Origin of the sequence: Pectobacterium araliae (assembly GCF_037076465.1) — a bacterium.
GTDB classification, from domain to species: Bacteria; Pseudomonadota; Gammaproteobacteria; order Enterobacterales; family Enterobacteriaceae; genus Pectobacterium; species Pectobacterium araliae.
Window position 1 is genome coordinate 3,572,909 of record NZ_AP028908.1, and the last position, 115,343, is coordinate 3,688,251.

At 52.0% G+C, this 115,343-nt stretch carries 105 protein-coding genes, 1 pseudogene and 2 CRISPR repeat arrays (2 of these 108 running past the window's edge); of the genes and pseudogenes, 53 read left to right on the forward strand and 53 right to left on the reverse strand.

Annotation, left to right across the window (positions count from 1 at the left end):
* Positions 1–77: the 5' end (the start) of a glucarate dehydratase family protein gene (locus AACH44_RS16185; RefSeq protein ID WP_261846936.1), read on the reverse strand. Its footprint begins 1,276 nt before the window's first position; the window shows 77 of its 1,353 coding nt (coding positions 1–77); the start codon lies at positions 75–77; the stop codon falls past the left edge of the window.
* Positions 78–680: 603 nt separating this feature from the next.
* The gene (locus AACH44_RS16190; RefSeq protein ID WP_261846938.1) at positions 681–2,036 is read right to left on the reverse strand and encodes an MFS transporter; all 1,356 of its coding nucleotides are present in this window, start codon (positions 2,034–2,036) and stop codon (positions 681–683) included.
* Between the two features lie 554 nt (positions 2,037–2,590).
* Here AACH44_RS16190 and garD point away from each other — a divergent pair.
* Both garD and AACH44_RS16200 read left to right on the forward strand, forming a co-directional pair.
* Entirely contained in the window at positions 2,591–4,165 is a 1,575-nt protein-coding gene (gene garD, locus AACH44_RS16195) for a galactarate dehydratase (RefSeq protein ID WP_261846939.1), read from the forward strand.
* A 669-nt stretch (positions 4,166–4,834) separates the two neighbouring features.
* Entirely contained in the window at positions 4,835–6,370 is a 1,536-nt protein-coding gene (locus AACH44_RS16200; protein WP_261846940.1) for a methyl-accepting chemotaxis protein, read from the forward strand.
* 94 nt (positions 6,371–6,464) lie between these two features.
* Here AACH44_RS16200 and AACH44_RS16205 read toward each other — a convergent pair whose 3' ends face one another.
* From AACH44_RS16205 to AACH44_RS16225, 5 genes are all read right to left on the reverse strand, one after another.
* Entirely contained in the window at positions 6,465–6,686 is a 222-nt protein-coding gene (locus AACH44_RS16205; RefSeq protein WP_261846941.1) for a DUF3820 family protein, read from the reverse strand.
* Between the two features lie 4 nt (positions 6,687–6,690).
* Positions 6,691–8,745, reverse strand: coding sequence for an NAD-dependent DNA ligase LigA (ligA, locus tag AACH44_RS16210; protein WP_261846942.1), 2,055 nt, complete (start codon positions 8,743–8,745; stop codon positions 6,691–6,693).
* A gap of 134 nt (positions 8,746–8,879) precedes the next feature.
* Positions 8,880–10,316 carry a bifunctional D-glycero-beta-D-manno-heptose-7-phosphate kinase/D-glycero-beta-D-manno-heptose 1-phosphate adenylyltransferase HldE gene (gene hldE, locus AACH44_RS16215; RefSeq protein ID WP_261846943.1) on the reverse strand — a complete coding sequence of 479 codons (1,437 nt, stop codon included), beginning with the start codon at positions 10,314–10,316 and terminating at the stop codon, positions 8,880–8,882.
* Between the two features lie 114 nt (positions 10,317–10,430).
* Positions 10,431–13,286, reverse strand: a complete 2,856-nt coding sequence (gene glnE, locus AACH44_RS16220) for a bifunctional [glutamate--ammonia ligase]-adenylyl-L-tyrosine phosphorylase/[glutamate--ammonia-ligase] adenylyltransferase (RefSeq protein ID WP_261846944.1) — start codon at positions 13,284–13,286, stop codon at positions 10,431–10,433.
* Between the two features lie 52 nt (positions 13,287–13,338).
* On the reverse strand, positions 13,339–14,670 hold the full coding sequence (locus AACH44_RS16225; protein ID WP_261846945.1) for an inorganic triphosphatase: 1,332 nt from the start codon (positions 14,668–14,670) through the stop codon (positions 13,339–13,341).
* A gap of 321 nt (positions 14,671–14,991) precedes the next feature.
* Between AACH44_RS16225 and AACH44_RS16230 the strand changes: the two genes are divergently transcribed.
* Both AACH44_RS16230 and AACH44_RS16235 read left to right on the forward strand, forming a co-directional pair.
* The gene (locus tag AACH44_RS16230) at positions 14,992–15,612 is read left to right on the forward strand and encodes a TIGR04211 family SH3 domain-containing protein (protein ID WP_261846946.1); all 621 of its coding nucleotides are present in this window, start codon (positions 14,992–14,994) and stop codon (positions 15,610–15,612) included.
* Positions 15,613–15,720: 108 nt separating this feature from the next.
* A complete protein-coding gene (locus AACH44_RS16235; protein ID WP_261846947.1) occupies positions 15,721–16,965 on the forward strand; it encodes a multifunctional CCA addition/repair protein in 1,245 nt (414 codons plus the stop codon).
* Positions 16,966–17,179: 214 nt separating this feature from the next.
* Here AACH44_RS16235 and bacA read toward each other — a convergent pair whose 3' ends face one another.
* Both bacA and folB read right to left on the reverse strand, forming a co-directional pair.
* Positions 17,180–17,998: an undecaprenyl-diphosphate phosphatase gene (gene bacA, locus AACH44_RS16240; RefSeq protein WP_261846948.1), complete on the reverse strand. Its 819-nt coding sequence runs from the start codon at positions 17,996–17,998 to the stop codon at positions 17,180–17,182.
* Between the two features lie 147 nt (positions 17,999–18,145).
* On the reverse strand, positions 18,146–18,499 hold the full coding sequence (gene folB / locus AACH44_RS16245) for a bifunctional dihydroneopterin aldolase/7,8-dihydroneopterin epimerase (RefSeq protein WP_261847109.1): 354 nt from the start codon (positions 18,497–18,499) through the stop codon (positions 18,146–18,148).
* Between the two features lie 107 nt (positions 18,500–18,606).
* Here folB and plsY point away from each other — a divergent pair, with 107 nt between their 5' ends.
* Positions 18,607–19,242, forward strand: a complete 636-nt coding sequence (gene plsY / locus AACH44_RS16250) for a glycerol-3-phosphate 1-O-acyltransferase PlsY (protein ID WP_261846949.1) — start codon at positions 18,607–18,609, stop codon at positions 19,240–19,242.
* Between the two features lie 52 nt (positions 19,243–19,294).
* On the opposite strand, the gene AACH44_RS16255 is transcribed toward plsY, so the two are convergent.
* The gene (locus AACH44_RS16255; RefSeq protein WP_261846950.1) at positions 19,295–20,881 is read right to left on the reverse strand and encodes a methyl-accepting chemotaxis protein; all 1,587 of its coding nucleotides are present in this window, start codon (positions 20,879–20,881) and stop codon (positions 19,295–19,297) included.
* Positions 20,882–21,129: 248 nt separating this feature from the next.
* On the opposite strand from AACH44_RS16255, the gene ppa reads away from it, so the two are divergent.
* Positions 21,130–21,660 carry an inorganic diphosphatase gene (gene ppa, locus AACH44_RS16260; protein ID WP_261846951.1) on the forward strand — a complete coding sequence of 177 codons (531 nt, stop codon included), beginning with the start codon at positions 21,130–21,132 and terminating at the stop codon, positions 21,658–21,660.
* 85 nt (positions 21,661–21,745) lie between these two features.
* Here ppa and AACH44_RS16265 read toward each other — a convergent pair whose 3' ends face one another.
* The 3 genes from AACH44_RS16265 to tamA are packed head-to-tail and all read right to left on the reverse strand — an operon-like array spanning position 21,746 to position 27,863.
* Positions 21,746–22,093, reverse strand: coding sequence for a gamma-glutamylcyclotransferase family protein (locus tag AACH44_RS16265; RefSeq protein WP_261846952.1), 348 nt, complete (start codon positions 22,091–22,093; stop codon positions 21,746–21,748).
* 2 nt (positions 22,094–22,095) lie between these two features.
* The gene (gene tamB, locus AACH44_RS16270) at positions 22,096–26,124 is read right to left on the reverse strand and encodes a translocation/assembly module TamB domain-containing protein (protein ID WP_425606594.1); all 4,029 of its coding nucleotides are present in this window, start codon (positions 26,122–26,124) and stop codon (positions 22,096–22,098) included.
* Positions 26,121–27,863, reverse strand: coding sequence for an autotransporter assembly complex protein TamA (gene tamA, locus AACH44_RS16275; RefSeq protein ID WP_338659621.1), 1,743 nt, complete (start codon positions 27,861–27,863; stop codon positions 26,121–26,123). The genes tamB and tamA overlap by 4 nt, the downstream gene beginning before the upstream one ends.
* Positions 27,864–28,289: 426 nt before the next feature.
* On the opposite strand from tamA, the gene msrA reads away from it, so the two are divergent.
* Entirely contained in the window at positions 28,290–28,928 is a 639-nt protein-coding gene (gene msrA / locus AACH44_RS16280; RefSeq protein WP_261847112.1) for a peptide-methionine (S)-S-oxide reductase MsrA, read from the forward strand.
* 171 nt (positions 28,929–29,099) lie between these two features.
* Positions 29,100–30,425: a hemolysin family protein gene (locus tag AACH44_RS16285; protein ID WP_261846953.1), complete on the forward strand. Its 1,326-nt coding sequence runs from the start codon at positions 29,100–29,102 to the stop codon at positions 30,423–30,425.
* A 58-nt stretch (positions 30,426–30,483) separates the two neighbouring features.
* Here the strand turns inward: AACH44_RS16285 and AACH44_RS16290 are convergent, their stop codons facing one another.
* Positions 30,484–30,690: a DUF1107 domain-containing protein gene (locus AACH44_RS16290; protein ID WP_005974755.1), complete on the reverse strand. Its 207-nt coding sequence runs from the start codon at positions 30,688–30,690 to the stop codon at positions 30,484–30,486.
* Between the two features lie 348 nt (positions 30,691–31,038).
* Here AACH44_RS16290 and AACH44_RS16295 point away from each other — a divergent pair, with 348 nt between their 5' ends.
* Positions 31,039–31,617, forward strand: coding sequence for a YtfJ family protein (locus AACH44_RS16295; RefSeq protein ID WP_261846954.1), 579 nt, complete (start codon positions 31,039–31,041; stop codon positions 31,615–31,617).
* Positions 31,618–31,635: 18 nt separating this feature from the next.
* On the opposite strand, the gene cysQ is transcribed toward AACH44_RS16295, so the two are convergent.
* On the reverse strand, positions 31,636–32,376 hold the full coding sequence (gene cysQ, locus AACH44_RS16300) for a 3'(2'),5'-bisphosphate nucleotidase CysQ (protein ID WP_261846955.1): 741 nt from the start codon (positions 32,374–32,376) through the stop codon (positions 31,636–31,638).
* Between the two features lie 203 nt (positions 32,377–32,579).
* On the opposite strand from cysQ, the gene AACH44_RS16305 reads away from it, so the two are divergent.
* Together AACH44_RS16305 and AACH44_RS16310 are read left to right on the forward strand one after the other, a co-directional pair.
* Positions 32,580–34,532: a bifunctional 2',3'-cyclic-nucleotide 2'-phosphodiesterase/3'-nucleotidase gene (locus tag AACH44_RS16305; RefSeq protein WP_261846956.1), complete on the forward strand. Its 1,953-nt coding sequence runs from the start codon at positions 32,580–32,582 to the stop codon at positions 34,530–34,532.
* A 192-nt stretch (positions 34,533–34,724) separates the two neighbouring features.
* Entirely contained in the window at positions 34,725–35,279 is a 555-nt protein-coding gene (locus AACH44_RS16310) for a flavodoxin family protein (protein ID WP_261846957.1), read from the forward strand.
* A 71-nt stretch (positions 35,280–35,350) separates the two neighbouring features.
* On the opposite strand, the gene AACH44_RS16315 is transcribed toward AACH44_RS16310, so the two are convergent.
* Positions 35,351–35,773, reverse strand: a complete 423-nt coding sequence (locus AACH44_RS16315; protein WP_261846958.1) for a DUF2502 domain-containing protein — start codon at positions 35,771–35,773, stop codon at positions 35,351–35,353.
* A gap of 293 nt (positions 35,774–36,066) precedes the next feature.
* On the opposite strand from AACH44_RS16315, the gene ipdC reads away from it, so the two are divergent.
* Positions 36,067–37,734, forward strand: a complete 1,668-nt coding sequence (gene ipdC / locus AACH44_RS16320; protein ID WP_261846959.1) for an indolepyruvate decarboxylase — start codon at positions 36,067–36,069, stop codon at positions 37,732–37,734.
* Between the two features lie 76 nt (positions 37,735–37,810).
* Here ipdC and fklB read toward each other — a convergent pair whose 3' ends face one another.
* Positions 37,811–38,431: an FKBP-type peptidyl-prolyl cis-trans isomerase gene (fklB, locus tag AACH44_RS16325; protein WP_261846960.1), complete on the reverse strand. Its 621-nt coding sequence runs from the start codon at positions 38,429–38,431 to the stop codon at positions 37,811–37,813.
* Positions 38,432–38,784: 353 nt separating this feature from the next.
* Between fklB and AACH44_RS16330 the strand changes: the two genes are divergently transcribed.
* Complete coding sequence (locus tag AACH44_RS16330) at positions 38,785–39,498, forward strand: LysM-like peptidoglycan-binding domain-containing protein (RefSeq protein ID WP_261846961.1); 714 nt, start codon at positions 38,785–38,787, stop codon at positions 39,496–39,498.
* Here the strand turns inward: AACH44_RS16330 and AACH44_RS16335 are convergent.
* From AACH44_RS16335 to yjfP, 11 genes are all read right to left on the reverse strand, one after another.
* Positions 39,495–39,857 carry a DUF488 domain-containing protein gene (locus AACH44_RS16335; RefSeq protein ID WP_261846962.1) on the reverse strand — a complete coding sequence of 121 codons (363 nt, stop codon included), beginning with the start codon at positions 39,855–39,857 and terminating at the stop codon, positions 39,495–39,497. The two genes, AACH44_RS16330 and AACH44_RS16335, sit on opposite strands and share 4 nt — an antisense overlap.
* A gap of 132 nt (positions 39,858–39,989) precedes the next feature.
* Entirely contained in the window at positions 39,990–40,442 is a 453-nt protein-coding gene (gene rplI, locus AACH44_RS16340) for a 50S ribosomal protein L9 (protein WP_261846963.1), read from the reverse strand.
* Positions 40,443–40,483: 41 nt separating this feature from the next.
* A complete protein-coding gene (gene rpsR, locus AACH44_RS16345; protein ID WP_005974788.1) occupies positions 40,484–40,711 on the reverse strand; it encodes a 30S ribosomal protein S18 in 228 nt (75 codons plus the stop codon).
* A gap of 4 nt (positions 40,712–40,715) precedes the next feature.
* Positions 40,716–41,036, reverse strand: coding sequence for a primosomal replication protein N (gene priB / locus AACH44_RS16350; protein ID WP_107170004.1), 321 nt, complete (start codon positions 41,034–41,036; stop codon positions 40,716–40,718).
* Between the two features lie 5 nt (positions 41,037–41,041).
* A complete protein-coding gene (gene rpsF / locus AACH44_RS16355; protein WP_005974793.1) occupies positions 41,042–41,434 on the reverse strand; it encodes a 30S ribosomal protein S6 in 393 nt (130 codons plus the stop codon).
* A 237-nt stretch (positions 41,435–41,671) separates the two neighbouring features.
* Positions 41,672–42,418: an ABC transporter ATP-binding protein gene (locus tag AACH44_RS16360; RefSeq protein ID WP_261846964.1), complete on the reverse strand. Its 747-nt coding sequence runs from the start codon at positions 42,416–42,418 to the stop codon at positions 41,672–41,674.
* Positions 42,415–43,224, reverse strand: a complete 810-nt coding sequence (locus tag AACH44_RS16365) for an ATP-binding cassette domain-containing protein (protein WP_261846965.1) — start codon at positions 43,222–43,224, stop codon at positions 42,415–42,417. Before AACH44_RS16365 ends, AACH44_RS16360 begins: the two co-directional genes overlap by 4 nt.
* Complete coding sequence (locus tag AACH44_RS16370) at positions 43,217–44,068, reverse strand: ABC transporter permease (RefSeq protein WP_261846966.1); 852 nt, start codon at positions 44,066–44,068, stop codon at positions 43,217–43,219. The genes AACH44_RS16365 and AACH44_RS16370 overlap by 8 nt, the downstream gene beginning before the upstream one ends.
* The gene (locus tag AACH44_RS16375) at positions 44,065–45,048 is read right to left on the reverse strand and encodes an ABC transporter permease (RefSeq protein ID WP_261846967.1); all 984 of its coding nucleotides are present in this window, start codon (positions 45,046–45,048) and stop codon (positions 44,065–44,067) included. Before AACH44_RS16375 ends, AACH44_RS16370 begins: the two co-directional genes overlap by 4 nt.
* A gap of 123 nt (positions 45,049–45,171) precedes the next feature.
* Positions 45,172–46,713, reverse strand: a complete 1,542-nt coding sequence (locus AACH44_RS16380; RefSeq protein ID WP_261846968.1) for an ABC transporter substrate-binding protein — start codon at positions 46,711–46,713, stop codon at positions 45,172–45,174.
* A 193-nt stretch (positions 46,714–46,906) separates the two neighbouring features.
* Positions 46,907–47,674, reverse strand: coding sequence for an esterase (yjfP, locus tag AACH44_RS16385; RefSeq protein WP_261846969.1), 768 nt, complete (start codon positions 47,672–47,674; stop codon positions 46,907–46,909).
* A 285-nt stretch (positions 47,675–47,959) separates the two neighbouring features.
* Between yjfP and AACH44_RS16390 the strand changes: the two genes are divergently transcribed.
* The 4 genes from AACH44_RS16390 to AACH44_RS16405 all read left to right on the forward strand — a co-directional run bounded on the left by AACH44_RS16390 (position 47,960) and on the right by AACH44_RS16405 (position 53,734).
* Positions 47,960–49,900: a methyl-accepting chemotaxis protein gene (locus AACH44_RS16390; protein ID WP_261846970.1), complete on the forward strand. Its 1,941-nt coding sequence runs from the start codon at positions 47,960–47,962 to the stop codon at positions 49,898–49,900.
* A 235-nt stretch (positions 49,901–50,135) separates the two neighbouring features.
* Positions 50,136–51,257, forward strand: coding sequence for an RNA ligase RtcB family protein (locus AACH44_RS16395; protein WP_261846971.1), 1,122 nt, complete (start codon positions 50,136–50,138; stop codon positions 51,255–51,257).
* A complete protein-coding gene (gene prfH / locus AACH44_RS16400) occupies positions 51,254–51,877 on the forward strand; it encodes a peptide chain release factor H (protein ID WP_261846972.1) in 624 nt (207 codons plus the stop codon). Before AACH44_RS16395 ends, prfH begins: the two co-directional genes overlap by 4 nt.
* Before the next feature lie 321 nt (positions 51,878–52,198).
* Entirely contained in the window at positions 52,199–53,734 is a 1,536-nt protein-coding gene (locus AACH44_RS16405; RefSeq protein ID WP_261846973.1) for a methyl-accepting chemotaxis protein, read from the forward strand.
* A 61-nt stretch (positions 53,735–53,795) separates the two neighbouring features.
* Here the strand turns inward: AACH44_RS16405 and rlmB are convergent, their stop codons facing one another.
* The 3 genes from rlmB to nsrR all read right to left on the reverse strand — a co-directional run bounded on the left by rlmB (position 53,796) and on the right by nsrR (position 57,536).
* Complete coding sequence (gene rlmB, locus AACH44_RS16410) at positions 53,796–54,527, reverse strand: 23S rRNA (guanosine(2251)-2'-O)-methyltransferase RlmB (protein WP_261846974.1); 732 nt, start codon at positions 54,525–54,527, stop codon at positions 53,796–53,798.
* Between the two features lie 85 nt (positions 54,528–54,612).
* The gene (gene rnr, locus AACH44_RS16415) at positions 54,613–57,069 is read right to left on the reverse strand and encodes a ribonuclease R (protein ID WP_261846975.1); all 2,457 of its coding nucleotides are present in this window, start codon (positions 57,067–57,069) and stop codon (positions 54,613–54,615) included.
* Positions 57,070–57,110: 41 nt separating this feature from the next.
* On the reverse strand, positions 57,111–57,536 hold the full coding sequence (gene nsrR, locus AACH44_RS16420; RefSeq protein WP_261846976.1) for a nitric oxide-sensing transcriptional repressor NsrR: 426 nt from the start codon (positions 57,534–57,536) through the stop codon (positions 57,111–57,113).
* Between the two features lie 294 nt (positions 57,537–57,830).
* Here nsrR and AACH44_RS16425 point away from each other — a divergent pair, with 294 nt between their 5' ends.
* Positions 57,831–59,402, forward strand: coding sequence for a methyl-accepting chemotaxis protein (locus AACH44_RS16425; RefSeq protein ID WP_261846977.1), 1,572 nt, complete (start codon positions 57,831–57,833; stop codon positions 59,400–59,402).
* Positions 59,403–59,912: 510 nt separating this feature from the next.
* Positions 59,913–61,745: a sensor domain-containing diguanylate cyclase gene (locus AACH44_RS16430; protein ID WP_261846978.1), complete on the forward strand. Its 1,833-nt coding sequence runs from the start codon at positions 59,913–59,915 to the stop codon at positions 61,743–61,745.
* Here AACH44_RS16430 and AACH44_RS16435 read toward each other — a convergent pair.
* Positions 61,714–62,730 (reverse strand): type IV pilus twitching motility protein PilT, encoded by a 1,017-nt coding sequence (locus tag AACH44_RS16435; RefSeq protein ID WP_338659328.1) that lies wholly within the window; start codon positions 62,728–62,730, stop codon positions 61,714–61,716. The two genes, AACH44_RS16430 and AACH44_RS16435, sit on opposite strands and share 32 nt — an antisense overlap.
* A 21-nt stretch (positions 62,731–62,751) precedes the next feature.
* On the opposite strand from AACH44_RS16435, the gene AACH44_RS16440 reads away from it, so the two are divergent.
* The 8 genes from AACH44_RS16440 to AACH44_RS16475 all read left to right on the forward strand — a co-directional run bounded on the left by AACH44_RS16440 (position 62,752) and on the right by AACH44_RS16475 (position 67,714).
* The gene (locus tag AACH44_RS16440; protein WP_338659329.1) at positions 62,752–63,465 is read left to right on the forward strand and encodes a YggS family pyridoxal phosphate-dependent enzyme; all 714 of its coding nucleotides are present in this window, start codon (positions 62,752–62,754) and stop codon (positions 63,463–63,465) included.
* Positions 63,466–63,551: 86 nt separating this feature from the next.
* Entirely contained in the window at positions 63,552–64,373 is an 822-nt protein-coding gene (proC, locus tag AACH44_RS16445) for a pyrroline-5-carboxylate reductase (RefSeq protein ID WP_338659330.1), read from the forward strand.
* Positions 64,374–64,421: 48 nt separating this feature from the next.
* Positions 64,422–64,976 carry a YggT family protein gene (locus tag AACH44_RS16450; protein ID WP_261846982.1) on the forward strand — a complete coding sequence of 185 codons (555 nt, stop codon included), beginning with the start codon at positions 64,422–64,424 and terminating at the stop codon, positions 64,974–64,976.
* Entirely contained in the window at positions 64,973–65,263 is a 291-nt protein-coding gene (yggU, locus tag AACH44_RS16455; protein ID WP_261846983.1) for a DUF167 family protein YggU, read from the forward strand. Before AACH44_RS16450 ends, yggU begins: the two co-directional genes overlap by 4 nt.
* A gap of 31 nt (positions 65,264–65,294) precedes the next feature.
* Positions 65,295–65,888 carry an RdgB/HAM1 family non-canonical purine NTP pyrophosphatase gene (gene rdgB / locus AACH44_RS16460; RefSeq protein WP_338659331.1) on the forward strand — a complete coding sequence of 198 codons (594 nt, stop codon included), beginning with the start codon at positions 65,295–65,297 and terminating at the stop codon, positions 65,886–65,888.
* A complete protein-coding gene (gene hemW / locus AACH44_RS16465) occupies positions 65,881–67,020 on the forward strand; it encodes a radical SAM family heme chaperone HemW (protein WP_338659332.1) in 1,140 nt (379 codons plus the stop codon). The genes rdgB and hemW overlap by 8 nt, the downstream gene beginning before the upstream one ends.
* A 231-nt stretch (positions 67,021–67,251) precedes the next feature.
* Complete coding sequence (locus AACH44_RS16470) at positions 67,252–67,512, forward strand: ribbon-helix-helix domain-containing protein (RefSeq protein WP_425606658.1); 261 nt, start codon at positions 67,252–67,254, stop codon at positions 67,510–67,512.
* Positions 67,463–67,714: a hypothetical protein gene (locus tag AACH44_RS16475; RefSeq protein ID WP_338659635.1), complete on the forward strand. Its 252-nt coding sequence runs from the start codon at positions 67,463–67,465 to the stop codon at positions 67,712–67,714. Before AACH44_RS16470 ends, AACH44_RS16475 begins: the two co-directional genes overlap by 50 nt.
* Positions 67,715–67,738: 24 nt before the next feature.
* On the opposite strand, the gene AACH44_RS16480 is transcribed toward AACH44_RS16475, so the two are convergent.
* Complete coding sequence (locus AACH44_RS16480; protein ID WP_261846987.1) at positions 67,739–68,284, reverse strand: hypothetical protein; 546 nt, start codon at positions 68,282–68,284, stop codon at positions 67,739–67,741.
* A 273-nt stretch (positions 68,285–68,557) separates the two neighbouring features.
* On the opposite strand from AACH44_RS16480, the gene AACH44_RS16485 reads away from it, so the two are divergent.
* Positions 68,558–68,686: an entericidin A/B family lipoprotein gene (locus tag AACH44_RS16485; protein WP_039347108.1), complete on the forward strand. Its 129-nt coding sequence runs from the start codon at positions 68,558–68,560 to the stop codon at positions 68,684–68,686.
* A gap of 93 nt (positions 68,687–68,779) precedes the next feature.
* Here AACH44_RS16485 and AACH44_RS16490 read toward each other — a convergent pair whose 3' ends face one another.
* The 8 genes from AACH44_RS16490 to AACH44_RS16525 all read right to left on the reverse strand — a co-directional run bounded on the left by AACH44_RS16490 (position 68,780) and on the right by AACH44_RS16525 (position 77,548).
* The gene (locus AACH44_RS16490; protein WP_261846988.1) at positions 68,780–69,235 is read right to left on the reverse strand and encodes a GNAT family N-acetyltransferase; all 456 of its coding nucleotides are present in this window, start codon (positions 69,233–69,235) and stop codon (positions 68,780–68,782) included.
* 17 nt (positions 69,236–69,252) lie between these two features.
* Positions 69,253–70,482: a lysophospholipid transporter LplT gene (gene lplT / locus AACH44_RS16495; RefSeq protein ID WP_261846989.1), complete on the reverse strand. Its 1,230-nt coding sequence runs from the start codon at positions 70,480–70,482 to the stop codon at positions 69,253–69,255.
* Positions 70,479–72,665 (reverse strand): bifunctional acyl-ACP--phospholipid O-acyltransferase/long-chain-fatty-acid--ACP ligase, encoded by a 2,187-nt coding sequence (gene aas, locus AACH44_RS16500; RefSeq protein ID WP_261846990.1) that lies wholly within the window; start codon positions 72,663–72,665, stop codon positions 70,479–70,481. Before aas ends, lplT begins: the two co-directional genes overlap by 4 nt.
* A gap of 404 nt (positions 72,666–73,069) precedes the next feature.
* On the reverse strand, positions 73,070–73,543 hold the full coding sequence (locus AACH44_RS16505; RefSeq protein ID WP_261846991.1) for a GNAT family N-acetyltransferase: 474 nt from the start codon (positions 73,541–73,543) through the stop codon (positions 73,070–73,072).
* A gap of 2 nt (positions 73,544–73,545) precedes the next feature.
* Positions 73,546–74,313, reverse strand: a complete 768-nt coding sequence (locus tag AACH44_RS16510; RefSeq protein WP_261846992.1) for an FCD domain-containing protein — start codon at positions 74,311–74,313, stop codon at positions 73,546–73,548.
* Between the two features lie 89 nt (positions 74,314–74,402).
* On the reverse strand, positions 74,403–74,720 hold the full coding sequence (locus AACH44_RS16515) for a PTS sugar transporter subunit IIB (protein WP_261846993.1): 318 nt from the start codon (positions 74,718–74,720) through the stop codon (positions 74,403–74,405).
* A gap of 29 nt (positions 74,721–74,749) precedes the next feature.
* Positions 74,750–76,186 carry a glycoside hydrolase family 1 protein gene (locus tag AACH44_RS16520; RefSeq protein ID WP_261846994.1) on the reverse strand — a complete coding sequence of 479 codons (1,437 nt, stop codon included), beginning with the start codon at positions 76,184–76,186 and terminating at the stop codon, positions 74,750–74,752.
* 24 nt (positions 76,187–76,210) lie between these two features.
* The gene (locus tag AACH44_RS16525) at positions 76,211–77,548 is read right to left on the reverse strand and encodes a PTS sugar transporter subunit IIC (protein WP_261846995.1); all 1,338 of its coding nucleotides are present in this window, start codon (positions 77,546–77,548) and stop codon (positions 76,211–76,213) included.
* Between the two features lie 254 nt (positions 77,549–77,802).
* On the opposite strand from AACH44_RS16525, the gene AACH44_RS16530 reads away from it, so the two are divergent.
* Entirely contained in the window at positions 77,803–78,147 is a 345-nt protein-coding gene (locus AACH44_RS16530; RefSeq protein WP_261846996.1) for a PTS lactose/cellobiose transporter subunit IIA, read from the forward strand.
* A gap of 131 nt (positions 78,148–78,278) precedes the next feature.
* Positions 78,279–79,292, forward strand: coding sequence for a LacI family DNA-binding transcriptional regulator (locus tag AACH44_RS16535; protein ID WP_261846997.1), 1,014 nt, complete (start codon positions 78,279–78,281; stop codon positions 79,290–79,292).
* Between the two features lie 51 nt (positions 79,293–79,343).
* Here AACH44_RS16535 and AACH44_RS16540 read toward each other — a convergent pair whose 3' ends face one another.
* Positions 79,344–79,937, reverse strand: a complete 594-nt coding sequence (locus tag AACH44_RS16540) for a helix-turn-helix domain-containing protein (protein ID WP_425606598.1) — start codon at positions 79,935–79,937, stop codon at positions 79,344–79,346.
* A 138-nt stretch (positions 79,938–80,075) separates the two neighbouring features.
* Here AACH44_RS16540 and AACH44_RS16545 point away from each other — a divergent pair, with 138 nt between their 5' ends.
* A complete protein-coding gene (locus AACH44_RS16545; protein WP_261846999.1) occupies positions 80,076–80,984 on the forward strand; it encodes a DMT family transporter in 909 nt (302 codons plus the stop codon).
* 6 nt (positions 80,985–80,990) lie between these two features.
* Here the strand turns inward: AACH44_RS16545 and lysA are convergent, their stop codons facing one another.
* A complete protein-coding gene (lysA, locus tag AACH44_RS16550) occupies positions 80,991–82,253 on the reverse strand; it encodes a diaminopimelate decarboxylase (RefSeq protein WP_261847000.1) in 1,263 nt (420 codons plus the stop codon).
* Between the two features lie 151 nt (positions 82,254–82,404).
* On the opposite strand from lysA, the gene AACH44_RS16555 reads away from it, so the two are divergent.
* Positions 82,405–83,328 carry a LysR family transcriptional regulator gene (locus AACH44_RS16555; RefSeq protein ID WP_261847001.1) on the forward strand — a complete coding sequence of 308 codons (924 nt, stop codon included), beginning with the start codon at positions 82,405–82,407 and terminating at the stop codon, positions 83,326–83,328.
* A gap of 16 nt (positions 83,329–83,344) precedes the next feature.
* On the opposite strand, the gene AACH44_RS16560 is transcribed toward AACH44_RS16555, so the two are convergent.
* Positions 83,345–84,256 (reverse strand): LysR family transcriptional regulator, encoded by a 912-nt coding sequence (locus AACH44_RS16560; RefSeq protein WP_261847002.1) that lies wholly within the window; start codon positions 84,254–84,256, stop codon positions 83,345–83,347.
* Positions 84,257–84,363: 107 nt separating this feature from the next.
* Between AACH44_RS16560 and AACH44_RS16565 the strand changes: the two genes are divergently transcribed.
* The 5 genes from AACH44_RS16565 to pspG all read left to right on the forward strand — a co-directional run bounded on the left by AACH44_RS16565 (position 84,364) and on the right by pspG (position 88,052).
* Positions 84,364–85,245: an MBL fold metallo-hydrolase gene (locus tag AACH44_RS16565; RefSeq protein WP_261847003.1), complete on the forward strand. Its 882-nt coding sequence runs from the start codon at positions 84,364–84,366 to the stop codon at positions 85,243–85,245.
* Positions 85,233–85,889, forward strand: coding sequence for a DsbA family protein (locus AACH44_RS16570; RefSeq protein ID WP_261847004.1), 657 nt, complete (start codon positions 85,233–85,235; stop codon positions 85,887–85,889). Before AACH44_RS16565 ends, AACH44_RS16570 begins: the two co-directional genes overlap by 13 nt.
* A 215-nt stretch (positions 85,890–86,104) precedes the next feature.
* Complete coding sequence (locus tag AACH44_RS16575) at positions 86,105–86,398, forward strand: DUF7677 family protein (RefSeq protein WP_261847005.1); 294 nt, start codon at positions 86,105–86,107, stop codon at positions 86,396–86,398.
* 182 nt (positions 86,399–86,580) lie between these two features.
* Complete coding sequence (gene dusA, locus AACH44_RS16580) at positions 86,581–87,603, forward strand: tRNA dihydrouridine(20/20a) synthase DusA (RefSeq protein WP_338659333.1); 1,023 nt, start codon at positions 86,581–86,583, stop codon at positions 87,601–87,603.
* 176 nt (positions 87,604–87,779) lie between these two features.
* A complete protein-coding gene (gene pspG / locus AACH44_RS16585) occupies positions 87,780–88,052 on the forward strand; it encodes an envelope stress response protein PspG (protein ID WP_015841635.1) in 273 nt (90 codons plus the stop codon).
* A 24-nt stretch (positions 88,053–88,076) separates the two neighbouring features.
* Here pspG and AACH44_RS16590 read toward each other — a convergent pair whose 3' ends face one another.
* Both AACH44_RS16590 and AACH44_RS16595 read right to left on the reverse strand, forming a co-directional pair.
* Positions 88,077–88,217, reverse strand: a complete 141-nt coding sequence (locus tag AACH44_RS16590) for a hypothetical protein (protein ID WP_261847007.1) — start codon at positions 88,215–88,217, stop codon at positions 88,077–88,079.
* 201 nt (positions 88,218–88,418) lie between these two features.
* Positions 88,419–89,402 carry a quinone oxidoreductase gene (locus tag AACH44_RS16595; RefSeq protein ID WP_261847008.1) on the reverse strand — a complete coding sequence of 328 codons (984 nt, stop codon included), beginning with the start codon at positions 89,400–89,402 and terminating at the stop codon, positions 88,419–88,421.
* Positions 89,403–89,649: 247 nt separating this feature from the next.
* On the opposite strand from AACH44_RS16595, the gene dnaB reads away from it, so the two are divergent.
* The 3 genes from dnaB to AACH44_RS16610 are packed head-to-tail and all read left to right on the forward strand — an operon-like array spanning position 89,650 to position 92,811.
* Entirely contained in the window at positions 89,650–91,056 is a 1,407-nt protein-coding gene (dnaB, locus tag AACH44_RS16600) for a replicative DNA helicase (protein ID WP_010295074.1), read from the forward strand.
* A 41-nt stretch (positions 91,057–91,097) separates the two neighbouring features.
* Positions 91,098–92,180, forward strand: a complete 1,083-nt coding sequence (alr, locus tag AACH44_RS16605) for an alanine racemase (protein WP_338659334.1) — start codon at positions 91,098–91,100, stop codon at positions 92,178–92,180.
* The gene (locus AACH44_RS16610) at positions 92,173–92,811 is read left to right on the forward strand and encodes a hypothetical protein (RefSeq protein ID WP_261847010.1); all 639 of its coding nucleotides are present in this window, start codon (positions 92,173–92,175) and stop codon (positions 92,809–92,811) included. The genes alr and AACH44_RS16610 overlap by 8 nt, the downstream gene beginning before the upstream one ends.
* 68 nt (positions 92,812–92,879) lie before the next feature.
* Here the strand turns inward: AACH44_RS16610 and AACH44_RS16615 are convergent, their stop codons facing one another.
* Together AACH44_RS16615 and vapB are read right to left on the reverse strand one after the other, a co-directional pair.
* Complete coding sequence (locus AACH44_RS16615) at positions 92,880–93,281, reverse strand: type II toxin-antitoxin system VapC family toxin (protein WP_425606659.1); 402 nt, start codon at positions 93,279–93,281, stop codon at positions 92,880–92,882.
* Positions 93,282–93,292: 11 nt separating this feature from the next.
* Complete coding sequence (gene vapB, locus AACH44_RS16620; protein ID WP_039490829.1) at positions 93,293–93,520, reverse strand: type II toxin-antitoxin system VapB family antitoxin; 228 nt, start codon at positions 93,518–93,520, stop codon at positions 93,293–93,295.
* Between the two features lie 301 nt (positions 93,521–93,821).
* Positions 93,822–95,049: direct repeats of the CRISPR family, unit length 28 nt; unit sequence GTTCACTGCCGTATAGGCAGCTTAGAAA.
* A gap of 102 nt (positions 95,050–95,151) precedes the next feature.
* Between vapB and AACH44_RS16625 the strand changes: the two genes are divergently transcribed.
* The 5 genes from AACH44_RS16625 (at position 95,152) to AACH44_RS16645 (ending at position 98,984) form a co-directional block, all read left to right on the forward strand.
* On the forward strand, positions 95,152–95,631 hold the full coding sequence (locus AACH44_RS16625; protein WP_010295086.1) for an Lrp/AsnC family transcriptional regulator: 480 nt from the start codon (positions 95,152–95,154) through the stop codon (positions 95,629–95,631).
* Between the two features lie 251 nt (positions 95,632–95,882).
* Positions 95,883–96,497: a YitT family protein gene (locus AACH44_RS16630; RefSeq protein WP_261847012.1), complete on the forward strand. Its 615-nt coding sequence runs from the start codon at positions 95,883–95,885 to the stop codon at positions 96,495–96,497.
* A 59-nt stretch (positions 96,498–96,556) separates the two neighbouring features.
* Positions 96,557–97,750 (forward strand): aromatic amino acid transaminase, encoded by a 1,194-nt coding sequence (locus tag AACH44_RS16635; RefSeq protein WP_261847013.1) that lies wholly within the window; start codon positions 96,557–96,559, stop codon positions 97,748–97,750.
* A 132-nt stretch (positions 97,751–97,882) separates the two neighbouring features.
* Positions 97,883–98,386 carry a M48 family metallopeptidase gene (locus AACH44_RS16640; RefSeq protein ID WP_261847014.1) on the forward strand — a complete coding sequence of 168 codons (504 nt, stop codon included), beginning with the start codon at positions 97,883–97,885 and terminating at the stop codon, positions 98,384–98,386.
* A 118-nt stretch (positions 98,387–98,504) separates the two neighbouring features.
* On the forward strand, positions 98,505–98,984 hold the full coding sequence (locus AACH44_RS16645; protein ID WP_261847015.1) for an Hcp family type VI secretion system effector: 480 nt from the start codon (positions 98,505–98,507) through the stop codon (positions 98,982–98,984).
* A gap of 52 nt (positions 98,985–99,036) precedes the next feature.
* On the opposite strand, the gene AACH44_RS16650 is transcribed toward AACH44_RS16645, so the two are convergent.
* The 3 genes from AACH44_RS16650 to AACH44_RS16660 are packed head-to-tail and all read right to left on the reverse strand — an operon-like array spanning position 99,037 to position 100,755.
* A complete protein-coding gene (locus AACH44_RS16650) occupies positions 99,037–99,441 on the reverse strand; it encodes a DUF1240 domain-containing protein (RefSeq protein ID WP_261847016.1) in 405 nt (134 codons plus the stop codon).
* Positions 99,442–99,488: 47 nt separating this feature from the next.
* Positions 99,489–99,893: a DUF1240 domain-containing protein gene (locus AACH44_RS16655; protein ID WP_261847017.1), complete on the reverse strand. Its 405-nt coding sequence runs from the start codon at positions 99,891–99,893 to the stop codon at positions 99,489–99,491.
* Entirely contained in the window at positions 99,886–100,755 is an 870-nt protein-coding gene (locus AACH44_RS16660; RefSeq protein ID WP_261847018.1) for a hypothetical protein, read from the reverse strand. The genes AACH44_RS16655 and AACH44_RS16660 overlap by 8 nt, the downstream gene beginning before the upstream one ends.
* Before the next feature lie 250 nt (positions 100,756–101,005).
* Positions 101,006–101,935: a CRISPR direct-repeat array (repeat unit 28 nt; unit sequence TTTCTAAGCTGCCTGTGCGGCAGTGAAC).
* Positions 101,936–102,231: 296 nt separating this feature from the next.
* Between AACH44_RS16660 and cas1f the strand changes: the two genes are divergently transcribed.
* The 6 genes from cas1f to cas6f are packed head-to-tail and all read left to right on the forward strand — an operon-like array spanning position 102,232 to position 110,383.
* Positions 102,232–103,212, forward strand: coding sequence for a type I-F CRISPR-associated endonuclease Cas1f (gene cas1f / locus AACH44_RS16665; RefSeq protein WP_261847019.1), 981 nt, complete (start codon positions 102,232–102,234; stop codon positions 103,210–103,212).
* The gene (cas3f, locus tag AACH44_RS16670; protein ID WP_261847020.1) at positions 103,209–106,502 is read left to right on the forward strand and encodes a type I-F CRISPR-associated helicase Cas3f; all 3,294 of its coding nucleotides are present in this window, start codon (positions 103,209–103,211) and stop codon (positions 106,500–106,502) included. The genes cas1f and cas3f overlap by 4 nt, the downstream gene beginning before the upstream one ends.
* Before the next feature lie 26 nt (positions 106,503–106,528).
* Positions 106,529–107,863, forward strand: coding sequence for a type I-F CRISPR-associated protein Csy1 (gene csy1, locus AACH44_RS16675; RefSeq protein ID WP_261847021.1), 1,335 nt, complete (start codon positions 106,529–106,531; stop codon positions 107,861–107,863).
* Positions 107,860–108,792, forward strand: coding sequence for a type I-F CRISPR-associated protein Csy2 (csy2, locus tag AACH44_RS16680; protein ID WP_261847022.1), 933 nt, complete (start codon positions 107,860–107,862; stop codon positions 108,790–108,792). The genes csy1 and csy2 overlap by 4 nt, the downstream gene beginning before the upstream one ends.
* A 13-nt stretch (positions 108,793–108,805) precedes the next feature.
* The gene (gene csy3 / locus AACH44_RS16685) at positions 108,806–109,819 is read left to right on the forward strand and encodes a type I-F CRISPR-associated protein Csy3 (protein ID WP_261847023.1); all 1,014 of its coding nucleotides are present in this window, start codon (positions 108,806–108,808) and stop codon (positions 109,817–109,819) included.
* 9 nt (positions 109,820–109,828) lie between these two features.
* On the forward strand, positions 109,829–110,383 hold the full coding sequence (gene cas6f, locus AACH44_RS16690; protein WP_261847024.1) for a type I-F CRISPR-associated endoribonuclease Cas6/Csy4: 555 nt from the start codon (positions 109,829–109,831) through the stop codon (positions 110,381–110,383).
* Positions 110,384–110,820: 437 nt separating this feature from the next.
* On the opposite strand, the gene AACH44_RS16695 is transcribed toward cas6f, so the two are convergent.
* Both AACH44_RS16695 and uvrA read right to left on the reverse strand, forming a co-directional pair.
* Positions 110,821–111,240: a secondary thiamine-phosphate synthase enzyme YjbQ gene (locus tag AACH44_RS16695; protein WP_039530888.1), complete on the reverse strand. Its 420-nt coding sequence runs from the start codon at positions 111,238–111,240 to the stop codon at positions 110,821–110,823.
* A 15-nt stretch (positions 111,241–111,255) separates the two neighbouring features.
* Positions 111,256–114,090, reverse strand: coding sequence for an excinuclease ABC subunit UvrA (uvrA, locus tag AACH44_RS16700; RefSeq protein ID WP_261847025.1), 2,835 nt, complete (start codon positions 114,088–114,090; stop codon positions 111,256–111,258).
* A 249-nt stretch (positions 114,091–114,339) separates the two neighbouring features.
* On the opposite strand from uvrA, the gene ssb1 reads away from it, so the two are divergent.
* Both ssb1 and AACH44_RS16710 read left to right on the forward strand, forming a co-directional pair.
* The gene (gene ssb1 / locus AACH44_RS16705; RefSeq protein WP_010295128.1) at positions 114,340–114,885 is read left to right on the forward strand and encodes a single-stranded DNA-binding protein SSB1; all 546 of its coding nucleotides are present in this window, start codon (positions 114,340–114,342) and stop codon (positions 114,883–114,885) included.
* 284 nt (positions 114,886–115,169) lie between these two features.
* Positions 115,170–115,343, forward strand: a pseudogene (locus AACH44_RS16710) (ISAs1 family transposase) (its annotated part continues 39 nt past the right edge of the window); the annotation flags it as partial.

A 115,343-nucleotide genomic window follows, 5' to 3' on the forward strand; every position in this document is an offset into this window, starting at 1 on the left:
AGCAGCATGCTGTCATAGCCTGCAACGGGGATAACTTTCATCTCGGTAATGACAGGCGTCGCTGAAAAGCTTGTCATTACAGGCTCCCGTCATGAATGGAGCGCACAGGATTGACGCTTGAGTTTCCGATGGTTGCCAAAATGCAGGAATGCATTTTGGCAGGTGAAAATAATTCAGTCATACAGAAATAAAAAACAGATGGTGCACCAGTAGATGATTTCATGTTGTTTTCCTACTTTATTAGCGCGACCTGGTTTTTACTCTGATTGGAATGAACCATGCTTGTAGGGTTACCAGAATAAAAACAGGTATAACTACCTTAATACCGAAATAACACAGTCAGAAAAGCGGTGTCGTACTCCGTGTCGCCTTACCAACCTCAGTAAAAAGTATAAGTTTTCTTATTTCACAACTCATTGGGCAATAGCACAGCATTCCCTATCTAAATGCAGATTAAATATGTCATTATCACAATCGAATGGGAGATGTTTCACGAAAACGAGGAAAAGCGAATTTCTGCCTGATAAACACCGGAATACGTACCATTGGCACCCGACGTTGAAGAAATATCTCCCTACTTTTCATGACATAAATCAATGGCAAAACGCTGCGCCATCAATATGACAGCGCAGCGTTTTATATCATTGCCAACAGGCAGATTAATGCTATAGCGAATGGCTTTAACGCTTAACGAACGGCTTCAACTCAATACGTTTAATATCTTGTACGATGAACAAGTAGCTGACGATGGCAACCAGTGCATGAATCCCGACATAAACTAAGCCACCATTAAAAGAGCCTGTCATTCCGACGATATAGCCGATAGCAATTGGGGTCACGATACCGGAGATATTACCAAACATATTAAACAGGCCACCACTCAGACCGCTGATCTCTTTTGGCGCGGTATCCGCCATCACCGCCCAGCCCAATGCACCAATACCTTTACCGAAGAATGCCAGCGCCATGAACGCAATAACCACCCATTCTGTCGAAACATAGTTACAAATAACCATCGACATAGAAAGCAACATACCCAGGACGATCGGTGTTTTACGGGCAAAGGTCAGCGAGTTGGTCCGACGCATTAAATAATCGGAAATCACCCCACCCAATACGCCGCCCACAAAACCGCAGATTGCAGGAACAGAGGCGACAAGACCAGCCTTCAGAATTGACATCCCTCTTGCCTGAACCAGATAAACAGGGAACCAGGTAATAAAGAAATAAGTCATCGCGTTGATACAATATTGACCGAGATAAATACCAACCATCATCCGTGAAGTGAGCAGTTGCTTAATCTGGAACCATTTTTCTTCTGCTGGCACCTTAGCCTTACTGGCTGCCGCATCCATATTTACCAGTGCGCCACCCGCTTCGATATAATCCAGCTCCGCCTGATTCACCCCAGGATGATCTTTCGGATCATGGATCACTTTCAGCCAGACGAAACTAAGGATCACACCTAACCCGCCCATGAACCAGAACACATGCGCCCAACCGACTGCATGCACCAACCACCCCATGATAGGAGCGAAAATCACCGTGGCAAAATATTGCGCCGAGTTAAAAATCGCTACGGCAGTACCACGTTCCTGTGCAGGGAACCAGGCGGCAACGATACGACTATTACCAGGGAAAGAAGGCGATTCACAAATCCCCACCATAAAGCGCAGTAAGAATAGCGAAATGATAATAGATGACGTGGTAGGAAAGAGATCGACGAACCCTTGCAACAAGGTAAAGAGTGACCAGGTAAAAATACTCCAGAAGTAAACGCGTTTGGAGCCGAAGCGATCGAGCAGCCACCCGCCTGGGATTTGGCCGATAACATAAGCCCAGGAAAAGGCAGAGAAGATATACCCCATACCGACGGCATCCAAGCCGATATCTTTTGACATGGCAGAGCCCGCTATCGAGATAGTGGCGCGGTCTCCATAGTTAAATGACGTGACAATAAACAACATCACGACAATCCAGTAGCGGGCGTTTGTTCTCTTTTGTATCGCGCCAGCTGCTGAGCTTACTGTATTCATGATGAACTCCTGCTTCAATCGCGGTTCGCTCATTCATTCCAAATAACAGATAACGGCGTAGGGTTATCAGAATGAAGATCGGTGGATTATTTAGGGTGTAGTTAAATTCCCATTTTAATTTTTTTTGCGAATAGCCAGGCTATATAGCTTCAGAGTAATTAGCTGACATCTTCAACTCGCAGGAACATTATAATTTTTACCTGCTGATGGCTCACTAGATAAAAGCACAACATTAAAAATGTCCTTTGGAATATGTTGGTGCACTTGCCCTATATAGTGCGAGGTGTTTCACGAAAAATGCCGTTATTCTCTTTTTACATTCATACACATTATTTCCAATTTCCCCTAGGAAACCGCGTGCAGGCAGAATGTGATCAAACTCACCAAAAACTGGAACTTAGCCTGATAAATAAGAAACAAAAAGCCCCGGCTTAGGTCAATTGCATAATGTACGAGAAGGGAACCTCACGTATACTCATTAGCGAGCAATGAAGTAATAGCGTGGTAATGGTTACCACCGTGTTTCTGATAAACCAATAATAAAGGCTTGCATCATGTCAGATAAATCAGAAAGTAATGCTGCGCAAGAGCAGCCACTTTATATTAAGGTGCACGACTCTGATAATGTTGCCATTGTTGTTAATAATAATGGCTTACGTGCCGGAACCCGTTTTAATGATGACCTGGAATTAATTGAACATGTTCCACAGGGTCACAAAGTTGCCCTTGTGGATATCACCAAAGCAGGCGCAATCATCCGCTATGGTGAAATTATCGGGTATGCACTGCGCGATATTGCCCGAGGAAGCTGGATTGACGAATCGCTGGTCGAGTTACCTCAGGCTCCTGCGCTGGAAACCCTGCCGCTGGCAACCAAAATTCCCCCCGCGCTTCCGCCACTGGAAAGCTATACCTTTGAAGGTTACCGTAATGCCGATGGCAGCGTAGGTACGAAAAACCTGCTAGGCATTACCACCAGCGTGCACTGCGTCGCGGGCGTCGTGGACTATGTGGTCAAAATTATCGAACGGGATTTATTGCCCAACTATCCCAATGTGGATGGCGTGGTCGCACTCAATCACCTCTATGGCTGTGGCGTAGCAATCAATGCCCCTGCCGCCGTGGTTCCCATTCGCACCATTCACAATCTGGCGCTGAACCCAAATTTTGGTGGCGAAATACTGGTGGTGGGTCTGGGTTGTGAAAAATTACAGCCGGAACGCCTGCTGGAAGGGACACCTGATGTGCAGGCTATCTCTCTCGACGACACCAGCATTGTCCGCTTGCAGGATGAACACCACGTTGGTTTCAGATCGATGGTGGATGACATTCTGACGATGGCAGACAAACACCTGCAACGCTTGAACAAACGTCAGCGTGAAACCTGTCCGGCATCAGAGTTGGTTGTCGGCATGCAGTGTGGCGGCAGCGATGCGTTCTCCGGCGTCACCGCGAACCCGGCCGTGGGTTTTGCATCCGACCTGCTGGTACGCTGCGGTGCGACCGTCATGTTCTCCGAAGTGACCGAAGTGCGCGACGCCATCCATCTGTTAACGCCACGCGCCATCAATGAAGAAGTCGGTAAACGTCTGCTGGAAGAAATGGCCTGGTACGATAATTATCTCGACAGCGGTCAGACTGACCGTAGCGCCAACCCATCGCCGGGCAACAAAAAAGGTGGCCTCGCAAACGTGGTGGAAAAAGCGCTCGGCTCCATCGCTAAATCTGGCACCAGCGCCATTGTCGAAGTCCTGTCCCCCGGTCAACGCCCAACCAAACGCGGGCTGATTTACGCCGCAACGCCAGCCAGCGACTTTGTCTGTGGCACACAGCAGCTCGCTTCTGGCATCACCGTGCAGGTCTTCACCACTGGCCGCGGTACGCCTTATGGCCTGCTGGCCGTACCCGTGATCAAAATGGCGACCCGAACCGCATTGGCGAACCGCTGGCATGACCTGATGGATATTGATGCAGGTACGATTGCGACTGGAGAGGCCACAATTGAAGACGTTGGCTGGCAGCTTTTCCATTTCATTTTGGATATCGCCAGCGGCAGGAAAAAAACCTGGTCCGATCAATGGGGGCTTCACAACGCACTGGCCGTTTTCAACCCAGCCCCGGTAACCTGATTATCGTTCCCCGCAGGCCAGAATCATTATCTGGTCTGCGGATCGCGTTATTTGATCTGCAATAAATTCAGCATCAATAAAAATGGAAGAAAGGCCGTAATTAAAAGAATAAATAGCAGAGCAGCAACATTTAATTTCATTCACGTAAAGAAAAAATAAAGAAAACTTAACAAGTTATTTTTCTTAGCGTCAATTTCATCGATTCCAAAACACTTTTTAAGAAAAACCTCTATTTTACACCCACCTATTTTTAATCATTTTCTTACCAATTATTTATTACCAATAAAATGAATCAATTGACAGATAACCGTCCCCATCATAAATTTATGCTTGCTGAAAAAGCGTGCTAACACTGATGAAATATTTGTTACAAATACACAGTTACAAAATCTCCATCACGCACAATATAGGGTTAATATCTCGATCATTATAAGTAGTGTCTGGCATTATTTTATATAAACGAGTAAACCACCCAAAAAAATTTCAGTATACCTACTTGAATAACTTGAATATTTACACAGCAATATGCCTGACAGATTTCACGGGACTCACCATTCGGCAGCGACACTGCGTTTCATCCTCTGTAATAACCAGAGCAGCAGAGACGAGAAAAGTAGCCAGCGTGGCTGAACCTGGAAACTGAGCGGGATACGTACGCCGGGGTTTCTAATGAGATTAAATACACCTGTCACACAGCAGGAGTATCTGTTAGACATGGACACCATATTGATGTCCACAACAAATATTCACAGCCACATTACCTATGCCAACTCTGCCTTTATTAAAGTTAGCGGTTTTTCTGAAGAGCAACTCATCAACCAGCCGCACAATATTGTGCGCCATCCCGATATGCCCGTTGAAGCCTATGCCGATCTGTGGTTTACGCTAAAACAAGGCGATAGCTGGACCGGATTAGTCAAAAACCGCCGTAATAACGGTGACCATTACTGGGTTCGAGCCAACATTACACCGGTTTACCAGCAAGAGCAGCTGGCAGGCTACATCTCGGTACGTAACACACCCAGCGCCGAAGAAATAAAAGCGGCCGAAATGTTGTACAGCGCCGTGCAGAAAAAGCAGGCAGGTAGCCGTAAATTCTACAAAGGATTGGTTGTTCGCACCGGTTTCTTCTCGCCGCTGTCGCTTTTGCAGAAATTGTCAGTCCGCTGGCGCTTGCGTGCCGCGGTATTGGCAGTAGGGCTTATTCCGGCATTACTTGCTTTCAGTGGCATGAATCCACTGTGGCTGTTGGCGCTGACGTTACTGCTCATTGTCATCATGGATCAGTTTCTACAGCAGCAAATTGCACAGCCAATCAAGGCGATACTCAAACAGGCGCAGCATGTGGTATCAGGCCGTAAAGTAAAACATATCCACCTCAATCGGGTAGATGAAATTGGCTTATTGCTACGTTCCGTTAACCAGTTTGGCCTGAATCTGCATTCGCTTGTCGATGACGTCAGTACGCAAGTTAACGGCATCACGAATGTCAGCCGTAAATTGGCGGAAAACAATGTCGACCTGAATAGCCGCACAGAAGAAACGTCAGCAAATCTGCAACAAACCGCCGCTGCCATTGAAGAAATTACCGTTGCGGTGCAGCAGAGTGCAGAAACGGCAGCCCAAGCGACAACAATGGCAGAAGCCGCCAGCAGCACCGCGCTTAAAGGCGGCAACATCATGAAGGAAACCATCGGCATGATGGATTCCATTTCCAACGCCAGCGATAAAATCGTCGATATTATTGGTGTAATCGACAGCATTGCGTTCCAGACCAATATTCTCGCGTTGAATGCCGCTGTTGAAGCCGCTCGCGCTGGCGTGCAAGGGCGAGGGTTTGCCGTGGTCGCCGCCGAAGTTCGCAATCTGGCACAGCACTCCGCTTCTGCGGCCAAAGAAATCAAAACCCTGATCGATGCCAACGTTGAAAGTGTGAAACAGGGCAGCACAATGGTAGAAACGGCGGGTAAACATATCAGCGACATCATTGATGAAGTCTTCCAGGTCTCCACCATGATCAAAGAGATCAGCAATGCAACGCATGAGCAGACTTCCGCACTGAGCCTGATCAATACCTCGATTGCACAGATAGAACAAATGACACAGGGCAATACCGATATGGTTACGCAATCAACCGATGCCGCAGAAGGACTAAACCTTCAGGCTAAGCGACTAAACAGCGCGATTAACGTATACGGTAGTTAACGGACGTCATCTCAACGTGATTACTGGCAAGAGAGTGAGGAAACACGCTTGCCAGCGCTTTTTTTCGTCAAAAGTTACCGCAGGAAACGGATTGTCAGGAACGGGGCCGTTTCAGCGGCGTGACCAACCCTTGCAGACCTTCTATCTTGATTGCCAGCGTAACTTGCATCAATTCTCCTAAGCGACCATGAGGAAATTCATCCTTGCGGGAGAACCACAGCAGGTACTCTTCTGGTAAATCAATCAGCACCCGCCCTTTATATTTGCCAAAGGGCATCTGCATCGTGGCAATGTCTATCAGGTCTTCTTTTTCCATCCGTTTACGCCCCTAATAGTCGGATCATTTCCGCCTCATCGATCACTGGGATCCCCAATTCTTGCGCCTTCGCTAGCTTAGAGCCTGCGGCTTCACCAGCGATCACCATATCGGTTTTCTTCGAGACGCTACCACTGACTTTTGCCCCTAGCGCCGTTAGCCGATCTTTCGCTTCATCGCGGGACAAAATACTCAACGATCCGGTCAATACCACCGTTTTTCCCGCAAACGGGCTGTCGATCTCTTCAGCATTGACCACCTGAACCTCAGGCCAGTGAATGTTGATGCCTGCGGGATCGGTCAGCTCGCGGATCACCGTTTGGTTATGCTCTTCCTCAAGGAAATGGCGCACATGCGCGGCAACGACTTTACCGACATCCGGCACCGCCAGCAGCGCCTCTTCATCGGCGGCAAAAAGCGCCTCCAGCGAACCAAAATGGGCAGCCAGATTGGCGGCTGTTGATTCGCCAACATCACGAATCCCCAACGCGTACAGGAAACGCGCCAGCGTGGTGCTTTTCGCTTTTTCCAACGCATTGACCAGGTTTGTCGCGGATTTGGGCCCCATACGATCCAAACCGGTCATAAGCCCAGCGCTCAGGCGGAACAGATCGGCTGGCGTTTTGACGTACTCTTTTTCCACCAGTTGATCGATGATTTTATCGCCCATGCCCTCAACATCCAACGCACGACGAGAAACGAAATGCTTCAGCGCTTCTTTGCGTTGAGCACCACAGATCAACCCAGCGGTGCAACGTGTAACGGCTTCCCCTTCCACACGTTCAACGTCAGATCCACACACCGGACAGGCCGCAGGGAAAACAATCGGGCGCACCGTTTCTGGTCGCTCAGATTCTACAATACCGACGATCTGCGGGATCACATCCCCCGCTCGGCGCACAATCACGCGATCGCCAATCTGCAAACCTAGTCGATCAATTTCATCGGCATTATGCAGCGTGGCGTTGCTGACAATCACCCCTGCTACAGCGACCGGCTCCAGACGCGCAACGGGCGTAATCGCTCCCGTCCGCCCTACCTGAAACTCGACATCGCGTACCCAGGTCAGTTGTTCCTGCGCGGGAAATTTAAAAGCCACCGCCCAGCGCGGTGCACGAGCCACGAACCCTAACCGCTCCTGCAACGCCAGCGAGTCAACTTTGACAACGACGCCATCAATATCAAAACCTAACGCGCTGCGGGTCTGTTCAATCTGGCGATAAAAATCGAGTACCTCAGCCGAGCCGCTACAGAGCTTGATTCTATCGCTCACTGGCAATCCCCACTCCTTGAATTGCATCAGGCGCTCCCAGTGACTGGCGGGCAATTCACCGCCTTCCAGCAGGCCGACGCCATAGCAGAAGAAGGTCAGTGGGCGTTTAGCCGTAATACGTGGGTCAAGCTGGCGCAGCGATCCGGCGGCGGCGTTACGCGGGTTAGCAAAGACTTTGCTCCCTGTACGCCGCGCTTCTTCATTCAATTTTTCAAAGCCGCTGTGCTTCATAAACACTTCACCGCGTACTTCAACACGGCGCGGAATATTTTCCCCCTCAAGGCGCAGTGGGATCGCCGCAACGGTACGGATGTTACTGGTGATATTCTCCCCCGTCGTACCATCCCCGCGCGTGGCAGCCTGAACCAGAACGCCATCTTCATATAACAGACTGACAGCCAAACCATCCAGTTTCAGTTCGCAGCAAAATGTCAGGTCGTCACCGTTCTTCAGCCTATCACCAATTCGTTTGCTGAAGGCCAGATAGCTCTCTTCATCAAATACGTTATCCAACGATAGCATCGGCACTTCATGACGTACCTGTTCAAATGCCGCCAACGGCGCGGCACCGACGCGCTGCGTAGGCGAATCACTGGTCACCAGTTCAGGATGCTCGGCCTCCAAGGCTTTCAGCTCCTGCATGAGCTTGTCATATTCGATATCAGGAATTTCGGGCGCATCTTCAACGTGATATTTGTATTCGTGATGGCGTAAGACCCGGCGCAACTCCGCTACCCGCAGTGCGGCCGCATTCACTTCGGCTGGTTCTTTCTTCACTGGTTTCATACCTGTTTTATCTGACGTGTCGCCCTGTCGGCGTCATGATTGTTATGATTCTCGCCCGTAATGAGCAGAGCGAGAATCATTAGCTTGCGGCCTGAACGGCGTCGGAAAATTTCGAACGCCGTCAGTGAGTTATTTTAAGATTTAGACGTACTGGCTTTAATCGTGTTGATGATGTTCGTCGTGGAGCAACCGTCCTCAAAGTTCAGGACTTTCACTTCACCGCCGTTGGCCCAGACCTCTTCACTACCGGCGATTTCATGTGGCTGGTAGTCTCCGCCTTTCACCAGAATATCCGGCAGGATGCTGGCAATAAGGCGCTGCGGTGTATCTTCTTCAAACGGCACGACCCAATCGACAGCTTCCAACGCACCCAGCACGATCATCCGCTGCGGCAACGGGTTGACGGGGCGCGTTGGTCCCTTTAGCCGTTTGGTGGAAGCGTCGCTGTTTACCGCAACGATTAATCGGTCACCAAGTTTGCGGGCATTTGCCAGATAAGACACATGTCCAGCATGCAGAATATCGAAGCAGCCGTTAGTCATCACAATCTTTTCGCCACGCTGACGCGCCAGCTCAACGGCCTGTTTCAACTGTTCTTCAGTCATCACGCCAAATCCGGTATCGGCACGACCGCGGATAGCATTCTCCAACTCAATCGGCGTGACCGTGGACGTTCCCAGTTTGCCAACGACGACGCCTGCGGCGGCATTCGCCAGGAAACAGGCTTCTTCCAACGGATTCCCCGCCGCCAGCGCAGCGGCCAACACACCAATGACGGTATCACCCGCTCCGGTCACGTCATACACTTCCTGCGCCTGCGTCGGCAAATGCAGCGGTGCTTTTCCCGGCTGTAACAGCGTCATCCCTTGTTCGGAACGGGTGATCAGCAACGCAGACAGCTCGTAATCAGCCACCAGTTGCATACCGCGCTCGACCAGCTCTTCTTCCGTTTTGCTGCGCCCTGCGACAGCTTCAAATTCAGACAGATTCGGCGTTAGCAATGTCGCACCACGGTAACGGGAAAAATCGGTGCCTTTTGGGTCGATCAGCACCGGAACGCCAGCCGCTTTTGCCGTCTGAATCATGGTTTGCACATGCGCCAACGCGCCTTTTGCATAGTCAGACAGCACCAATGCACCAATTTTTGGCAGCGCCCGTTGGATACGCTCGATGATCGGCTGAGGATCAATCCCCTCGAAGCCCTCTTCGAAATCCAGTCGGATCAGTTGCTGATTACGCGACAGTACGCGCAGTTTGGTGATAGTGGGATGCGTGGGAACAGAAACAAAGTCACACTTCACATTCACTTCGCCCAGTTTGGCATTCAGTGCACGAGCGGCATCATCAATTCCCGTTAACCCAACCAGACGCGAACCAGCCCCCAATGCGGCGATATTCATTGCAACGTTCGCCGCCCCACCCGGGCGCTCTTCGATCGTATCAACTTTGACTACAGGCACCGGTGCCTCTGGTGAAATTCGGCTGGTAGGGCCATACCAGTAACGATCCAGCATGACATCACCCACCACTAACACACCCGCTTGACGGAAATCAGGCAGCGTCACTTTCATCCTCTACTCCAGGCTTATTTCGCATAATGCGCGTAATAATATCATAGGCACGATCATTACACGCCACTGCACCACGTCTCTTCGCTGAGCGTTTGACCACATATATTGAGATAATTACACGCCCACCAGCCATTTATTCCAACTCACCAGCACTTGCTCCCGCTCTGCAACAAACCGCTCCTGACTGACACGGCCGGACAATTCCTGCAAGGCAAGATGGTGCAGCTCATTGCGCATGGTGACATAGGCCAACTTGAGCGCGTTAGCTTCGCTCTCTTCCATCACGCCATACTGCGCCATCAGTTCCAGAATACGTACATTGTCTGACCAACGGGTCAAACGCGGCTCCTGAGCGGCGTAGCGCAGTACTAAATACTGCGCGATAAATTCAATGTCCGTAATGCCGCCCGCATCCGTTTTGATGTCAAAAAGCGTTTTATCTTTGTTCGCCAGATGCTGACGCATTTTTTCCCGCATTTCGCGCACTTCGGTTCGCAGAGTATCGGCGTCACGCTCTGCACAAAGAATGCGGCGGCGAATAGACTCAAAGGTTTGCTGCACACCGCTTTCACCGTACACCATACGCGCGCGCACCAGCGCCTGGTGCTCCCACGTCCACGCCTCATTGCGCTGATAATCGTCAAACGCTTCCACTGTGCTCACCAACATGCCTGCCGCGCCCGATGGGCGCAGACGAGCATCCACTTCATACAAAATGCCTGATGACGTCCGAGTACTAAACAGGTGCATGACACGCTGTGCGAGACGCAGATAAAACTGGCGACCATCAATACTGCGTTCCCCCTCCGTCATCACGTCAGACGGGCAATCCAAGAGAAAGACCAGATCCAGATCGGAGCTATACCCCAACTCCCAGCCGCCCAGCTTGCCATAGGCAATGACGGCAAACCCACGCCCTTCGCGGTGTTGCAAATGGGATGGCTGACCGTAGCGCGCCACCATCTGTCCCCATGCCTGCTGAACCACTGCCGCGATAATCGCTTCCGCCAAATACGTTAAGTGATCGCTCACTTTCATCACTGGCAATACGCCGCCGATGTCCCCAGCGGCGATGCGCAACTGCTGTGACTGTTTAAACTGGCGAACGGCCTCCAACTGTTGTTCTTCATCATCCTCAGGGACTCGCATCAAATACTGACGCAGCTCATCAGAGTACGCGCCCGGTGCCGTTGGCTGATACAGCGTTGAGGCATCAAGCAATTCATCTAACAGGAGGGGATAACGCGCCAGTTGGCTGGCAACCATCGGCGACGCCGCACACAGGCGAATCAACTGAGCCAAAGCAGCACGAGACTCCAGCAGCAGCTCAAGATAGGTGGTGCGTGTGACGATGCCCAACAGTAGCGGAGTCAAGCGAGACAGCACCGTATCCGCCTCCTGTCGAGCGCACACTTCCGCCAGCAAACACGGCATGAGTTGATCCAGAACATCCCGCCCACGCGGTCCTATGGTGCGTTTCGCCACATCGTGCCGGAATTCCACAATCGTTCGCATCAGCTTCTCACGCACGGTTTCCGTAAGATGCGGCGTTAGCGGAGCCAGTTCACCATCATCCAGCGTATCCTGCCATAGGCTGCTGTAGCTGCTATGTTCGGGGATATCATTATTGTCCGGCGCATCATCGCCAATCAGCTCATCAAATACGTTCCGCACCGCCAACATATGCTGTGCCAGCATAGCTTGCAGCACGTCCCAGCTGTCGAAACCCATTCCCCATGCCAGCCGTTGCTGATTGAGTTCATCACCCGGCAGCGTCTGTGTCTGTTCATCGGCAATCGCCTGCAACAGATTCTCCAGACGGCGCAGAAACAGGTAAGCGCTACTGAGATCGAGCACTTGCTGTGGCGTTAATAACCCCAAGGTTCCCACATGCTGGAGCGTCGGTAGCAACGATCGTCCCTGTAGTCCCGGCTCACGTCCGCCACGAATCAGTTGGAAAACCTGCGTGATAAATTCGATTTCACGAATCCCCCCCGCCCCCAGCTTGATGTTGTTGCGCAGATCCCGACGACGCACTTCACGGGCAATCATACCCTTCATATTTCGCAACGATTGGATCACGCTGAAATCGATATAGCGACGGAAAACGAAGGGCTTCAGCGTACTGCGCAGTTCCTGACTGTAGGCATCGTCCATCCCCCCCATCAGGCGTGCTTTGACCATCGCGTAACGTTCCCAATCGCGGCCTTGTTCCTGATAATAATCTTCCATCGCAGCAAAGCTGAGTACCAGTGGCCCGCTGTCGCCAAAGGGACGTAGCCGCATATCCACACGGTAAACAAAGCCATCGACAGTGGGTTGATCCAGCACCTTGATGAGCCGCTGCCCCAGACGCGTGAAGAACTGCGCATTATCCAATTCACGCCGTCCGCCTTGCGTATGACCATTTTCGGGATAGACGAAGATCAGATCGATATCCGAAGAGAAATTGAGCTCTCCCCCTCCTAATTTACCCATGCCAAGAATCAGCAAAGGCTGAGCCACGCCCTGCGCATTGCTAGGCGTCCCCCACTCACGACAGCAGGCTTGATATAGCCAGCTTCTGGCCGCAATAATCACCACTTCGGCCAATTCACTAAGCTGACGCAGCGAGTGTTCGGTCGTACTGGTTTGCAGCGCCTGCGACCACGCAATGCGTGTCAACATATGGCGACGAAACTGACGCAATGCCGCCATCAACGCATTTTCGTCGTTAACATCGGCCAATGCGTGACTCAGCCAGTCGGCGTAGTGCTGCCACTCTTCGGGCTGTGGCGGTTGTTGATGAATCCCTTGCCACCAGTCAGGGTGCAGCGCAAGCGCATCGCTGACAAAATCGCTCAATGCCAGAACAGCAGCGTCGCTGTCTGTTATCGGTTCATCAGGCATAACGTCTTGCAAACGCGACAATGCACGCTGAGAGTGTTCCGTCAGAAGCGCAGGTAAAGCGGGCAAAGGAAGTATCGACATGGGGATTCCCTTGATACGCCGCCTATCCTCACTGACAAGCGGCAGTTAACGGTTACTGTCCGCCGCTATGTAGCCAGAACGGAGACAAGGTCAGCACGGCTTTACGTTGGGCTTCCAGATAGACAGAAGGAGCCTGCCCGGCAGCAAGCCGCTCAATTTCCTGGAGTAGCGTTTGCCAGTGTTCAACGTAAGCCTCCACTTGCTCAGCCGGATAGGCACCGGATAACAGGAGAAATGCGCAGAGATTACGTTGAAGACGAGGAATTTGCTGCTCGTACTGCGCATCTGTCAAGGTAGAAGAAAAGGTGCTTTTCAGCTCCGCCGTACTACGGCTTAGCATAATGTCGGCAAAACGTTTGAACGATCCCTGTAGCTTAATGCGATCTTTATTATCCATATAGTCACGCCAGCCAGACTCGACTAGCCAGGAAGTCAGTACTAACTTACTTTGCAGGTAGTCAGCGCTATAACAGATCTCCGTCCCAGCGGAACCTTGTAGCCGGTTTTCCAGAGTAGTGAGTGCAGAGCGGAAAAGCGTGGTGACCTTGCGTAGCACGACGCCGCCCACCAGCACCAGCATTTCGCGCATCAACGCGCTGGCCTGTGGCAGAGCTGCGCGAGCGGACGAATCCCCTCTGACCCAAAGCTCTTCGTGGTATTGCCAGTGAGCCAGCGCCAACTCTAACGCCGCACGGATGGCTTGATCGATGTTGGTTTTGGGATCAACAATCAGTCTATTGAGAGGAATACACTCGCGAACGGGATTACCTTTAGCCAGATGGTATCCACGTGCCGCTTTACTGAGGCTACCTTGGCGCATACCACCAAATTCCGCGATTTCTTTTGCCAAGGCCAACAGATGCGCGGTTTGCCCCAGTTTAAGTTCCATCTCCAGTTCGCACAGTGGCTCACTCAGATCGCCAGCACGGATTTCGCCGCGGTCTAATGCAACCTCAATCACGCTTTGGTAGTAAGTAAACACCCACTTTTCACGCGTAAAATCTGTACTAAACAGCGGGTTGAGTGACTGTTGTAGCGAGGCAACATCACACGCTTCCGGCCAAACTTCCGCCGGAAACAGGCTGAGATCCAGTTCGGCTTTCTCCAGCGCAACGTTATATTCAGGGTGTTGATGCAGCCCACCAATCACCTTACCCGCCGTCTTCGCCGTCATTTCGTAGCGTTCATTCTCACCGCGAATACGCAGGCCAATACCATGATGACGCAGATAGTTATCCGCCGTTTCATAATAGATATTGCTCAGACGCTGAGCGCGCATGTGCTCATACTGGCTATAGTCACTCTCCCATTCAGCCAGTTGCGTCAGCAGCGATTCAACGCTGTCGGGATGAACAATAAACTTCAGTTCAATTTCTTCACTCATAGCATTCACAACACCAAGATCGCGTTCATTATTATGTCAGTAAATAACATTTTACTTCACCTTACTACCCTTACCGTACACACTCTTTTTCACCTGCGAACAAGCGCGCATTTCTTATGCAAACTTGCCATTAGGAACATGCATCTCTCGGTTTAAACAGGCTGTATACTGTCTGCTAAGAACCTGTCCCAGTAGGCGTTATTGGTGTGAAATAGCCCTAATGGGATAGGTTCTAAGACTGTTCTCATTTCGGTTTATACATTGCCTCGTCAGACTTAAGCCTCTACTATCAGACCACCATTAACGCAACATGATGATCTTATGCAGAAATTAGGCTTACTCTGTTTCACTTTATTTTCGCTCACGCTGAGTTGGACCACACAGGCGGAAGAAAAACGCTACATTTCCGATGAGTTGTTGACATATGTCCACAGCGGGCCGGGCAATCAATATCGTATCGTCGGCACACTGAATGCAGGCACTGAGGTCACGCTACTCAGCGTTAACGAAAGCGCAGGCTATGCACAGATTCGCGATGATAAAAATCGCACCACCTGGATTCCTCTCGACCAGCTTAGCGATACGCCAAGCCTGCGCACGCGGGTGCCGGAATTGGAAAAACAGGTAAAAGACCTGACTGACAACCTGAATAATATCGATCAGACCTGGAACCAGCGTACCACTGACATGCAGCAAAAAGTGGCTGCCAGCGATGATATTATCAACGGATTGCGCCAGGAAAATCAGGATCTGAAAAATCAGCTTATCGTTGCGCAGAAGAAAGTCAGTGCGGCGAATGTCCAGCTTGATGATAAACAGCGCACCATCATTCTACAGTGGTTCATGTATGGTGGCGGTGTTGCGGGTCTCGGTTTGCTGTTGGGTCTGCTGCTGCCGCACATCATCCCTCGCAAAAAGAAAAATGACCGTTGGATGAACTGATTGGAATACGTGCCTGCTTCTTGCAGGCATTTTTCTCTGCGGCCAACGCAACAGCATAAAGATGGTAGTATGTTGTGAAACATTAGTTATTGATTCAGGAGCCCGACGTTGAAGATTTACCTTGTCGGCGGCGCTGTTCGGGACAGCCTGCTGAGTTTACCCGTCACCGAAAAAGATTGGGTGGTGGTCGGCGCGACACCGGAACATCTGCTTGCTCAGGGCTACCAGCAGGTTGGAAAGGATTTCCCCGTTTTCTTACATCCTGTCAGTCACGATGAATACGCCCTCGCACGAACCGAACGCAAATCTGGCAAAGGCTATACTGGCTTTGTCTGCCATGCCGCACCGGATGTCACATTAGAGCAGGATTTGCTGCGCCGCGATTTGACCATCAATGCAATTGCTCGTACTGAGCAGGGTGAGCTGATCGATCCCTATCACGGTCGTCACGATCTCGAAAATCGCATATTGCGCCATGTCTCTGATGCTTTTAGCGAAGATCCGTTACGCGTCCTACGCGTCGCCCGTTTTGCCGCGCGCTTTGCCCATCTCGGCTTCCAGATTGCAGAAGAAACCCTGGTACTGATGCAAAAAATGGCGCATGAGGGCGAGCTGGCTTACCTGACGCCAGAGCGCGTCTGGAAAGAAACGGAAAAAGCACTCGGCACCTCATCGCCGGATGTCTATTTTCAGGTGCTGCGTGACTGCGGTGCGCTAGCCGTGCTGTTCCCTGAAATCGATAACCTCTATGGCGTGCCCGCTCCTGCCAAATGGCACCCGGAAATCGATACTGGCATCCATACCATGATGACAGTGGCAATGGCCGCGCGCCTCAGCCCAGAGATTGATGTACGTTTTGCCACGCTGTGTCACGATGTAGGAAAAGGGCTAACGCCCCCCGAACTGTGGCCACGGCATCATGGGCACGGCCCAGCGGGTGTCAAACTGGTTGACGCTCTGTGCCAGCGCTTGCGCGTACCTAACCCCATTCGCGATCTGGCGAAGCTGGTGGCGGAATATCATGACCTGATTCATACCGTGCAGGTGCTGCAACCCAAAACTCTGCTGAAGTTATTTGATGCGATTGACGTCTGGCGTAAGCCGCAGCGTCTGGAGCAGTTAGCGCTAACTAGCGAGGCCGATGCCAGAGGCCGGGCCGGTTTTGAAGAGAGCCCTTATCCACAAGGTGATTACCTGCGTGAAGCCTTCCGCGTTGCCGCGCAGGTCAGCAGCGCAAGCGTCGTCGCCGATGGATTTAAGGGGATTGACGTGCGCAATGAACTCGCTCGTCGCCGTATCCATGCACTGGCAGAGTGGAAAGCACAACAGCCTGATGTAGCGAGTACATCCTGAAACAAAAGAGGCCACGCATTAGCGTGACCTCAGACTGTTGGCAGACTTATTTACCGAACGAAAACGGGAGTAACGAAATAGAAGAGTAAAGCGTTTGCGCCAGGGATGTATTTACAGCGTCTTTACGATCTATCCGTTACTAGCGCTCTACGATCTTTGTCAGCAACCTCAAACTACGCATTAGCACGGTCTCTTCTTTATCTCACGCTCAGCCTTACATAAAGACCATGTAAACCACGCCTGCGACGATAAAACGGTAAATCGCGAAGGGGATAAACGAGATGCGTTTGATGACTTTCAGGAAGGTTTTAATCGCAATTAGCGCCACAACAAACGCTGTCACGAACCCCACCGCAAACATTGGCACATCAGCCAGCGACAGGAAATGCCAGCTTTTATACAGATCCAAAACCGTCGCGCCCATCATCATGGGAACCGCCAGAATAAAAGAGAATTCAGAAGCCGCGTAACGGCTGACGCCCACCAGCATTCCGCCGGAGATGGTCGCTCCCGAACGTGAAAAACCGGGCCACAGCGCCAAACATTGAAAACAGCCAATCATAAACGCCTGACGATGCGTAATGTCATCCAGCCCGACGGCGCGTGGTTTTTTAGGCTTAAGCCATTCAGCCGCCAACAGCAGGAAACCACCGACCACCAACGCATACATCACATTTTGTGGATAAAACAGCGATTTGATGACGTCGTGGAAAATTAGCCCAAGTACCACGGCAGGAATCATCGCCAGCAGGATGTGCGTCAACTTCAGTCGACCCGCCGTGTGCCCCTCATGCGGCACCTTGCCAAAGTGAATCCCAATCAGGCCAAAGAGACGACGCCAGAACATGACGACGACGGCCAGAATCGAGCCAAGCTGGATGATGACTTCAAACGTCTTGGCTTTCTCATCAACAAACCCTAACCAATGGCCAACAATAATCATATGCCCCGTAGACGATACGGGCAAAAACTCGGTCAGCCCTTCGACCACGCCAAGAACAAATGCGATTAGCAGCGAATGCAGGTCAGTCATCTAAAAACCCTTGCCTTTAATAAAAACGAAAATTTAGCCCATAAAAAAGCGGCCGCGTACTTTCGCGAGCCGCTATAACTGGGGTATAGACTATTCAGGTTACGATTTAGTTGCACGTAAATCAGTATTTATTCTACTAAATCAAATTTATCGCGTACCGCGCTCAATAATCACACCAACCTGACGTGCCTGCGCCACCGCGCCCGGCTTGCTAAGCTTGATGCGCAACCAGGGAATGGAGAAGCGCAGCATCAGCATGTGTGCGACTTCTTCAGCAACACGCTCCACCAGAGCAAAACGCTGGTTTGCCACATGAGCAATCACCGCATCGCTAACATCGGCATAGCTCAGGCAGTCATTAACATCATCACTGGCGGCTGCCTGACGGTTATCCCAGCCCATTTCGATATCGAACACCAGTTTTTGCTGGATGGTCTGTTCCCAATCGTAAACACCAATGGTAGTGATTACAGTAAGTTCTTCAATAAATACGATATCCATCACGCCGTTCTCTGTTTTTGTCGCTGTCGGATACCACTTCCGACGGAATGTGCGTATTATCCACAGATGAGAAGAGTAAAACGACCCTTATTAAACGGAATGGCGTTATGAGTGTTACCGCGCTTGGTATGATGTTAATCGCGTATCTGTGTGGCTCTGTTTCCAGTGCGATTTTGTTTTGCAGAATTGCTGGGCTGCCCGACCCGCGTCAGCATGGTTCTGGCAATCCCGGAGCCACTAACGTATTGCGTATTGGCGGCAAAGCAGCCGCCGCAACCGTGTTGGTGTTTGACGTACTGAAAGGGATGTTGCCAGTCTGGGCAGCTTACGCGCTGGGCGTTGCCCCGCTGTATCTCGGATTAACCGCCATCGCTGCCTGCCTCGGCCATATCTATCCCGTCTTTTTCCACTTTCGCGGCGGCAAAGGTGTGGCAACCGCTTTCGGTGCTATTGCACCAATCGGCTGGGATCTGACGGGTTTGATGACCGGCACCTGGCTGCTTACCGTTCTGTTAAGCGGCTACTCCTCACTCGGTGCCATCGTCAGTGCGCTCATCGCACCATTTTACGTCTGGTGGTTCAAACCACAGTTTACCTTTCCCGTTGCGATGCTCTCTTGTCTGATACTGATGCGTCACCACGACAATATTCAACGCCTGTGGCGCGGGCAGGAAAGTAAAATCTGGCATAAGCTACGCAAGAAAAAACAGCCAGAAGACGAACAGACATCACCCGATGAGTGAGGCAAAAAACTCCCGTTTTCACGGGAATTTTTTATAACGTATGGCGGCGAGATTAGAACTGGCCGATAGCGGCAAACTCCTGCGACTGGACTTTAAACTGTGCCATGCTTTCTGCCAGCAAACGCGCCTGATCCTCTAATGAACGCGTAGCTGCCGCAGATTCTTCAACCAGAGACGCATTTTGCTGTGCGACCTCATCCATCTGCGATACCGCCAGATTCACTTGCCCAATCCCATTGCTCTGCTCACGCGTTGCCGTTGAGATCTCACGCATCAGGGATGTCACACGCGCCACCGCATCAGAAACGTCATCCATCGTTTCGCCCGCCATTTTTGCCATAACGGTGCCTTCACTGACGCGGCTCTGGGATTCTTCCATCAGTGTTTTGATCTCTTTCGCTGATTGTGCACTGCGCTGCGCCAGATTACGGACTTCACCCGCGACCACAGCAAACCCGCGCCCCTGTTCCCCTGCTCGCGCCGCTTCAACCGCCGCATTCAGTGCCAGAATATTGGTCTGAAATGCGATGCCGTCAATCACCGCCAGAATATCGCCGATACGTGCGGAACTGCTGGAGATCATCTGCATTTTTTCGATCATATTACCCACGGTTTCGCTGCCTTTATTGGCGATGTCAGAGACATTTTGCGCCAGCGTATGGGCTTGTTCCGCACTTTCAGCATTGAGTGTCACCGTAGCGGTTAACTGTTCCATACTGGCTGCGGTTTCTTCCAGCGATGAGGCAGACTCTTCCGTCCGAGCAGCCAGATGAGTGTTGCCAGATGACAACTCGCGGGTCCCGACGTCGATCTGCATACCGGCATCGCGGACACGTCCCACAGCGGTAGCCAGCGAAGATTGCATTGCCTGCATCGCCTGAATCAGGCGGCCAATTTCATTATTGCCGCCATCGATGATGCGCTGGGTCAAATCACCACGGGCGATAAATTCCAACTGCGCGACGGTTTCTTCAAGCGGAGACAAAATAGAACGCTTCAGCGCAATCCAGGCAGCCAACACCAACAGCAGAACGACGATACAAGCAATACCAATGATCGTCAGGCGCTCGAACGCAAAGTTCTCAGCCTCTGTCAGCATGTTTTTCCCTACTTCCAGGCCAAAGTCGCGGAATTCATTCGCTACCTTATCCATCTTAACGCTGAGCGGCGGCAGTACATCCTGCAATAGCGCGTAATAGGCATTAATATCACCGCGTTTCAGTGCATCGACCATCGGCTGAACGCCAAGATTCATATATTGCTCGTAGTTGCTTTTAACCTCTGCCGCCATTCTGGCACCGCGTTCCGTTACCGTGCCGTAGGAAAGAAAGCGATCCATTTCTTTGTGGGAAAGTGCCGTGTAGGCTTCTGCTCTCGCCACTGACGCATTCGCCAAATCGGTCAGTCCGTTTTCCATCTGACGAGCAGCCAATGCCGCCCCTGTTCTGGCACGCAGCGAGGCCGTATAGCTTCCTGCCAGCGCCGTCACTTCTTTGCCCTGAATCTTATCGATGGTCGTAAGCGATGTAATCCCCTGATTGATTGAGGTGATGCCAATTCCGCATACGAGTAATAAGAGCAGTACCATCATGCCCAACAAAGCAATTAAGCTCGTCTTGATTGTGATATTTCTTAACATTTTTGTTTCCATGGAATTACAAATGATAAATAAATGCGGAGAAATACCCCACATAACGTGATCTTGATCATGTTCCTATCGGTAACAAGCCTGCTTTCTTTAAAGAAACTTTAGTAACGAAAGTATTTTTACTTAAACGACTCACGCGAATGCATAGTGCGCTGACATGCTAAAAATCGGCGACATTAAACGCTTTTTGGCTATAATGACGGCCACGCTATTTAAGGTTTTAAGAGAAGGAAACTGACATGAGTCTGAACGATGTTCCGGCAGGTAAAGATCTGCCAGAAGATATCTATGTAGTGATTGAAATTCCCGCGAATGCCGATCCGATCAAATATGAAATTGATAAAGATACCGGTGCACTGTTTGTAGACCGTTTCATGTCTACCGCTATGTTCTACCCATGCAACTATGGCTACATCAACCACACGCTGTCTCTGGATGGCGACCCAGTTGATGTGCTGGTTCCGACCCCCTATCCGTTACAGCCGGGCTCCGTGATCCGTTGCCGTCCTGTTGGCGTACTGAAAATGAGCGATGAAGCAGGTGAAGATGCCAAGCTGGTTGCCGTTCCGCACAGTAAGCTGACCAAAGAATACGATCACATTAAAGACGTTAACGACCTGCCTGAACTGCTGCGCGCACAGATCGGCCACTTCTTTGAACACTACAAAGATCTGGAAAAAGGCAAGTGGGTGAAAGTTGAAGGTTGGGATAACGCTGCTGCGGCGAAAGCCGAAATCATTGCTTCCTTCGAGCGTGCAAAAAACAAATAAGCGCCACTCGATAAATGATCAAAAACACCGCCTTACGCGGTGTTTTTTTATTTATACCAACCATGATTTGGTTAGTTACTCGACCTCAAGCCTCTTCATCACGTTTCAACCAGTCGCCGCTGGCAATACGCGTTAACCCTTCAGTCGAGTGTTTGTATAAGTAGATCCAGGCACTGCCTAGAGGCGTGGAAATCAGCTCTCGCTGGTATTCATGGCCGTCCCGCTTTAAGGCATCCAGCTCCGTCAGTATCGACGAGCTGATGCGGTAAACCTCACAATGGATTTCTCCATTTCCGGGGACGACTGCCGGATAATGGCCGAGATCGTACAGCTCGAAACCGGCGAGCTGACAATCCCCTAACCATTGCGCATTCGTCATCCAATGACTATTTCCCTGTTTGCGTCGTAAACTGCCGTAAACAATAATTCGCATCGCTAGAACTCAAACTGATAGAGCACATCTAGTGCCTGGCTAATTCCAGACACCGCTTCCAAGTATAGCTTTGGCATCAAACGGTAACGCAGCGTTAACGTTGCCAAAGAATCGAATATGCCAACGCCATATTTCACTTGCAGACCCGGAAGGACGTAACCGCTGACGACAACCTGAGAATTATCGCCAACACCCTGTGTATCCAGAGCTAAATTACTTACGCCAAAGGCCTCGCCGATTTTACCCACAACTTGACCACTTTGTGCAACCCCTAAACCTACTAACATTGAGGTCATCGCCGAGCTATCTGCTCCGCCGCTGTCTAAACCCTGTCCACGCAGCAGATAAGAGAGCGCTTCCTGCTGTGACATCGCCGGGTCGGAGAAGACTTCCAGCTTCGGTGTGGCGGCCATACCCGTGACACGCACGCCAGCGGTAACGTCATCCGCGGTGTTGTCTGGGTTACGAATCGCTTCGATATTCAGAATCGGTTGATCTGGTGGGCCAGAGAACAAAATCAGTCCTTTACGAACGAGCAGATCCTGCCCATACGCTTTAAAACGACCGAACGGAATATCGATTTGGCCGTTCAGCCCTAATCCGCGCTCATCCTGAACCATTTTCAGGTCACCCCGTAGGCGCGCGGTCAACCCAAACGCATCCAGCGCGACATCATTACCGACGCGGATCGTTAGATTGCTGTTAATCGGGATCGCAGCACTGGCTTTTTTCAGCGGCTGACGCTGAGCATCCAACATCACTTCGTCCGACGACACGGCCACCGCACTTTCCGGCATGTCTTTAACCACAATCCGCGCCCACGGAATACTGACTGACCCATTGAGTGCAAACAATTGCGGCGTGGCCTCGAAAACAATATCCGGTGAGACATCCAGCCGCGCCATCGGTGGAATGGTCACCCGCAGCTTCTGGCCTTTCGCCGCGATCCGCGCACGCCAGGCATCAGGCCGGGACCAGTCGGCGTTCCCGCCGAGGTTCAACTGTCCATTATCCGTTTTCAGGAACCCTTGCAGCGTTGACGACATCCCGCTGAAATTCACGGCCAGTCGCCCGTTGGTCAGATCGATGGGCATCCAGTTGCCATCAATATCCAACCGTTCCAGCACCATTTGGCCGAAGAGTTGAGGACGGGCAGCATCTCCCGCCAGACGCAGATTCGCATTCAGTATCCCCGCCGCTTTTTCTCCTTTGCTCAACGCAGGATTGAGCAACGCCAGCGAAATATTATTGATCGTGACACTGCCGCCGAGATTGCGTCGCCCCTGCGGATCGGTTACCTGAATATCACCGCTGAAGCGCCCGTTTTCCCGAATTGCCATCAGCCAGCCGAACTGTGCTCGTCCACGATCGAGCCCAGCATTCAGCGTAAAGGTATCGAAATCAATCGGCAGCGTGTTGCCCTGCATCTGTTGGCGAACACTCACGCCGTTCCCCACCAGCGACACTTTTGCCTGCGGTAAACCTTGTCCCGCCTGCCAGCTGATATCCGCACCGCCGGTAAACGTCCCGGCCAGCACGGTGTCCTCCGTCAGGAACGGCTTTAACATCGCGAGATCGAAGCGGTTCAGTCGAATACTCGCCTGCCCGCTCGGTCCGGCCTCAATCGCTTTTGGTACACAAAGCTCCGCGTTCGGGTTACGCCAGCAGTGCGTTCCGATCGTGATCTTCTGCTGCGCATTCAGGTAATCCAGCGCCATATCCTGCGTCAGACGCCATTCCCCCACAGGGGTGTCAAAACGGGTATTGTTCAGCGTCCCACGCCAGCGCTGTTCCTGACGGTCGAAGCTACCTGAAAGCGCTAATTGCCCCGCGACCGGCTCCCCCTGCATGTTCAGCCGAAGCTGATGCTGTTTCTCATTGCCGCTGGCATCCAGCGTCAACAGGGCAATATTCAGGCCATCCTGCTTCAACGCTTCAAGGCGCACCGCGAGTTTGCCCTGAATCTGCTGCTCGGATCGCACATCACCTTCTACCCTCACCTGCCGAATCGTCATCTCCTGCCAGCGCAGGCCAGAAGCCATGATATCCGCCAACATCTGCGGTTCACGCAGACTACCGCGCAGTTTGAGGGTACCGATGATGCGTCCTGCCAGACCGGGTAACATGCCGTCCAACGACGGCGCATTGATGTTGGCATCCAACTGCCACTTCTCGCTCAGATCGCCTTTGACGTTCAGTTGGTTACGCCCTAACGCCAGATTTAGCGCGGGTATTGTCCACTGCCCCGCCGCATTCCCCTGCAGTTCACCTCTGGCGGCGAGCTTATTCGCTTTCACGTTGCCATCCAGCCGCAGTTCCGGCACCTGCAACTGCCAGCTACCGCCATAGACGCTGCCGCGCGTCGTTATCTTGCCGTCTATTTTCGCAGGCCATTCAGGCCACTGTTTCGCGGTGTTAATCCCGCTCAGCAGCAGCTCACTGCGCCAGCTTATCGCTTTGCTCCAGTCGATAAGGGCATTCAGATCGGCATTGCCCTGCAACGCCGCCAGCCGCAGACGACTCAACGTAAACTGCTGCTCATTGCCTTTACCATCCAACAACAGCGTCGCAGGGGGAATATCTGCCCCGCTCAGGTCGCCGCGCAGCGACAGCGCATAGTCAGTCACTTTGCCATTAAAACGCAGCCTGACGTTGCTGGCCTGATACTGTGTTGCGCCCGTCAACGGCCAACGCACACGTTCGGTTTGCAACGTCAACGCCAACGGCAACCCGGCTTCCGCCAGTTTGGTTTGCAGTTCCAACTGCGCACGCTGCGGCCCCGAGAGATTCAGCGCCACATTCAACTGATCGCGCAGGCCGCCATCAACCGTCAGCTTCAGCGTTTCGCCTTTGAGCGGGTCGACATTTAGCACGCCGTTCGCCGCCAGAGAAACAGGCCAGTTATCGCTGAGCGTGGCCTCACCGCGCACATTCAATCCACCCTGCGGTGATTGCACGATCAGCCTGTCCAGACGCAAATGCTGTTGCTGGGTTGACGCCTGCACGAACAGGTTAGTAATCAAAATGTCCTGATCGCCCGTCAGCCGCAGCTGTTCTCCGTGAATCTCGACGATGTTCAAATCCAGCGGTAGCGTGAACTGGGGTAAATCCGGCAGCAGCGGTTTGGAGAACAGTTCGCTGAGGCGTTCACCCAGTGGCTGTTCAGGCACCACCGGTTTGTCCGACGCAGTATCCGTTTTCGCTGTTGATATCGGTTTCGTCGCTGTGGCTGCCGCTACGGTGTTATTTGCTTCTAGCACTTTATCGATTTGAAGCGTTTGTGACGTGCCTTGCCCGGCGGCCTCATGGACATTTTCCGCCGTTTCTTTGATGACGGATGCCATTACCGCTGCCGTCACTTTGCCATCTTCCAGCACATCGACGGGCGTTTTTGGCAAGGCCACCAGCAGTGCGCTGATTTTGGTTGGCAGCAGGGTTAAGGAGCGACCTTCCCACTGCATACCCGTGCGGAATTCGCCCAGCGACATCACCGTGTCATCGACGGTAACCTGAACGCCGTTGAGCACCAGTTGACGTAGAGAAATAGGGAAAGGCGCTGAGATTTCAGTGACCGGCGCTGAGGGGGGATCCGGTTCCTCAGATGCAGGCAAAGCCTTGGTATCCACCACAACGTCAATGCGGTTAGCCGATAGATCATTGATGCACAACTGGCTTTTACGCAGACAACCCAGCGCGAGCGACAGATGAAATTCATCGCTCTTTACCGTCACGCCCGGCATCGCATAGCTAACGTTTTTTAGGGTTAAATCACGCCAGCCACCGCTCACGCTGGCAATCTCCAGCCCCGGCACCACGCGTGCAGCGGTATTCAGCAACAGGTGCAGACCCGGCGTGGTGCCCACCAACAGCCCCAGCCCAACGATTAACAGCAGTAAGAAAGCGACAAGACCAATACCGACTCTTTTCCACCTGCGCCCTTTTCGTGCTGGCGTCGTCGGCATATTATCTTGCGCGACATTTTCTTCCGTCACCGCAGTCGGTGCGTTGTTGTTGTTTTTATCATCCATCATAATTCAGGCCCCAGCGCGATATAGAATTGAACATCATTCTTCTTCTCTGCATCGCCAATCGGCATGGCAACATCGAATTTCACCGGACCAATCGGCGAAGCCCAGCGTACACCGACGCCTGAACCCGTCTTGAAGTTACTCCGTTTGATGTCGTTCACTGCTTCACCTGAATCAACAAAAACCGCACCCCACCATTTTCCCGTCACGTTGTATTGGTACTCGAGCGAGCCCGTCGCCAGTTTGGACGCTCCCGTCAGTTTGCCGTCGCTGTCGCGCGGCGCAATAGATTTATATTTATATCCACGAATGCTGCGATCGCCACCAGCAAAGAAACGCAGTGAGGGGGGAACGCGGGAGAAATTATTGGTCTCAATCCAGCCCAGATTGCCGCGCGCGACAAAGCGGTGTTTATCCGCCAGTGTGCGGATCCAGACGTTTTGCGCCTGAACCACGGCAAAATTGATATCCGATCCCCATGTGGTGTCAGAAATGTCGATAGAATAGCGCTGCGTATCGCCCCATACCGGCATCAGCCCGCCACGTTGCCGGGTTCGGTTAATGCTGACGCCCGGATAGATCAGCATCGTGGTATCCGTTACGCTCGCCTGCGTAAAGTGGTCGAGACTCCAGCGCAGATTAATCGCCCGCTGCCAACCGCTGGAGAGATCCCAGTAGCGTGCCACGTTCAGCGTGGTGCCATCGGATTGGGTGTCGTTGAGATCTTCGCGCTTGAAGCCGCCTTGCAGTAGGTAATACTGCTCAAGCGGGTTCTTCAGCAAAGGAATTTTGTAACTAAAATCAAACAATTGCTCCGGCGCGGACACACTCAGACTGCTTTCCAGGCTGTGACCCCGTGAATTCACCCAAGGCTTATTCCAGGTCGTTTTAACGCGTGGCCCCACATCGGTGGCATAGCCCACCCCGGTTTCGATACGGTTACGGGTTCTCGGCGTGACTACAGCATCTAACGGCAGCACCTTGGTGCTTTTTGACTGGTCGAAATTGGGAGACACCACGACAGAATTGAACCACCCCGTCGCAGAAAGACGGCGGTTTAACTCGCCGAGATCTTCGCTGGTATATGCATCACCATCATGAAATGGCACCAGATTTTGCAGATAATCATCGCGGATTTGTGCACCCTGAAAGTGTACCACGCCAAAGCGATAGCGTTCCCCGCTATCAAAATCGATATCCCAAAAGGCTTCTTTTTCTTCGCGCATCACGCCGAGTTGACTTTGCTGGAAACGCGCATCGAAATAGCCTTTGCGTAATGACAAACCGTTCAGCCCGCTTTTAAAACGATCATAATCGCTATGATTCAGTACCGAGCCGATTTCTGGGCGATCGTCTTTAACCAACTGTTGATAGTCTTTATCGTCGTGCGCACCGCCACGCAGGGTGATATCCACCCCAGCAATTTTTATCGGTTCACCGGGAGTGACAGTGGCAATCAAGACGGGTCGTCCACCATTAACGGCAGGACGAAATTCAAAACCGATCTGTGGATCGTAATAGCCAAGCGCACGTAACCCCTGGCGGATCGCTTCATCGACGCGTGAGCGGAAACGCCCGTCAGCATTAACTTCATCGCCCGCAATGGTGGATAAGCGCGCCCGCACATTCTTTTGCAACTGCCCTTCCAGCCCCGTGACTTGTAGACGCACCGTCGCCGCCTGGCTTTCAGGCACCAACATAAGCAACGCGCACATCAGGCCAAGCATCCGGTATCGCGGCACACCGCCGCAGCCAGTTTCTCTTCCCGCGATGCCTTTTTTCCCGGTGGCACTTTTTTTTCCAATGAAACGGTTCTTTGAAGTAAAAATAGTCACTGAGCTCCCTGATAAATCTGTCTGTCGCCTGAAATCTATAGCATGGCTTTTATTACTTCGCCCGCCGCGCTGACGCTCATATAGGTTTATGTTTCCAAACAAAACATCATGTAAAACGGAAACAGACGAATAACCTTGCATTAAATTAGTGATAAATACTAATTTTTTACCTTAGACGTAGATATTAACCTGCAATTATCATTTTTTCGCGTTATGGACACGCATTACCTTAACATTAAACACGTTTAAGATATAAAGACAGGTCAATACTTCTTGGTTATGCTCTCAGTGAAAGAGGGTCATTCACCCAGTACTGTTGGAGTCAACAACGTGATGAGTTCGATTGATAAGACACAGCGGATTACGCAATCCGATGCTTTACCTGGGCGTTCCACCCCCATGCCGGTGGCCAGACTGCATATCGTAAATGAACATTCTATGACGCATGTACCAGACCATATGTCCGTGGCTATTTTTGCCATGGGTTGTTTCTGGGGCGCAGAGCGTTTGTTCTGGCAACAGCCGGGGATCTACAGCACAGCGGCGGGATATATTGGCGGTTATACGCCCAATCCAACCTACCGTGAAGTGTGCAGCGGGCAGACCGATCACGCTGAAGCGGTACGTGTCGTTTTCGATCCTGCGGTCATCAGCTACGGTCAGCTGCTGCAACTGTTCTGGGAAAATCACGATCCCGCTCAAGGTATGCGTCAGGGCGGTGATATCGGCAGCCAATACCGTTCCGCTATCTATACGCTCACGCCAGAGCAGGAGAAGGCCGCACTGGAAAGCCTTCAGCGCTTTCAGCAGGCAATGAGAGAGAACGGTGATAGTCGCGCTATCAGTACAGAAATCGAGCCGGCGGGCCCGTTCTACTATGCGGAAGACGACCACCAGCAATACCTGCACAAAAATCCAAATGGCTACTGTGGACTAGGTGGCATCAATATCTGTCTGCCACCTCCTCGTTGACTGCTGGCGGTAATTTCACCGCTCCTGCTATAATGCTCCCGAACCGGGCCAATCCTCGCCCGGTTATGACCATCAATAATGATCATAATGTGTTCACTTTTATGTGTTCACCTGTCTGAGGATCGCTGCGTCAATCTCGGCACATGCGAAAACTTACCTAAAGTAAAAACTATGTTAAACAGTCTATTACTGATTCTTTGTCTTATTGCCATCAGTGCATTTTTCTCGTTGTCTGAGATCTCGCTGGCGGCGTCCCGTAAAATTAAACTTAAACTGATGGCCGATGAGGGGAATCTCAACGCCGATATGGTGCTCAAGTTTCAGGAAACACCCGGCATCTTCTTTACCGTGATTCAAATTGGCGTCAACGCCGTCGCTATTCTGGCCGGTATCATCGGCGATGCGGCATTTTCTCCTACTTTTTCCATGCTGTTTGAACGCTTTATGTCACCTGAAGCCGCAGATAAAGTCAGTTTCATCTGCTCATTCGTCCTTGTCACCAGCCTGTTCATCCTGTTTGGCGATCTCACCCCGAAACGCATTGGTATGATTGCGCCAGAAACCGTCGCGGTTCGCATAATCAACCCCATGCGCTTCTGCCTGTTCCTTTTCCGCCCACTGGTTTGGATATTTAACGGCCTGGCTAACGTTATTTTTCGCCTGCTCAAACTGCCGATGGTGCGTAAAGATGACATTACGTCCGATGATATTTATGCCGTGGTGGAAGCGGGTGCGCTGGCTGGCGTACTGCGTAAGCAGGAACATGAACTCATCGAGAACGTCTTTGAGCTGGAATCCCGCACGGTGCCATCTTCCATGACCTCGCGCGAAAGCGTGGTTTACTTCGATCTGCGCGAGCAGGAAGATAGCATTAAGGAAAAAATCGCCCAGCAGCCACATTCCAAGTTTCTGGTTTGCGATGGCACGATCGATCAGATCGTCGGCTACGTGGATTCCAAGGACCTGCTGATTCGGGTGCTGGGAAACCAAAGCCTGACACTGAGCAGCGGCGTGCAGATTCGTCCGGCGCTGATCGTACCGGATACGCTGACGCTGTCCGAAGCATTGGAAAGCTTCAAAACGGCGGGCGAAGATTTCGCGGTCATTCTGAACGAATATGCGCTGATCGTCGGTATCATCACACTTAACGACGTCATGACCACGCTGATGGGCGATCTTGTCGGTCAGGGAATGGAAGAGCAGATTGTCGCGCGCGATGAGAATTCCTGGCTGGTAGAAGGCGGTACGCCAATAGAAGACGTGATGCGGGCGTTGAATATTGATGATTTCCCACACTCCGGTAACTACGAAACCATTGGCGGTTTCATGATGTATACACTACGGAAAATCCCCAAACGTACCGATGCCGTGCGCTTTTCAGGCTATAAATTTGAAGTGGTGGACATCGACAGCTATAAGATCGATCAGCTGCTAGTTACGCGTCTGGAAAGTCGCCCAGCTGCTGCTGCCAGCGCAAACAGTGAGAGTGCGGAATAACGCCAGAAGGCCTGCGCAACCAACCAAAACGGCCCGCTATGGGCCGTTTGTTTACCGCTTATCCCATCTCAGCCTGAAGCCGGATGACCTGGCGATTCACTTCGGACATCACCAGAAGATGCTGCTTATCCTGTTTCTTTGGCAAAAGAATTTTGCCGTAGTCGAACTCAAAAGCACCAACCCCTTTTATGTACAGCCGCCCACGAAACAGGGTTTTCACATATTTGGCGACTTTCAAAGGGTTGTAACGTTCGAAGATCCTCATCGTTTTGCTCTCCCGTTTTATTTTTCTACGCTCTCCTATCGCCAACACGGCTGAGGTTCTGGAGCGCTAATGAGATAACGGATACGGCTAATTAGTCCTGTAAAACGGCTTTAAGTTCCCCACTATTCAGTATTCTTAACTGCTTTTACAGATTTTTACAGAACAGTGTTTAAATAAACCCCTAATCATCAGTATAAACCTTCAAAAATAAGGGTTTTGTGCACTCGGCCACAAACCGTTTTAGCGCCGTGCAAGACAGACCCGTTTCCTGAATCTACGCTTATTCCATCATCTGGCATTTTCCATAATCGAACACCGTATCGGGTCACCTACACGGAAAGACATACCATGATAAAAATACGCCACCTGCCCCTCGCGCTCTTTATCACCCCGTTGCTGGGATCTGTTTCACTCACGGCCTCAGCGCATACGCTGATACTTAACCAATTCGTTCCCCCCGTCGGCGTCGCAGACAAGGGAGAGCTTCAGTACCTTAATAATCAGTTTAGTTATAAAAACTGGAACAGCGCGCAATTGCCCGGAAAAGTACGGGTGATACAACATATCGCTGGCCGAACCGCCGCCAAAGAGATGAATGATCCGCTCATCTCCGCTCTGAAGGCCGCTACCCTACCGCATGATTATTACCAAACGACGACAATCGTGAATACCGACGATGCCATCATCGGCACCGGCCTGTTTGTGCGTAGTCGCCTTGAGGACAACAAAAAAGCGTTTCCGTGGTCGCAATTTATTGTCGATAGCAACGGCAATGTGCGAAAAACCTGGCAGCTCCAGCCGCAAAGTTCGGCCATCGCCGTGCTGGATAAACAAGGGAAAATTCGATTCGCGAAGGAGGGAGCATTAAGCGGGCAAGAAGTGCAGCAGGTGATGTCCCTGCTGCGTCAGTTGCTGGAAGAGAAATAACGACCCGCCTCTAGCTGATTAAAATAAAGAGACGCGAAAACCGGGGTTGAGGAAGGATTTACGCGGTATGTAGGACAGCGGGCGCCCCTGCCAATCGTTAACCTGCGCCCCAGCTGCCACCGCTACCGCATGGCCCGCGGCCGTATCCCAAATATTGGTCGGCCCAAAGCGCGGGTAAAGCTGCGCTTCACCTTCTGCCACCAGACAAAATTTTAGCGATGACCCAATCGCCACCGTCTGGTGCTCACCCAGTTGGTTGAGATAGTCCTTTAACTCGCTATCGGCATGAGAGCGGCTGACCACCACCAGCGGCGGGTGTGCCTGCTTCACCGAAATTTGCCGATGCTGACCGTTCTCTTCTTTCCAGGCTTTGCCTTCCGCTGCGGAGTACATCACCCCCGTGACCGGTACATAAACGACGCCCAGTACGGCCTGACCGTCCTCAATCAGCGCAATGTTAACCGTGAACTCACCGTTACGGCTAAGGAACTCTTTCGTTCCGTCTAGCGGGTCGACCAACCAGTAGCGCTGCCAGTGCCGACGGATTTCCCACGCAGGCGGATCTTCTTCTGACAGCAGAGGAATATCGGGATACGCCGCGGCCAGCCCGTCCTTAATAACGCGATGCGCCGCAAGGTCGGCAGCCGTCACCGGTGAATCATCTTTCTTGTGTGCGACATCCACGGGGTGTTGCCCATCGTAAACTTGCATAATGGCAGCACCGGCGTCACGGGCCAGTTGGCAAATCGGTTCTAACATGCTCTACCTCATCGTTATCGGTTGCGCGTAACGCAGATTTCATCTTTACCCTTCATTATACATCTGTGAGGCAATCTACGATTATTACCATTATTGATGTCATCCTCAGGATTTAGAGACGATAATCACTTTAACTTCATCATGATATGAAAGACACCCCGATCGCTTTACGCATCGACAATCACCGTTCAAGGAGTTACCCAATGAAGCATTCACTGGCACTCAGCCTGCTTGCAACGCTGGTCGCCACGACCGTTCATGCCGCTACCGTTGATTTACGGGTATTGGAAACCACCGATCTGCACAGCAATATGATGGATTTCGATTACTACAAAGATACGCCAACCGATAAGTTTGGTCTGGTGCGTACCGCCAGCCTGATTCACGCCGCGCGCGAACAGGCCACCAACAGTGTGCTGGTCGATAATGGCGACCTGATTCAGGGCAGCCCGTTAGGCGACTACATGGCGGCAAAGGGGCTGAAAGCGGGCGATGTACACCCAGTTTATCAGGCGATGAACACGCTAGATTATTCCGTCGGCAATATCGGTAACCACGAATTCAACTATGGATTGGACTACCTGCACAAGGCCTTGTCTGGCGCGAAATTTCCTTATGTGAACGCCAACGTGCTGGATGCCAAAACGGGTAAATCCCTGTTTACGCCTTACCACATTGAAGACAAATCAGTCACGGATCGCGAAGGTAAGCAGCATACCTTACGCATTGGCTATATTGGCTTCGTCCCGCCGCAGGTCATGGTATGGGATAAAGCTAATCTGACCGGAAAAGTCACCGTGGAAGACATCACCGCCAGCGCGAAAAAGTGGGTACCGGAAATGCGCAAGCAAGGTGCCGATCTGGTGATTGTGATCCCTCACTCCGGTCTTTCTGCCGAGCCGTACAAAGCGATGGCGGAAAACTCCGTTTACTACCTCAGCCAAATCCCCGGCGTTGACGCGATCATGTTCGGTCATGCTCATGCGGTTTTCCCCAGCAATGACTTTGCCAACATCAAGGGCGCTGACATCAAACAGGGAACGCTCAACGGCGTGCCTGCGGTGATGCCGGGGCAATGGGGTGACCACCTCGGTGTCGTCGATTTCACATTGAATAACGACAGCGGCACATGGAAAGTGGAACAGGCGAAAGCGGAAGCCAGACCGATCTATGACAAAGCGCAGAAGAAATCACTGGCGGCGGAAGACGACAAACTCGTAAAAGTGCTTTCCGATGCACACAAGGACACGCGTGAGTTCGTCAGCAAGCCGATCGGTAAATCCGCAGACAACATGTACAGCTACCTGTCGCTGATTCAGGACGATCCCACGGTGCAGATCGTCAACAATGCTCAGCGCGCCTATGTAGAACATTTCATTCAGGGCGATCCCGACCTGGCCGATCTTCCCGTGCTGTCCGCTGCCGCGCCGTTTAAAGCCGGGGGGCGTAAAAACGATCCGGCCAGCTATGTCGAAGTAGAAAAAGGTCAGCTCACTTTCCGTAACGCCGCTGATTTGTATCTCTACCCAAACACGCTGGTGGTGGTGAAAGTCAACGGACAGCAGGTGCAGGAGTGGCTGGAATGCTCTGCGGGTCAGTTCAAGCAAATCGATACAAGCAAACGTGAACCGCAATCCCTGCTGAACTGGGATGGCTTCCGCACCTATAACTTCGACGTGATCGATGGCGTCAATTATCAGATTGATGTCACGCAACCTGCCCGCTATGACAGCGAATGCGCGTTAATCAACGATAAAGCACACCGTATCAAAGGGCTGACGTTTAATGGCAAACCGATCGATCCTAAAGCGACCTTCCTGATTGCCACCAACAACTACCGCGCCTACGGCGAGAAATTTGCTGGTACGGGGGAGAAGTCTGTAGCCTTCGCCTCACCGGATGAAAACCGCTCCGTTCTGGCGGCTTACATCAGTGCGGAAACGCAAAAGTCGGGAGACGTGAAGCCGCAGGCAGATAACAACTGGCATCTGGCCCCTATCGTCAGCGATACGCCGCTGGACATCCGTTTTGAAACGTCACCGTCAGAGAAAGCGACCGCGTTTATCAAAGAGAAAGCGCAGTACCCGATGGCGTCTGTCGGGAATGATGACACGGGCTTTGCGGTTTATCGTATTGACCTGCAACACGCTAAATAAACGCTAAACACCTTGTTATGTGCAGGCTCCTGCTTCGGTGGGAGCCTGAACGCCCCCGTGACTCAAACCAGATTATCTCCCATTTTCACTCCAGTATCATAATGTTACAGAGTAATGAAACAGAGATAATCTTTTCTCGGTGTAAAGTAGGTTATCGACATACCGATACAACATAGAAAAATGGGGACAATAATGTCAAAAAACGTCGTTATTTATCATTCCGGCTATGGCCACACACAACGTCTGGCACAATCCGTAGCAGAAGGCGCGCAAGCAGCGCTGATCGCGATTGATGCAGAAGGGAATATTACCGATGCAGAGTGGGAGCAACTCGCCGCTGCCGACGCGATTATTTTCGGTGCACCGACATACATGGGCGGCGTTCCATGGCAGTTCAAGAAATTTGCGGATGCCAGTTCTAAAGCCTGGTTCTCCCGTACGTGGAGCAACAAAGTGTTCGGCGGTTTTACTAACAGCGCCAGCCTGAACGGTGACAAGCAGGTTACGCTGATTTATCTGCAAACGCTGGCTTCACAGCACGGCGGGATTTGGGTCAGCCTGAACCAGTTGCCTTCCAATGCCAAAGCGGCAAAACGTGACGATCTGAACAACCTCGGTGGTTCCGTCGGCCTGCTGGCACAAACGCCTTCTGATGCCAGCGCAGATGAAGTGATCGCAGGCGATCTGGCAACGGGTAAGCTGTACGGTCAGCGCATCGCTGACATCGCTGCGAAGCTGGCAAACTAGTTAAAAGACGTCGCTTAAGCGTCAGTTTTCAATGAACACGCGCCGCGCTTTCGCGGCGCTTTTTTTATCTGCTAATCGCGGAACGATCCCCGCCCATTGCGATAATAGCCATTTCCTCGCTCATGTCCGCGCCTATCCCAATCGCCGCGACGTGGACCACGCTCGTCAACATAGCGTGGAGAACCAAAACGACGCTTATCAAAATTAAGTCTCTCGCGCTGGCTCTCACGCCACCCGCGAGCATCACGCCAGCGCCAACCATCCCAGTAGTAACCGTGCCGATTACGCTCACCACGATAGTCACCCCGGTGCTCCTGCCACCAGCGCTCGCTGCGCCAGTCATAGCCGTCCCAGTAATTACCACGCCTGTCACGCTCACCAATATTCAACGTGACGCCGGGCATCAGATCGATGCTGGCACCCTTAGCCTCTGGTGCTGGCATAACCGCAAACATTCCCACAAACAGGGCACTGATGACGAGTGGCTTAAACATAGGGGTACTCCTTGCTCACCGCGACTGCGGCCTGGCAAAGATATACGGGGAATTCTTCTTTTCCACTATCAGATAAACACGCATTTTCCTGACTTTACCGTTCTTAACGTTTCGCTAACGCAGATGCACGCTATTCATCAGCACTCTATTAATTAATAAATCTAACATTTAAAAGACCTTAAATGATGAAAAAATGCAAAAAAAGATTAAATATAGAGAATAAATATTAGAAATATTTATATAAAGGTTAATGCTACCCTCTGAACATCCATCATTTCTAGAGGGAATAAGCAATGAGCGAAAGCTATACGGTAGGAGATTATTTACTGGATCGTCTGACACAGGTTGGTATTCAGCACCTCTTCGGCGTACCGGGCGATTACAACCTGCATTTTCTCGATCATGTCATCAGGCACCCAGATATCACTTGGGTGGGCTGTGCGAACGAGTTAAACGCCGCTTACGCCGCCGATGGCTATGCGCGGTGCCGTCCGGCGGCGGCACTACTCACCACCTTCGGCGTGGGTGAACTCAGCGCAATTAACGGCATTGCGGGCAGCTATGCAGAATGCTTGCCTGTCATTCACATTGCCACTGCACCCAGTCTCGCGTCACAACGCAATGGCGAATTGCTCCATCACACATTAGGTGACGGCGACTTCAGGCACTTTTCCCGCATGGCGGCAGAAGTTACCGTTGCGCAGGCCAGCCTCACCGTCGAGAACGCAACCACAGAGATCGACAGGGTTATTGGAGAAGCGCTTGCGCAGCATAAGCCGGTATACCTGTTTCTGCCATTGGACGTGGCGGCGGCACCTGCGGGTACACGACCGTATTCACTCGTTATCCCTGAACCACTCCGCTCTGATGAATCGCTGCAAGCTTTTACCGCAGCCGCCACCACGATGCTCAGCGAGGCAAGATCAGTCTCCTTGCTGGCTGACTTTCTGGCTCAGCGCGCTGGCGTTGCAGGGCAAATCCAACGCTGGCTTGATAAAACCCCGCTCCCCCACGCCACCTTGCTGATGGGGAAAGGCACGCTAAACGAACAACATCGCAGTTTTACCGGCACCTACGCGGGTGGCGGCAGTCACGAAACGATCAGGGCACACATCGAAGACGCGGATGTCATCATCAGCATTGGCGTGCGTTATACCGATACGATTACCACTGGCTTCAGCCACCAGATTTCGAGCGAAAAAAATATCGACATCCAGACCACGCTGGCTCGCGTTGGCGATCGGATTTTCCCCTCGGTTCCGATGTCAGACGCTATCGCCGCGCTGGAAAAAATCACCGCGATGCTCGCTTCACGCTGGGAATACCGCGCGATTACGCCCCCCGCCTTACCGCAATCAGAGCACACAGACACACTCAATCAACGGGAGTTTTGGCAACAGATGCAGCGGTTCCTCCGCTCTGGCGATATTCTCGTGACCGACCAAGGCACCTCCTGTTTTGGGGCCGCCACGCTCCGGTTACCCGCGGGCTGTCATTTCATCGTCCAACCGCTGTGGGGTTCAATAGGCTATTCTCTACCCGCCGCATTCGGCGCACAGATTGCCGAACCGGAACGACGCGTGGTGCTGTTGATCGGCGATGGCTCACTTCAGCTCACCGTACAGGAACTGGGCTCGATCATTCGGGATCGCCTGAACATAGTCATTGTGGTGCTGAATAACGAAGGCTACACCGTTGAACGCGCGATTCACGGCCCCGAACAACGCTACAACGATATTGCCGCCTGGAACTGGACACAGCTTCCTGCCGCGCTAGGGGCGAATGAAAACGAGATACTCTGCGAACAGGTATGTTCACCGGCCGCACTCGCACAGATGCTTGAGCAAGTGAATGCCGTGTCGCGTTTGTCGCTCATTGAAGTGGTATTGCCGAGAATGGATATTCCCGCGCTTTTACACACCATCACGCAGTCGCTTGAGACCCGCAATACCGTGCAGTAGCGCGGTATCAGATTAAGGCCAGGACTTTGTCATCAATCTGAGGCGCTCATTGAGCGCCTTTCTTTTTGTCTGGAGATTACAGAATTTCCAGCAATTCCACTTCAAAAATCAGCGCGCTGAATGGCGGAATGGAAGCACCTGCACCACGTTCGCCATACGCCAGATTATGCGGGATATAGAGCTCCCACTTAGAACCGACTGGCATCAGCGTCAACGCCTCAATCCAGCCAGGAATGACGCCACTGACCGGGAACTCAGCAGGTTGACCACGCTCAACGGAGCTATCGAACACGCTACCGTCAATCAGGCGACCGGTATAATGCACACGAACACGATCCTGACGAGCAGGAATCGCCCCATCACCCTGTGTTAACACGCGGAATTGCAGACCGGATTCCGTGCTATCCACGCCTTCTTTCTGCGCATTTTCCGCCAGGAACTGTTGGCCTTCTACTGCCAGCTCCTGTTGGCGATCGCGACGCACGGCATCGGCACGTTCATGAACTTCACGCAGCGCACGGTGAACCACATCCACAGGCACCGCTGGCGCGTTACCTTCCAGCGCATCGCGTAGACCAGCAAGCAGAGCTTCTGGGATCAAGCCTTCAAGCCCTGATTCCTGTAACTGTTGACCAACCTGTAAGCCGATGCCGTAACTTGCCTGCGCTTCGACGCTATCAAAAGAAGGTGTTGTCATGGATGTTCCTTTTAATCTGTAAAAAACTGAAAGCGCAGCATAACAGCGACAGAGTGTGGGGTAAAATCCTGTGTGCAGGTAATCACGTTAACTGAACGCGAGCTAAACCATTACCGGAAGCTGGCCTATACTGGTGGTTCTACTATTCCTAACGCATCGGCTACCTTGATCATCAACGCGTTAACTAGTCAGCTGAGGGAAATTATCGGTATACTGAACGTATTCTTATCCTGATGCGGTTTTTATGCTGACGCAGCGTGATTGTTGGCATAGCGTGGTGAATGACATCATTGCTATTTGATGCGTTTTTATACTGAGTGTTTTTATACTGAACTGTAGTAAGAGAGGTCACCATGGGCAGAATTGCGCCCAGGAAGCGGAAAACCACCTGGGATTATCAAACGCTAGTACGCTTCTGCCAGCGAATTATCCAGCGGCAGCCCTCAGATGCTGTAGCCGTAGAAAATGATGAGGCTAATGAAGAGCTGGAGCGTCTGTCTCCTCCTTCCCTGCGTGAACGTATGCGTGTCAGGCTGAAAAAAATCTGGCATCTGCCCGACAGCTATCACTGGATGGAACCGCTGCCGCTCCTCCATCGTCGCTGGATTTTAGTCGCTATCGCACTGCTGCTGGTCGTCTTGCTCTGGCCTTACAGCGCGCAACATCCACAGCCTGCCCGTACCACCCCCGTACCGCTTACTCAGGCAGATAATCAAGCTGCGATGCAGGCTGTGATTATTGAAAACCCGCCTTCCACGTCACAACAGCAACATACGGCTACACCACCACCGGCTCAGCAGTCAGCGCCGTGGCGGAATTATGAAATATCATCAGGGCAAACGTTGGCCCAACTCTTTCGCGATAACAATTTACCCGTCAGCGATGTGTTCGCGATGGCGCAGGTGGAGGGGCGGGATAAGCCGCTCAGCAATTTGCGGGCAGGTCAGGCGGTCAAACTCCAACTGAATGCACAGGGTATGGTCGCAGAGCTGGAGATCGAAACCACGGCGAACCAGACGATCAGGTTCACGCGCGGTGCGGACGGGGCATTTACCCGTACGCGCTAGCGGGATTGCTGTTCCAACAGGAAGTCGCGCAAAACGATAGCATGATTGTGCTGCGCGTCTTTACTGCCATAAAGCAGTGTGATGACCTTCTTCTTCTCAAGCAACGTCAGCAGTCTGTTACACGCGGTCCCCTGCGCTAATTCATTACGATAATAATGCACAAATTCCGCCCAACGTTCAGGTTCAGCGTGGAACCATTTTCGCAGCTCACTGCTCGGCGCAATGTCTTTAAACCACTCAACCCCTTCCAGACGCGTTTTACTGATGCCACGCGGCCACAGGCGGTCAATAAGAAAAGTGGGGGTAGAAAAAGGGGCTTGCGCGTCATACACGCGGGTGAGGTGAATTAAGTCAGACATGCGGCCTCCGGCCTCATTTTTAGGTATAGGCAATGATAGGCCATTATTCCCCGATCCCTAAAATGCAAAACGCTGGCACAAGGCCAGCGTTTCACATGTTAACTAAAGTATTAATTCAACGATAAACGTGAATTATGCTTCAGCAACAACAACGACATTCAGTTCAGCAAACACATCGCTGTGTACCTGGAAGCTCACTTCGTGATCGCCCAGAGTACGCAGAACGCCGTTCGGCAAACGAACTTCGCTCTTCGCGATTTCAACACCAGCAGCCGTTACCGCATCAGCGATATCGCGAGTACCGATGGAACCGAACAGTTTACCTTCGTCGCCTGCTTTAGACGCGATGGTAACGCTACCCAGTTCTTTGATCTTAGCGGCGCGAGCTTCAGCTGCAGCCAGAACGTCAGCCAGTTTGGCTTCCAGTTCAGCACGGCGTGCTTCGAAGAACTCAACGTTTTTCTTGGTTGCAGGGACAGCTTTGCCCTGTGGAACCAAGAAGTTACGAGCATAGCCCGCTTTAACGTTTACCTGATCACCCAGGCTGCCCAGGTTTGCTACTTTATCAAGCAGAATAACTTGCATTACTTTATCCTCTCAAAGTCTCGTTAATGGACAGTGGCCGATTACTGATGACGGTCAGTGTACGGCAACAAAGACAAGTAACGCGCACGCTTGATAGCGCGGGCCAGCTGACGCTGGTATTTTGCACGAGTACCGGTGATACGGCTCGGAACAATCTTGCCGCTTTCAGTGATATAGTTTTTCAGCGTAGCGATATCTTTATAATCAATCTCTACAACGCCTTCCGCGGTGAAACGGCAGAATTTGCGACGACGGAAATAACGTGCCATGTGGCTAGTCTCCAGAATCTATCAATTCAATCTGCTCGGCATGTAACACTATCTTGCTCAGACCATTGCGCCCTTGATGGCAGCTGATGAATCCGTGCACGGTAAGTTGCGTGCCGACCGTTATACTGTGGGTAACTGCTTGTGACGAAAGTCCGCTGACAATCACGGGCATACGACACCATGCTTGCCGCTTCAATCCGGCTTCCTCTTGCGTCGAGCGGTGCTCAAGCACGAACTGACAATGAGGAATACCTGACGGGCTGACCTTACGAATGGGCGTCTTGCACACGGTGCCAGACAACACCAGACGATTCACCGTCACCACAACAATTACTCTTCAGAATCCCCTGCATCCACATCATCGCCAGCTTCAGCGAAATCTTCACGACGCTCACGGCGTTCGTCTTTCGCTTTCACCATTGGAGATGCTTCAGTTACCGCGTGCTTAACGCGCATAACCATGCTGCGGATAACGGCATCGTTAAAGCGGAAGTTTGTTTCCAGCTCATCGATCGCTTCCTGCGGGGCTTCAACGTTCAGCAGAACGTAGTGAGCTTTGTGCAGTTTGTTGATCGGGTAAGCCAGCTGACGGCGGCCCCAGTCTTCCAGACGGTGGATCGTGCCCTGCGCACCAGTGATGGTAGCAGTGTAGCGCTCGATCATGCCCGGAACCTGTTCGCTCTGGTCAGGATGAACCATAAATACGATTTCGTAATGACGCATCGAATTGCTCCTTACGGATTATTCAGCCTCCTGTCTGGGTCAACCGCGGCCCGTGGAGGCAAGGAACGTGTATGTGTGCGGCTGAAAAAATGACGCGTAAGTATAGTGCTACAAACAATAAAAGACAAGGCTAAGCACAGAACAACGCCCAGTTAAGAACTGTATCGACTTAAATGCGATCGATCTTAAATACACTGTCTACCCAATAACCGGGCCCACTACCGGGTGCCATCACGGTTATTGCGGCATGCGTGGAATGCTGGATAGCAGCTTTTGCGTATAAGGATGCTGTGGTGAAGCCAGAACATCCCGCACACGACCTTGCTCCACAATACGCCCGTGCTCCAGCACGACAATGTCCTCGCACAGTGCAGCAACAGTACCGAGATCGTGCGAGACTAAAACCAGCGTGGTAAGGTTTGACAGCGACTTAAGCAATTCGACAATACGAATTTTCGTAGACAGATCGAGTGCGCTTACCGCTTCATCAGCCAACACCACATCAGGCTGCGACACAATTGCACGGGCGATGGCGATACGTTGGCGCTGACCACCAGAAAACGCATGCGGATAGCGATCAATCGCATCTGCTGGCAACCCTACGGCATGAAGTACGTCGTTTACCGTCTCCGCTACTGGTTTGCGAATACGCAGTGCTCGCAGCGGTTCTGCAATGATATCTCGTACCCGCTGGCGCGGATCAAGGGAGGAATAGGGATCCTGAAAAACGACCTGTACGGATTTGCGGTATTCCCGCATAAATCGTCGATCGCGCGGATTGAGTACCTGACCGTTAAAACGCACTTCGCCCTGTGATGGCAGGTTCAGGCCGAGTAAAATACGCAGTAATGTGGTTTTGCCCGACCCGGATTCCCCCACAATACCCAGATTGACACCACGATGAAGGGTTAATGATACCTCATTGAGTATTTGACGATCGCTTTGATAGCTGAACGTTACGCCATCCACATCAATCAGGTTCATGGCCTATACCCCAATGCCGTATCGAATGAACGCGCTGCGGCAACCAATATTTTCGTATATTCATCTTCAGGCTGGCGAAACACCACGGCGATATCCCCTTGTTCAACCAAACGGCCTTTGTTCATCACCATCACTCTGTTCGCCACCTTGGCCACCACCGGCAGATCGTGACTGATAAACAGCAGGGCAGACCCCTGTTCCGTTACCAGACTCATGAGAAGCTTCAATATTTCTGCCTGCGTAGTGACATCCAAGGCGGTGGTCGGTTCATCGGCGATCAGCAACGCGGGTTCACAAGCCAATGCCATAGCGATTGCCACACGCTGCCGCTGCCCACCGGATAATTCATGCGGCCAGGCGGTAACGATTTTCTCCGGCTGCGGCAAAGCGACCCGTTCAATCCAGCGTAGAACGGCATGAGTAACCGCGCGTCGATCGGCGGCGCGCCCTGTTCTCCGAGCCGTGCGCTGGACAGGTTCGGCTATCAATTGCCCAATTCGCATTAACGGGTTAAGTGCCGTCAGGGGTTCCTGAAACACCGTCGCTACCTGACTGCCTCGCAGACGCGTTAGCTGGCGATCGCTGGCACCGATGATCGATTGCCCGGCCAACTGCACCGATCCACTGGCCTGAATTGCGGCGGGTAACAGACCGTTAATCGCCAACGCGGTCAATGATTTTCCTGACCCCGATTCACCAATCAAACCAACACGATCGCCGGGAGCGAGAGTAAAAGAGAGATCGGAAACCAGCGTCCGCGTGCCCGCACGCAACGACAATGAATTAACTGTCAGCAGGTTATCCATGGTGACCTCCACCGTCAGGTTCCCCTCTGTCACGCAGTCCATCCGCTAATAGGTTGATACCAACAATCAATGTCACCAATGCAATACCCGGTGCGATCACGCCAAAAGGGGCGGTATACACCGATCCCTGCGCTTCCTGTAATAACCGTCCCCATGACGTATTTGGCGGCGGTGCTCCCAGCCCAAGATAGGAGAGCGAAGCTTCAGCAATCACCGCCGCCCCGAACTGCAACGCGATGTTTACTGATAATGTCGGCCAGATATTCGGCAAAATATGTCGAAAAATAATGCTTCCCCATGACGAGCCAGATGTCCGAGCAGCCGTAATATAATCCATCCGTAGTACTTGTTTTGTCAGAATACGCGTTAGCCTGGCGATAATCGCGGAAATCGCAATACCGAGAGCAACGATCGCCGAGCCCAGACTGGCTCCATCACCACTCGCCACAATCAGCATCGCCAACAACAGCGTAGGAAACGCGATAAGAATGTCCAGCACCACCGCCAGCACATCATCCAGCGTGCGACTGGCGAATGCCGATAGCAGGCCGAGTGTGACGCCAATCGCCAGACCAACCATAACCGCGCCGCCCCCCGTCAACAACGCCACGCGGGCACCGCTCATCATCAATGTAAATAAATCCCGCCCTAATCGATCAGTGCCAGCCCAATGCAGTAAAGACGGCGCTTCCAATCGAGTGCCCGTCATCGCGGTGGGATCCCAGGGCGTCCAGAACAGCGTCGTGAACGCAATGAGCACGTGTACGCCCACGAGTAGTCCCCCCAACATCAGGGTGAAGGAACGAGAGCGGCGTCCCAACGTGGCGAAGGAAAACCGAATCATGCTGCTCCTCCAGTGATTTTATCTTGCTTACGGCTATCACTACGCAGACGCGGATCGATCAGACGCTGAATCAGATCGGCAATAAAACCAATAATCAGCACCAGTAACGTGGACACAAACAACACGCCCTGCACACTGGGGTAATCTCGCTGCCCGACACCCAGCAACAGCATTGAACCTAATCCTGGCAGTGAAAACACCTGTTCCACCACCACGGCGCCCAGCAGCGTGGAAGATAGCTCAATTCCCAGAATAGAAATCACCGGGATCACACCATTGCGAACGCCGTGTTTTATTAACGCCTGCGGAAAGCTGGCCCCCAACGCTCGCGCAGTCCGTAAATAGTCACTTCCCAACACGTCCAGCGTCGCGGCACGAACATAGCGTAATAATGATGCTGACATCACGATCGCCACCGTCACGACGGGTAGTACAAAACTGTGCAGAGCGGCAGGCAAATTCTGCCACCCTTCTGCTGGAAATCCCCCCGAAGGGAAAAAACGCAGATGAACAGCAAAAACCGTCACCAGAAGAATACCAATCCAGAAGACTGGCACAGCAATACCTAATTGAGAGATCACGGAAATAGCCCCGCCATACCAGCGATCGGCTTTTACTGCTGCAAGAATGCCCAGCGGCACGGCAATAATCAGTGCCAGAATAAACGCGAATAGGGTCAGTGGGAGTGTCATCGTCATGCGCGCCGCGATTTCTTCGCTGACAGGTATTCCGCTAATAAACGACTGTCCCAAATCAAAACGCAGTAGATGACTGAGAAACTGCAAAAATTGCTGAAAAAGAGGCAAATTCGAGCCAACCTGCCGCCGGGCGGCCTCAATTTGCTCAGGATCGGCACCGATAGAAACCAGCGAATTCGCGGGGTCGCCTGGTAGCAGGCGCAACAAAATAAACAACACGCTAACCGCAATGAAAACCGATAGAACCAGAATCATAGAACGGCGGAGAAGATAGACTGGCATAAGGTCACTTAACTTAGAGCCTATTCCATTAGGCTCTTACTTTATCAACCCACAAACCCATCATAGGGGAAGCGTCCGAGCAATGCTCGACCCTTTCCCCCTCTGAGTCTGGGTATATAACAATCAGATTTTGTTCTTTTTAATATTCCAGACAAAGAACTGCGCATTAAGAGCATTTACCGGATAACCGCTTACCGTTTTCACCGATACCACGATTTGCGGATAAAGATACAACCAGCTGCTGGCTGCATCTTCAGCGATAATCCGATTGGCCTCTGCCAGAGCACGTGTTTGATCCGCTTCGCTGGAGGCCAATTCCGCCTCTTTAATCAGCGCCGTCACCTGCGGATTATCATAACCCCAGTAGAAATTCGGATCGCCATAAAACACAATATCGCGATGATTCACATGTTCTTGTAACGTTGCCTGGAAATTATGCGCCTTATAAATCTTGGTATACCACTCATTAGCGGTGATCACATTGATTTTGACGGTGATACCCACTTTTTTCAGTTCATTTTGCACAAACTGCGCCACAATCGGATGTGGATCATAATTCGGCGTATCCAGAGTAAAACTGAATCCATTCGGGTAACCGGCTTTAGCCAGCAATGCCTTTGCATTTTCTGGGTTATAAGCATTCACGTTATTCAGATCAACATACCAAGGGTCGCTTGGTGGAACAAAAGATCCGATTAATGTACCGTAATTGCCCCAAATCGATTGCAGGAGCTTTCGCTTATCGATCGCTTGAGTCATCGCGCGACGTACATCAACATTATTGAAAGGCACGACATTATCATTGTATGCCAACAGAAGTTTCGTCGTGGACTGACCTTCCGACACGGTAAACGCAGGGTTATTTTTAAACTGTGCGAGTGAATCTGGGCTCTGAACAGAAGTAATGAGATCAACGGCATTGGTCAGCAGTGCATTATTCAGCGCTGAAGCATCCGTGAAATACTGGAAAATCACTCCCGCGTTGGCTGGGCGCTCGCCCCAATAGCGATCAAAGCGCTGCAACGATAGTGAAGAGCCCCGACGCCAGTTCTGCAATTGATAAGGCCCTGTACCATCTTCACGTGTTGTCAGGTTCGTCGCCTGATCGTTCACAATCCAAACGTAGCTGAGGTTATAAGGCAGGGAAACAGAACGCGAAGAAAGACGCACCACTACCGTGTTCGCATCAGGGGTTTCAATGCCCGCTATGGTTTTCAGGCTGTTTTTGCGTGAGCTTTTTGAGTCTGAAGCGATCACTCTTTCAATACTGAACTTCACATCAGCGGACGTCATCACCTTACCGGAATGGAAATGCACATCAGGCCGCAGGGTAAAACGATATTCCAGACCATCGTCACTGATGTGGTAATCCGTGGCCAATTGTTTTTCAACCGTCCCCTTATCTGTCAGCAAGAAAAGCGCTTGATATACATTGCCATTAAAAGCTTCGTTGATCCCCTGTCCCGCACCGGCGGTATTATCCAGATTTTGCGGCTCAATCAATGATCCAATCTTAATTGTCGCCTGAGAGTCATACGTTTCAGCCGCTGTCGACAACGCAGAGAAACATAGCCCAGCCAGCAGAATCATCGTACTGACGATGGTAAACTTCATATTCTGCATGATAGCTGTTCGACCGTATTGCAAGCTCCAGACTCGATACATTCTTTGCTCCTCCCGCCACCTAGCCATAAAGCGCCCCTCCCCGCAACCTCTGGGGACCGATACGCCAACAATTTTATCCATTCTACTTTTTCGCATCGACAGACCTGATATCCCCTTTATCTATCAAGTTATAGGCGTGTTGACTGCGTTCATTTACTGATGCAATATTTTTGTCCAATCGTCAATATTGACGTCACTCGTTCGCCGTCGTCAGGTAATGACTAAAAAATGTTTCCCCTGCTTGTAACGCTGTCGGCGTAATTCTGTGTCCAACACCTTTTTCTACCACATACGTCAAATTTCTATCCAGATTTTGTTGTTTCAATGCCTGATGGAGACGGGCGCTTTCTGCCGCAGGCACGACATCATCCGCCTCCCCGTGCCACACCAACAGCGGCCGATTGGACAGCGCCTCCAGGCGCGTGGTGACATCATAATCAGCGAGCTGGGTCGCTAACGCCAGCAACTCCGCCCGATGCTCTTCGCCATCGGCGGGAACCGGCGGAAATAGCGCGGATGATAGCGTAGAGAAATAGCCGGAGCCCATAAATGCCGCGACCGCAGTAATCCACGGATAGCGCGCCATACATCCGAGTGCGCTCATTCCGCCAAGTGATGCGCCGCAAACACCAACCCGTTCCCCGTCGATCAGGCCACGCTGCCGATATTCCGCGACATACTCAGGAAGTTCTTCAATGTTCGATTGCAGGATATCCCAAAAATGACGCAACCGCTGCGCGTCATTCCCGTCATAGCGGGCACCGTGCATGGCGGCATCGGGTAGAATCACTCTGAATCCAGCCTGAGCCAACGCATAGCCAAAATACGAATACACCTCTTTTGACGAGCAGTAACCGTGGAAGAAAAAAATCGTTGGTAGAGGCTGTGCCCTTCTTCCCGCAGGCACCGCGTGAATCACATCAATACCGCTGCCGAGTTTATCCAGTGACATTTCAACCATATTTCCCTCGAATTCTGTTCTGTCAGCACGTTTTTATGTAGCGAAATCGTATTTAGCAACAAGGTCACAACCTTTTACGATAAACCCGCTCACAACACGCTTCCTATCTCAGTCATGTTATTAATTTCATGCTGATTCGCATTTATGTAAATAAAAAATCACATTGATATAAATCAATTGGTTAAACGGATATTTACACTCCATGATTAAATTTTTTTCATTTACTGCCGTTAACGCATGTGAAGTAAGACTAAAAAATAACCTTTTATTATAAGAGACACACCTATGTTGGGACTTTCCTTTAAACACTGGGGTTTGGGTATCAAGTTATCCATTATCGCCTCCCTGAGCGTAGCGATATTGTTCATTGTGTTTACCCTCACGCTTACCCGCTCCGCAGGCGATCAACTGAAATCGTTGACCCTCAATGACATGCAGAGCCAGGTGAATGGCGTCACCGACATGATCAATATGTACGATACCAGCCTACAAGCCGAGGTCAGCAACTATACGCGGCTGCTGGCGAGCTTTCTGCCGACGCGTTTTTCACTGGATACCGCTAACCCCACCCCTTCCGGTAATACCTCTCAGCCGACGCTTAAGGCTGGCGATACAATATTGAACTTCAACACCGATGTGACGGACGACTTTCTGAGCCGGACTCACGCCATCTCAACGATTTTTGTCCGCGATGGCGAGGATTTTACGCGCATCACCACGTCATTGAAAAAAGAAGATGGATCGCGCGCGATGGGCACCACGCTCGATCGTGAAAGCCCAGCTTATGCGCTGGTGATAAAAGGTGAAACCTACAGTGGGTTAGCAACGCTGTTCGGCAAACAGTACATCACCCAGTATCAACCGATACGCGATAGTGAAAACAAGGTGATTGGTATTCTGTTCGTCGGCGTCGATATCACGAAGCAATTTACCGAGATGCAGCAAACGATTCTGAACAAGAAAATGGGCGCGACAGGCCACTTCTTTGTATTGGGCACGAAAAAAGGCAAAGATGCGGGTAACTATCTTTACCATCAAACCAATGCCAACCAGCGCCCTGACTGGTCAGAAGGTGCGTTAGAGAAAGTACTGGCAACCGGTAATGGTACGATTGAATATGACAACAACACGATGACGGGCGAAGAGAAAACCCGAATCATGGTGTACCGCAGCATTCCACAGTGGAACTGGATCGTTGCGGGTACGGTGAGCAAAGAAAGCCTGATGGCAGAGATTAACCGTACCCGTAACCTGTTTTTGGCCGGTGGCATTATTCTGGTTCTGCTCTTCGCGGCATTCTTTGTCGTGCTGACGCGCAAGTGGCTGAGCCAGCCGCTGGTTGAAATCGTCAAAGTGGCAGAACAATTTTCTGCGGGTAATCTGACGGCCACGCTGTCCAGCAACCGTGAAGATGAAGTGGGTCGCCTGATCGATGCGATTAACGGCATCGGGCAGGGGTTAACGACGATCGTGTCGCAGGTAAGACGCTCCTCTGAGGAAATCAGTGCCAGCACCGATGCACTGGCTGCCGATAGCGAAAACATCAGCGAGCAGATTGCCCGCCAGGCCAGTAGCGTCGAAGAGACCTCTGCCAACATGGAGCAGCTTTCCGCCAGCGTGAAGCAGAATGCCGATAACGTTTCTGCCGCCAAAGATCTGGCAGAACAGAGCGCAGCAGCAGCACGCAACGGCAGCCAAACCGTCACCGATTCGGTATCTACAATGAGCGATATCAAGAACTCATCCCAGCGGATTGCCGATATCACGACGGTGATCGAATCCATCGCTTTCCAGACCAATATTCTGGCGCTCAATGCCGCCGTAGAAGCCGCTCGTGCGGGCGAACACGGTAGAGGCTTCGCCGTGGTTGCGGCTGAAGTTCGGGCTCTGGCACAGCGTAGTTCTACTGCGGTGAAAGAGATCGAAAGCTTGATTAATGAGTCACTGGAGAAAATCGACGCGGGCTACCAGTTCTCAGAAAAAACGCAGGCGGTAATGGATGACTTGCGCAACCGCATCCTGCAAGTCAGCACCATCGTGAACGATATTGATATCGCCTCACGCGAGCAGTCTGCGGGAATTAGCCAGGTGAACATCGCGATTGTACAGATTGGTCAGGCAACGCAGGAAAATGCCATCCTGGTCAACAATTCGGAAGACACCGCGCAGAGTCTGCGTCAGAAAGGCCACCACCTCAGCGAGCTGGTCAGCGTCTTCCGTATTTAACATTCACACCGTGGCCGTCGTGTCGTAGGTATTGCACGATGGCCACCACTTGAGTATTATGCCGACGTTTTTCACCCATCCCCCCACTGACAAAGGAGACGACATCATGACAACATTTACTCTGATTCTTTGCAGGACATCTCGGGACTAATTCCGCATTCTTTTCCGCTTTGCGTTATCCCCCCCAGCTGTAGCCTGCCTTACCCTATGTTTAAATTGATCAGCAGGATGATCTATGGGCAATGCTATTCGCTCTATTTCGGCGCGCATCAGTGTGATCGCGACGGAAAATACCTGGATTGAAGATAAAGCAATCCAACAGCTTCAAATTACCTCACAACTTCCCGATATGGTTCGCGTGGCCGGTATGCCAGATTTGCATCCAGGCCGCGGCTACCCCATTGGGGCGGCGTTTTTTTCACAACAGCGCTTCTACCCCGCTCTGGTCGGAAATGATATCGGCTGCGGCATGGCGCTATGGCGCACGAGCCTGAACGCCAACAAAATTTCGCTGGATAAGCTGGAGAAACGGCTTGGTAATATCGATGGGCCACTAGAAGACAATATCGATATTCCCCCATCGCTGGCGGATTTCCGCTATTCCCTTGGCACCATCGGCGGCGGTAACCACTTTGCGGAATTGCAGCAGCTTGATGAAATCTATCAGCCGGATACGCTGCACGCTCTACACATCGATCCGAAACAGCTACTGCTGCTTGTGCATAGCGGCTCACGCGGATTAGGGCAAACCATACTGGAAGCCCATGTGCGGGAATTCGGCCATCGGGGTCTTGAAGCCAATACGCCAGCCGCTGCGGCCTATCTGGAACAGCATCAGTTCGCGCTGACGTTTGCCACCCACAATCGGCGGTTGATCGCGCAAAGAATGCTGGAGCGCTGGCATACAGAAGGCGATGCTGCACTGGACGTGAACCACAATCTGGTGACATCAACAACGATTGAAGGCATTTCCGGCTGGCTACATCGCAAAGGCGCGACGCCCGCCGACTGCGGCCCCGTTATCATTCCCGGATCGCGCGGCGACTACAGCTATATTGTGCAACCCATTCCTCACGCCGACAGCCTATATTCGCTGGCACATGGCGCAGGCAGAAAATGGATGCGCACGGAGTGTAAAGATCGGCTGTCTTCACGTTATAGCGTCCAGCAGTTGGCGCGTACTCGTTTCGGCAGCCGTGTGATTTGTCAGGATAGGCAGCTGATTTTTCAGGAAGCGCCAGAAGCCTACAAACCGATAGACAGTGTGATCGGCGCGATGCAGCAGGCAGGATTAATTACGTTAATTGTTCGCCTGAAACCCGTCCTCACCTACAAAACGCGCGGGGAGGATAAATGATATTGCTTCAACTTTCCGCTGCACAGGGACCGGGCGAATGCATGTTAGCAACGGCAAAAGCATTGCAAGCGCTGACGCGGGATGCCGCACGGCAAGGTATCGAGTGCGAGATCATCGAAACTGAAGCAGGGAAACGTTCCGGTACGCTACGTTCCGCATTGGTTCTGTTAAACGGTGAGCAGGCGGAACCGCTGGTTGCCAGTTGGTGCGGTACACTTCAGTGGACGTGCAATAGCCCCTGGCGTAAAGGTGGCGGACGCAAGAACTGGTTTATCGGCGTCGCACGCTTTCATCAGGAGCAGGCGTTTGCCGATAACGAGATTCGTTTTGAAACCACCAAATCCTCCGGTCCCGGCGGACAGCATGTGAACAAAACCGAATCTGCCGTTCGTGCCACTCATGTCGCCAGCGGCATCACTGTGAAGGTGCAGAGCGAACGCAGTCAGCACGCGAACAAGCGTCTGGCCTGTTATCTCATCGCCTATCGTCTGGAAGCGTTACAACAGCAGCAGCATGCTGAACTACGGGCACAGCGACGTCTGTTCCACCACCAGATCGAACGCGGTAATCCAGTAAAAGTCTTCAAAGGTGAAGATTTTACGCTGGTTGCTTCTCACTAACCTCAACTCACGGGCGGGCACCAATTGCCTGCCCGTCATTTTTTCCCTCGTTAAAGAACGTGCTATCAGCACGATGCAAAAAACCCCTGCACGACGCTTTCCCCCCTAGCCGTGGTATCCGCACGAATACCCTCACATTGTTTGAGAAAATGAATAAGTATTGCTCCTGAAATGCCGATAACGGATAAGGCATTTTTTATCAATGATATAGGAGTCTGCTCCACTTTCATCACCTGCCCTTTTTACACAACACACAACGACAACTAATCCGTTATTGGCCTGCTATGACGGTAATAATTAATGAACAAAAGGAAGAAGTTTATGCTGCGCTGGATGTCATTTCAAAACCTGTCAGTAACACGCAAGTTATTGGTAGGGTTTGGTTTATTGCTCATCATGGGAGTCATTCTTTCCATGGTCGGCTTTTATGGACTATACAATAGCGACCAATCGTTAAAGCGCATCAGCCGCTTGGGTGCCATTTATGACAAGACCGTGGTCGCCCGAGAAGGTAACTTTGGTTATGCGCTAGAACGTAAAGCGCAGTATCTGGAACAGCATGACGGCGCTATCGGTAATATCAGCGGAGAGCTATCAGCACTGCTGAAGGAAATTGATACGGGGCACTGGCCAGCAGAAGATAAAAGCGCTATTCAGGATATCAGCGCGTCACTCAATGCCTACCTGACCCAGCGTCAGCAGGTCATGAGCCCGGATGTCAGCCAACAGCGGCTCAGTGAATTGAACGCTCAGATGGCGCGGTTGCAGGAAAATATCAACAAACTCTACTTCACGGAAGAAACCCGCGCTGGCCGTAACGTCATCAGTAGCGATATCCAACTGGGTGTCATTACGCTGATTGCCATCATACTCGGTCTGACCACCGCGATTGTTATCTCACGGCAGATTGTTCGCCCACTACACCAGGCGCTACACGCCACTCGCGCGATTGCAGAAGGCGATCTCACGGTACAACTTCACAATGAACGTCATGATGAATTAGGCCAGTTGATTTCAGCTATGGGGCAGATGAACAACAATCTGCACAGTATGATTGATAAAATTCGCCTCAGTGCGAATCAGATTTCCTCCGCCGCTGGCGAAATTACCGCTGGCAATGTCGATCTCTCTTCTCGGACGACTCAGCAAGCCGCTGCACTGGAAGAAACCGCTGCCAGTATGGAGCAGCTGACGTCAACGGTAAAACAAAATGCCGATAACGCCCATCAAGCCAACCGGTTGGTTATGGAAGCCTCTGATACCGCGAATCAGGGGGGCGAGCAGGTTTCTAAAGCCGTTAATACCATGCACGGCATCGCACAGAGTTCCCATCGTATTGCTGAAATCACCTCAATGATTAACAGCATCGCGTTCCAGACTAACATCCTCGCGCTCAATGCAGCAGTAGAGGCGGCGCGAGCCGGTGAACAAGGCCGTGGTTTTGCCGTCGTCGCCAGTGAGGTACGCAATCTGGCACAGCGCAGCGCGCAGGCCGCCAAAGAGATCGATACGCTCATTGCCGAGTCGGTTTCACAGATTAATAACGGGGCGGCGCTCGTTAACAGCGCAGGGAAAACGATGGAAGGGATTGTGCAGTCCGTGACGCAGGTCCACGACATCATGAAAGACATCACTACCGCCTCAGACGAGCAACATCGCGGTATTTCTCAGGTCGGTCAGGCAATCATAGAAATGGATCAGAACACGCAGCAAAATACTGTGCTGGTCGAGCAATCCTCTTCTGCCGCTCACTCACTGGAGCAACAGGTGATCGTACTTTCTGATGCCGTTTCTGTCTTCCGGCTTTTACAGCCTTCACAGCAAGACATTCGCAGGTTGGCAAACTCCGCGGCGTAACCCCAACGACAGAGAGGTGCCTTATGGCACCTCTCTGCTATCAGTGACTACTCTACTCAACTCACACGCGCTGGCGAACGGCTTCAAACAAACATACGCCAGTGGCAACAGACACGTTCAGCGAAGACACGCTGCCCGCCATCGGAATACTGATCAGCTCATCGCAGTGCTCACGGGTCAGACGACGCATCCCTTCCCCTTCCGCGCCCATCACCAGCGCCAACGGTCCGGTCAGCTTGCTTTGGTACAGTGTATGATCCGCTTCACCCGCGGTGCCAACGATCCAGATATTGCGCTCTTGCAGCAGGCGCATGGTACGCGCCAGATTGGTCACGCTGATGACTGGCACGGTTTCTGCCGCACCACAGGCTACCTTCTTCACGGTCGCATTCAACTGCGCCGAGCGGTCACGGGGCACAATCACCGCATGCACACCAGCGCCATCGGCATTACGCAGGCACGCTCCCAGATTGTGCGGATCGGTCACACCGTCCAATATCAGCAGGAAAGGGGTTTCCAGATTGTCTAACATCGCAGGCAGATCGTTTTCCTGATACTTCCGCCCTTCTTTGACCTTCGCTACGATCCCCTGATGCACGGCATCTTCAGCCTGCTTATCCAGCCACTGCCGATTCGCCACTTGAATGACGATGCCCTGCGCTTCCAGCTCGGCAATCACCGACTGGAGGCGACGATCGTCGCGCCCTTTCAGAACAAAGACTTCCAGAAAACGCTGTGGGTCGCGCTCAAGCAGTGCCTTAACCGCATGAATACCGTAAATAATTTCGCTCATTGATACTCTTCAAATTGTGTAAAGCGAGATAACATTCGTCTTGCGGGTTGTAGAGACCGAAGCCTCTACAACGTCAAGCCGTTCGTTATTCCTCAGATTTCTTTTTTGCGCGTTTAGCCTTGGTCGCAGCGGCAATTTTACGCGTTTTCTCTGCGTTCTTTTTCGTTTTATCGCGGTTCTTTTTCGGTTTGGCTTTTGGCTTATCCGAGTTCGCGTTGCGATCGCCTTCTTTGCGGAATGCCGCATCCGGCTCAAAGTTTGCTGGCGATTTGCTGGCGCTGCGACGACGTCGAGCTGGCTTGGCCTCACGCGACTCCGGTTTTTTCGTCCGGTCACGCGCGGTTTTACCTTCGCCACGAACCTTGCGCGTACTGGAAATCAACGCGAAATCAATGTTGCGCTCATCCATATGCACCGCTTCAACGCGGATTTCCACTTCATCCCCCAGACGATAAACCTGTCCGCGTGATTCGCCGATCAACCGTTGACCAATATTATCGTAGCGGTAGTAGTCATTATCCAACGTGGAAACATGCACCAACCCATCGATAAACAGATCTTTCAGGCGCACGAAGAAGCCAAAGCCGGTCACGCTGGCGATAATCCCCGTAAAGACTTCACCCACGTGATCCTGCATAAAGTCGCACTTCAGCCAGTCTGCGACGTCACGTGTGGCTTCATCCGCACGGCGCTCCGTCATCGAACAGTGCATGCCCAACTGTAGCATCTCGTTAATATCGCTATGCCAACCGCCCGTTGACGTCCAGCGCTCATGGCGATCGCTCAACAGATACTTAATCGCACGGTGCAGCGACAGGTCAGGATAACGACGAATTGGCGACGTAAAGTGGCCGTAAGACGTCAAGGCCAGCCCGAAGTGACCGCGGTTTTCCGGGTCATAAACCGCCTGCTTCATCGAACGCAGCAACATGGTTTGCAGCATTTCCCGATCGGGACGTTCCGCCACCTCGTTCATCAATTCCGCGTAATCTTTCGGCTGTGGCTTCATTCCGCCTTTCAGCGTCAGCCCCAGCTCGCCCAGTACACTGCGCAGGGCTAATACATGGTCTTCACTCGGCTGATCGTGCACGCGGAACAGCGCAGGCTCTTCGTTCTTCTCCACAAATCTCGCAGCGGAGATATTCGCCAAAATCATGCACTCTTCGATCAGCTTGTGCGCGTCATTACGCACTACGGCTTCCACACGGTCGATACGGCGCTCGGCGTTGAAAATAAACTTCGCTTCTTCGGTCTCAAACGCGATGCCACCACGCACTTCACGCGCGTGTTCCAGCGCCTTATACATGTGGTGCAGTTCTTCCAGCCCGCCGACCAAAGGTTTGTAATGCTCACGCAGCTCGGCATCACCTTGCAGAATATTCCACACTTTGGTGTAGGTCAGACGGGCATGTGAACTCATCACCGCTTCATAAAACTTGTAAGACGACAGCTTACCCTGTGCCGACACGGTCATTTCACAGACCATACACAGGCGGTCGACCTGCGGATTAAGCGAACAGAGTCCGTTTGACAGTACTTCCGGCAGCATCGGTACGACCTGCGACGGGAAGTACACCGACGTACCACGCGCCCGCGCTTCATGATCGAGAGCCGTATTCGGCCGAACGTAATAGCTCACGTCCGCAATCGCGACCCACAAGCGCCAACCGCCGCCACGTTTCGGTTCACAGTACACCGCGTCATCAAAATCACGGGCATCTTCGCCGTCAATCGTGACCAGCGGCAGCTTACGCAGATCCACACGGCCTTTTTTCGCGGCTTCCGGCACCTCTTCGGAAAGATCCTTCACCTGCTCTTCGACTTTAGGCGGCCAGGTGTGCGGAATATCATGGGTACGCAGGGCAATATCCACCGCCAGACCTGTGCCCATGTTGTCGCCGAGGATCTCGACGATCTTACCGACCGCTTTCGTGCGGCGCGTGGCGCGTTGCGTGAGTTCAACCACGACCACGAAGCCCATGCGAGCGCCGTTAATTTCTTCTTTCGGGATCAGAATATCGAAGCTCAGACGGCTATCATCCGGTACGACGAACCCAACACCGGCATCGACAAAATAGCGGCCGACAATCTGCCCGGTACGCGGTTCCAGCACGCGCACAATGCGTCCTTCACGACGTCCTTTACGATCCGCACCCAGCGGCTGTGCCAGCACCACATCACCGTGAATCGCTCGTTTCATCTCTTCAGCAGACAGGTAAAGATCGTCTTTGCGGCCTTCCACACGCAGGAAGCCGAAACCATCGCGGTGACCAATGACCGTACCGCGCAGCAAATCGAGCTTTTCCGGCAACGCATAGCACTGACGGCGGGTAAAAATAAGCTGACCATCACGCTCCATTGCACGCAGGCGGCGGCGCAGCGCTTCGAGGGGTTCTTCTCCGGTTAATTGCAGGTCGGCGGCTAATTCTTCCCGGCTGATCGGGGTATCGCGCTTGGCGATGTGCGCCAAAATATATTCACGGCTAGGGATAGGGGATTCGTATTTTTCTGCTTCGCGTTCCAGGAATGGATCTTGTGACATTGCGGTTCCTCCGTTGTCATCAGCAGGAGGCTGAACAAAATTCATTCAACCAACAATAATTTATAAAGCGGCGGGTTTTCTTTGACCATATCAGCCAGCGTGTATTGATCCAGCTCATGCAGAAAATTTTGTACCGCCTGTTGAAGCACCTGCTTCAAGCGACAGGCTGGCGTAATGTGGCAAAAATCATGGTTACAGTTAACCAGCGTGAGCGGCTCCAGTTCGCGCACCACATCGCCAATCCGAATGGTTTCTGCCGGTTTCCCAAGACGAATACCGCCATTTTTACCGCGCACGGCCATCACCAACCCAGCACGGCTAAGTTGATTGATAATTTTGACCATATGATTACGAGATACGCCATACACTTCCGTTACCTCCGAAATGCTGGTCATTTTCCCACTCGGCAGTGACGCCATATAAATCAGCGCCCGCAAACCATAATCCGTGAAACTTGTTAACTGCACATAAACCTCGGATACCTCTGGGTATCATTGACAGGCGTATGGGGTACGCCCCTGAAAAAACAATGCTATTGACAGATAATAAACCAGGCACAAACACTACGGCTAATTATTTATACCCTTTGGGTTACAAGAGATTGGTCAGTGGGACTCTGCTTACCAAACCTTTTACATCTGCCATATCTTTTTAATTTTATCTCACCGCAACACAGATAACGTATTCTCTTTTGTTAAACACACCACATCCAACGATAAATGGGCTATTACCCACGAAGGCGGCGTAAGGAAAAGGACACCATGAGGTTGAAAAATATTTCTATTCGTACCGGCTTATTAACATTATTGCTGTTAACGACTTTGTTGCTGCTTATCGTCAGCAGCATGGGCGTGGTTGCTATCAAGCAAGACAGGGAAACGCTGACAGCACAAAACCAGATTCAGGGCATTGAACTGGGCAACCTGATGAATGGATACAACCAAACGCTCAGCGCCCGAGCCTCAGCAACGCTCGCCGTCAGGAAAATCGAAATCGGGCTGCTGAACGACGGAGCGAAAGAAACCGGACTCGTAGAAAAACATCTCAACCAGTCACAGAAAGATATTGAACGCGCCATCAAATCGGTCGATGCCGATCCAAAGCGGCAGGCACTGGCACAGGAGGTGTTAAAAACCTATCAAGCCTATTTCCAGCAGGGTATGGCTCCGATGCTGAGCGCGCTGCAAAAACAGTATACCGACGAATATTATGACGTACTGGAAAAACAGCTCGGCCCGCTGAGCGAGGCCTTTGATTTATCGATCCAAAACTTCCGTCAGTATGCCCAACAGCTTTCCGAACAAGGCTTGGCGCAGTCTGAGCGTAATGAACACATGATGCTGTTGCTGATTGCCGTTGCCAGCCTGTTATCCATCACACTCGTCGCATTAGCCTGGATCGCATTGCGACACATGCTACTCAAACCGCTGGATTACGCCATTGAGCAGCTAGAGTTGGTTGCTACTGGTAATTTGACGCGCCGCCTGATTCAGGGAGGAAACAACGAACTGGGTCGACTCAACGATGCCATCGGCCGCATGCAGAGCGCGTTGCTGGAATCCGTTAGTCAGGTACGCGATGCCAGCACGCAAATCGATTTAGGCAGCCGCGAATTGTTTGAAGAAAACGCCCAGCTTTCCCAGCGTACCGAAGAGTCCGTTGCCGCATTGGAACAAACGGCAGCCAGTATGGAGCAATTGAGCGCCACGGTGAAGCTCAATGCCGATCACGCCGAGCTTGCACATCAACTCGCCAATAACGTCTCGAACACCAGCAGTCGCAGCAACGAGTCGGTCTGTTATGTTATTGAAAAAATGCAGGAGATCGCCACCAGCGCCAAACGAATCAATGACATCCTCAGCGTCATCGACGGTATCGCGTTCCAAACCAACATTCTGGCGCTAAACGCTTCCGTCGAATCCGCCCGCGCAGGCGAACAAGGCAGAGGCTTTGCCGTCGTCGCCGGAGAAGTGCGTAATTTGGCGCAGCACAGCGCACAAGCAGCGAAAGAAATCCGTTCACTGATTATAGATTCACAAACTCGCGTGTCCGAGGGGCTTGAATTAGCCTCTAAAGCAGGCGAAACCATGGATGAAGTGACCGACGAAATCATCCGTATTACGCAACTGATGCGAGATATTTCTACCGCTACGCAAGAGCAGCATCGCGGTATCGAACAGGTTAATGTCGCCTTTACGCAGATAGACAAAGTGGCTCAGCACAACGCGCAGCTCGTTAAAGCTTCATCCGCCACCACGCAGTCGTTGGAACAGCAATCTCAACAGCTCATGCGGTCTATGGCGTTGTTTCAAGTAGAACCTCGCCTTTCCTAATCGACAGGTGTACATCACTCGTGGTCAGCTTCACGTTGACCACGGGCATGATAAAAAGAGTCACGGCGCTCTACCGACCCATACAGCACCGAATAAATAATGAGAAAAGTCAGGAACCGGCTTTCTCCTTAACGCACAGGCTTCATACATATACTTTCCGATAATTTGAGTATTATTTTTTTGCCGCTATTCTCTGTTTTTGCACATAAGCGTATAAATAGGGTTTAAGCGTAAAAATGACCAGAACAACTACGTCAATACATTGAATAAAAGGCAACGAAATAAACGCCTTATTAGTGATCGTCGTCATACATTTCAGGTCATTAATTACATACCAATATAATATTTATTAATTTAATTAATAGCAGGCTACTTTATTGATTCGCCCATTGCTTTTCGCGTAAAAAAAAGGGGCTGCCGATAACATCGCAGACGGCATTGTGATAAACGAATGCCTCTGGCAACAGCGAACCAAGGGTAAAGACAGAAAGAACATAGGCAAATATAAACATGAATAATCAGTCAGTTGATGTTGATTTGATTACCAGGTTTGACAATGAAGCCAAACTGCACGCGCTCAATTCCGTTTATGCCATCGCCGAGTTTGATCTGGCAGGGAAACTGATTGAAGCCAATCCTCTTTTTTGCAAAATACTGGGCTATAAAAAAGAAGATATTATTCAGAAAAATCACACGTTCTTTCTGCCAGAAGGATTACACCAAAAAAACGATCATTTCTGGCGCGATGTGGTGAAAGGAAATATCAACGCAGGCGAATTCCAGCGCAAAACACAAAAAGGAGACATTATTTGGCTCCATGCTGCTTATACGCCCATTATCGATGACAAAGGCCGACGTATCGGCATCATAAAACTGGCAACGGATATTACGCAGGAAAAACTTCTCGTGTCAGAACATCGCGCACGACTGGATGCGATTGAGAACGCGCAAGGCGTCATCGAGTTTGATAAAGACGGCTATATTACCCACATCAATAAACATTATCTGGTACTGACAGGCTATGAAGAAAAAGAAATACTCGGTCAGCACCACAGACTACTCTGCAATCCCAGTGATACCGAACAGGCAGACTATCAAACGTTTTGGGAAACCTTACATCGCGGCCACCCCATTAGCGGACGCTTCCACCGGCTGGGCAAAGACAGCCATTCGTACTGGATACAAGCGACCTACAGCCCAATCATGGATAGTGACGGCAATGTGCGAAAAATCATTAAATACGCTCACAACATCACGCAGAGCGTCGAAACTGAAAAGAAAGCTCATCAGCAGGGGATCATTCTCGATATCCTGCTGTCAGTCCATGACAGCTTTCTGCTCGACCATAATTTGCCTTCCGCCTGCGATAAAGTCTTTGAACGCCTGCTTGACGTGACCAACAGCAGCTTCGGTTTTATCGCCACGTTGCAGGAAGATGAAGACGGAGAGTCGCTATACATTCCCGCGATATCCAATCTTGCCTGGGATGAAGAAACCCTGACCTGGTACAGGCTCCAGCGCAGAACCCACGGCGGCCTAAGGCTCCGTAAACTGGATAATCTGTTTGGTCACGTCGTTACCCACAATACCGTGGTGTGCACCAATAACCTGCTGAGACAAAAGGCTGGCCGGGACCTTCCCCCTATCCATCCTGCACTGTATTCCTTGCTCGGCATTCCTATCACCCACAATGGCAAAGCGATCGGCATGATCGCGCTAGCTAACCGTCGGGAAGGCTACGATCAAACGATGATCGAGCTACTGGCTCCGCTGGTAAAAACGCTCGGTATTATTATTCACGCCCGTTCACTGGAAGATGAACGCACACAGATAGAAGCCTCCCTGCGCTTTAACGCGGGGCATGATTTTCTTACCGGCTTGCCAAATCGCAGCAGCTTCTTCGAACAAGCCAACGCCTTTTTTCTGCACAAGCAGCAAGACCAGCAGACAGATAAAAGCTGTCTGGCGATTATTGATATCGATTTCTTCAAAAATATTAATGACAAATATGGCCATCTGGCTGGCGATGCCGTCCTCAAAGAGCTGGCAATGTTGATGCGTATGTCATTACGCCAGGAAGATCTGGTCGCTAGGCTTGGGGGCGAGGAGTTCATCATCCTGTTAAAAGATGTCTCCTATCAAACGGCGATGATGACGATTGAGCGTATTCGTAAATCGATTGAGCAACATACGCTGGAATACGATCGCCAGAGCCTGCATTTTACGATTAGCGCAGGGATTACCGCCTACCAACCTGAACTTGCCTCCGTTGAGGAGTGGATTCAGCTAGCCGATGAAAACCTTTACTCCGCTAAACGGCAAGGGCGCAACTGTGTGAAATAAGCCCGTCCCGACAGCGCTGCTGATAGCTTTGTTCGAACGTTTGCATTCCCACAGCCGTTCCCGTCTGAATCAAGCCGGGAAGCTGGTGCGTTTTCCCTTCACGAATCAAGTTGCTGACTGCCGCTGTCACCGTCAGCACTTCATAAAGCGCGATTCGGCCACCGTGTGCTGCGGGCAACAACTTTTGCGTCACGACGGCCTGCAAACAGGTAGCTAACTGGCTGCGAACATACGCTTTCTCTTCACTGGGGAAAACATCAATGAGCCGATCAACGGCCTGCGATGCCCTGCGCGTATGTAGCGTTGACAGTACCAAATGGCCGGTTTCCGCCGCCGTCAACGCCAGACGGATCGTCTCAGTATCGCGCAGTTCTCCCAGTAGAATAACATCGGGGTCTTCCCGCAATGCTGCTCGTAGCGCCTGAGCAAAAGACACGCTGTGTGCCCCGATCTCTCGCTGTTGGATCAGACATCGTCGGCTGGCATGGATAAATTCGATCGGATCTTCCAACGTGATCACATGGCGATCGCTGCTGTCGTTTAACGTTCCAACCATCGCCGCCAGCGTCGTGGATTTACCGCTGCCCGTCGCACCGGTAATCAGGATCAGCCCGTCTGGTTTCTCCAGCAGCGTCGCAAGGATGGGTGGCGCATGTAATTCATCCAACGAAGGTTGAACAAACGGGATAATACGCAGCGCCACGGACAGCCCTTCCCGCTGGCGAAACACATTGACCCGCAGGCGCTGCCCATCAGGCAGCATTAACGCACCATCCACCTGCCCTGCCTGCCGCAATTGTTCTTTCTGAGTCGGTTCTAGCCAGGCATCGCACCATTGCGCCACCTGTTCCGGCGTTAAACATGGTAAGGTATTTTCAGGCTGTAGCCGCCCATCCACACGTAACACCGGAGGGTGCCCACTACAAAGGTGCAGATCCGAGGCATTATGTTTTACACTACGCGCCATCCACTCATCCAATTCCATAGATTAACCTCCTGAATAACCATGACGACAATCCAGCAGAATCTACAGGACATCCGGCAACAAATCGCCACCGCCGCACAGCATTGCGCACGGTCACCAGAAGAAATTACGCTACTTGCAGTCAGTAAAACCAAACCTGTGAGCGCGATCGAAGAAGCCATTGCAGCAGGGCAACGTGCGTTTGGTGAGAACTACGTTCAGGAAGGCGTGGAGAAGATTCATTATTTTCAGGAAAACCAACCGGACACACCATTGGAATGGCACTTTATCGGCCCATTACAGTCAAACAAGAGTCGACTGGTAGCCGAGAATTTTGACTGGTTTCACACAGTGGATCGCCTGCGTATCGCGCAGCGCCTGAGTGAACAACGCCCGACCGCCTTGCCACCGCTAAATGTTCTGTTGCAGATTAATATCAGCAGCGAACCAAGCAAATCCGGCATTATGGTGGCTGAACTTGCGGAGCTCGCCGCCAGCGTCGCGGCCTTGCCTAATCTACGTCTGCGCGGCCTGATGGCGATTCCGGCACCGGAAACCGATTATGAACAGCAGCTTGCTGTTTTCAAACAAATGGCTGCGTTGCTCCAAACATTGTCAGTAAATTATCCGCATATTGATACACTCTCTATGGGGATGACAGATGACATGCGCGCAGCGATTACCGCGGGCAGCACGCTGGTGCGTATCGGTACGGCAATCTTTGGCGCACGGGACTATTCAGTCAAAAGCGCATAAACAGTCAGCCAAAAGCGCATAAACCGCAGAGACAGAGCCTGAACAGCCTATCGTCTCTGACAAACAGGTGAGCAACGAGGATGCAGATGCAGCAACGTAAAATAGCGTTTATTGGTGCCGGGAACATGGCGCAGGCCATTATCGCCGGATTGGTCAACGGCGGTTACCCCGCTCAACATATCAGCGTCTGCGCACCTTCGGGTAAAAACCGCGATGCGCTGGCTGCACAATATGGCGTCATCAGCAGCGCGGATAACGTGCACTGTGCGCAGGAAGCGGACGTCATTGTTCTGGCCGTCAAACCACAGATGATGGCAACAGTGTGTGAACCACTGGGTGAGCAGGTCAACTTCACGGGTAAACTGGTGCTCTCGATCGCAGCGGGAATCAATATCGCCCGTTTTCAGGCGCTGTTGGGTGAACCGTTGAATATCGTGCGAATTATGCCAAATACGCCGTCGCTGGTCGGAAAAGGGATGAGCGGAATGTATGCTCCTCCATCTGTCAGTCAAGCTGATAAAGACTTCACCGCACAGTTGATGCAGAGCGTCGGTAAAATTTGCTGGGTAGATAGCGAATCTGGCATTAACGGCGTGATCGCCGCGGCGGGCAGCGCACCAGCCTATTTCTTCCTGTTTATGGAAGCGATGCAACAGGAAGCGATTCACCAAGGGTTCGATCAAGAAACCGCTCGCCTGTTGGTGCAACAGGCTGCGTCGGGCGCGGCTGCATTGGTTGAAGCCAACCCCGACACGCCGCTGTCGACCCTGCGGGAGAATGTCACCTCCAAGGGCGGTACCACGGCAGAAGCGCTACGGGTGTTTAACGAACAGCAGTTGACGCAAACCGTGGCTGAGGCCATGCAGGCGGCAATTGCTCGCGCACAAGAAATGGAAACGCTTTTTTAATCAAAAGCGAGCCCCGATTCTTTATCTCATTAAGGAAAAGACGTACTTATGCTCACCCTGACTTTTCTGGTCAAAACGCTGGTCGACCTCTATGTAATGGTTCTGCTACTGCGCATCTGGATGCAGTGGTCACGCAGCGATTTCTATAACCCGTTATCGCAGTTTGTCGTCAAAATCACCCAGCCGATTGTCGGGCCGCTGCGTCGTATTCTACCGTCGCTAGGACCGATTGATAGCGCCTCACTGCTGTTGGCCTTTATTCTTACGACGATCAAATACCCGTTGCTGCTATTGATTCAGGTGGGGGCGATTTCCCTCAGTCCAATGAACCTGCTGGTCGGGTTCATTTCGCTGATTAAATCTGCTGGCTATCTGGTCTTCTGGGTCATCATCATCCGTTCCATCATGAGCTGGGTCAGTCAGGGTCGCAGCCCAATCGAGTATCTGCTGCATCAGTTGACTGAACCGCTAATGGCACCGCTCCGCCGCGTTATTCCGGTTATGGGCGGCATTGATTTCTCTGCTATGGCCGTGATTCTGATTCTGTATATGCTCAACTATCTGGGCATGGACCTGTTCCCGGAGCTATGGTTCCTGCTGTGAGTGCCATTACCCGCCACGGCGATGCGCTGGTGATTCGGCTGTATATTCAGCCGAAAGCCAGCCGCGATCAGATCGTGGGTTTGCATGGCGACGAACTGAAAGTCGCCATCACCGCCCCGCCGGTGGATGGGCAGGCCAATGCTCATCTGACCAAATTTCTCGCCAAACAGTTTCGGGTCGCCAAGCGTCTGGTTGTGATTGAAAAAGGCGAACTCGGGCGGCATAAACAGATTAGAATTACCCATCCGCAGCACATCCCGGCTGACGTCGCGGACTTCATTGAATAAACACGATTAAATAAACACGCAGGACAAAACGATGCAAAAAGTGGTTTTGGCTACCGGAAACCCCGGTAAAGTGCGCGAGCTAGCCAGCTTGCTGGCCGATTTTGGTCTGGATATTGTGGCGCAAACCGAACTCGGCGTGGATTCTGCCGAAGAAACCGGCCTGACCTTCATCGAAAACGCCATCTTGAAAGCACGTCATGCGGCGCACATTACCGGGTTACCGGCCATCGCCGATGATTCCGGGCTGGCTGTCGATGCGTTGAGCGGCGCGCCAGGCATTTATTCCGCACGCTATGCGGGCGTGGATGCCAGCGACCAGCAAAATCTGGATAAGCTAATCCTGACACTAAAAGACGTACCAGACGAACAGCGCCGTGCCAGCTTCCATTGCGTGCTGGTGTATCTGCGCCACGCTGAAGACCCGACACCGATTGTCTGCCACGGTAGCTGGCAGGGTGTGCTGACACATGAAGCGGTGGGCAGCGGTGGCTTTGGCTATGACCCGATCTTCTTCGTGCCGGAGTTGGGTAAAACAGCAGCAGAATTAACGCGTGAAGAGAAGAATGCGCAGTCCCATCGTGGTCAGGCGCTGCGCCTGCTGCTGGATGCGCTACGCCATGCTTAAGCTTCCCCCGCTCAGCCTGTACATTCATATTCCGTGGTGCGTACAGAAATGTCCGTATTGCGATTTCAATTCCCATGCGCTGAAAGGCGACGTGCCACATCAGGAATATGTCGATCATCTGCTGGCGGATCTGGATGCCGATTTGCCGCTGGCGGGCGGTCGCGCATTGCACTCGATTTTTATCGGTGGTGGCACGCCTAGCCTACTAAGCGCGGAAGCGATGCAGGCGCTGCTCGACGGCGTTCACGCGAGAATTCCGTTAACACCGGATGCCGAAATTACGATGGAAGCCAACCCCGGTACGGTCGAGGCTGACCGCTTCAGCGGCTATCAGCGCGCGGGCATTAACCGTATCTCCATCGGCGTGCAGAGTTTCGATCCACAAAAGCTGACGCGTCTCGGGCGTATTCACGGCCCGGACGAGGCAAAACGCGCGGCACAGTTGGCGACGAGTCTGAGATTGCGTAGTTTTAATCTGGATCTGATGCACGGCCTGCCGGATCAGTCTCTGGACGAAGCACTGGACGATCTGCGTCAGGCTATTGCGCTCAATCCGCCGCATTTATCGTGGTATCAGTTGACCATCGAACCCAATACGCTGTTTAGCTCGCGCCCGCCAACGCTGCCGGATGACGATGCACTGTGGGACATCTACGAGCAAGGCCACGCGTTACTGAGTACCGCTGGCTACCAGCAGTATGAAACTTCTGCCTATGCCAAACCGGGCTACCAGTGCCAGCACAACCTGAACTACTGGCGTTTCGGTGATTATTTGGGGATTGGTTGTGGGGCGCACGGTAAACTGACTTTCAGTGACGGGCGTATTCTTCGCACGGTCAAAGTCCGCCATCCTCGCGGCTATATGCAGGGCACGTATCTGGATAAGCAGCACGATGTTGCCAACGACGATCGGCCTTTTGAGTTTTTCATGAACCGCTTTCGCCTGCTGGAAGCCGCTCCACGTGAGGATTTCACCGCCTATACCGGTTTAGAAGAGCACAGCATTCGCCCGATGTTGGATCAGGCACTGACGCAAGGCTACCTGACGGAAACGGCCACACACTGGCAAATCACCGAACACGGCAAACTGTTTCTGAACTCTCTGCTGGAGCTGTTTCTGGCGGAAGAATAATGATACGTCAGTGGGCACGTTTTCCCCAGTAGACCTGCCCACGGCTTCACACCCTTTTTATCCTTTTGCAATGCTTACAGCGCTTATGTCGAGCCGTCTCCCTTTTCCACCAAACGCCGCTTGCCCGCAGCGCGGAAATCCTTTTTCCTTGTGCTGGACGACGATTGCATCTTTAAGTACGCTACTGGCTTCTGATAAGAATAAATCTTACATTTTAGAATCGGAGGCATGATGGCCAGAACCATGACAATTGACCTTGGAGATGAACTTCGCCATTACGTGGAATCGCTGGTGGAATCAGGCGATTACCGCACACAAAGTGAAGTCATTCGGGAAGCACTGAGAATGTTACGAGAAAAACAGGCAGAGTCAGACCTACAAACGCTACGTCATTTACTCGCTGAAGGGATAAACAGCGGAGAGCCACAGGAGTGGGATAAAGATGAGTTCTTGCAAAAAATCAGAAGCAGAACGCGAACTGCCACCCGATAAAATCAAGCTAACACCGCTGGCGCAACGCGATCTGGAAGCGATTTACCTCTACGGTTTACAGCATTTTAATGAAATTATGAGATTAGCCAGACTTGAACTGACCGTTTTGACGGACAGACAAAATACAATCAAATCTGACAGACTGCTTTGGGCAAGCAGCGGGCGTCAGCCCTTGCTCGTAATTTTGATGAAATATGACTGATCATGTGTGTGACTGGCGGCTATTTTATAAACAGTTATTGTCAGGTATTGGATATATCAACTCTATCTCTGGAGCATCAGTTAAATACCTACCTGACCGAGCCATCAAGTACCCAGAAATCTCTTCAGCACTGAGATCAACATGTAACATCTCAGGATTCTGGAACCAACGATCCGGCCAAAAAATAAGATCAGATGGATTACCATCAAAATTGCTCTCGAGTAATGAAAGAGCAAAATTTTGTTCAGATTCCTTGCCCTCGCAGTCACATATAAACTGGATTGTTTGAATCAATTCGTTCCAGGTAAAGTCTGGATAAAACTTCGCCAGATTAAAGGCCATCCTGGTAAATTCCCTTGCACTGGTCCAGGAGGAAAAATCTCTGAAATTAGAAAATGTATAGGGGCGTACAACCTGGTTGTTCCATTCGACCATCATGGTTACTAACATGGGATCTTCTTGAGCAGAACCTTCATCAATTTTAGAAAGTATCATTTCAGCATTTTTTGCAAGTTCATTAATTTTTTTACTACTGACTTTGGTTGGTTTCATTCTTTCCGGCAATGGCATTGTTTTAATCCTTGAGAAGTTAACTCATCAAACCAATTGATTTTAAACAATACTCCTTATGTAGATACGGTACTACCATAGCCTACTTCTGGCACAGAACCGCCCGTCAGCTCAAGTCTGAACTAATACACATGAGTCCAACATAATTTCAAACGATATCAGCCGGTTCAGGGTTCTAGAGGATTGAATTGTTACCTGCGGTTATGACACAGTAAAGCCCTATCAAGGTCTTTCTATCACGCTCTGTTTATCAACCACCTGCGGGTAACGATGATGAAACGTATAACAACAATCGTAGTGGCATTGCTGGTCACAGCAACATTGAGCGGCTGTAACACCACACGCGGCTTTGGCCAGGACGTGCAAAAACTGGGCAGTAAAATCTCACACGCTGCGAGCTAACCATCGCCAAATACCAAAAAACCGGCAAGACGCTATGCCGGTTTTTTCTTTACGCTGCAACCCCCGACTCCTTTCGCCGCCTCGCCATATCCCTCAGAACGCCGACAGCATATCAATGTGTGGAATGCCGTCTTCGTCGTATACCTCGCCGGTCGCCACAAAACCAAACGCGCCGTAGAACGCTTGCAGATGCGCCTGCGCAGACAGGAAAAGATGCTTTTGCGGCCAGTGACGTGCGCAGGCAATCAGCGCGTGTTCCATCAGTTGATGCCCCAGATGTTGCCCACGCGCCAGAGGCGAGACAATCACGCGCCCAACCGTCACCACATCATTGTTCGGATGCGGGGCAAGCAGCCGGGCATAGGCGGCCAGTTTACCATCACGGTACGCCGCAATATGGCGATTCCCTTCCACCAAATCGCGACCATCAATATCCAGATAAGGGCAAGTTTGCTCAACCACGAATACCTGACTGCGCAGTGCCAATATGTCGTGCAATGAATACACATTAAGGTCTGCCACATCCCAGTCATGCCATATCAGACTCATTGCTACTTCCTATTCGTTTATTCTTTACCCGCGCCACCGGAACGAGAACGGCGCTGAGTCACAATTAACCATGTACACAGCAGCGCAATCGCCAACGCAAACAGCACGCCAAAACCGATCCCGATCGCGATGACCGAGACACCCAGTTTCACCACCAGAGAATAGATCCCCAGCATTAGCAACATAGCGCCGTTTTCACCCAGATTCTGTACAGCGATCGCATTCCCCGCGCCGACACTGGCTTTCCCACGTTCCTGCAACAGCGCATTGAGCGGGACAATAAAGAACCCGCCGAGCGCCCCCAGCAGAATCAGCAAGGAATAAGCGCTAATAAGGTTATGCTGAAGCGTGAAAATCACCACCACCACGCCGATCAAGAACCCCGCAGGCAGGCAGCGCCGTACGTTATCAAGCGTAACCAGTCTGGCAGCCCCCCCCGCCCCCAACACAATCCCAACGGCGACCATCGCATTAAGCAGCGTCGGCGTCGCGTTATCGGTAATACCGAGCGCATGTGGCACCCACAGTACCAACAGAAAGCGCAGCGTCACACCCGCTCCCCAGAACATGCTGGTGCCGATCAACGAAAGCCGGGCATCACCATCACGCCACAGCACCCGACAGGCGGAAAAGAAGCTGCCCGCCATCTGTACCGGATGCCACGGCTGCCCTGGACGTGCAGCATTGAGATGTGGGATCAGCATATTCGCCCCCAACGCCACACCATAAGCCACCGCACAAACCGACAGTGCACCGTAAATGTTCCAGTCTGCCAGCACGCCCCCCGCCACAGACCCTGTCAGGATCGCCGCAATGGTCGAGGCTTCCATCAAGCCGTTGGCTTTTACCAACTGATCGCCGCGAGTGATCTCACCCAAAATGCCGTATTTCGCGGGGGAATACGCCGCTGCACCAATGCCCACCAGCGTGTACCCCAGAAACGGATTACCGCCCACGCAAATGAGCAGCGCGCCCGCCAGTTTCAGGGTGTTGGCGAACATCATCACCCGCCCTTTGGCAAAGCTATCCGCAATTTGCCCGACAAACGGTGCTAAAACGATATACGCCGCCACAAAACCCATCTGCAAAAACGGCTGGCTCCAGTCGGGATACACCAGCTGTTTGATCAGTGCTAACGTGGCAAACAGCAACGCGTTATCACCAAACGCGGAGAAGAACTGCGCGATAATCACCGCGCTCATACTGCGCGACAGCAAAGGTGTTGTGGGTTCAGTCTGTTGACTCATGCACTAGGCTCCAACGCTTGAGTAAGGTTTTTTTCAGCGCTCGATGCTTCAGCCATGTGGCGCAGCGTAACGAAATCAGGCTTACCGCTACCGAGTAACGGTAACGCTTCCACATAGCGAATATCGCGCGGTACGGCCAGTTCTGGCACGCCGCTGCTGCGGGCTTGAGCAAGCAACACATCGCGGGTTATCTGGCTGTCCGTGGTAAACAACACCAGCGCCTCACCTTTGCTGCTATCGCTTTTCGCACTCGCGGCATGCTGCGCCTCCGGCGACACCTTCACCGCCAGCTGTTCCACGCTTTCGAGCGAGACCATCTCTCCCGCCAGCTTGGCAAACCGCTTCACGCGGCCGATGATGGTGCAGAACCCTCTTTCATCCAGTTCCACAATATCACCCGTGTCATACCAGCCCGGTTGCCATTCGCCTTCTGCATTTTCTGCCGCAGGCGCTTCGAGCACGCCGGGGTTTTCCACCCGCAGATAGCCTTTCATGATATTCGGCCCACGCAGTTGCAGACGGCCACCGCGCGTAATGCCCGGCACCGTAATCAAACGCGATTCAATTTCCGGTAACAGCAGGCCGACGGAATGGATTTTAGTCGCCATCGGCACGTTGATTGCCACCACTGGCGCGCATTCGGTCACGCCATACCCTTCCAAAATGCGGATACCAAATTTATCCTGCCAAACCTGACGCGTGGTTTCAGACAGCTTTTCTGCCCCAGCAACCACATAACGCAGACGAGCAAAATCATACGGATGGGCAAAACGGGCATAGTTGCCTAAAAACGTAGACGTACCAAACAACACGGTACAGTTCTGGTCGTAAACCAGTTCCGGTACAATGCGATAGTGCAGCGGGCTGGGGTAAAGAAACACGCGAGCGCCCGTCATCAACGGTGTTAACAGCCCAACTGTCAGGCCAAACGCATGGAACAGCGGCAGCGCGGACATAAAGCGGTCGCGCGGCGTGAAATCCGCAACGGTGCGAATCTGCTCGACGTTGGCCAGCAGGCTGTCGTGGGAATGCACCACGCCTTTCGGATTCCCCTCGGAACCCGAGGTAAACAGCACGATAGCCGCATCATCCGGTTTCTGTGGCAGCATCGCGCGGGCAGGAAACAGCAGATGAAACACAATCCACAGCTTATCGGTCAGCGTCACGGTGTCTTTCAAATCTTCCAGATAGACCCAGTTGGCTTCACTGACCTGCTTCGGCAGGTCCGTCAACTTGCCTTTTTCAAGAAACTGGCGAGACGTGACGATCGTTTTGATCCCCACCGCTTTCATCGCACTTTGTAACCCTTTCGCGCCCGCCGTGTAATTCAGCATGGCGGGAATGCGGTTACGCAGCGATGCGCCCAAAATGGAGGCAGCAGTAATGGTCGCATTCGGCAACAGCATACCGACATGCTCATCGGCACGGGTGAAGCGTTGTAAAATACGCGACACACCCAGCGATTTTTTCAATAAGCCCTGATAGCTGTCTTCATTGAATGAGATATCGGCAATGCTGGCAGTATTCCGCCCGTAGCGGGTTCTCGCCGCCAGAAAGGCCTGATACAGCGTATGCTGTGGGCGCGTTTCCATTCGCGCCTTCATCATAATCTGGTGTAAACGTTCACCAGCCAGCGCACGACGTGCCCTGGCGCTGCTGGCTTCCGGCATCGGCAATGTAGTCGGAGGCAAATAGGTGATCGTAATCTGTGGGAGACAGCGGCGTTTAAATACGCCCGCAAGACGACCAAACGGCGTGAACTCTGCCCCATCAATGCGTACAGGAATAATCGTTGCCCCGGATTTCGCTGCGACAAACGCCGCGCCGCTGTAAATCTTCATCAGCGATCCCGTTACGCTAATACGTCCCTCTGGGAAAACTACGACAGGCTGACCGCGTTCGATCACCTTAATCAGTCCCTTGATCGCCAGAGGTTTGGTAGGATCTAACGGCACAAAATCGATATAAGGCTTGAGCCAGCGCATAAACCAACGATCGGAAATGGAGGAATACACGGCAAAAACGGGTTTTATCGGTAAGAATAACGCCAGCAGAATGCCATCAAGAAAAGAGACGTGATTAGGGGTGATGAGCAATTTGGATTGCTGAAATTGGCTGCTGTCGCCCTCAATCCGGATGCGGTACAGATGCTGGAACACCCAACGTAACAGGGTATGGATCATGCCTTCTCCCAATAGACAGATAAACGGATAGCTTGCTGAAGCGTAAACCACCAAGCGATACGTCAAAATACTACATACTCACTATACTTCAAGCGACGGATATACGGCTTAACGCGAAGATTGCCGTCGGCACATCATTCACTTGGCATTAATCGCGCTGGAGATAACGAAAGTGGGGAGTTCAGGCAAAAAAAACCTACGCATCCGCGTAGGTTGGTGTAATCAAATGATTTCAATGTACAGAGTACATTGATATATCACCAATCAATACCTCTGGGACTTGATACTCTAAGGATCGCCACTTATCTTCACCAGCGATGAATCGAAAGAGTTATTCTATAAGTGCAACCAACTGTAAAATTCTAGCGAATCATGTAAGACAACCGCTCCCTTTGCGCCTTTTTCTAGCTAGATAACGACTGGTGATACAGCCGCACGGCTTTGTCTGGGTAATCCAGTCCCTCGCCGATGTAACACCAGCCGTGCTTTTCGTAATAGCCGCTAAACGTGGCGTACAGGTAAAGGTCATCAAAACCTGCGCGGCGGCAGAAATCCAGTACGTGCCGTTGCAGCGCCACGCCCAGCCCTCTATCGCGATAATTTTCGTCCACATACAGCGACGCCAGCCAGGGCGTCAGATCCTGTCGGCTGATTAAATCGCAGCGCCAGAGCCCTACCGTCCCGACTAAACGCTCGTCCTCCAGCGCGATAAACGTCAGCGGCAGCGCCGCAGGGTTCAGGCTATTGCGCACCACGCTAGCAAAGAATTCACGGCTATTCTGGCTACCGAATGCCTGCCAGATCCAGTCGATCACCTGCTCCTGATGCTGGGGGTAATCCGCCAGATAAACAATGCTTACCCTAGATATGCCCACCATGACTACACCAGCTTCCCCTGAAAAATGGGCACAGAATCAAATAAATAGCCGTCAAACTCCGGCGCATCGGCGTCGGAGATTTCCATCAGCGTATTTTTGACATTTTCGAGGTGCTGCCACATTGCCTGATAAGAACCAGAGACATCACGACGCCGCAGTGCCGCCAGAATAGCCTGATGATCCGCTAGCCATTTCAGGCGATAGCCCTGCGTGCCAACGTGGGTGTAAAGCTGCTGCCAGAGCGCATTATCGTCACGGCACGCCCAGATATTACTGACCGTTTCCAGCAGCATCTGGTTTTGCGTCGCCCCCGCAATTTGCAGATGAAACAAGCGATCGAAATCGCCACGGTAATCTTTTCCGGCGATTGCGGCCTGCTCTTGCTCTAGCGTTTTACGCAGGTTTTCGATATCCGCCCGCGTTGCCATACGCGCTGCAAACGCCGCGATGTTGCTTTCCAGCAGTTGGCGAGCCTGTAGCATTTCAAACGCGCCGATATGATTCTTGGCGCTGTCTGCCGCGTCATCGTCATCGGGAATACGCAGAACATAAACCCCAGACCCTTGGCGAATATCGACCGTGCCTTCCAGCTCAAGCATCAGCAGCGCTTCGCGCACTATCGTCCGACTAACGCCATAGGTTTCCGCAATATTTCGTTCAGGAGGAAGGCGCGATCCAACGGGGTAATCCCCTGATTGAATCTTCTGGCGCAAATCACAGCCGATTTCCTGATATTGCTTCTTCTCTTGCAGAACCACATCCTTCGCCACACTTTCACCCTACATGCACTGTCGCCCTAAATGCGGCTCTGATGTCCGCACTGATTTATCCTCACGCGTACTGACGTCGCGGTGGGGCGTTAGTCTACCAAACTCAGCGCTTGATCCAGTACTTTTGCGCCATTTAATGTGCCGTAGGCAACGGGATCGATCACTGCGATAGGGATCTGATAACTATCCGTCAGCTTTTTATTTTCGTTAAGTTTGAAGCGAACCTGCGGCCCCAACAGAACCGCAATGATATCGCTGCCGAATTCCTGTAATTCATCCCGCAAGTTTTGTTCCGGGATCGCGTAGATCTTAAACGTCATTCCCCGCGCTTCCGCTTCCTTCTCCATTTTGGTGACCACCAGTGAGGTCGACATGCCTGCCGAGCAGGCCAGTACGATTCTTTTCATATTCCGTTCCTCATTTTGGTTATCTGTGCCTATTTCTCTTCATCATCCAGCGTCAATTCAAGCCGACGCGTATCATGTAGCTGACGAAACCAGGCGGCTGACTTTTTCGGCCGCCGTTGTCGTTCCTGCTCCAGATCGATTTCGATCAACCCGTAGCGGTTTTTAAACGCGTTCATCGGCGAAACATTATCGGTAAACGCCCACAGCATGTAGCCTCGGCAGTTTGCGCCTTCTTCCTTCGCCTTCAACGTCCAGTAAAGGTGTTCAGCAATAAATGCGATACGGTAATCGTCCTGAATCACGCCCGCCTCGTCTTTAAAGCGAACCTCATTCTCGATACCGATGCCGTTTTCCGCCACAAACCACGGTACGTTGCCGTATTCACGCTCGATGCGTTTCGCCATGTCGTAAATGATTCTGGGATTGATCTCCCAGCCACGCGAGGTGTTCATTCGACGCCCCGGCAGCTCAAAATGCTCGTAGTAATAGGCCGGATGGAACGGTGTCTCCTTGTTCCATTCGCGGCTGGGCGCTTTGACCCGATGCGGGTAATACAGGTTGATCCCCACCTCATCGACCGTATTATCCCGAATGATCGCCAGCTCTTCTTCCGTGTAATCCCACTTCACCTGATGCTGTGCCAGTAGTGCCATCAGTTCCGCCGGATATTCCCCTTTCAGCGCCGGATCGAGAAAAACCCGGTTATAGAACAGATCGTAAAGGTGTGCCGCTTTCACATCGTGTGCCGCACGGGATCGCGGATACGTGACTTCGGGATTGAGGATCACGCCGATCGAGCCGCCATCCCGGTGATAGCCCTGCTGCCGAAACCGCTGCACCACTTTTGCCGTCGCCAGATTCTTGTGGTGATTCCACTGCATCCACGTGTGCGTATTCTGCTCATAAGGGTAGCGTAGTGCGTCCAGATAAACGCGCGTCTGCACCACAATCGGCTCATTGAAGGTAAACCAGCGCTTCACTTTCCCGGCATAGCGGGCGAAAACCGCGTCGGCGTACAGCACAAACCACTCCACCACCTGCTTGGATGACCAGCCCTGATACTTCTCCAGCAGGCAGGCGGGCAGCTCGTAATGTTCAAGGCAGATCATCGGTTCGATCCCCTGCCGGTGCATTTCATCCAGCAGGTTATCGATATAGGCCGCGTACTCCTCGTCGACGATGCCTTTCTCATAATCCAGCATAAAGCGTGACCAGTTGATCGACGTACGATAGTGCGTCAGCCCTGCCAGTTTCATCAGCGCCACATCTTCCCGATAGCGATTAAAGAAATCCGTCGCTTTCGCCGGGCCGTAGCCGTTGTGCCAGACCTGACGATCTTGCTTGTACCAGAGATCCAGATAGGAATCCTGCCCGGCTTTCTTGCCGCTCCACCCTTCCGTTTGCCATGCCGATGCCGCCGCGCCCAGAATAAAATCCGGTGGAATAGCCAGTGAAACTTTACTCATGCGTTACTCCTCTTCTTGCCCGTTTCAGGCTTTTTCCGCTGCGGCCTGCTTTTCCGCTTCCAACTGCGCCAGTTCAGCACGGCGAGACGCCACTTTGACAAACGGCAGATAGATCAGCATCGCAACAATGATGCATACGATCTGCGTCGCGACCGCCCCCATTGAGCCCGCCGTCGACAGCCAGGCGTTAATAATTGGCGGCGTCGTCCACGGCACCATCACCACCGCTTTACCCGCAAACCCCATGCTGGTGGCGAAATAACCAATCGTACCCGTCACTAACGGCGTGATAATGAAGGGAATAGCCAGAATCGGGTTGAGCATAATCGGCATACCAAAAATTACCGGCTCATTAATATTGAACACGCTGGGGCCGAAAGAGATTTTGGCGATCTCTTTCATCTCTTTGCGTTTAGAGGCAATCATCACCGCCAGCAGCAGGCCAATGGTTAGGCCGGAACCGCCGATGCTCATGTACACATCCCAGAACGGCATAGTGATAATGTTCGGTATCTCATGCCCCTGTTCGAACGCGGTCATGTTGACGGCAATCGCTCCCAACAGCAGCGGTTCACGAATTGGTTTAATCATCTGGTTGCCGTGAATCCCGATCACCCAAAATAGCTGGGCAACAAACATCAGTACCAGTAAACCGGGCAGGCTTTGTACCACAGATTCCAGCGGCTGCTGCACCACCTGATACACGGCGTCATACAGATACATGCCCGTTACACGGTGAAACACAAATCCAAAGGTAGCAATCGCCACCACCGTGATGATCGAAGGAAATAACGCAGAAAAAGAGGCTGCTACATTAGGCGGCACGCTGTCCGGCATTTTAATCCGCAGCCGATCGACGCTTTCCAGCTTGGTATACATTTCTACCGACAGGATGGCGATGAACATCCCCAGAAACAGGCTTTTGGTATCAGAAAACTGCTTCGCCAGCACGTCTTTCACCACCATCATTTGCCCATTGACGGCCATTTCAATCGTGGTTGGCGTAACAGCAATAAAGCAGATCACCGCCAGCAGGCCGGGGAACAGCCCGCGTGAACCGTTAATCTTTCCAAGCTCAATACCAATCAGAAAGACGGCACCGATAGTCAGAAAGCTGAGCGTGGCATAGTTAATGCCGCTCATGATTGGCTTTAGCTCTGCCAGAAATGAGAACATGGAAAAACTGGCCAGACCATTTTTCGGGTCCATCACCATGTTGGAAATCAGTACAGAAAACGCGCCGACGATAATGACTGGCATCAGCGTAATAAAGGATGCCTTAATCGCCATAATGTAACGCAGGCTATTAAATTTATTGGCAAAGGAGCCCAATGAATCAATCAGTTGGTCCTTAAATGACATAACACCACCTCTTTCATCATCATATTGTTATATCGCGTGTGACACGCGGGATGGCCGTTACGCGTAGGGTAAATGCAGGTACCGCGCTTTCGCGTTTGGCATACCAAAAATCAACCATAATGAATTATTTTTCTGTGACATGATTCTCACAAGACAATATTGGAATTCCAATATGATAAAAATGTAATTTTTGGCATGCCATAGACTCCCAGCCGACTTAGGCTGCTTTCCTGACCGCGATAAGGAAACTTACGATGAAAGACACAGAAAACGTTCCTGCATTTGATATGGAACACACCGTGATGGAACTGCTGATCAATGCAGGTGAAGCACGCTCAAACGCCATGATGGCCATTCAGGCCGCGCGTCAACGGGAGTGGCAACAGGCTGACGATCTACTCGCCGCGTCACAAGAAGCGGCTCGTGCCGCTCACCGCGTGCAAACCCGGCTGATCGGTTTGGATGAAGGAGAAGGAAAGGTGCCCGTCAATCTGATCATGGTGCATGCGCAGGATCATCTGATGACCGCCATGCTCTGCCGGGATTTAGCGGAAGAGATTGTCTTGCTACGCCGTGAAATGGCTGCATCACAAAATTAACAAAAATCTGATTGAGAAACGAACATCAGGCGTTAAATCCGGCAATATGCCTGTGGTAATATGTCATACAACGTTCGTAACAGGGATGGATAGGCGTTTAGCCCGTCATAATACTCAATTAAGGTGCAGCGATGAAAACCATGCTTGAGGTGGCAAGACGTGCAGGCGTATCTAAAGCGACCGTTTCCAGAGTGCTAAACGGCACGGGTCAGGTCAAACAGGCAACACGCGATGCCGTATTTCAGGCAATGGAGGAGCTAGGCTACCGTCCTAACTTTCTGGCGCGTTCGCTGGCTCGTCGTACTTCAAACAGCATTGGTCTCGTTATTTCCAATTTTGACGGCCCCTACTTTGGCCGCCTGTTACGCCGTGCGGCGGATATCGCGGAAAGCAACGGTAAACACCTGATCGTCACCGACGGGCACGATACGCCGGAAGATGAGCATCGCGCGGTGCAGCTTCTGTCTGACAGACAATGCGACGCCATTATTCTCTATACCCGTTATATGTCCGAAACGGACCTCATGATGCTGCTCGACACGCTGACTATTCCGATGATCGTGATGAATCGCGATCTGCCGCAGGCGCGGGAACGCTGTATTTTCTTCCGCCAGCAACAGGCCGCGTTTGACGTGGTGAATTACCTGATCGAACAGGGCCACCGAGAGATCGCCTGTATCACCGCACCGATGAAAACACCGACGGCGCAGGCCCGGCTCGCAGGCTATCAGCAGGCATTAACCACCCATCAGATCGACGTTGATCCGCGTCGGGTGGCGCACGGAACCAGCATGGTCGCCAGCGGCTATCAGGCCGCACGCCAACTGCTGGACAACGGTGCCAGCTTTAGCGCGCTGTTTGTCAGCAACGATGACATGGCGATTGGCGCGATGAAAGCGCTGTACGAGGCCGGGAAAAAATTACCGCAGGACGTATCCGTCTTCGGCTTTGACGATGAGCCCTGTGCGGCCTACCTGCACCCTTCACTTTCCACCGTCTACATGCCGATTGAAGAGATGGCCGCCACCGCGATGACACAAGTGCTGGATCTGATCGCGGGCAAAGAGGTCAACCCGCTACTGCCCTTCACCGGTGAACTTAAGCTGCGCGAATCGGTACAGAAAGGGCCGTATTACGCTAAGTAAAACACACAGTAAAACGGTTCCCCGCGCAAACAGCCTGCACGGGGTCACCTCTTAGCCATGTTCAATCAGCATCACCGCTGTCGTATCCGCTTCCAGCGCGGCAAACAGGTGCGGGACATCCGCCGAATAGCTGATGTAATCCCCCGCGCTCAGTTCAACGGGCTGTGTGACAGGCCCGATTCTGGCGCGACCACGACTCAGGATCACATGCTCAATCGTCCCCGGCTTATGTGGTTGGGAGACTCTGGCCTCCCCCGGCTGCACGCTAAGCCGATAGATGTCACGCTGTGCACCAACTGGACACGCGGCCAACAGCGTCGCCGCATAGTTGGCCTGCTCCGAATAAGTTGCCGTGCCTTCATGGGCTCGAATCACCTGAACATGCTGGCGGGACTGTCCGATCAACTGGCTGACCTGCACATCTAGCGCCATTGCCAGCGCCCAGAGCGTTTCCAGACTCGGGTTACCGATTCCACTTTCCAACTGTGAAAGGGTTGATTTTGCTAGCCCTGCACGTTTTGCCAGTTCGGTCACTGACAGGTTTAACCGCTCACGTTCACGCCGAATAGCAACGGCCAGCCGTGCAATAGGCGTGATTTCCTGAGCGCCATTTTCCTGATTATCGATCGTCATAGCGTTCACCATAATGTCTATTTGTTCGACTTGACGAACACATAGTTCATGTTCATTATTTCGTCCTGATGTTCATTATAAAAAACTTTGTTCGATATAAAAGCATTCTCTTCACTCTGATGCTTTTCACACTCATAGGCTGGAAAAAAGATGACACCTCAGACGCGCGGCACAATAGAAATGGCGATTGCAATGGCCATTTCTGGTACGGTTGGCTGGTTCGTTTTGACCACAGGACAGCCCGCCATGACGGTGGTGTTCTGGCGTTGCGCATTCGGCACAGTGACGATGCTGATCGTCTGCGGGCTATTGGGCTTGCTGCGGCGGGATGTCATTAACAGGAAGCAGGCTGGTATTGCCATACTCGGCGGTCTGGCGCTGGTGCTCAACTGGACGCTGCTGTTCGGCGCTTACTCACAAGCCTCTATTGCCGTCGCCACCGTGGTTTATCACACGCAGCCCTTTATGCTGGTGGGGCTAGGCGCGCTCTTTTTCAGGGAAGCGCTGACCTTCAACAAAGTCTGCTGGCTACTGTTCGCTTTTGGCGGCATTGTCCTGATCGTCAGCGCACAAACAGGTGCTGACAGCGCTAACAAAAGCTATCTGTCTGGCATATTGATGGCATTGAGTGCCGCATTCTTCTACGCCGTCACGGCCGCGATAACGAAAAAGCTCTCGGGGCTCCCACCGCATGTGCTCGTGCTGATACAACTGCTCGTTGGTGTCGTGGTGCTTGCGCCCTTCGCAGCAATAGCTGCTTCTCCGACCACGTCACAGTGGAGAATGCTTGTGGCGATTGGCGTGATCCATACCGGCCTGATGTCGACGCTGTTGTACAGCGCGATCCAGAAGATCCCGACCGCACTGGTTGGTGCGCTATCGTTTATCTATCCGGTTATTGCCGCTCTGGTTGACTGGGCAGCCTTTGGGCATAGGTTGGATGCCATGCAGCTTGTGGGCGCGGCCGCGATTCTGCTGTCTGCCGCCGGGATGACGTTCGGCTGGCGCATCAGGTTCTGGGGAAAAGCAGATCGTGTCTCCCCAGATTCAGCTGAATAAGGCCGATTAAATCGCTTCCAGCGCCAGCAGTTCGTTCAGCGTCTGGCGGCGGCGAATCAGGCGCGCTTCGCCGTTTTCAAACAACACTTCCGGCAGCAGAGGACGGCTATTGTAGTTAGAAGACATCGATGCACCGTAGGCGCCAGTGTCATGGAATACCAAATAGTCACCCACCTGCGCATCCGGCAACGGGAAGGTTTCCACGCCGCCGCCCGCCTGCTGGGTAAATACATCACCAGATTCACACAGCGGCCCTGCAATCACGCTGTCGCGCAACGTGGACTGGCTGATATCACGGCCATCGCCCGGCAGCAGAGAAACATGGTGATAGCTGCCGTACATCGCCGGACGCATCAGATCGTTAAATCCGGCATCGACCAGCACAAAGTGACGGCTTCCCATCGATTTTATCGCCCGAACTTCCGCCACCAGCACGCCGGATTCGGCGACCAGAAAACGTCCCGGCTCGATTTCCAACGTCACCGGATGGCCGAGGTGCGCAGCAATTTTCTCGCGCGCCGCGTTCCACAGCCCGTAGTAGTGTTCAGTATCAATCGCTTCTTCTCCGTGGCGATACGGAATCGACAGCCCGCCGCCCGCTGAAATCGCCTCCATATCCTGACCCAGCTCAACAACCTGCTGCACCATCGCCTCGCACACCTGTTCCAGATGGCCGTAATCAACGCCGGAACCAATGTGCATGTGGATCCCCACCAGCTTCAGCTGATAGCGTTGAATATGCGCCAGCGCCAGCGGCAAATCGCCGTACCAGATACCGTGCTTGCTGTTCTCGCCGCCGGTATTGGTTTTCTGGCTGTGACCATGACCAAAGCCTGGATTAACACGCAGCCACACCGGATGCCCCGGTGACTGCAGCCCAAGCTGCTCCAGCATATCGACCGAGCCGGCATTCACCGGAATGTTCAGTTCAGCAACGCGTTGCAGCGTCGGGCGATCCAGCAGATCGGCGGTAAACACGATCTCATGCGCATCGGTGCCCGGTACAAACCCCGCAATCAGCGCACGCTCGATCTCACCCAGCGATACCGAATCCACTTTCACACCCTGCTCACGCATCAGGCGCAAAATATGCGTGTTGGAACACGCCTTCTGCGCGAAGCGGATCGTGTCGAACTGGCGTAGTTGGGCAATGCGGCTAACGATGGTCTGCGCGTCATAGGCCCAAACTGGACAACCAAAGCGGGCAGGCAGTTCACACAAGTTTTGCGCGTTCAGAGCATGGGTTACGTCATTCAGATCGTGTGGCATAAAAAGTTACCGATTTACAGGGTTAAACGGAGTTGAGAAACACTATAAAAATACCCCAAGCGGTAAACAAATATCGTTTTAGGTAGACTCTATTCATTTCTGATATGGTTTATCAAACTGATGGTTTATAAAAATAAATGAAGGAAGCGACATGGCGACAGTATCCCTACGACACATTGAGATTTTCCATGCAGTTATGACCACTGGGAATCTGACGGAGGCGGCAGCGCTGCTGAACACCTCGCAGCCGACCGTCAGCCGCGAGCTGGCACGTTTTGAGAAACTGATTCAGATGACGCTGTTCGAGCGATTGCGCGGCAGACTTTACCCCACTGCACAGGGGCTAGAGCTATTTGAAGAAGTGCAGCGCTCTTATTATGGGTTAGATCGGATCATCAGCGCCGCCCGCGATATTCGCCGTTTTCAGCAGGCACAGCTTTCGATTGCCTGCCTACCCGTGTTCTCACAGTCGCTGCTGCCTGACGTCTGCACACCGCTGCTGGCACGCTATCCGTTGCTTAATTTGCACATCATTCCGCAGGAATCACCTCTGCTGGAAGAGTGGCTGTCTGCCCAGCGCCACGATTTGGGGTTAACGGAAAACAGCCTTACGCCAGCGGGTACAGAGCGGCAAACGCTGATGTTATTAAATGAAGTGTGCGTGCTGCCAGCCGAACATCCACTGGCGCAAAAATCGGTGATCACACCACAGGATTTTGCCAATCAACCCTTTATTAGCCTGTCGAGCGCCGACAGCTATCGCCAGTTGCTGGACAAACTGTTTCACGAACAGGGCGTATCACGTCGGATGGTGCTGGAAACTCACAGCGCGGCATCAGTATGTGCGATGGTGCGGGCAGGCATTGGGCTGTCCATCGTTAACCCGCTAACCGCCTTGGATTATGCAGCCTCCGGCGTGGTCGTGCGGCCTTTCAGTATTGATGTTCCCTTTACCGTCAGCCTGATCCGCCCGTTGCACCGCCCCGCATCGGCGCTAGTCGATACCGTCATTGAGCAGCTCAAGCAGTACGCCGCAAACGTACCTTCACATCTGGAGCAGGTCTTGCAACAGTAGCGCTCGGCGCGCTACATCACCCCTGTGTCAGGGTTCGCCAGCGCGGATCGTGGGCAAACCAGTCCACCAGAAAATCCAGCAGGGTACGCAGCGAGGCGGGCATCTGGCGGCGCGAGGTGTAAATACCATAAATCCCCATCGCCTGCGGACGGTATTCCGGCAACAGCGCTACCAGTTGTCCGCTGGCGAGATACGGTGCCACAGAATAGCGCGGTTGCAGGGCGATCCCTGCGCCTTCCAGCGCACCGGCCAGCAGCACCAGCGACTCATTGCCGCTCAGGTTACCGCTAACCGGAATCGTAAACTTTTCATCATCGCGGGAAAAATGCCACAGGCTTTTACCAAAATAGGTGTAGGTCAGGCAGTTATGAATTGAGAGATCGGTAAGTCGTCGCGGAATACCATGCTCATTCAGATAAGAAGGTGACGCACACAATACCGACTCGCAGCTTGCCAGCGGTCGGGCGATCAGATTGGGATCCAGCTCGTTGGTGATGCGCAGCGCCAGATCGATGCGTTCCTCGACCAGATTCACCGTTCGGTTATTCATTTGCAGGTCGATAGCGACCCGAGGATGCCGCCGCAGGAAAGCCGTTATCGCCATACCGAGCGCGCCCTGCGCCAGCGACTGCGAACAGCCGATGCGCAGCAAACCGCTTAACGTGGCATCGTCGGTATCGGCCTCGACGCGCATATCCGCCGTCAGCGCCAGCATCTCTCGACAGCGCGCCAGCGTTTTTTCACCGGCATCCGTCAGGCTCATCTTGCGCGTGGTGCGGTGCAATAATCGCGCCCCCGCCCACGTTTCCATCTCCGCCAGATAGCGCGTCACCATTGCCCTAGACATATCCAGCGTGTCCGCCGCCGCGATCATGCTGCCGCGGTCTACAATAGTCACAAACACTTCAGCAGCCGTAATGCGATCCATAAATTAGTCCGTTATATGCAACAAACAATTGCCATTTTTGCGGTTTTTCATACGATTAATGCAACATAACATGAACCTACTTTCTGTCATACCTGTGGAGTATCACTATGTCTAAATCTATCGCTTTTACCGTATCTTTACTCGCCGCATCACTGGGTCTGGCTTCTGCGGCCAACGCTGCCGAGTTAAAAATCGACGTGTTTAATCCAGGTGAAGCTAGTGTATTCCCGGTTTCTTCTGAGATTATCAGCGGCGATAAAGAAGTTGCCCTGATTGACGCACAGTTCCAGCGTAACGATGCCCAAACGCTGGTTGATCGCATCAAAGCCACCGGAAAAAAACTGACCACCGTTTATATCAGCCACTCCGACCCTGACTACTATTTCGGTCTGGACGTGATTAAAGCCGCGTTCCCAGACGCTAAAATTATTGCGACCCAAGCCACCATCGATGCCATTAACGCGAGCAAAGACGGCAAAGTGGCGCATTGGGGTCCGGTTCTGAAAGAAAACGCACCGAAAGAAATCGTTGTTCCTCAAGCGCTGGAAGGCGATAGCTTTACCGTTGATGGTAAAAAACTGGAAGTGAAAGAGCTGAAAGGGCCAACGCCGGATCGCACGTTCGTTTGGATTCCCTCGCTGAAAGCCGTTGTCGGCGGTATTCCTGTGTCTGCTAACATCCATGTCTGGCTTGCCGATACCCAAACGCCGGAATCTCGCGTCCACTGGCGTGAAACGCTAAAATCCATTGAAGCACTGAAACCGACCACCGTCGTACCAGGTCACTTCATCGCGCCAACGGATTACACCCTGAAAAACGTGACCTTCACACTGCAATATTTAGATACGGTGGAAAAAGAGCTGGCAAAAGCGAAAGACTCTGCCGAACTGATCGCCGCCATGAAAAAACACTACCCGACGCTGAAAGAAGAGTCAGGTCTTGAACTGAGCGCACAAGTTCTGAAAGGTGAGATGAAATGGCCACAGTAAGACTGCATTACATTTACGATCCGTTGTGTGGCTGGTGCTACGGCGCCGCTCCACTCGCCCTAGCCGCGCAGGAGATTGACGGGCTGGAGCTGATCCTCCACGGCGGCGGCATGATGACGGGCAGCAATAGCCGGACCATCACCCCTGAGTGGCAAGATTACGTGATCCCTCACGATCGCCGCATTGCGCAAATGACTGGGCAGACCTTCGGGAAAGCGTATTACGAAGGGCTGCTGCGCGACACCAGCGTCGTATTGGATTCTGCGCCACCAACGGCTGCCGTACTCGCTGCGGAAGCGATTGATGACAAAGGCATGGCGATGTTGCACCAGATCGAGCGGGCGCACTACGTTTCTGGGCTCAAGATCGCTGACACCGCCGTACTGCGTCAATGTGCGGAAGCGATTGGTCTGGATGGCGATGCTTTCAGCACCGAGTTCGCCTTTATTCAGGTAGAAACACTGTCAAAACACATCAGTGCCAGCCGGGAATTACTGGCGAAAGTGCGTGGGCAAGGCTTCCCCACTTTTGCGCTGGAAGATGCCAACGGGAATTTCCAGCAAATACCCGCGGCACACTACCTCGGTCAGGTAGATGCGTGGCGCAAGGTGCTGACACAGAGGGTCACCCACGCCACCGCATAATCGTCCACATCAACCTTCATGAGGGAGCACGCCAATAGCCTGCTCCCTTTTTTTATCCCCGATGCCGTTTGTATCTCGTCCCCTTAAACCGCTACAGTATTGCCTTCGTGATCAATCAGCGTGCTACCGCGCTTATTCATCAGTTGCGTTGAGAGGGATGCAGCATGAACGAACGGATTCCAGAGTCAAAGTAAGCAATAATGAGGGGATTGACGATGAAATTAAGCCACAGCTTTAGCAGCGCATTAAGAACCTTCGCCTATTTCATGGCTAGCGGCACCCAAAATACGCTTGAAGGCATTGATTACCTTTCACTGTACGGTGAAGAGCCCAGCGCGTTTGAACAGGTTTTTGCAATCTACGCCAATGTGTTAGAGCTGGATGAAGACGGCAACGTATTGAACGCCAAATATGCCGAAAAACGCGCTACAGACTATTTACGACACTACTGCGACCCCAGCTTCACCGTCGAACCGCCTTATGAAGACTGGGAAGTTGAGCTGCATTAATGATCTACAACGTGAATTAACGAACACCGAGTAGTCGTGCAGTCAGTCACCGTGCGAGCGCTTCTCTATGTTATAGTGAACCCTATCTCCCTGCGAAGAACCTGAGATAATAAGGGCTACAGGGATGCTGACAACGCTCAGACAACACCGCCAGACACACACGAAACGATGACTGACAAACCATGACCGACGTAAAATCAGGTACACACAACACGGTATCCACCGACACCCGCGCTTCTCGCCTTAACCGCTTCTCCATTGCGCCGATGCTCGACTGGACCGATCGCCATTGCCGTTATTTTCTTCGCCAACTGACTAGCCAAACGCTGCTGTATACCGAAATGGTGACGACAGGTGCGATTCTTCACGGCAAAGGCGACTATCTGGCCTACAGCGAAGAAGAACATCCGCTGGCGCTACAGCTCGGCGGTAGCGATCCGCAAGCGCTGGCACAGTGTGCCAAACTGGCAGAACAGCGCGGCTATGATGAAGTTAACCTGAACGTCGGTTGCCCGTCTGACCGTGTTCAAAATGGTCGTTTCGGTGCCTGCCTGATGGGCGAGGCCACGCTGGTAGCAGACTGTATCAAAGCGATGAAAGACAGCGCCTCAATCCCGATCACGGTGAAAACCCGCATCGGCATTGACGATCAAGACAGCTATGAATTCCTGTGCGACTTTATTCAAACCGTTGCCGGGCGCGGCGAGTGCGATACCTTCATCATCCACGCGCGCAAAGCCTGGCTATCGGGCTTGAGTCCGAAAGAGAATCGGGAAATTCCACCGCTGGATTATCCGCGCGTTTACCAGCTCAAGCGTGATTTCCCGGCGCTCACCCTCGCCATCAACGGCGGCGTCAAAACGCTGGAAGAAGCCAAAACACATCTACAGCATCTGGACGGCGTGATGATGGGGCGCGAAGCTTACCAAAATCCCGGTATTCTGGCGCAGGCTGACCGTGAACTGTTTGGTACTGATGCAGCGGTGTCGGATCTGGCTGGCGTAGTGCGAGCCATGTATCCCTACATCGAACGCGAACTTTCTGGCGGTGCGTCATTAGGCCATATTACACGCCATATGCTCGGTATGTTTCAGGGCATCACCGGTGCTCGTCAGTGGCGACGCTACCTCAGCGAAAATGCTCACAAACCCGGTGCCGATGCTGCGGTAGTCGAACGTGCGCTGACGTTGGTTAATCTGGTTTAAAAAATACCAACAGTTAGTCTTTTACACTAATACATTCTCATTTCCCTTTCTGGCGTCGCTGATAAATCAATCACTTATCAGCGACGCATCTTGGCACGATTCTTGTAATTGCTTATGTAGCACGCAGACTCCTCTTTCCTGCGTCAGAGACGGTTTAACCGCTACAGGAGCACACCATGTTGGAAATTTTCTTCGTTATTGGCTTTTTTATCATGCTGATGTTGACGGGCGTGTCACTGCTGGGCGTGATTGCAGCGCTGTTTGTCGCATCCCTTTTTATGCTGATCGGTGGGCTGTTTAGCATGGCGATAAAGGTGCTGCCATGGCTGATTTTAGCCGTCGCGGCAGTATGGTTGTGGCGCAAATTTAGTGGGCGACCTGTCTACAACTCGCACCGTTATACCTATCGAAAATACACCTACCGTCAGCGCAATGGGAATGAGTGGTAATGACATAAAAGGGAGAAATCTGAATTACGCGCGAAAATGACGGCCAATGCCGTGTTTAACATCGATTTGTTTAATACTGCCTTGTTTTAATACAAGAGGTTTTAGTACAAAAGTGTGCGCCAGCAGATATTTTTTCCCTAATGCGGCTGCTAGGATGACGCCCACAGTTTGCTTCTTTGTCGTTTAAAGGGTAAGCGAATTCAGTGGCAAAGCAGCCACACGATTTCATCGTCGTCAGGAAAATAATAGCCGCATAGCGGCACCTTCGTGACGATCACCACGCTGTACCCTACATACAGTCTGATGAAATTTGCGTAACAGCACAGGCCTCCCAATGGGAGGCCTTCTGCTTTTCAGAAACAGATATTAGGGAATCAACAGGCACGAACCCTGGGTGCTGCGGCTTTCCAGCGCCCGATGGGCAGCTTGCGCCTCCGCCAGCGCGAATTTCTGATTCTGCGGCACGTCTACCGTAATCGCGCCGCTGGCGATCAGCGAGAACAACTCATTGCTGGCCTGATCGAGTTCAGCACGATTCGTCACATAGCCAAACAGTGAAGGACGCGTGACGTACAGCGACCCTTTCTGGTTCAAGATCCCCAGATTGACACCCGTTACCGGTCCAGACGCATTGCCGAAACTGACCATCAACCCGCGACGACGCAGGCTATCGAGCGAAGCTTCCCAGGTATCTTTCCCAACCGAGTCATACACGACAGCAACTTTCTGCTCGTCGGTCAGTTCCGCAACGCGCTGGGCGATATTCTCGGTACGGTAGTTAATGGTCGCCCAGGCACCAGCCTGTTTTGCCCGCTCCGCCTTCTCATCAGAACCCACCGTCCCGATCAACTTCGCCCCCAGCGCCTTCGCCCACTGGCAGGCAATCAGCCCTACGCCACCCGCCGCGGCATGGAATAGGAAGACTTCATTCGGCTTGATTTCATACGTCTGACGCAGCAGATAGTAAACCGTCAGCCCTTTCAGGAAAGAAGCTGCGCCTTGCTCAAAGCTGATAGCTTCCGGTAGCAGCGCAACCTTCTCCGCCACCACATTATGCACCTCGCTATACGCGCCCAGCCCGGACTGCGCATACACCACGCGATCGCCGACTTTCAGCACGCTAACCCCAGCCCCCACTTTCGTCACAATACCCGCCGCTTCGGTTCCCAACCCAGAAGGCAAATCAGGCACGGGATACAGGCCGCTGCGAATATAGGTATCGATAAAATTAATGCCGATGGCGCGATTCTCCACCTGAACCTCTCCCACAGCGGGGTCGGCAGGCGTGAAATCCCCATATTGCAGAACCTCTGGGCCACCATAAGCCCGGAACTGAACGCGTTTTGCCATGTTATCTCCTTAATCGTGACTGGTTCGTTGTTTCTCTATAATACGTATATCCTAAATAATTCGAGTTTCAGGCAGGCGGCAAGCGAAGGAGTCCGATGAGCTTACTTGAGTAAGTGATTCGGGTGACTAAGCGAAGCCAACGCACATGCAACTTGAAGTATGACGGGTATATTGTGTTATTTCGGACGTGTGGCATATACAATGCCCCCTAATCCAATGGCAAATCAACCGGTAAAGAATCCGTTTCATGGCAGAGAAAAGACCCACCAATAAATCGAATGAACCCCGTGACCGCCAGATGGAAGGTCTGAAACTTCCGCCACATTCGCTGGAAGCGGAGCAATCGGTATTGGGCGGCCTGATGCTCGACAATGAACGCTGGGATAATGTCGCCGAGCGTGTTGTCGCTAACGATTTCTATAACCGCGCCCACCGTCTGATCTTCACCGAGATGCATCGGCTGCTGGAAATGAGCAAGCCGATAGACCTGATTACGCTGTCCGAATCGCTCGAACTGCAAGGTTCATTGGAATCCGCCGGTGGCTTCGCCTATCTGGCCGAACTGGCAAAGAATACCCCCAGCGCCGCTAATATCGGTGCCTACGCCGATATCGTGCGCGAGCGCGCCGTGGTACGTGAAATGATCTCCGTCGCCAATGAGATCGCCGACGCGGGCTACGATCCGCAGGGCCGCAGCAGCGAGGATCTGCTCGATCTGGCGGAATCCCGCGTCTTCCAGATCGCCGAAAACCGCGCCAGCAAAGATGAAGGCCCAAAAAGTATCGACCGCATTCTGGAAGACACCGTTTCCCGTATCGAGCAGCTTTACCAGAAACCACATGATGGCGTTACGGGTGTGGACACGGGCTATCAGGATCTCAATAAAAAAACCGCTGGCTTGCAGAAATCCGACCTAATCATCGTGGCAGCACGTCCTTCAATGGGGAAAACCACCTTTGCGATGAACCTGTGCGAACATGCCGCGATGACTCAGGAAAAGCCCGTACTGATCTTCAGTCTGGAGATGCCCGGCGAACAGATCATGATGCGTATGCTCGCATCGCTGTCTCGCGTGGATCAGACCCGCATTCGTACTGGTCAGTTGGACGATGAAGACTGGGCGCGTATTTCCAGCACCATGGGGATCCTGCTGGAAAAACGCAACATGTACATCGATGACTCCTCCGGCCTGACGCCGACCGACGTGCGTTCCCGCGCGCGCCGCGTGTTCCGTGAACATAATGGCCTGAGTCTGATCATGATCGACTACCTGCAATTGATGCGCGTTCCGTCATTGTCCGACAACCGTACGCTGGAAATTGCAGAAATTTCCCGCTCACTCAAAGCGTTGGCAAAAGAATTGCAGGTTCCGGTCGTCGCCCTGTCTCAGCTTAACCGTAGTCTGGAACAGCGCGCCGATAAGCGTCCGGTCAACTCGGATCTGCGTGAGTCCGGCTCCATCGAGCAGGATGCCGACCTGATAATGTTTATCTATCGTGATGAGGTTTATCACGAAAACAGCGACCTGAAAGGCATCGCTGAAATCATTCTGGGGAAACAGCGTAACGGCCCGATTGGTTCCGTTCGTTTGACCTTTAACGGGCAGTGGTCGCGCTTTGATAATTATGCCGGCCCACAATATGACGATGAATAACGCAGCGCTCAGCAATGACAACACTGCACTAAGGAACAAGAATGAAAACGGCAACTGCCGTCGTTAACCGGGGTGCTTTGCGCCACAACCTGCAACGTATCCGCCAATTAGCACCTAACAGCCAAGTCGTTGCCGTCGTGAAAGCCAATGCCTACGGCCACGGCATGATCGAAGCTGCTCATACTTTTTACGACGCTGACTGCTACGGCGTCGCGCGACTCTCCGAAGCATTGGTGCTTCGTGCGGCGGGCATCACCAAGCCCATCGTCCTGCTGGAAGGCTTTTTCTCCGCCGACGACCTCCCGCTTCTGGTGGAGAACCAGTTAGAAACCGCCGTTCACAGCCCTGAACAGCTTGCCGCATTGGAACAGGCCACGCTGCCACAGCCGATCCCCGTGTGGATGAAACTGGATAGCGGTATGCATCGCCTTGGCATTCTACCGGAACACGCCGACGCATTCTGGCAACGCCTGACTGAATGCCGCAACGTGGTTCAGCCAGTCAATATCATGAGCCACTTTTGCCGCGCCGATGAACCCGAAGCCGGAACCACCGAACGCCAACTGGCCTGCTTCGATGCCTTTACGCAAGGTAAGCCCGGCGCACAGTCCATTGCGGCCTCCGGCGGTATTCTGCTGTGGCCGCAGTCGCACCGCGATCGCGTTCGCCCCGGCATCATTCTCTATGGCGTGTCGCCGCTGGATAACGAAGATGCCGCACATTTCGGCTTCCAGCCTGCAATGACCTTTACGTCTCACCTGATCGCCGTTCGCGAGCACAAAGCAGGGGAATCCGTCGGCTATGGTGACATCTGGACCAGCCCGCGCGATACTCGTCTGGGCGTGGTGGCTGTCGGCTACGGTGATGGATACCCACGCTGCGCGCCAGCGGGTACACCCGTGCTCATCAACGGACGTGAAGTGCCACTTTCTGGCCGCGTATCGATGGATATGATTACGGTTGATTTAGGGCCGGATGCGCAGGATAGAGTGGGCGATGAGGTTATTCTCTGGGGGCCAACGCTACCCGTTGAACGCATTGCCGCACACTCGGGTGACAGTGCCTACGAACTGATTACCCGCCTAACCCAGCGCACTACGTTGGAATACGTCGACGGTGAGTAAAAACGGACTGGCTAGTTTTTATCGGCAAGCTCATGGCTTGCCGACCTTAAAACGGGTTATCTACTATGCGGCAAGCTGGCTTGCCGTATCCGCGATCCTGACGCTGTTTGCCCTCATTAATTTCTATACGCTGAAACCGACGGACGTCGGCGGCACGCTGTTTGGCGGCATGTTTAGCGCGATGTTCGATCTCATCTACTGGTCTTGCGCCGCGTCGGGATTCTGCTTTCTGGCGCTCTTTCGGCTTTCAGGATGGCGTGTTGCCTGGATACTCGCGGGGCTGGTGCAAATCGGTATCAGCGCCTTGTGGCGCATTCAATATTGGCAGGATTATGAAAGCGAAGAGCTGATACTTTCCCCCATGCCCGGCGAACTGTATGTTTCCATGCTGGTGGGCGCAGGCATGACCGCTATTGGCATCGTGAAATATCGACACGCCCGGCGCAACCCAATCGCTCCACGTCCAACGTATGCGAAAGTCGTCGCTGCATTGCTGCTCGTTGCGCTTTATTTCGCGCTCCCGCTGTATCTCTACCTGCGTGAACCTCTCCCCTACTGCGCCTTTAGCCCTGACGGGCAGCAGTTAAGTATCTGTCTGGGTGACAATGACGAGCGGATTATTGTTGAGTGATGGATTTACTGCCGTACAGGTAGTTTAACAAGCATCAGGACTTTCACTTCACCAGACATCATCCGCGATTATTTAACCCAATCTTCCAACGTTAGCTCCGGTACTCGCTCAAATTCTCTCAGATTATTGGTGACCAATATGGCCTTAGCACTGATGGCATGACCCGCGATGGCCGTATCATTCGGACCAATAGGCGTGCCTGCTGCGGCTAACGCGATTTTAATTTTCGTCGTAGCGTCTACTGCGGCGCTATCCCAAGGTAACACCGCATCAAGCCGGCGACAGAAAGCATCAACTAGTTGCATATGGCGTGGCGAGACTTTTTTGCCAACCGCCCCGAAACGCATTTCAGCGTAAGTGATGGCAGAGACCACAATCCGATCACGCCGCAGCGTGCACTGCTGCAACTTTTCAATCACCTCCGCAGGGTGTTCACGCATGATGAAGGAACAGATATTGGTATCCAGCATGAACAAGCGACTCACAGTTCGAATCTCCCCTCTTCGACCACATCCTGGCGTTCTGTCATAAAGTCAGCGTCAGCGCGATCTTCTTGCAAAAACGAATGCCAATTGGGTTTGACCGGACGCAGTATGATGGTATCTCCCTCACGCACAATCTCCAGTTCGTTGACGCCTTCAAAGTCCATATCACGTGGCAAACGAATGGCACGGTTGTTACCGTTTTTAAATACCGAAACAATACGCATGATGCACCACCTCCTTAATACAGAATTCAGCCAGCTACTTACCGTTTATTATTGCTGGCTAAAACATAAGCTAAGTATAGATATTAATCACTCGATTGTATATCCATAGCATATGCAGATACTTGGCATAGGCCTATCGTCGATAAATAAAATCTTTGCCATACATTAATGACCCTTTTTTTACTCATCGCCGTAACTCATTGATTTTTAATTTCGATTATCTACACTGATAAAAAAGGGTTTTTCGGGAAAAATGGTTTATTTCCTTTTAAAATTAGGTCATTACCGTAAAATATGAACGGTTCACTGCCGTATAGGCAGCTTAGAAAGTCGCCGCATCAGCAGCCGTAGCGGCCGTGTTGTTCACTGCCGTATAGGCAGCTTAGAAAACCACCCGATCATTCACCAGTCCGGCCCACGCGTTCACTGCCGTATAGGCAGCTTAGAAATCGCAGCGGTGAACGGATCAATAGGCGGCTGCGTTCACTGCCGTATAGGCAGCTTAGAAAAGAGTAGTTTCCTGCCTGCCAACCCCACGCCTGTTCACTGCCGTATAGGCAGCTTAGAAAAGATGTCAGGAACGCAGGCAGCAACAATCGCAGTTCACTGCCGTATAGGCAGCTTAGAAAGGATGGCGACCACGAAAATTCTGACGTGGTGTGTTCACTGCCGTATAGGCAGCTTAGAAATCGTTGATTTGAACCTCACTCAAGCCGCTATAGTTCACTGCCGTATAGGCAGCTTAGAAACGAAAAACAAATGGGTAACTATCTGCTGCCACGTTCACTGCCGTATAGGCAGCTTAGAAAATTGCCTTTTCATTGTCACCGAACGCCATTGGGTTCACTGCCGTATAGGCAGCTTAGAAATGGCGTACGGACTGGGGTATAAGCTGTCTATCGTTCACTGCCGTATAGGCAGCTTAGAAAGTGACGCTGGTGGATCGGTAGTTGCCCATTAGGTTCACTGCCGTATAGGCAGCTTAGAAAAGCCACGCCGAGCCAATCCAACAGACCGCATCGTTCACTGCCGTATAGGCAGCTTAGAAAACACGGGGCCGCGCAAGTGGCAAACTGAGGCGGTTCACTGCCGTATAGGCAGCTTAGAAATGCCCGCCGCCAAACATGGTGTTATAACCGGAGTTCACTGCCGTATAGGCAGCTTAGAAAGCCGCGACGCTTCCACTCTTCAACCACCAGCTGTTCACTGCCGTATAGGCAGCTTAGAAAGCTACCAGTCCGCCGCCAGCAACACCGGCAACGTTCACTGCCGTATAGGCAGCTTAGAAAGAAATCCTCGTAAACCTTCCTCCTGTAATCCTGTTCACTGCCGTATAGGCAGCTTAGAAAACCGGTTAACACCTCAGTGGTGGACAGTTGCAGTTCACTGCCGTATAGGCAGCTTAGAAAATTTCTGAATACATATCCGCTTCGCATTTTTCGTTCACTGCCGTATAGGCAGCTTAGAAATAAGAAATCAACATTCCGTCGTCATCGTTGCAGTTCACTGCCGAACAGGCAGTTAAGAAAATTAAACACACCGAAAATCAGCAATAAAAAACTCATAGGCAACGCGGCCTAAAAAACTGGTAGTCTGTTTGGCTCACTGACTGACACTGTTTAGGGAACGCGATGTACCACATTGATGATTTCGATCTGAAAATCCTGACACTGCTACAGACCAACGGCCGCCTGACCAATCAGGAACTGAGCGATCTGGTTGGGCTTTCCGCCTCGCAGTGTTCCCGCCGCCGCATTGCGCTAGAACAAGCACAGCTGATTCTCGGCTACCATGCCCGCCTGTCGCCGAACGCGGTCGGGCTGGAATGTCTGGGGTTAATTGAGGTGCGGCTGATCAACCATACCAGCGAATACGTTGAACGTTTTCACCAGATGTTGGGGGAAGTGGATGCCATCATCGACGCCTATAAAACCACGGGTGATGCCGATTATCTGTTAAAAGTCGCCGTGGCAGATCTGCCCGGACTCAGCACGCTGATTAGCCAGATTCTGTCGCAGAACAAAAGCGTCGCGCACCTGAAAACCTCAGTAGTATTGAACCGCCTCAAAGAGAACGGTTTGATGATGCCAGAACTGCCTGCGTTGCCCTGAATTGGGGCGGCCGCCTCTATTTGGTGCAAAAAATCGAATAATTCACGCAATAAAACCCAAATAAATGCACAGATCAATCAAATAAATAACAAAATTCGCATGAATCACGCATTATTTTCATTCATATAATTCAACACGTTGCTCTTATCGCAGGCGACATTACGTAGAGGCCAGCCGCTAAACAGCACTATCTGGTGCGATTCTTGCTTTGGTAAGCACATGTTTTTACGACAGTCTGTTGAGCGCCCACCATGGATAACGTTATTCCCACACAAAAAATATCACACACGCGGCTGGAAGATGTTTTAGCAATACTGATCGGCACGCTGATGGTGTCATTTGGCGTTATCCTGCTGCGTCAGGCTGGTGCTCTCACCGGAGGCACTGCGGGCATCGCTTTTCTTATCCACTATCTGACCAACGTTTCCTTTGGCGTCGCGTTTTTCCTACTGAATTTGCCTTTTTATTATCTGGCCGTGCACCGCATGGGGTGGGAGTTCACGGTGAAAACGTTCTGCGCCGTCGGGCTGGTTTCCTTATTTTCCGATCTGCATCCACTGTTCATTCATTTTGATCAGCTCAACCCGTTCTATGCCACGCTGTTCGGCAATATCATCACCGGAATCGGCTTCGTTGTCCTGTTCCGCCATAAGGCTAGCCTCGGCGGCGTTAACATTCTGGCGCTGTACCTTCAGGATAAATATGGCTTGCGAGCGGGCAAACTCCAGATGGGCGTTGACGTTGTAATTGTGCTGACTTCCCTGTTCGTGGTAAGCATACCGATGTTGATTGCTTCGATTCTGGGGGCGACTATTTTGAATCTGATTATTGCGATGAACCATCGCCCCGGCCGTTACTCGGCCTGATAATTCCCTTCGTCGGGGTTACAGCACCCATAACATGACACTCTCAGGAGAGCTATACTGTGTTTCAAAACGTTGATACCTATGCCGGAGATCCTATCCTGTCTCTGATGGAAAAATTCAAACAGGATCCAAGAACGGATAAGATCAATTTGAGTATCGGGCTCTACTACAACGAGCAGAATATTATCCCGCAACTGCGCGCCGTCAGCGCGGCGGAAAGCGCCCTGCGCCAGCCGACTCAGAACGCGAGTTCCTACCTGCCGATGGAAGGGCTACAGCCTTACCGTACCGCAATCCAGCATCTGTTATTCGGTGAAAACCACGCGGCGCTGGCAGCCGGTCGCATCGCTACCATCCAGACGCTGGGCGGTTCCGGTGCGCTGAAAGTCGGTGCAGATTTCCTGAAACGCTACTTCCCAAATTCAGAAGTGTGGGTCAGCGACCCTACATGGGAAAACCATATTGCGATCTTTGAGGGCGCAGGCTTTAACGTTCACACCTATCCGTATTTCGATGGCGAAAATCTAGGCGTGAAATTTGACGCCATGCTCACCACCCTGCAAACGTTGCCAGCACGTAGCATCGTGCTGCTGCACCCGTGCTGCCACAACCCGACCGGTTCTGACCTCACCACCGAACAGTGGGATCGCGTGATTGAAGTCATCATCGCGCGTGAGCTGATTCCGTTTATGGACATCGCCTATCAGGGCTTTGGCCTCGGGATTGAGCAGGATGCCTATGCGATTCGCGCCGTTGCCAGCGCGGGCGTTCCGGCACTCATCGCCAACTCGTTCTCCAAGATTTTCTCGCTGTATAGCGAGCGCGTTGGTGGCCTTTCCGTGGTGTGCGACGATGCCGACAGCGCACAGCGCGTGCTCGGTCAGTTAAAAGCAACCGTCCGCCGCAACTACTCTTCCCCACCGAATTTCGGCGCTCAGGTGGTTTCTAAAGTCCTGAACGACGTACAGTTGAACGCCGACTGGAAAACAGAAGTCGAAGAGATGCGCACCCGTATTCTGAGCATGCGTCAGGAACTGGTTTCAGCCCTGAAAAACGCGCTACCGAACCGCAACTTCAACTACCTGCTCACCCAGCGCGGCATGTTCAGCTACACCGGTTTCAGCCCGGAACAGGTTGATCGTCTGCGTGAAGAGTTCGGCGTCTACCTGATCGCCAGCGGCCGTATGTGTATGGCGGGGCTGAACCACAGCAACGTCCAGCGCGTCGCTGCGGCTTTCGCCGCCATTCAGTAAACCGTACAATAACAAAGCCACACGTTACCCGATTCACATTTGTGCTCTCGTTTAACGTGTGGCTTTTATTTTTGCTTAGCCGCTGTTACGGTTAGGAACTCGTTTCTTTGTATTGTGTTGATCAGAACGTCCATGACTACGCTACGCTACCTAAATGGTTATCCTCCTGCGATTGTCGCACAAGCGCAAACCCTCGTTGATCAAGGCAAGCTCGGCCTGTGGCTGGAAAAAAGATACCCTGACCGCCATCCGATCCAGAGTGACAAATCGCTCTATCAGTTTGTCGCCGAATTGAAGCAGCGATATTTGAAGAATGCCCCTGCGGTATCCAAGGTGCTTTACGACAATAAACAGAACCCAATAAAGGGAACGCTGGGAACCAATACCTTTGTGGCTCGCGTGCAAGGTGGAAAATTAAAGTCCAACAACGAAATTAGAATAGCGACGTTATTTCGTGATGGCCCAGAAGATTTTCTACGTATGATCGTGATACACGAACTCGCCCACCTCAAAGAGAAAGACCACAACAAAGCCTTCTATCAACTCTGCTGCCATATGGACCCTAATTATCACCAACTGGAATTTGATATGCGAATCTGGCTAAACTGGCGAGAAATAAATGCGGGTTCGGTCTGAACTCGTCTTTTATGAGGGTTCGCTTTGCTTTAATGTTGCCTTAGCCGTATTATTTCCTCGCGGATAATCGATATATTATCACGCACTCGATTGATAAATTTTCTCATAAGGATTTGATATGGCTAATTTGATTTACGCCAGCATTAATGGTCAAAAACAGGGTTTAATATCATCTGGTTGCTCAACGCTCGATTCAATTGGTAATCGCTACCAAACGGGTCATGAAGATCAAATACAAGTATTAGGCTTAAACCACAGCATCAGCCGCGAGCAAAATGTCTCTCATCACCCCATTCATTTTATTAAACCAATCGATAAGTCATCGCCGTTATTAGGGATGGCAATCTCTTATAATGAAAAGGTCGATGTGACATTTTATTTTTATCGAGTCAATTCCGCTGGACAGTTAGAACTTTATTATGAAGTCACCTTAACGGATGCGAGCATTGTCGATGTCACCTGTGTCTATCCACACGTCATCGATAACAACGACATCATGCCGTATGAAAAAGTCCAGCTAAAATATAAAACCATCGCATGGAACCACAAGATCGCAGGAACCTCGGGTTACAGCATTTGGGAGGAAATGAGTCTCTAAGATTTATGACCTTTGATAACAAGCGCATCTTATCAGGTGTGCTTGTTATTCACTATTCATCACAAAGAGCGATATTTTTAACATATTTATTAGGAGCCATCCAGGAGCTTTTAGGACAGGTTTCATAGCCATAACTTCTAAAGTTAAAAGATATGTACATAGATGCAACAAAACTAATAACAACACCAATAAAAAACAAATAACCGCACATATTTGCAAATATTCCATGCATTCCTATAGGTTTGTTTTTTATTGCCATATAAAACCCTAAATACGAGAAATAGAATAGCAAAGGAGAACCAAATACCATTAACCCAACCTTCCATGAAAACACGATCACATCGTTTAACTGTAAAATATCCAAATATGAATTAAAAGAAAACCAACCAGTAAAGCATGTCAATAGAAAGGTAAAAGATGAGAATGCGAAAAAAAACGGTCTATTTATTTTAACCACGACTGACTCTCCCACATGCATGAAAAAAGCATACTCTCGTACCATTTTTAGTCTTTACAAAGAGAAATATCTTTAACATACTTATTGGGAGCCATCCAAGATGTTTTCGGACAGGTTTCATATCCCAATGCATCCAGGCGATAAGATACATAAAAGGAAAAAAACAAACTAATTACAGCTCCAGACACAGCGATAAAGATCAATATATTAGAAATTTTCTTATTCATTTTAACAGGTTTGTTTTTTATCGCAGATAAAAACCCAAAACAAGAAAGTTGAAACACTATCGGTATTATAAATATTATCATCCCAAGTTTCCAAGAAAACAAAACAACATCACTTAACATAAAAAAATTTAAATATCCACTTAAAGAAAACCACGCTCCCCAGCAGGAAAGTAAAAAAATTAAAGTCGAATATAAAAAAAAGAACCTTCTGTTTATTTTAACCACGACTAACTCCTCCCCAAGCATTAAACAACTGATCGGGATGATAAGGGGTATATTGTTTCCTATTTCTCATCTGATATGATTTAATGACTTTTATTATTGATTCACTTATTTTATATTTTCCATCCAACCAAAATAATGAATAGCCAACTAATAATCCAATAGCAAACACACCAATAGCAATACCAATAATACTGAATCCAGCAGCCATTGCAGCAGTAGCTAACGCTTTAGCTCCCAAGGCTACTCTAATAGATACTGCTAATTTTGCCGCATCCATTGTTAAATTAACAAAGAAATCGGTTAGTGCGTATTCATCTTTCAACATCAATTCAATAGCTCGATAAGCACCTGAAAACACAATACAAAACCTTGCCCCTGCCACAATACCACTTTCAATACCTTTTGTTCCTATACCTATATCCACTATTTTTTGGCTACCCGCTAAATATTTGCTGGCTTTTAAATACATTCTCACTCCCGGATAGCCAGATAACTTTATGTATTTACTGCCATTCTTACCGACATATTCCGTTGCCGTTACACCAAATCCTTTTATCTCCATCACGATTCTGCTCACAGATACCGCTTCTGCAATATTCCCGGCAAACGACGAGATGGGATCGGTACAGCCAAATACTGCCGTTTTCCAGGAATCATTAGGATTTGGTGTGCATAACGTCTTTAAAAAATACGTCGCTTCCTGCACAGTCAATATGGCATGAATGTTATCGTTATTTATTTCATTTAGCTGAGCATGTAATTTTTGATAGTTGATATCTGCATGCTGCTTTTTAAAATCAAGATGTTCTTCTAACCGATAGTCATCATCAACCAGCGTTTTTAAAACAGGATCGTATTTCACAGTCACTCACTCCCTTGAATTTTACTTAAGTCAACGAACTATTTCCCTGTAATGGCACTTTAACGTAAAAATGATGATTTTTAAATGTGAATAACGCCCCATGCGCAATTTTTCATTCCCAGAAAAGTAACGCATTACTTAAAAATGTTACAAAAGAAGGCCATCAATATGCGTTATTTAAGAGTTAAGCATATTGAGCACTTGGCACAGCGCTACCCCGATAATAGCCAGACAATAGCGCTTAAATCCGTGGATAAACTGCCTGTGCGTCAGTGAACTTCAGTGTGAACATTGCAACTCGCATCTATCATTTCTAAGCTGCCTGTGCGGCAGTGAACGCTTGCCGCGTAGGTTGCCGATTGCTGGCTAATTTCTAAGCTGCCTGTGCGGCAGTGAACTTCCAGCTTCTCTGCTGCCGTCTGCTCGTTGATTTCTAAGCTGCCTGTGCGGCAGTGAACGAAACCGAGGTGTGCAGCTACGCGACCGCGCATTTCTAAGCTGCCTGTGCGGCAGTGAACGGATGCTGGACGTTATCAGAACGACTGATGCATTTCTAAGCTGCCTGTGCGGCAGTGAACCTTACCTTTTTCTTTCACGCCCACGGTACAACGTTTCTAAGCTGCCTGTGCGGCAGTGAACCACTCTCACGGATACGCGACATATGCCACATCTTTCTAAGCTGCCTGTGCGGCAGTGAACGACCACTATGACCGCATGATGGGTGATCTGCATTTCTAAGCTGCCTGTGCGGCAGTGAACAATGTTTCGTTTCGTGATTTCGGCAGGCGATGTTTCTAAGCTGCCTGTGCGGCAGTGAACCGGCTGCCGCGTCTCGATGATCTGTGCGGTTTTTTTCTAAGCTGCCTGTGCGGCAGTGAACCATGTCGGCCAGCATCGGCGCGAAATTATACGTTTCTAAGCTGCCTGTGCGGCAGTGAACACATGACAAAGACCAATCCAGATAACGGTGATTTTCTAAGCTGCCTGTGCGGCAGTGAACTTGACTCTTTTGTTAATATCCGCCCAACGGTATTTCTAAGCTGCCTGTGCGGCAGTGAACTCAGGAGGTAGTAGCCAAAAACCTGGCTCGGTTTTCTAAGCTGCCTGTGCGGCAGTGAACCATTTCATGCTGCACTCACTGATGGCCCTGTTTTTCTAAGCTGCCTGTGCGGCAGTGAACTGTAGCAAGATCACTCTAACGATTTGTTTTATTAGCGGCAATTGTCATTTTCTTCATAAAAACCCTTTTTTTAACCTCAGCTGTAACTCATTGATTGTTAAGCCTGTGAAATAGACCAAATAAAAAGGGTCTGCGTTTGGGTAAAATTTTTTACGGCCACCATTTTTTAAGAATATTTGTGATAGGCTGATTTTCGTTAGTTTTCTGAAGATTATATTTTTATTTATTAAATAGTTAGCCTGCGATTAATTTCGTTGGCGTCAACGCCTATTATCGATCGCGGCAGAAAATACATTATGAATAACGTCTTTAGCCCTTCGGACTTAAAAACAATTCTACATTCCAAACGTGCCAATGTTTATTACCTCCAGCATTGTCGCATTCTCGTCAATGGTGGCCGTGTCGAATATGTCACGGAAGAGGGAAACCAGTCGCTGTACTGGAATATTCCCATCGCCAATACCAGCGTTGTGATGTTAGGAACTGGCACCTCCGTCACGCAGGCCGCTATGCGGGAATTCGCCAGAGCAGGCGTGATGGTCGGCTTTTGCGGTGGCGGCGGTACACCACTGTTTGCGGCTAATGAAGCGGAAGTCGCGGTATCCTGGTTATCACCACAGAGTGAATATCGGCCAACCGAATATTTGCAGGACTGGGTCAGCTTCTGGTTCGATGATGAGAAAAGACTCGCCGCCGCCATTACCTTCCAGCAGGTGCGCATAACACAAATTCGTCAGCATTGGCTAGGCTCTCGTCTGTCCCGCGAATCCCGTTTTGCGTTTAAGTCCGATCACCTTCAGGCACTTTTGGATCGTTATGAAAAAGGGTTAACCGACTGCCGCACCAGCAATGACGTGCTGGTACAAGAAGCGATGATGACCAAGGCCCTGTACAAACTGGCCGCCAATGCCGTGAGCTATGGTGATTTTACCCGTGCCAAACGCGGCGGTGGTACCGATCTGGCAAATCGTTTTCTCGATCACGGCAACTATCTGGCTTATGGGCTGGCAGCGGTCTCGACATGGGTCTTGGGTTTGCCGCACGGGTTAGCGGTGTTACACGGTAAAACTCGCCGTGGAGGGCTGGTATTCGACGTCGCTGATTTAATTAAGGACGCGCTCGTGCTGCCGCAGGCGTTTATTGCCGCGATGGAAGGAGAAGATGAGCAAGAATTTCGCCAACGCTGCCTAACCGCGTTTCAACAATCCGATGCGTTGGATGTGATGATAGGCAGCTTACAGGATGTCGCCAGCAAGCTGAGCCAGGTCGCGCGATGAACATTCTGCTGATTTCAGAATGCAATAAGCGTGCGCTGGTCGAAACCCGCCGGATACTGGATCAATTTGCAGAACGCAAAGGCGAACGCACTTGGCAAACCGCTATCACGCTGGAAGGGCTGAACACGCTACGCAAGCTGCTGCGCAAAACAGCGCGTCGCAATACGGCTGTCGCCTGTCACTGGGTTCGTAGTACAAACCATACCGAACTGCTGTGGGTCGTCGGTAATTTACGGCGTTTTAATGCGCAGGGAAGCGCACCGACCAACACCACCAGCCGCGATATTCTGCGCTCGAAAGATGAAAATCCGTGGCACAGCGCGGAAACATTCAGTCTGCTAGCGGCCATTGCCGGGTTATTTCACGATGTTGGCAAAGCCAATGCGTTATTTCAGGCCGGGCTGAACGGCACAGGCCCCCGCAGCCAGCCCTATCGGCATGAATGGGTATCGCTGCGGCTGTTTCAGGCATTTGTCGGTCAGCAGGACGACAAAGCCTGGCTAACCACACTCAGCACCATTACCCCAGAAGCAGAAGTCACGCTGCTAGCGACGCTGCTTCAGGATAAGCCAACATTCAGCGATAGCCCATTTCGAACGTTGCCGCCACTGGCGCAAACCGTCGCCTGGCTGATTGTTTCTCACCATCGCCTGCCAGTATTTAACAAATCGGCAGAGCTTGCACCAAATCGTAGTGAACCACAGTTAAGTTTCGCAGAGACGTGGTTAACCGATCATCTTTCTCCGCAATGGAATGCCATCAACCATTGTAAGACCGACTGGGCACCGATCGAGCAACAGCAAAACTGGCAGTTTCCACATGGCACACCACTGCGCAGCAGCGTCTGGCGTGAAAAGGCGAAAAAATTTGCAGGTCGCGCACTGAAGTTACCTTCATTTATGCATTTCAGCCAATTAGATCAACGGTTGACTGTGCATCTGGCACGCCTCGCGCTTATGCTGGCTGACCACCATTACTCGGCCGGTACAGCAACGGTTGGCTGGCAGGACGTGACTTATTCGGCCTGGGCCAATACCGATCGCAAGACCGGGGAATATAAACAGAGGCTGGACGAACACTGTATCGGCGTCGGGCAAAATGCCCTACTACTAGGGCGGAGTCTGCCGCACCTGCGTGATACGCTCCCAGCCATCACCCGCCACAAAGGGTTTCGGCAACGTAGCACGCACCCGCGCTTTCGCTGGCAAGATCGCGCATTCGACCTTGCTTGTTCAATTCGTGAATCCAGCAAGCAGCACGGTTTCTTCGGCGTCAACATGGCATCGACAGGTCGAGGGAAGACCTTCGCTAACGCCCGAATTATGTATGGACTATCGGACGAGTCCAACGGCTGCCGTTTCTCCGTCGCGTTAGGATTACGCACGCTGACGCTGCAAACGGGTGATGCGCTACGGCAACGTTTGAAGCTGGACGAAGACGACTTAGCGGTGCTGATTGGTTCACAAGCCGTACAAGATCTCCACGAAATACGGAATAAAAATAAACAACGCGAGAAGAACACACCGCAGACAGGCAGTGAATCCGCCGATCCACTGTTCTCTGAGCATCAATATGTTCGTTATGACGGCTCACTCGATGATGGTCGGCTAAAAGCCTGGCTGGAACGCAGCCCAACCCTGCATCAATTACTGAGTGCGCCCGCGTTGATCACTACCATCGATCACCTGATGCCTGCAACGGAAGGGCTGCGCGGTGGCCACCAGATTACCCCGATGCTACGACTATTAACCTCCGATCTGGTGCTCGATGAACCGGATGATTTTGGTTTGGAGGATCTCCCTGCACTTTGCCGACTGGTCAACTGGGCGGGAATGCTGGGCTCACGCTTACTACTGTCGTCAGCCACGCTGCCACCTGCGTTAATTCGTGCGTTGTTTGATGCCTATCTTGATGGCCGTGCCGCCTGGCAACAGGCTTATGGCACACCGAATACGCCACTGAACGTGTGCTGCGGCTGGTTTGATGAATTTGACTGTCAGCATGAGCAATATGGCGACGTGAAAGACTTCATGACCAGACACGATGCGTTCGTGGAACAGCGGCTGAAAAATCTGACGAAAGATGAACTCCCGCTACGCTTCGCCACTATCGTACCGGTAAGCAGCCCCAGCAAAAATGTAGATGATGTTCATCTGGCCGTCGCGCAGGCTATCCATCCACAGATATTGGATTTACACGCACAGCATCAGCAACAGCATGAAAATGGGAAAACCGTCTCGCTGGGGCTGGTCAGAATGGCGAATATCAACCCGCTGGTTGCCGTTGCCCGCCAACTACTTGCCATCCCCTCAGCGCCGGACACCTGTATTCATTACTGCATTTATCACAGCCAACATCCGCTGGCGATGCGTTCTCACATTGAACAACGACTTGATGCCGCACTGATGCGCAACGACGTCAATGCCCTGTGGCAGGTGGAAGAAATTCGTCAGGCGATAGAAAACGCGCCGCAGCAGCATCACGTCTTTGTTGTTCTGGCAACCTCAGTCGCTGAAGTTGGTCGCGATCATGACTATGACTGGGCGATTGTCGAGCCTAGTTCGATGCGTTCGCTTATCCAGCTTGCCGGACGGATATTGCGCCATCGGCAGGATGAAAAATATGTGCCTAAAACCCCCAATATCTATCTGCTTAGCCACAATATTCGAGCACTGAGAGGAGAAGATGTCGCGTACTGCAAGCCAGGTTTTGAATCGAAAGATGACCGTCTGGACACGCACGATCTCCGCCAGCTATTGCAGGAAAAAGAGTATAGCCATCTCAGCGCCGCCCCGCGCATCGTCCAGCCCGCGTCGTTTATCAAACCGCTTTCACTGGTAACGTTAGAGCATGCCGTGTTGGGAAAAACGCTACTTGGTCTAAAAAATCAAAAACTTGATGACCTAAAATGCCCTCCCGCCGCGTTCTGGTGGCGCGCACATCCTCACTGGAATGGCGAACTTCAACGGCGAACTCCGTTTCGTCAGTCAGCGAAAGATGAGGCCTACTATTTGTGGATCGCCGATGACGATGAAGAGCCCATTTTCATGGTGCAGGACGATGGACCAAGCGGCTGGAAACAAAACGATATTGCTCGCCCCGTTACGCTGAACATGGCAGAAGGCGTTTGTGCCTGGATTGAACCGGATTACCACACTCTGTACCAACGACTGGCGGAAGAAAAACAGTGGGAACTGAGTTGGGTAAGCGCCCGCTTCGGCGAAATCCGCCTACGGGACGACGAGGAAAAAGATTGGCTCTGGCACCCGCTGCTAGGGGTGTTTGGATAATGACAGGAACAACAATAGGGGGAGGAATGGAAGAAAGTAAACTGACACAGTTCATAGCGTCCTACATCAACAATCGAAAGCAGGCCAAGCTAGATGCGTTCGATAAAGAGGCGGAGAAGAAACGCGCGACGCTTAGCGGTGAAGCGTTATCCACAGAGGTATTGGAACTGGCCGAGAAGCGGCAAGAGATCGAGCAAAAACATGAGGTTCGCGCTTGGTTAACCGATGCTGCCAGCCGCGCCGGACAAATCAGTCTGGTCACCCACGCGTTGAAATTTACCCACAGCGATGCCAGAGGCAGCAGCATCTTTAGCGCTGACACAGTAGCAGACACCAAAACACTTTCGACCGCAACGCTGACGCAACCTGCTATCGATGCCGTCGGCAACGCAGCCGCACTTGATGTCGCCAAGCTGCTACAGACCGAACACGAAGGCGATTCGCTGGTCGCTGCTTTACAACGCGGCGACCACCGTGCATTAGAAGCGCTGGCAGAAAACCCAGAACAGCTCGCACAGTGGCTGGCAGGCTTTCAGCAGGTCTTCACCGATCGCCAGCCCAGCTCGCATAAGCTAGCCAAACAGATCTATTTCCCAACAGAAAACGGTGAATACCATCTGCTCAGCCCGCTTTACTCTTCTTCACTCGCTCATGCACTCCACCAGCGGATTAATGCCGTGCGCTTTGGTGATGAAGCAAAAGCGATTCGTCAGGCGCAAAAAGCGAATCAGTGGCATGACCGACTCTCTATCAGCTACCCCAATCTGGCAGTACAGAATATAGGAGGCACCAAGCCACAAAATATTTCCTCACTAAATAGTAGCCGCAGCGGCCGTTCCTATTTACTCAGCAGTGCCCCACCACAGTGGAACAGCGTTGAAAAACCACCGCAGCAGCATGAATCCATTTTCCGTCCACGCGGCGAGATCGACTACCACACCCGTGCGACGTTAGCGCAGATGCAGCGCTTTCTGCTTAGCGTCAAAGTGGTGGAAAACAATCGCGACATTCGTCAACAGCGCCTGCGTTATCTCGACCAGTTGATCGATCAGCTCTTTTTTTATGTCGCCAGCGTGCAGAATTTGCCTGCTGGTTGGAGTGCAAAATCTGAACTGAAACGCGCCCAGCAGCTATGGCTCGATCCCTCTCGTGCGCTGGAAGATACCGTTTTCCGCCGCGAGCGTGAAGCAGGAGACTGGCAAAAATCCGTGGCCTACGATTTTGGCCGCTGGCTGAACCGTCGACTCAAGCATGAAGAGTTGATTTTCGGCGAAGTCGAACGCCGCGAATGGTCTACCGCCGCGCTGTTCAAGCGCCGGATGCGTGAAATGGAAAGCGCACTGAAAGAGGATCAGGCATGAGCACGTTGATTATCTTGCGTCGTATCAAAGTCGAAAACGCCAACGCTATTGCTGGGCTGACCTACGGTTTCCCCGCTATTACGCACTTTCTCGGTTTTACCCATGCGCTATCACGCAAGTTGCAGGCCAGCCACGGGTTGACGCTGGAAGGCTGCGGCGTGGTGAGCCACCAGCATCAGCTACACGCCTACGGTTCTAGCTGGGAAAGGAGTTTTGCACTGACCCGTAACCCGCTGACCAGAGAGGCGAAAACGGCCGCCTTTAATGAAGAAGGCCGTATGCACATGACCGTCTCGCTGTTAATCCGCTGCCACGGGCAGATTCCGGCGGATACCACGGCACTAGGTGAGCATCTGAAACAGCAGGCACAGTGCCAGCGGCTGGCTGGCGGCACGATTGTCGATATCGAACAGGTAACCATCCAGTCATTACCCAATGACGAAGCGGAAACCCGTAAAGTTATGCGCCGTTTGTTACCTGGCTTTGTGCTAAGAGATCGTACCTCACTGCTGCATGACCATTTTCAGACGCTACAGCAGGCCAATCCGCAAGCAGAGCTGATCGATGCCTGGCTGGATTTTGCCGCTCTAAAGATGCAGTCAGAACGCGATCCGCGCGATGACACCGTACAGTGGAAATACCTTCCCAAGCCCGGAGACGGCGGTTTTCTTACGCCGTTGATGATTGGCTATCGTGCCATTTCACCGCTTTATGCCCCTGGTGACGTTGAGAAAACCCGCGATCCGCACACGCCGTTCTGTTTTGCCGAAGCCGCCTACGGCATAGGGGAATGGCAGGGTGCGCACCGTATTAGCGATATCCGCCAGATACTCTGGGAATATGACCACCAGAATGGCGATTATCACTGCCGCCAATTAGCGGATACCGATTCAGCAGCAGAAGACACTTCCTACGAATTCGATGACTAAAAAGGACAACATCATGGCAAAAGCAGCAACGACGTTAAAGACCGCATCAGTACTGGCTTTTGAACGTAAATTGGCGAATTCAGACGCGATAATGTACGCAGGCAGTTGGATACAGCAGGAAAACTGGACGCCGATTGCTATTCAGGAGAAATCGGTGCGCGGGACGATCTCCAACCGCCTGAAAAATGCCCTCACCAGCGACCCAGCCAAGCTGGATGCAGAAATTCAAAAAGCCAACCTGCAAAAAGTGGACGTCGCCGCCCTTCCCTTCGGTTCCGATACCCTGAAAGTCGTGTTTACTCTGCGGGTGCTGGGTAACCTCGCGCAGCCCTCAGTCTGTAACGATCAGGATTATCAAACCGCGCTGGGTAACATCATCACCGGATACGCTCAGGATCAAGGTTTTGGCACACTGGCGGCACGTTATGCGGAGAACATCGCAAACGGTCGTTTTCTGTGGCGCAACCGCGTCGGCGCAGAAGCCATTCGTGTGGTCGTTACCAAGAAAGGTGAACAGCGTTGGGAATTTAATGGCGAAGACTATTCGCTGCGCCAATTCAGTCAGCCAACGGGTGACCTTGCCGCACTGGCACAGGCGATTGAGCAAGGGCTGGCGGGTGACACCTCGGCACTTTTTACCGTGGAAGCCTATGTGCAGCTCGGCAACGGGCAGGAAGTCTTCCCTTCTCAGGAACTGGTGCTCGATGAAAAAGCGCGTAACGGCAAGAGCAAGATTCTCTATCAGGTGAATGACGTCGCCGCCATTCACTCGCAGAAAATCGGTAACGCGCTGCGCACCGTTGATGACTGGTATCCCGCCGCCGATGAAGCAGGCCCGATTGCCGTCGAGCCTTACGGTTCCGTGACAAGCCGCGGTAAAGCCTACCGCCAGCCCAAAGATAAAATGGATTTTTACACGCTGCTGGATAACTGGGTGATTAAAGGCGATGTTCCTGCACCGGAGCAGCAGCACTATGTGATCGCCACGCTGGTTCGCGGCGGTGTGTTTGGTGAAAAAGGCGAATAAGGTGGCGGTATGGATCACTACATTGATATTCGCGTCCAGCCCGATCCCGAGTTCACTGCATCACAGCTCTTGAACGCGCTATTTGCCAAACTTCACCGGGCGCTCGGGCAAGTAGCAGATGGCCAGATTGGGATCAGCTTTCCCGACGTGGGTAAAACGCTAGGAGAATGCCTGCGGCTGCACGGCACAACAGAGGCACTCTCTACGCTGGAACAAACGGCCTGGTTGAAAGGATTGCGGGATTACACGCAGGTTTCTGCGTGTACAGCCGTACCTGACGGCGTGAAATTTCGTACCGTGCGTCGCGTTCAGCTCAAGAGCAGCGCAGAACGGCTACGCCGACGCTCGGTCAGCAAAGGCTGGTTAACGGAAGCGGAAGCCGCAGCCCGGATTCCCGACGCGGTGGAAAAACGTAGCGCACTGCCGTTTGTGCAAATCAAAAGCTTGTCCAACGGGCAGATGTTTTTCGTGTTTGTGGAACATGGCCCGCTACAGGACACTCCCGTTGCAGGACGCTTCTCCTCCTACGGGTTAAGCGCACAAGCCACCGTTCCCTGGTTCTGACCCTTTTTTAGCGGCCAACTGCAAGCTATTGATTTTTAATTGCCGTTGGTCGCCCTAATAAAAAAGGGTTTTTCGCCCAAAAAGTCATATTCTCTTTAACAATCTGGTGGTTAGTGTAAAAATTTAACAGGTTCACTGCCGCATAGGCAGCTTAGAAAAAAATACTGGAAAGGGCTGATCAGTGTGATTCGTTCACTGCCGCATAGGCAGCTTAGAAACTCGCTCTGCAACTGAAGACGCAGGCTGGGAAGTTCACTGCCGCATAGGCAGCTTAGAAAAGCAATTTTGAGGAATGCGCAAAGATGGATGAGTTCACTGCCGCATAGGCAGCTTAGAAAGGCGCACGCCTGAATGAAGCGCTGGCGCTGACGTTCACTGCCGTACAGGCAGTTCGGTACTTATCAGGATGCGTCGCTGACGCGACGCACATCGTGGAGCTATTCCCCGTTGAGCGTAACGACCAGCGAGCGGCTGCCGCCGTGGTTGCGGTGTTCGCACAGGTAGATGCCCTGCCAGGTGCCGATGTTCAGGCGTCCGTTAGTGATGGGGATCGTCAGGCTGTTGCCGAGCAAGCTGCCTTTCAGGTGCGCGGGCATGTCGTCGCTACCTTCATACGTATGGCGGTAGTACGGTTCATCCTCCGGCACTAAGCGATTAAAGAAGCTCTCGAAATCCTGCCGCACCGTAGGGTCGGCATTCTCGTTAATCGTTAGCGCCGCCGAGGTGTGCTTGATGAACACCTGCATCAGCCCGACGTTTATCTGGCGCAGCGCAGTGACCTGCGCCAGTATCTCGTCAGTCACCAGATGGAAGCCCCTGCTTTTCGGCTTCAGGCGGATTTCATATTGCGTCCACATCGGCGTCCCCTGCTATCAGGCTTCACGCGCCAGAATAGGTCGCAGGAAGCGCGCAGTGTGGGACTGTTCGCACTCTGCCACCGTTTCCGGCGTGCCGGAAACCAGAATTTCCCCGCCGCCGCTGCCGCCTTCCGGCCCTAAGTCGACAATCCAGTCTGCCGTTTTAATCACGTCCAGATTGTGCTCAATCACCACGATGGTATTGCCCTGATCGCGCAACTGATGCAGAACGGTCAGAAGCTGTTCAATATCGGCAAAGTGCAGGCCGGTCGTGGGTTCGTCGAGAATATACAGCGTCTGTCCGGTTCCACGTTTTGACAGTTCACGTGCCAATTTCACACGCTGTGCTTCCCCACCGGACAACGTGGTTGCCGATTGCCCAAGGCGAATGTAAGACAGGCCGACGTCGATCAGCGTTTGCAGTTTCCGCGCCAGCGCCGGAATGGCATCAAAGAATTCACGCGCTTCTTCGATGGTCATATCCAGCACTTCGTGAATACCTTTGCCTTTGTATTTAATTTCCAGCGTTTCGCGGTTATAGCGTTTGCCTTTGCACTGGTCACACGGCACATAGACATCCGGCAGGAAGTGCATTTCGACCTTGATCACGCCGTCGCCCTGACAGGCTTCACAGCGCCCGCCGCGCACGTTAAAACTGAAACGGCCAGGATTGTAGCCACGGGTACGGGCTTCCGGCACGCCAGCAAACAGTTCACGAATCGGCGTGAAAATACCGGTATAAGTTGCGGGGTTAGAGCGCGGCGTACGACCGATTGGACTTTGATCGATATCGATCACCTTGTCGAAATGCTCCAGTCCCTGAATTTCACGATAGGCGGCAGGCTCCGCCAGCGTTGCACCGTTCAACTGGCGCTGCGCCAGAGGGAACAAGGTATCGTTGATAAGGGTAGATTTGCCCGATCCCGATACTCCAGTGATGCAGGTAAACAGCCCAACTGGCAGCGTGAGCGTGACGTCTTTTAGGTTATTGCCCTTCGCGCCAATCAGCTTCAGCACTTTGGTCGGATCCGCAGGCACGCGCTGTTTCGGGATTTCAATCTTGCGTTTACCGCTGAGGAACTGCCCCGTCAGCGAATCCGGCACCGCCATGATCTCTTCCATCGTGCCTTCTGCGACAATCTGGCCGCCGTGCACGCCCGCACCGGGGCCGATATCAATCACATGGTCAGCGGCGCGAATCGCGTCTTCATCATGCTCTACCACAATAACGGTATTACCTAGATTGCGCAGGTGAACCAGCGTCTCCAGCAGGCGCTCGTTGTCTCGCTGGTGCAGGCCAATGGACGGCTCATCCAGTACGTACATTACGCCAACCAGCCCAGCGCCGATCTGGCTTGCCAGACGAATACGCTGCGCCTCACCGCCTGACAGCGTTTCTGCCGAGCGGGAGAGCGACAAATAGTTCAGACCGACATTCACCAGAAACTTCAGCCGATCGCCAATCTCTTTCAGCACTTTCTCGGCGATTTGAGCACGTTGCCCACTCAGTTTCATATTCTGGAAAAACGTCATCGCATGGCCGATGCTCATATCGGAAATCTGCGGCAGTGTCGTCTGCTCGACAAACACGTTACGCGCTTCTTCACGCAGACGCGTTCCGCCACAGCTGGCGCAGGAACGGTTGCTGATGAATTTCGCCAGCTCTTCGCGCACCGCCGTGGATTCCGTCTCTTTATAGCGGCGCTCCATGTTGTGCAGCACGCCTTCGAACGGATGGCGACGTATCGAGGTATCGCCGCGATCGTTGATATATTTGAATTCGACGTTCTCTTTACCGGAGCCGTACAGAATCACTTTCTGAACCGCGGCGCTCAGGCTTTCAAACGGGGCATCGACGTCAAATTTGTAGTGCTCCGCCAGTGAGCGCAGCATTTGAAAATAGTAGAAGTTGCGGCGATCCCAGCCGCGAATTGCGCCGCCTGCCAGCGACAGCTCGGCATTTTGCACCACGCGGGACGGATCGAAGAACTGCTGTACACCCAGACCATCACAGCTTGGGCACGCGCCCGCCGGGTTATTGAACGAGAACATACGCGGTTCCAGCTCGTGCATGCTGTAGCCACACACCGGACAGGCAAAGTTCGCCGAGAACAACAGTTCAGGCTGCGTCGGGTCGTCCATATCCGCGACCACCACGCTACCACCAGACAGATCCAGCGCGGTTTCGAATGACTCCGCCAGCCGCTGCGCCAAATCGTCGCGCACTTTAAACCGGTCAACGACGACTTCAATGGTGTGCTTTTTCTGTAATTCCAGCTTCGGCGGATCGGACAGATCGCACACTTCACCGTCGATACGGGCGCGGATATAGCCCTGTGACGCCAGGTTTTCCAGCGTCTTGCTGTGTTCGCCTTTGCGATCTTTCACAATCGGTGCCAGCAGCATCAGGCGTTTGCCTTCCGGCTGTGCCAGCACGTTGTCCACCATCTGGCTGACCGTTTGCGCATCCAGCGGCACATCGTGCTCCGGGCAACGCGGCTCACCCACGCGAGCAAATAGCAGGCGCAGGTAATCATGAATTTCGGTAATCGTCCCGACCGTAGAACGCGGGTTGTGCGAGGTGGATTTCTGTTCGATAGAGATGGCGGGCGACAGCCCTTCGATATGATCGACGTCCGGTTTTTCCATCAGCGACAGGAACTGACGGGCGTAGGCGGAGAGGGATTCCACATAGCGCCGCTGCCCTTCGGCATACAGCGTGTCAAACGCCAGCGATGACTTACCCGAACCAGACAGACCGGTGATTACGATCAGCTTGTCACGAGGGATTATCAGGTTGATATTCTTGAGATTATGGGTACGAGCACCACGAACTTCGATCTTATCCATTCACACACTTCCCGGAATAAAAACGGTTTGTCATCGCCTCTCGAACAGAGAGAACCGGTACGAAACGAGCAATTATGGCACAAAAAAAGCTGAATGAATATCCAGTATTAAACCCGTTTACTTTGCAAACGCTGCAAATATTACTTTCATTTCTGAAGCCATTTCGCAGGTATGACAGAGAGTTTTCCCATGTTAAGATTGATCGTTTAGACTTAAAATAAATCTATCGATTCATCAGGAGATACGAGCATGGCCAGCAGAGGCGTTAATAAAGTGATTCTTGTCGGGAATCTGGGTCAAGACCCGGAAGTCCGCTATATGCCGAATGGTGGTGCAGTTGCCAACATCACGCTGGCTACGTCGGAAAGCTGGCGTGACAAGCAAACCGGTGAGCAGAAAGAGAAGACCGAATGGCACCGTGTGGTGCTGTTCGGCAAGCTGGCAGAAGTGGCGGGCGAATACCTGCGCAAAGGCTCTCAGGTTTACATCGAAGGCGCACTGCAAACCCGTAAATGGGCCGATCAGGCTGGTGTAGAGCGTTACACCACCGAAGTGGTTGTTAACGTTGGCGGCACCATGCAGATGCTAGGTGGACGCCAGGGCGGCGGCGCACCAGCAGGCGGTGGCAATGCAGGTGGCGGACAGCAACAAGGCGGTTGGGGACAACCTCAGCAGCCGCAGGGTGGCAACCAGTTCAGCGGCGGCGCGCAATCTCAACAGCGCCCTGCACAGAACAGCGCTCCAGCGCAAAGCAACGAACCACCAATGGATTTCGACGACGATATTCCGTTTTAGGATTTACCTGAGAGTTATTTGTAAAGAATACATACACAGACCCCTGTTAATTCAGGGGTTTTGTTATTTCTAATGTCTTAAAAAAAGTGTCAATTGACAATCTTTAGCGTATCGCGCACCTTGCAATTGTATAAAGTTTATTGATTGTGGGCGCATGGAGAAGCTCTACGGAGTTACAAAATTTGTCATGGGTAGTGGCGAGCGCTACTGCATGGTAGTTGACCGTCCTTCTGGCCTCCCCGTGTATTACCCCACTCTTTTTTTAACACCCCAAATCCGCAATAGAAGATCGAGCCTCGACTATCCACATGGTCAACGCCTTTGCCAGCGCAAACGGAGTAGTTCTTGGTCAGGTAAAGACCCATGACAAGTACAATTAAATCAACATGATAACAAAATTACTGGCGCTACTGGATATCCGTGGGTGCCTAGTGTCTATCAGTGCAATCGACTGTCAG

What these genes read in the sequence shown, in the direction of transcription:
- AACH44_RS16190 (WP_261846938.1), bottom strand. Translation starts at nt 2,036, where the DNA reads ATGAATACAGTAAGCTCAGCAGCTGGCGCGATACAAAAGAGAACAAAC.
- garD (WP_261846939.1), top strand. Translation starts at nt 2,591, where the DNA reads ATGTCAGATAAATCAGAAAGTAATGCTGCGCAAGAGCAGCCACTTTAT.
- AACH44_RS16200 (WP_261846940.1), top strand. Translation starts at nt 4,835, where the DNA reads ATGAGATTAAATACACCTGTCACACAGCAGGAGTATCTGTTAGACATG.
- AACH44_RS16205 (WP_261846941.1), bottom strand. Translation starts at nt 6,686, where the DNA reads ATGGAAAAAGAAGACCTGATAGACATTGCCACGATGCAGATGCCCTTT.
- ligA (WP_261846942.1), bottom strand. Translation starts at nt 8,745, where the DNA reads ATGAAACCAGTGAAGAAAGAACCAGCCGAAGTGAATGCGGCCGCACTG.
- hldE (WP_261846943.1), bottom strand. Translation starts at nt 10,316, where the DNA reads ATGAAAGTGACGCTGCCTGATTTCCGTCAAGCGGGTGTGTTAGTGGTG.
- glnE (WP_261846944.1), bottom strand. Translation starts at nt 13,286, where the DNA reads ATGTCGATACTTCCTTTGCCCGCTTTACCTGCGCTTCTGACGGAACAC.
- AACH44_RS16225 (WP_261846945.1), bottom strand. Translation starts at nt 14,670, where the DNA reads ATGAGTGAAGAAATTGAACTGAAGTTTATTGTTCATCCCGACAGCGTT.
- AACH44_RS16230 (WP_261846946.1), top strand. Translation starts at nt 14,992, where the DNA reads ATGCAGAAATTAGGCTTACTCTGTTTCACTTTATTTTCGCTCACGCTG.
- bacA (WP_261846948.1), bottom strand. Translation starts at nt 17,998, where the DNA reads ATGACTGACCTGCATTCGCTGCTAATCGCATTTGTTCTTGGCGTGGTC.
- folB (WP_261847109.1), bottom strand. Translation starts at nt 18,499, where the DNA reads ATGGATATCGTATTTATTGAAGAACTTACTGTAATCACTACCATTGGT.
- plsY (WP_261846949.1), top strand. Translation starts at nt 18,607, where the DNA reads ATGAGTGTTACCGCGCTTGGTATGATGTTAATCGCGTATCTGTGTGGC.
- AACH44_RS16255 (WP_261846950.1), bottom strand. Translation starts at nt 20,881, where the DNA reads ATGTTAAGAAATATCACAATCAAGACGAGCTTAATTGCTTTGTTGGGC.
- ppa (WP_261846951.1), top strand. Translation starts at nt 21,130, where the DNA reads ATGAGTCTGAACGATGTTCCGGCAGGTAAAGATCTGCCAGAAGATATC.
- AACH44_RS16265 (WP_261846952.1), bottom strand. Translation starts at nt 22,093, where the DNA reads ATGCGAATTATTGTTTACGGCAGTTTACGACGCAAACAGGGAAATAGT.
- tamB (WP_425606594.1), bottom strand. Translation starts at nt 26,124, where the DNA reads ATGATGGATGATAAAAACAACAACAACGCACCGACTGCGGTGACGGAA.
- msrA (WP_261847112.1), top strand. Translation starts at nt 28,290, where the DNA reads ATGAGTTCGATTGATAAGACACAGCGGATTACGCAATCCGATGCTTTA.
- AACH44_RS16285 (WP_261846953.1), top strand. Translation starts at nt 29,100, where the DNA reads ATGTTAAACAGTCTATTACTGATTCTTTGTCTTATTGCCATCAGTGCA.
- AACH44_RS16290 (WP_005974755.1), bottom strand. Translation starts at nt 30,690, where the DNA reads ATGAGGATCTTCGAACGTTACAACCCTTTGAAAGTCGCCAAATATGTG.
- AACH44_RS16295 (WP_261846954.1), top strand. Translation starts at nt 31,039, where the DNA reads ATGATAAAAATACGCCACCTGCCCCTCGCGCTCTTTATCACCCCGTTG.
- cysQ (WP_261846955.1), bottom strand. Translation starts at nt 32,376, where the DNA reads ATGTTAGAACCGATTTGCCAACTGGCCCGTGACGCCGGTGCTGCCATT.
- AACH44_RS16305 (WP_261846956.1), top strand. Translation starts at nt 32,580, where the DNA reads ATGAAGCATTCACTGGCACTCAGCCTGCTTGCAACGCTGGTCGCCACG.
- AACH44_RS16310 (WP_261846957.1), top strand. Translation starts at nt 34,725, where the DNA reads ATGTCAAAAAACGTCGTTATTTATCATTCCGGCTATGGCCACACACAA.
- AACH44_RS16315 (WP_261846958.1), bottom strand. Translation starts at nt 35,773, where the DNA reads ATGTTTAAGCCACTCGTCATCAGTGCCCTGTTTGTGGGAATGTTTGCG.
- ipdC (WP_261846959.1), top strand. Translation starts at nt 36,067, where the DNA reads ATGAGCGAAAGCTATACGGTAGGAGATTATTTACTGGATCGTCTGACA.
- fklB (WP_261846960.1), bottom strand. Translation starts at nt 38,431, where the DNA reads ATGACAACACCTTCTTTTGATAGCGTCGAAGCGCAGGCAAGTTACGGC.
- AACH44_RS16330 (WP_261846961.1), top strand. Translation starts at nt 38,785, where the DNA reads ATGGGCAGAATTGCGCCCAGGAAGCGGAAAACCACCTGGGATTATCAA.
- AACH44_RS16335 (WP_261846962.1), bottom strand. Translation starts at nt 39,857, where the DNA reads ATGTCTGACTTAATTCACCTCACCCGCGTGTATGACGCGCAAGCCCCT.
- rplI (WP_261846963.1), bottom strand. Translation starts at nt 40,442, where the DNA reads ATGCAAGTTATTCTGCTTGATAAAGTAGCAAACCTGGGCAGCCTGGGT.
- rpsR (WP_005974788.1), bottom strand. Translation starts at nt 40,711, where the DNA reads ATGGCACGTTATTTCCGTCGTCGCAAATTCTGCCGTTTCACCGCGGAA.
- rpsF (WP_005974793.1), bottom strand. Translation starts at nt 41,434, where the DNA reads ATGCGTCATTACGAAATCGTATTTATGGTTCATCCTGACCAGAGCGAA.
- AACH44_RS16360 (WP_261846964.1), bottom strand. Translation starts at nt 42,418, where the DNA reads ATGAACCTGATTGATGTGGATGGCGTAACGTTCAGCTATCAAAGCGAT.
- AACH44_RS16365 (WP_261846965.1), bottom strand. Translation starts at nt 43,224, where the DNA reads ATGGATAACCTGCTGACAGTTAATTCATTGTCGTTGCGTGCGGGCACG.
- AACH44_RS16370 (WP_261846966.1), bottom strand. Translation starts at nt 44,068, where the DNA reads ATGATTCGGTTTTCCTTCGCCACGTTGGGACGCCGCTCTCGTTCCTTC.
- AACH44_RS16375 (WP_261846967.1), bottom strand. Translation starts at nt 45,048, where the DNA reads ATGCCAGTCTATCTTCTCCGCCGTTCTATGATTCTGGTTCTATCGGTT.
- AACH44_RS16380 (WP_261846968.1), bottom strand. Translation starts at nt 46,713, where the DNA reads ATGTATCGAGTCTGGAGCTTGCAATACGGTCGAACAGCTATCATGCAG.
- yjfP (WP_261846969.1), bottom strand. Translation starts at nt 47,674, where the DNA reads ATGGTTGAAATGTCACTGGATAAACTCGGCAGCGGTATTGATGTGATT.
- AACH44_RS16390 (WP_261846970.1), top strand. Translation starts at nt 47,960, where the DNA reads ATGTTGGGACTTTCCTTTAAACACTGGGGTTTGGGTATCAAGTTATCC.
- AACH44_RS16395 (WP_261846971.1), top strand. Translation starts at nt 50,136, where the DNA reads ATGGGCAATGCTATTCGCTCTATTTCGGCGCGCATCAGTGTGATCGCG.
- prfH (WP_261846972.1), top strand. Translation starts at nt 51,254, where the DNA reads ATGATATTGCTTCAACTTTCCGCTGCACAGGGACCGGGCGAATGCATG.
- AACH44_RS16405 (WP_261846973.1), top strand. Translation starts at nt 52,199, where the DNA reads ATGCTGCGCTGGATGTCATTTCAAAACCTGTCAGTAACACGCAAGTTA.
- rlmB (WP_261846974.1), bottom strand. Translation starts at nt 54,527, where the DNA reads ATGAGCGAAATTATTTACGGTATTCATGCGGTTAAGGCACTGCTTGAG.
- rnr (WP_261846975.1), bottom strand. Translation starts at nt 57,069, where the DNA reads ATGTCACAAGATCCATTCCTGGAACGCGAAGCAGAAAAATACGAATCC.
- AACH44_RS16425 (WP_261846977.1), top strand. Translation starts at nt 57,831, where the DNA reads ATGAGGTTGAAAAATATTTCTATTCGTACCGGCTTATTAACATTATTG.
- AACH44_RS16430 (WP_261846978.1), top strand. Translation starts at nt 59,913, where the DNA reads ATGAATAATCAGTCAGTTGATGTTGATTTGATTACCAGGTTTGACAAT.
- AACH44_RS16435 (WP_338659328.1), bottom strand. Translation starts at nt 62,730, where the DNA reads ATGGAATTGGATGAGTGGATGGCGCGTAGTGTAAAACATAATGCCTCG.
- AACH44_RS16440 (WP_338659329.1), top strand. Translation starts at nt 62,752, where the DNA reads ATGACGACAATCCAGCAGAATCTACAGGACATCCGGCAACAAATCGCC.
- proC (WP_338659330.1), top strand. Translation starts at nt 63,552, where the DNA reads ATGCAGCAACGTAAAATAGCGTTTATTGGTGCCGGGAACATGGCGCAG.
- AACH44_RS16450 (WP_261846982.1), top strand. Translation starts at nt 64,422, where the DNA reads ATGCTCACCCTGACTTTTCTGGTCAAAACGCTGGTCGACCTCTATGTA.
- rdgB (WP_338659331.1), top strand. Translation starts at nt 65,295, where the DNA reads ATGCAAAAAGTGGTTTTGGCTACCGGAAACCCCGGTAAAGTGCGCGAG.
- hemW (WP_338659332.1), top strand. Translation starts at nt 65,881, where the DNA reads ATGCTTAAGCTTCCCCCGCTCAGCCTGTACATTCATATTCCGTGGTGC.
- AACH44_RS16470 (WP_425606658.1), top strand. Translation starts at nt 67,252, where the DNA reads ATGGCCAGAACCATGACAATTGACCTTGGAGATGAACTTCGCCATTAC.
- AACH44_RS16475 (WP_338659635.1), top strand. Translation starts at nt 67,463, where the DNA reads ATGAGTTCTTGCAAAAAATCAGAAGCAGAACGCGAACTGCCACCCGAT.
- AACH44_RS16480 (WP_261846987.1), bottom strand. Translation starts at nt 68,284, where the DNA reads ATGCCATTGCCGGAAAGAATGAAACCAACCAAAGTCAGTAGTAAAAAA.
- AACH44_RS16485 (WP_039347108.1), top strand. Translation starts at nt 68,558, where the DNA reads ATGAAACGTATAACAACAATCGTAGTGGCATTGCTGGTCACAGCAACA.
- AACH44_RS16490 (WP_261846988.1), bottom strand. Translation starts at nt 69,235, where the DNA reads ATGAGTCTGATATGGCATGACTGGGATGTGGCAGACCTTAATGTGTAT.
- lplT (WP_261846989.1), bottom strand. Translation starts at nt 70,482, where the DNA reads ATGAGTCAACAGACTGAACCCACAACACCTTTGCTGTCGCGCAGTATG.
- aas (WP_261846990.1), bottom strand. Translation starts at nt 72,665, where the DNA reads ATGATCCATACCCTGTTACGTTGGGTGTTCCAGCATCTGTACCGCATC.
- AACH44_RS16505 (WP_261846991.1), bottom strand. Translation starts at nt 73,543, where the DNA reads ATGGTGGGCATATCTAGGGTAAGCATTGTTTATCTGGCGGATTACCCC.
- AACH44_RS16515 (WP_261846993.1), bottom strand. Translation starts at nt 74,720, where the DNA reads ATGAAAAGAATCGTACTGGCCTGCTCGGCAGGCATGTCGACCTCACTG.
- AACH44_RS16520 (WP_261846994.1), bottom strand. Translation starts at nt 76,186, where the DNA reads ATGAGTAAAGTTTCACTGGCTATTCCACCGGATTTTATTCTGGGCGCG.
- AACH44_RS16525 (WP_261846995.1), bottom strand. Translation starts at nt 77,548, where the DNA reads ATGTCATTTAAGGACCAACTGATTGATTCATTGGGCTCCTTTGCCAAT.
- AACH44_RS16530 (WP_261846996.1), top strand. Translation starts at nt 77,803, where the DNA reads ATGAAAGACACAGAAAACGTTCCTGCATTTGATATGGAACACACCGTG.
- AACH44_RS16535 (WP_261846997.1), top strand. Translation starts at nt 78,279, where the DNA reads ATGAAAACCATGCTTGAGGTGGCAAGACGTGCAGGCGTATCTAAAGCG.
- AACH44_RS16540 (WP_425606598.1), bottom strand. Translation starts at nt 79,937, where the DNA reads ATGGTGAACGCTATGACGATCGATAATCAGGAAAATGGCGCTCAGGAA.
- AACH44_RS16545 (WP_261846999.1), top strand. Translation starts at nt 80,076, where the DNA reads ATGACACCTCAGACGCGCGGCACAATAGAAATGGCGATTGCAATGGCC.
- lysA (WP_261847000.1), bottom strand. Translation starts at nt 82,253, where the DNA reads ATGCCACACGATCTGAATGACGTAACCCATGCTCTGAACGCGCAAAAC.
- AACH44_RS16555 (WP_261847001.1), top strand. Translation starts at nt 82,405, where the DNA reads ATGGCGACAGTATCCCTACGACACATTGAGATTTTCCATGCAGTTATG.
- AACH44_RS16560 (WP_261847002.1), bottom strand. Translation starts at nt 84,256, where the DNA reads ATGGATCGCATTACGGCTGCTGAAGTGTTTGTGACTATTGTAGACCGC.
- AACH44_RS16565 (WP_261847003.1), top strand. Translation starts at nt 84,364, where the DNA reads ATGTCTAAATCTATCGCTTTTACCGTATCTTTACTCGCCGCATCACTG.
- AACH44_RS16570 (WP_261847004.1), top strand. Translation starts at nt 85,233, where the DNA reads ATGGCCACAGTAAGACTGCATTACATTTACGATCCGTTGTGTGGCTGG.
- AACH44_RS16575 (WP_261847005.1), top strand. Translation starts at nt 86,105, where the DNA reads ATGAAATTAAGCCACAGCTTTAGCAGCGCATTAAGAACCTTCGCCTAT.
- dusA (WP_338659333.1), top strand. Translation starts at nt 86,581, where the DNA reads ATGACCGACGTAAAATCAGGTACACACAACACGGTATCCACCGACACC.
- pspG (WP_015841635.1), top strand. Translation starts at nt 87,780, where the DNA reads ATGTTGGAAATTTTCTTCGTTATTGGCTTTTTTATCATGCTGATGTTG.
- AACH44_RS16595 (WP_261847008.1), bottom strand. Translation starts at nt 89,402, where the DNA reads ATGGCAAAACGCGTTCAGTTCCGGGCTTATGGTGGCCCAGAGGTTCTG.
- dnaB (WP_010295074.1), top strand. Translation starts at nt 89,650, where the DNA reads ATGGCAGAGAAAAGACCCACCAATAAATCGAATGAACCCCGTGACCGC.
- alr (WP_338659334.1), top strand. Translation starts at nt 91,098, where the DNA reads ATGAAAACGGCAACTGCCGTCGTTAACCGGGGTGCTTTGCGCCACAAC.
- AACH44_RS16615 (WP_425606659.1), bottom strand. Translation starts at nt 93,281, where the DNA reads ATGCTGGATACCAATATCTGTTCCTTCATCATGCGTGAACACCCTGCG.
- vapB (WP_039490829.1), bottom strand. Translation starts at nt 93,520, where the DNA reads ATGCGTATTGTTTCGGTATTTAAAAACGGTAACAACCGTGCCATTCGT.
- AACH44_RS16625 (WP_010295086.1), top strand. Translation starts at nt 95,152, where the DNA reads ATGTACCACATTGATGATTTCGATCTGAAAATCCTGACACTGCTACAG.
- AACH44_RS16630 (WP_261847012.1), top strand. Translation starts at nt 95,883, where the DNA reads ATGGATAACGTTATTCCCACACAAAAAATATCACACACGCGGCTGGAA.
- AACH44_RS16640 (WP_261847014.1), top strand. Translation starts at nt 97,883, where the DNA reads ATGACTACGCTACGCTACCTAAATGGTTATCCTCCTGCGATTGTCGCA.
- AACH44_RS16645 (WP_261847015.1), top strand. Translation starts at nt 98,505, where the DNA reads ATGGCTAATTTGATTTACGCCAGCATTAATGGTCAAAAACAGGGTTTA.
- cas1f (WP_261847019.1), top strand. Translation starts at nt 102,232, where the DNA reads ATGAATAACGTCTTTAGCCCTTCGGACTTAAAAACAATTCTACATTCC.
- cas3f (WP_261847020.1), top strand. Translation starts at nt 103,209, where the DNA reads ATGAACATTCTGCTGATTTCAGAATGCAATAAGCGTGCGCTGGTCGAA.
- csy1 (WP_261847021.1), top strand. Translation starts at nt 106,529, where the DNA reads ATGGAAGAAAGTAAACTGACACAGTTCATAGCGTCCTACATCAACAAT.
- csy2 (WP_261847022.1), top strand. Translation starts at nt 107,860, where the DNA reads ATGAGCACGTTGATTATCTTGCGTCGTATCAAAGTCGAAAACGCCAAC.
- csy3 (WP_261847023.1), top strand. Translation starts at nt 108,806, where the DNA reads ATGGCAAAAGCAGCAACGACGTTAAAGACCGCATCAGTACTGGCTTTT.
- cas6f (WP_261847024.1), top strand. Translation starts at nt 109,829, where the DNA reads ATGGATCACTACATTGATATTCGCGTCCAGCCCGATCCCGAGTTCACT.
- AACH44_RS16695 (WP_039530888.1), bottom strand. Translation starts at nt 111,240, where the DNA reads ATGTGGACGCAATATGAAATCCGCCTGAAGCCGAAAAGCAGGGGCTTC.
- uvrA (WP_261847025.1), bottom strand. Translation starts at nt 114,090, where the DNA reads ATGGATAAGATCGAAGTTCGTGGTGCTCGTACCCATAATCTCAAGAAT.
- ssb1 (WP_010295128.1), top strand. Translation starts at nt 114,340, where the DNA reads ATGGCCAGCAGAGGCGTTAATAAAGTGATTCTTGTCGGGAATCTGGGT.